A 114,911-nucleotide genomic window follows, 5' to 3' on the forward strand; every position below is an offset into this window, starting at 1 on the left:
TACTGGGGCGACCCTCCGCCTTGCGATCGCACGCACCGACCGCCGCCGAGCCCGCCCTCCGGGCGGACGGCGCTACTTTGAAGACAGGACCTAGTCCAGGTCCGTCAGGCGTCCGCCGGCGTCCGGCTGGGCGTGTTCCACCCGGCGCAGGAGGCGGATCAGCATCTCTCCGAGGACTCCGCGCTCGTCTCCGGACAGATCCTGGATCAGTTCCTCCTCGAAGTCCGAGGCCATCCTCATCGCGGCGAGCCACTTCGTACGGCCCTCGTCCGTCAGCTCCACGATCACGCGGACGCGGTTGTTCTCGTCGCGGTCGCGCGTGACCAGGCCCTCGCCCGCCATGCGGTCGATGCGGTGGGTCATGGCGGCCGGCGTGAGACCGAGGCGCTTGGCGAGTTCGCCCGGGCCCAGGCGGTAGGGGGTTCCGGCGAGCACGAGGGTCTTGAGGACCTCCCACTCGGCGTTGCTGATACCGAGGTCGGAGAGCTGCCGTCCGTACGCCACGTTCATGCGGCGGTTCAGCCTGCCGAGCGCCGAGACGATCTGCTCGACCTGGGGGTCGAGATCCCGGAACTCGCGCTGATAGGCGGCGATCTGCTCGTCGAGGCTCGGCTCCTGGAGATCCGGTCTGCCGGGTTTCTCGGGGGTGTCGGACATCGGGGCAGTATGCCACGCACCTCTACTGGCGTTGAAGTCCTTCGATGTGTATTGTTAAAGCTCTAACTTTAGCTTTGAAGTCTTCAAACTTCAGTTCTTCGATCTTCTGAGGCAGGTGAGTGTGACCAGGGCGATGGGCGCGGCGATGCGCCGGATCCAGGCAGGGAACGCGCTGAGTGCGTTCGGGCTCGGGTTCACGGTTCCGTATCTCTATGTGTATGTGGCTCAGGTACGGGACCTGGGTGCGGGTACGGCCGGTGCCGTGCTGGCGGTCTTCGCCATGGCGGCACTGGTCGTCCTTCCGTTCACCGGCCGGGTCATCGACCGGCGCGGGCCGCTGCCCGTGCTGGTGGGCGGCGCGGTGCTGGCGTCCGTGGGCGCGCTGGCCATGGGGGTGTCCGGGAGCGTTCCGGCGGCCGTGCTGTCGGCCACGCTTCTCGGTGCCGGTACGGCCGTCATGCAGCCGGCCCTGGCCACGATGATCGTCTGGTGCTCGTCGCCCACGACACGGACGCGGGCGTTCGCGACACAGTTCTTTCTGGCGAATCTGGGGCTCGGGGTCGGCGGGCTGATCGGCGGGCAGCTCGTCGACGAGACCAGGCCGGGGAGCTTCACTCTGCTGTTCTCCATCGAGGCCGTGATGTTCCTCGTCCTGGCCGGCATCGCCCTTACCGTCCGGCTGCCCCGGCCGGCCGCCCTCGCGGGGACGGCCGGGCCCCAGGACGCCACCTCCGGTGGCCGAGGCGGTGGGATGCGGGCGCTGCTCAGCCACCGGGCCATGCTTCAGCTCTGCGTGCTGGGGTTCGTGCTGTTCTTCGCCTGCTACGGGCAGTTCGAGTCGGGGCTCGCCGCGTACGGCACCGAGGCGGCCGGGATCGACCCGTCGACGCTCGGGATCGCGCTGGCCGCCAATACGGCGGTGATCGTGATCGCTCAGTTCGTGGTGTTGCGGCTGGTCGAGCGGCGCAAGCGCAGCCGGGTGATCGCGGCCGTCGGGCTGATCTGGGCTCTCGCCTGGGTCATCGCGGGGTACGCGGGGCTCGGGCACGGCAGTCAGATGGTGGCGACGGTCGCCTTCATCTCGACGTACGCGCTGTTCGGCCTCGGTGAGGCGATGCTGTCGCCGACGGTGGCTCCGCTGGTGGCGGATCTGGCCCCGGCGTCGATGGTCGGGCAGTACAACTCGGCGTTCGCGCTGGTCAAGCAGCTCGCGCTGGCCGTCGGTCCTGCTGTGGGCGGTCCCATGGGGGCCGCGCTGCACGGTCCGTACATCGTGACGTTCGTGCTGTTCTCGCTCGGGATCACCGTGCTGGCCCTCCGGCTGGGGCGGCAGCTCACCCCCGTACAGGACCAGCCCGCGCTCGTACCGGCCTCACGCGTGGTCGTCCGGCACCAGCCGGAGACCGAGCCCAAGGCCGCTCTGGCGCCGGCCAGCTGACCGGCGTGGCGGTCAGTGCGGCAGGGCGAATTCGCACCACACCGCCTTGCCACCTCCCGGTGTACGGCGTGATCCCCAGGACGAGGCGATCGTCGCGACGATCGAGATTCCGCGGCCCGCCTCGTCCGCCGGTTCGGCGCGGCGGCGGCGCGGCAGATGGTCGTCGCCGTCCGTCACCTCGATGATCAGCCGGCGGTCGGTACGACGGAGTCTGAGGCGCATGGGCGGTGTGCCGTGCTGCAGGGAGTTCGCGACCAGTTCGCTGGTGGCCAGCACGCCCAGATCGCGCAGCTCGACGGGGAAGCGCCAGGAGGCGAGCACCCCCATCGCGAAAGCACGGGCGCGCGGGGCGGCCTCGATGCCGCCGAGCAGATCGAGCGCGGCGTTGTGGAACAGCTCCGCGTCCGGGCCGGTGCGGGCGGGGTGTTGCAGGACGAGCACCGCGACATCGTCGTCATGGTCGGCCGCGACGCCCTGCGAGCGGATCAGCCGGTCGCAGACGACCTGGGGTGAACCCTTCGCGCCCGAGAGGGCGCGTTCGAGGGAGGCGACGCCCTCGTCGATGTCCTCGTCGCGCCGCTCGACCAGGCCGTCCGTGTAGAGGACGGCCGTGGAGCCGGGCGGGAGCGGGATGGAACCTGAGGAGTGCAGCCAGCCGCCGGTGCCGAGCGGCGGGCCCGTCGGGTCCGCCGCGCGCTGGACCGAGCCGTCCTCGGCGCGCACCAGGATGGGGAGATGACCGGCGGACGCGTACACGAGCCGCCCCTCATTGGGGTCGTGGACGGCGTAGACGCAGGTGGCGATCTGGCTGGCGTCGATCTCCGCGGCGAGTCCGTCGAGCAGCTGGAGGACTTCGTGCGGCGGGAGATCGAGCCGGGCGTAGGCGCGGACGGCCGTACGCAACTGGCCCATGACGGCGGCGGCACGGACGCCCCGGCCCATGACGTCGCCGATGACCAGGGCCGTGCGCCCGGCGCCGAGCGTGATCACGTCGTACCAGTCGCCGCCGACCGCCGCGTCCTCGCCGCCCGGCTGGTACGTGGCGGCGACCCGCAGATCGTCGGGCTGCTCCAGCTCCTGCGGGAGCAGGGAGCGCTGGAGGGTGACGGCGGTCTGGCGGTGTCTGCGCTCGCTGGTGCGAAGGCGCTCGGCCGCCTCGGCGTGGTCGGTGACATCGGCGGCGAAGACGAGGACGCCGCCGGATCCCTGGCAGTCGACCGGGGTGCACGTGACGGTGTACGAGCCCTCCTGGGCCGCGCCCTCCGTCTGATCCTTGGCCTGATCTTTGGCCCAATCCTTGGCCTGATCTTTGGCCCGCTCCTTGCCGTGATCCTTGGCCCGCTCCTTCTGCCGGCCGCGGACCTGGACCTTGCGTGACTTGACCGTGCGCGGCTTTCCGCTGCGGAGCACCTGGTCGAGCAGGGGGAACAGCCCGAGCTCGGCCAGCTCGGGGCAGCTCTCGGCCGCCGTGGCGCCGAGCGGACGCGGGCCGAAGGCCGCCGCGTACGCCTCGTTCACATACGCCACCCGGTGCTCGGGGCCGTACAGCAGGGCGACCAGGGCGGGCAGTCCGCCGAGGATTTCCCGCACGGAGAGGTCTTCGAGGGCGGGAACGTCCGTCACAGGGACCGGGTCGGGCTCGGGCTCGGGCTGCTGCTCGTACTCACCACGGGCCGCGGGCACGGAACCGCGGCCCGTCCGCGCGGCGGCGCGGCGCTGCGTACCGGGGAGCCGGGCGCTCCAACGCGTGAAGTTCACGGATTCTCAGGCCTCATGGTGTCGTTTTGCTGTTCGTCTTGGCCGGGCTGGTCGAGCCGGGGCAGGTCGTCGGGGCCGGATTGCGCCGAGCGGGCCGGATCACTCTGTGCAGATGTGAACCCACCTATGGTCACACGTCCAGTGTGGCCGACCGCACTGGCAGCGGGGCCGGTCGCGTCTTCTACGTGTCCTTTTCTACGTGTCCTTGGGGTTCTACGTGCCGCTGAGGTTCTACGTGCCCTTGGGGTTCTACGTGTCGCTGAGGTTCTACGTGTCCTTGGGGCGTTCGGGACGTTCGCCTCCTGCGGCGAGTTCGAATTCGGCGCGCGGGTGCTCCAGCGAACCGAGGGAGACGATCTCCCGTTTGAAGAGCCCGGAGAGGGTCCATTCCGCGAGGACGCGGGCCTTCCTGTTGAAGGTGGGGACACGGCTGAGGTGGTACACGCGGTGCATCAGCCAGGCGGGATAGCCCTTGAGCTTACGGCCGTAGATGTGCGCCACACCTTTGTGGAGGCCGAGGGACGCGACCGATCCCGCGTAGGCGTGACGGTAGTCCTCAAGGGGCTCGCCGCGCAGGGAAGCGAGGATGTTCTCGGCGAGGACTTTGGCCTGGCGTACCGCGTGCTGGGCGTTGGGCGCGCACTCCGTGCCGGGCTCGTCCGCCGTCAGATCGGGGACGGCCGCCGCGTCGCCGGCCGCCCAGGCGTGCTCGGCGCCGTCGACGGACAGCTTCGCTGTACAAACGAGGCGGCCCCGTGCGTTCAGCGGCAGGTCACTGGCCGCGAGGATCGGGTGCGGTTTGACGCCGGCGGTCCAGACGACCGTACGGGTACGGAAGCGGGCGCCGTCGCTCAGTACGGCGACCCGGTCCTCGCAGGACTCCAGGCGGGTGTCGAGCCGTACGTCGATATTGCGGGCGCGCAGCTCGCGTACGGCGTACTTGCCCATTTCCTCGCCGACCTCGGGGAGGATCTTGCCGGTGGCCTCGACGAGGATCCACTTCATGTCGTCGGCCTTGATGTTGTGGTAGTACCGCGAGGCGTAGCGGGCCATGTCCTCCAGCTCGGCGAGCGCTTCGACGCCCGCGTAGCCGCCGCCGACGAACACGAAGGTCAGGGCGGCGGCGCGGATCGCGGGGTCGCGGGTGGAGGAGGCGATGTCCATCTGCTCGATGACATGGTTGCGCAGCCCGATGGCCTCCTCGACGGTCTTGAAGCCGATGCCGTGCTCGGCCAGACCGGGGATGGGGAGGGTACGGGAGACGGAGCCCGGCGCGAGGACGAGTTCGTCGTAGGTGAGCTCGACGCTGCCGGTTCCGTCCTCCTCCGAGCCGAGCGTCCGCAGGGTCGCGGTGCGCTTGGCGTGGTCGATGGCCATGGCCTCGCCGATGAGGATCGTGCAGCCGGGCAGCACCCGCCGGAGCGGGACCACGACGTGGCGGGGTGAGATGTTCCCGGCCGCCGCCTCCGGCAGGAACGGCTGATACGTCATATAAGGGTCGGGCGACACCACGATGACCTCGGCCTCGCCGCGCTTCAGTTTCCGCTGGAGACGCAGCGCGGTGTACATCCCGACGTAGCCGCCGCCGACCACGAGGACGCGCGCGGCGGGCGATGGAGCGGGGGTCGTCCCTGGGGAGTTCTCAGCCTTCACCATCCCATGACGCAACGGGCCCCGGTGTTTGTCCACAGGCACGACAGATTGTGTGACCGGAGGCCGTTCGCCGCCCCGTACGGGCAAAAGCACGGGTATTGCCGGAGGAACGCAGGTCAGCGCGGGCGCGGGAGGGGGTGGGAGGCGGGTGAATCAGGCACCTTCCGGTCCTTGCTCCGATCGGGGGGCGCTCCGTGCGGAACCACCCCCTTCTGAATTGACCCGGGCTCAACTATGTTCATACCTCGTCGGGGTGTCCGGCTCGTGACTGGACCGCGACCTCGGCTGTCAGGGCGGGGAGTCTCCGGGGGGAGACATCATTACCGGGGGAACGCTATGCACATTCAGGATTCGCATCGGCAGGCCGCCGTCATTTCGGAGGACGGCGGAAGAACGAGTACGGCGGATACGACGGGCGCGGTAGGTACGGCGGGCACATCAGGTGTGACCGCGAGTACGACGGCGGCCGTGGGTACAGGTACGAGTGCCGGTACGGGTACGAGTACCGGTACGGGTACGGGTACGGGTACGACAGGTATAGGCGGTGCGACGGGGTCCGGAGAACCGGGCCGGTCGGCGCCGCTCCGCGTGGACGCACAGCGCAATCTGGAGCATGTACTGCGGGCGGCTCGCGAGGTGTTCGGCGAGCTGGGGTACGGGGCGCCGATGGAGGACGTGGCGCGCCGGGCAAGGGTCGGGGTCGGTACGGTCTACCGGCGGTTCCCGAGCAAGGACGTACTGGTCAGGCGAATAGCCGAGGAGGAGACATCCCGGCTGACGGACCAGGCGCGTACGGCGCTGGGGCAGGAGGACGAGCCTTGGTCGGCTCTCTCCCGTTTCCTGCGCACCTCGGTGGCGTCGGGCGCGGGGCGGCTACTGCCTCCGCAGGTGCTGCGCGTCGGCGCGGACGCCGAGGACGAGGCGGCGGGGCGCGGTGCGCAGGACGAGGCGCGGGTGCCGCAGCAGCGGCAGGCCGGCCGGCCCGAGTTGCGGGTGGTCGGAGAGCGGCAGTCGGCGGAGGAGCTGGACGACCCGGGTGCCGTTGAACTGCTTGAGGTCGTCGGGCAGTTGGTGGAGCGGGCGCGGGCGGCGGGTGAGCTGCGGGGCGATGTGACCGTGGCCGATGTGCTGCTGGTGATAGCCACGGCCGCTCCCGCGCTGCCGGACGCGGCGCATCAGGCGGCGGCCTCGGCACGGCTGCTGGACATCCTGCTGGAGGGGCTGCGGTCCCGGCCTGTGTGAGGCGCGCGTCCGTACGTACGGTCGCGAGGGTCCGTTCGGGCCCTCGCGGTCGTTCGCCTCGAACTGGCTTACCGATAAACGCCCTTGATCCTTCCCCGAAAGGGTGAAGATAAAAGCGATCGTCCGGGAAACCGCCTCGGATGAGTGGTTGCCGGGCGCGAAGGCTCGGGCGGTGCGGCGCGCTGTGGCACGCTGGCCCGGTGTTCGGGTCAGAGGGGTGCGTACGGGGGCTTCCGCGATGAGGGGCGACGGACGGGACGAGCCGCTTGGAGGCGGCGGGACCGAGGGCGGGACGGAAGGCGGGACGGAAGGCGGGACCGCGGGCGGGACGGAACCCGAAGGGGCGTCCGCACAGCAGGTGCCGAGCCAGGGCGGCCCCAAGGGAGCGCCGGGGCTGGGGAGTTCGGGCGGTTCAGGCGGTCCGGGCGGTCCGAGCCGTCCGGGCGGTTCCGGCGCCGGGGCCCGTATGCCGCATCCGTCGACCGGCGGCGTCGGCGGCGCGGGCGGCTCCGTTGGAACGGGCCGTGCGGGCGGTGCGGGCGGGGCCGCGGAGGCGGAGACCAGTGTGCCGCCGCAGCGTGAGCGGAGCGGCGGATCTTCCGCGCAGCAGCCTTCGGATCCGGTGGTGGCTCCGCTCTCGGGCCGGACTGTGGATCGGTCAGCCGGTCAGCCGGTCGGCCAGTCGGTCGGCCAGTCGAGCGATCAGCCCGTGGGACAGCCTGTGGATCAGCCGACACTCGAACTGTCCACGACCGGGCGGCCCATGTCGGACGCCGATCTGATCCAGCGGATGCGGGACGGCGACGACCACGCGTACGAGGAGCTGTTCCGCAGGCACTCGGAATCGGTGCGCCGCTACGCCCGTACCTGCTGCCGCGACGCGCATACCGCCGAGGACCTGACGGCCGAGGTGTTCGCCCGTACCTTGCAGGCGGTACGGGGCGGGGCCGGGCCCGAGCAGGCGGTGCGCGCCTATCTGATGACGACCGTACGGCGCGTGGCGGCGTCCTGGACGAAGTCGGCGAAGCGGGAGCAACTGGTCGAGGACTTCGCGGTGTTCGCGGCGCAGGCCGCGCGCGCCTCCGAGGTCTCGGACGTGGACACCCTCGATCTGGGCGCGGATGTCCTGGCCATGCGCGAGGCCGAGCAGTCCATGGCCATACAGGCGTTCCGCAGCCTGCCCGAGCGCTGGCAGGCAGTGCTCTGGCACACCACGGTGGAGGAGGAGTCGCCGAGCGAGGTCGCGCCGCTCTTCGGGCTGACCGCCAATGCGACGGCGGTGCTGGCCAGCCGGGCGCGCGAAGGCCTTAAACAGGCGTATCTACAGGCCCACGTGAACTCCGCGCTCACCGCGGAGGGCGACTGCTCCCGGTACGCCGACCGGCTCGGGGCGTATGCCCGCGGCGGGCTGCGGACGCGGGCCGAGCGCGGACTGCGCAAGCATCTGGACGAGTGCGTCAAGTGCCGCCTCGCGGCGGGCGAACTGGCACAGTTCAACGCCGAGATCCCAGGGGTGCTGCCGATCGCGGTGATCGGCTGGTTCGCCGCCGGCTACTCGTTGAAGGCGGCCGGGATCGTGGCGGGCGGCGCCGCGGGGGCGGCGGGGGCCGGTGCCGCCGCCGCGGCGACCGGTGCCTCGGGTGGCGCGGCCGCCGGAGCGTCCGGCGGGGCGGCGGGTGGAGCCTCCGGCGGGGCCACCGGTGGAGCCGCCGCGTCCGAGGGGCTCGGCGCCCCGGTGAAGGCCGGCATCGGCGGGCTGGTGGCCGTCGCGGCGGCGGCCGGTCTCGTCTTCGCGCTGATGAACAACTCCGGGCCCGAGCAGCCGCCCAAGGCCAGACCGCCGGTCGCGAAGCCCCTCGTACCCCAGAAGCCTGCCCCGTCGCCCGAGCCGCCGGAACCGGCCGCGCCCAAGCCGCCCGCACCCGCACCCAGGCCCAGCGCCACGCCCAGCGCGAAGCCCGCGCCTTCTACGAAGCCCGCCCCTTCGACAAAGCCCACTCCGTCGCGGACCCCCGCCCCGAAGCCCCCGTCCAAGCCCGGGCCAAGGCCGCCCGCCCCTCCCGTGCCGAAGCCGCCCCCCAGCCCGAAGCCACCGCCGGCCCCGGCCGTCTTCCAAGTGAACAAGCTGGCGTACGGCGCCTTCGGCGACGGCTCCGAGCCGGAGGTACGGCTCGGCGCGAGCGGCTGGCTCTGGCAGCGGTCGAGCGTGTCGATCGGCGGCACCCGCTACGGCCACGGCGTGACCATGCACGCCGCCTCATCGGTCACCATCGATCTCAACCGGGACTGCTCCCGCTACGCGGCCCTGGTCGGCGTGGACGATCTCACGATGGGCCTGGGTTCCGTGCGCTTCTCGCTGTACGGCGACGGGGCGCGGCTCTGGCGCTCGCCGGTGCTGAGCGGCGACGACCCGGCCGTACCCCTGGACGTGGGGATCTCCGGACGCAAGACCATCCGGCTGGTGGTCGAACCGCACACACCGTTCGACGTGGTGGCACTCGCCGACTGGGCACAGTCCCGGATCAGCTGCCGCTGACGGCGGACGCCCTCGGACCGGCCTGCGGCGCCCGCCCGTCGGGCCGTTAGTGAACCGCATTCCGGCACGCATGGTGCCACTGATCAGAAGGGCTTGCGATGAAGCCGAACGGCGTGCCGCCGTTCAGTGAGCTGATCAGCGACTGTCAACGGTCCGCCGTTCACCTTGAGATGCGCGACGTGTACAGCGTGGCGTCCGAAGCAGACGACTTCGCCGAGTGGCGGGCGCGAGGGGAGATCTCTCCCGAGTCTGTCGCACGACGCCGCCCTTGGCTGGACTTGGTACGTGAAACGGTAGACCGTGGCGTGGTGATGCGCCGCGCCCGGATCATCTCCGTACCGGCCAGTGAGTACATCCGGTACGAGCACGCGGGCACGTATCTCAACGCCGAGGCCGGCGAGTTGGTCCGGTGGCTGCCCCGGCGCGATGCCGCGACGCTCGCTCTCTCCGGCGCGGATCTGTGGCTGTTCGACGACCGGCTGATCCGGTTCGGCCACTTCTCCGGGGACGGCGCGTCGGCCGGGCACGAACTGTGCGACGACCCGGCGGTGGCCAAGCTGTGCACCGTCGCCTTTGAGTCCGTCTGGGAACGCGCGACACCACACGAGAGGTTCATCGTCTGACCTGCGGGGCAAGAGACAGCCGGCTCATGCCCCACTACGTGGGCCGGCGTCCGCCTTCAGCGCTGCCACGAACGACGCCCAGGCTCCCGCACCGAAGGCGAGGTGGGGGCCGTCGGGGGCCTTGCTGTCGCGTACGGGAACAGTGCCCGGGAAGTCGTCGCGTACCTCGACGCACTGGCCGTTCCCACTGCTGTGGCTGCTCTTCCGCCACGCCGACTCGGCGGGTCCGTACTGCATTCCAGCCCCTCTTCTCTTCTCTTCTCAGTCTCTCGCTTCTGCGACTTCGGTCAACAGGGCGGCGCTGTCATCCGGCCCCACAGCCACGGCCTGTAGATGCTCGAACATCGACTTGTAGCGACGCATCTCCGCCTCGGATTCCAGGAACAAGTCCCCCGCGGGGGTGTCCACATAGACCAGTTCCGGATCTGCCGGATTCGGAAAGTCCATGTGCACGAAGCAGCCGGTCATGGCCGCGTGTGCACCCTTCTCGAAGGGGATCACCTGGAATGTGATGTGGGGCTCCTCCATGAGCTGGAGCAGGTGTCTCGCTTGCCCCCGCATCACTTCGCGCCCTCCAACCACCCGCCGGATGGCAGCCTCATCAACGATAGCCCAGAGCCGCAGAGGATGCTCCTTCGTAAGCAACACCTGGCGTTCCATGCGGGCTTGGACTCGCTGCGCCACCTCTTTTTGACTGGCCGTAGGCAACACGCCTCTGATTACCGCTTGGGCGTAGGGCTCGGTCTGGGCGAGACCGGGCACGAACAGCGACTCATAGTTGCGCAGCGTACGAGCCTCCGCTTCGAAGCCGATATATGCGGTGTACTCCTCGGGCAACTCCGAGTGATACGGGCGCAACCAGCCCTGATCGTTTGAACCACCCTGGACGGCCAACAGGTCGGCCCGTTGTGCCTCAGTTGCCCCGTACAGCTCCAACAGAGCGATCAGTGTGCGCTTTTGAGGCCGCGCCCGGGCCTTCTCGATTCGGTAGAGGGTTGCCGCATTGATGCTGGTCTTTGCCGTTACCTCCTCGCGCGTCAGCGCCATCGCCGTACGCAGACGGCGCAGTTCAGCCGCCAGACGCCGCAGCCTCACGGTGGGCGGATGCTGTCGCTTCTCCGACACGGTGACGTCCCTTCGCTTCCAATGCTCTCCGCAAGTGTGCGCGTTCACTGCGTAACTATTCAAGTCACTCGAACGCCTACAAGTAACTCGCAATCCTTGCGTTCACATGTGTGCGAGAGCATGCTGAGCGGAAGGTAACCCACTGTGGCCAACTGGTGGCAGTGGGGTGATCTGCGGTGGGCTGCGCCGCCACCTGACGCAAGAACCCTCGCGACCGAGGCAACCGGTCCGAGGGCATGGCCAACGCTTTAAAGGAGCGTCAACGCATGGACTTTATCGTCCGCCTCTTCGAGCCGCTGCTGCGGCTCTTGTTCCCCGGCGCGGGGCGCCACCGGTCAGCGGTAACGCGCTCGGTGTCCTCGGTCCGGTGTCGACCGTCGGGGCATCGCGCCGCCGTGGTCTTCGTTCATGCCTGCCGTCCCACACCGCGTAGTGATCACAGCGCGGTCCTTTTGCCGTACCCCCGGGCCGAGTTCGAACGGTGGGAGCGGGCCGAGCAGCGGTTGCGACGCCGTCGACGGCGGGAGTTGTGGATGGCCGCCTGCGGCATGGAGGCGGCCTGATGCCGTATATCCACGACCCGAACGGTGACGCTGTGGTGTTGCGGTGGAATCGTCACCCGTCGTGTGTCGGGTTAGCGCGGCTGGAGCTGCGCAAGGCGCTGGCGGGTTGGGGGCTGAGTGGACTGGAGGACTCGGCTCTGTTGATCCTCTCGGAACTGCTCACCAACGCGGCGCGGCATGCTCGTGTGTCGCCCGGGCGGGAGATCGAAACCCGTTACCTCGCGGCGCCCGGTGGCCTGCGTATCGAGGTGCATGACGCGTCACGCGAGCGACCACAGCCGAAGTCGCCCGGTCCGGAGGCGTGCGAGGGCAGAGGACTCGTCATCGTGGACGCACTGGCCGATCAGTGGGGCGTCAGCGAGCGCGGCGGGGTGGGGAAGGTCGTCTGGGCCACACTCTCGGTGCCGGACGCGGACTGCGGCGCGCTCGCGGACGGGAGGAGCGTGACGTGACGCGGAGCCTCCCCGCCGTCCTCCGGGCTCTGCTCGCCGTACCGTCCGAACGGTCCCCGGCTTCGGACGCGGTACGGTCCTGGCCTCGGCGCGTGCACCCGTACGAGCACTGCCCGTGGGGATGCTGCCGTTTTGACGACGATCCGCCCGCCTCGCGTTCCCCGCAACGGTTCGTCCAGCACGAACGTCGGCCCGTTTAGGGCGTGTCCCGGATAGCCCGTCAGCGCCGTCAGTCCCGGATCAGCTGCCGCTGACGGCCGCCGACCCCGGACCGGCCTGCGGCGCCCGGCCGTCGGGCCGGTCCGGGCGCTCGGCCTCCTCGTGAGGAGGTGCGAGCGCCCGGGCCGGTAGTTCCAGCAGGTCGGCGACCTGGTCGGGGGTGAGGGGGCGCCCCGCCTCGTACTCCGTCTCGTACTCCCGCTCGCCCAGCTCCGCGCGGGCGAGCGTTTCGATCCGCCGGGCCTCGGTCCGCTCCGGTACGGAGCGCGGGCGGCCCGCCCGCCATGTGCCGGCGGCGGCCAGGATCCTGACGGCGCCGCGGAGGTCGCCGGCGAGCAGCACCACCGGGGCCGCCATCTCGGCGAGCTGGGCGACGATGGGATCCATCAGCGGGCTCGCGCGCGCCGTACGCAGCACGGCCGCCAGCGAACGGGCCGCGGCCACCGGTCCCTCCGTCTCGTACGCGGCGATCCGCGCGTCCAGCGCGTTGGTCACCACGGCGAAGTGCGGGGGTGGTGTGCCGTGCTCGCCGACGGACCTCGCTTCGTCCAGCAGCAGTCTGGCGCGGGCGGTCTCGCCCCGGTCCAGGGCGAAGACCGCCCGCATGAGGTGGACGAATGCCCGGGCGTCCTGGACCTGATGGCGCTCGGTCTCTTCGGCGGCCCGGTCGAGCCTTCTCTCCGCGGCGTCCGTATCACCGGCGCGATACGACAGCTCGGCCAGGCGCGCGAGCAGGAAAGGCTCCTCGGCGTGCGCCCCCACCTCGCCGGCGAACCGCAGCGCTTCCTCGTACGCGCCCCGCGCCTCCTCGTACCGCCCGCGCGCCATGCCCGCCTCGCCGACGGCGCCCGCCACCTGCGCGCGCATCCAGCGGTCACCGACGCGTCGGCTCAGCTCGCGCAGTTCGGCCAGGTCCTGGTCGACACCGTCCATTGCGCCGGGCGTGTCCACGCTCATGTGCGTACGGCCCATCAGCATCACGCCCGTCTCCCAATCACCGCCGTACGCACGGCAGTTGGCGATGGACGCGTCCATCGTGGCGCGGATGTCCAGCTTCTCGTCGTTCGTGTGGACGACCATTCCCCAGAGCAGCCCGGGGAAGCGGGCGGACTGCGGACCCGGTCTGCCGAAGGCCTCACGGATCCGCAGGAGGAGTTCCGGGAAGCGCGGGTCGGCGCGCAGCTTCTCGATCTGGCCGCACTCCCCGGCGAGAAAGACCCGTAGCACCTGGAGCTGCATCCGGGGCCAGTGCCGGGGGTCGTCGGTGTCGGCCGGTTCGGGGCCGAGGCCGAGCGCGCTCTCCGCCCAGGCCAGGCCCTCGGAGCGGTGGTTGCGCAGCCACCAGAACCAGCCCATGGCGAAGACCAGCCGCAGCGTCGTCTCCTCGTCGCGCGCGAGGACGCCGCGGTGGAGGGCGGCGCGGATGTTGTCGAGGTCGATCTCCAGGCGGCGTATCCAGGGGAGTTGGTCTCCGGAGCGCAGCCGGGGCTCGGCCTCCTCGGCGAGTGCGGTGAAGTACGCGGAGTGCGCGCGCTCGGCGGCGGACCGTACGGCCGGTGTCTCGGCGGCGCGTTCCGCCGCGTACTCATGGATGGTCTCCAGGAGGCGGTAGCGCATCGCGCCGCCGGGGCCGGGGGCCGGGGTGGCGACGACGAGTGACTTGTCGACCAGCGCGCCCAGCAGATCAGGGACATGGGCATGGGCATGGGCATCGGCGTCAGCGTTGGCGTTGGCGTTGGCGGACGCACGACCGGAGGAGCCGTGGGACGCGCCGCCCGTGGGGGCGACCGGCGTGCCGCCGCAGACGCCCTCGGCCGCCGTCAGATCCCAGCCGCCCGCGAAGACGGACACCTCGCGCAGGACCGTACGCTCCCGCTCGTCCAGCAGGTCCCAGGACCAGTCGACGACGGCACGCAGCGTCTGCTGGCGCGGCAGGACCGTCCGGCTCCCGCTGGTCAGCAGCCGGAAACGATCATCGAGACGATCCGCGATCTGACGCGGAGTCAGCATCCGCAACCGCGCCGCCGCCAGCTCGATCGCCAACGGCAGACCATCCAGCCGACGGCAGATCTCCGCCACCGCCTCCGGATCCCCCGCCGGATCGAACCCCGGCCGCACCGCACGAGCACGCTCCGCGAACAACCGATGCGCCGGATCCGGCGGCAACGGCTCCACCGGCCGCACCGACTCACCCGGCACCCCCAACGGCTCACGGCTCGTGGCGAGGATACGGAGGCCGGGGCAGTGGATGAGCAGTGTCTCGGCCAGGGCGGCGGCGGCCCCGATCACATGCTCGCAGTTGTCGAGGACGAGGAGCGTGCCGCTGCGGGCGAGATGTTCGACAAGCCGGGCGGTGGGGTCGTTCTGAGCGGGGCGGCCGTCGCGGGCGGCGAGCTGGGTCTCGCGCAGCCCGAGCGCGCTCAGTACGGCGCCGGGGACGGCGGAGGGGTGGTCCAGCGGGGCCAGTTCGACGAGCCAGGCGTTCCGGGGCGCGGACTCCTCGGCCAGGCGGGTCTTGCCGGAGCCGCCGGGGCCGGTGAGGGTGACGAGGCGGGAGCGGCGCAGATCGGCGCGGATGGCGTGGAGTTCGCTCTCGCGGCCGACGAAGGAGGTCAGACGGGGGCGCAGATTGCCGCGCGCCTCGTGGCTGTCCCCGCCGGACGCCCGGGTCGTGGCGGACGCTCGGGTCGCGCCGCGCGCTCCGGACGTGGCGTCGGTGACGGCGCCGACTTCGGCTTCGGCTTCGGCTTCCGCGTCGGCATCGGCGTCGGCATCGGCGTCGGCGTCGGTTTCGGCGGCGATTTCGGCGGCGGCGGGCCGAAGGGCGGTGTCGCCCGCCGTCGGGAAGGCGGCGCCCGTCGCGGTCTCCCAGGCGCCACCCGCTCCGGTGGCCGCCAGCAACTGCCCCTGCAACGAGGTCAGTTCGGGACCGGGGGCGGCGCCGAGCCCGTCGGCGAGAACGCGGCGCGTGTCCTCGTACGCCGCGAGCGCGTCGGCCTGCCGGCCTTCCGCCCACAGCGCCCGGATGAGCTGCGCCCTGAAGGGCTCGTCGTACGGGTGGTCCGCGGCCAGTTCCCTCAGCTCCGGTACGAGCGTGGTCGTGGCGCCCCGGCGCAGATCGGCCTCTATGCGCTGCTGGAGGGCGGCCAGCCGCTGGGCCTCGGGCCGTACACCGCGGTCCCGGTCGGGCAGATCGGCCAGCGCCGCGCCGCGCCAGAGCGCGAGCGCCGCGCTCAGGGTGCGGGCGGCGCTCGGCGGATCGCCCGCGTCGAGCTGGTCCGCCCCCTCGCGCGCGAGCCGTTCGAAGACGTACAGATCGATGTCGTCCGGCACGGCCGCGAGCCGGTAGCCGCCGGGGACCGAATCGATCGCCTCTCTACCGAGGACGCGCCGGAGCCGCCCGACGAGCGCCTGGAGCGCGGCGGGCGCGTCCTGCGGCGGCTCGCCGCCCCACACCTCGTCCACCAGCTCACCGACGGCGACGGGCCGGCCGGGGCGCAGCGCGAGCGCGGCGAGGAGCGCCCGCAGCCGGGGTCCGCCCAGCGGCAGGCTCCCGCCGTGTCCGTCACGTACCTCCGTGACGCCAAGGATGAGATACCGCACCCGGCCCATTGTGGGGGCAGGGTCTGACAACGGCCGTCTGGTTTTCCCGGAGCGCCGCCGCCTTCGTAGAGCGGAGCGCCCGGCTCCGCTCTACTGGTGCGGCGTCGGCTCCACCGGAGCGGCGTCGGCTCTACCCGAGCGGCGTCGGCTCTACTGGTGCAGCGTCGGCTCTACTGGTGCAGCGTCGGACGCGGGACCACGCCGCCCGCCACCGCCCGCTGGCGCGGCGCCGCCGTGCCCGTCCAGCAGGTGCCGCGCCGGGCGAGCAGCCGCCGCAGCCACAGCTCCGTGGAGACGAGGTCCGCGATCCCGTCCAGGGGCACCGGCTCGCCCTCGGCCGCCGCGCGCAGCGCCTTGCGTACGACCCGGGCCTCCACCAGGCCCGCGTCGGCGAGCAGCGGTGCGTCGAAGAGATCGACCAGCTCGCCGATCGCCGCGCGCAGGCCCACGCGCGTCGCGGCGGCGGCACCGTCCCGGGACGTGGCGCCCCAGCCCGGCGGCAGCTCGTGGATACCGGCCCCGGCGAGGACCGTACGGAGCACATCCGCGCGGGCGCCCGGCTGCACCCGCAGCGCCTCGGGCAGATCGCGGCAGGCCCGTACCACCTGGTTGTCGAGGAACGGCGCGTGCAGCCGCTGGCTGCGGATCTCCGCGGCCTGTTCGAAGACACGGTGGTCGGCGGCGTGGCGGGCGAGCGCGGCGCGGGCGCGGGCCTCGCCCGGGCGCTGTACGGAGGTGGGCCGGGTCGACGCCGACATCAGGCGAACCGATACTTCGGCAAGCGCCTCCCCCGTCAGCCAGCGCGCGGCGGGGCCGGGCCGGGACCAGGTGAGGGCGGCCAGCGACGCCCCGAGCGGGCTGATCGCGGCGGCGGTCAGCACCCCTCTGTTGGCCTCGGGGAGCCGGGCGGCGGCCTCTTCGAGACCGGTGCGGTACGGCGTACGCGCCAGCCGACGGGCCGCCCGGTAGACGGTCAGCGGGATGAACAGCGAGGCGGGCGACGGGCCCTCGGCCTTGGCGAGCGCGCTGACCGGATGCAGCAGATGGCGTCTGCGCCGGTCGAGCAGCAGATCGGCCAGGCGCGCCGGATGCGCGTCAAGCACCTCGCGGGCGCCGACGCCGGTGAAGTGGTCGGCGCTGCCCGCGGCGAGTCTGCGCCTGTGCCGCTCGGCGGTGATGAGGGACGGCCCCGGTTCGTCGGTGAGCGGGCCCTCCAACTCGGCGTAGGGCAGGGCCTCTTCACCGCCCGGGACGACGACATGGTGCAGCCGGGGGTTGGCGGCGATGGCGCGGGCCCGTTCCAGTTCGGCCTCGTCGCGGGCGCCGGTGGACAGATCGTTGAAGGTGACGGCGAGCAGCCGCTCCCCCGCGCCGGTGCCGTGCCCCAGGATCGTGCCCGGCGCCCCGGGCAGCCCGGCGGCGAGCAGCGCCAGGGTGCCGGAGGCGCTGCCGCCGGACAGATCGGCGCCGATGCCGGGAACGGGCCCGCCCCGGGCGGCGCGCCGGTCGGCGGGCCCCATGCCGGGCACAGGACCCGGGTCGGGCGGCAGGGTCTCGGGGGCGTGGCGCGGCGCGAGCAGCCTGGCGCGTACCGCTTCGATGAGCGCGTCCCGTACGCCCTCGACGGCGCGGTCGGGATCACGCTGGGGTCCGGCGACGGCGAGGGAGGCGACCGGCTCGTATCCGGTGATCTCGCGCGAGCCCTCGCGCAGGACGAGCGCGTGCCCCGGCGGGATGCGTTTGACGCCGTCGTACGGGGTGGTGTCGCGCAGCGCCTCCGGGGTCTCTGGGCAGGCGAGGAGCGCGGCCAGATGCCCGATGTCCAGCTGCGCCTCGATGAGATCGGCGAGCGGCAGGGCGGCGGTGGCGTACGCCGTGCCGTTCGCCCACGGCGTGTAGAAGACGGGCCGCGCCCCGGCCAGATCGCCGGCGACGGTGATGCGGCGGCCGATCTGGGCGACGGCCGTGTAACTGCCCGGCCAGGCGGTGAGATGGCGCAGCGCGCCGCCGCGCGCGGCGAACAGCCCGACCCGCAGCTCCTCGTCGGTGGCCCCGCAGCAGCCGAGCACGGCGAGCCGGGTGAAGGGATCGACGGTGACGACCCTGATCTCGTCCGGCCGCCAGTCGCCCACCGCCCACAGCGGATCCGGGTCGCCCCACAGGAGCTGGGATCCGACGGGATGCACGCTGCCGCCCTCGGAGCCGTCACCGACCGGGCCGACGGCTCCCGCCGTACCGAAACGCGCGGCGATACTGCTCCATCCCACCAACCAGCGCATCGCCGCCTCCACAGCCTGTGGACAAGTCCAGACCAAGCTGGAAACGCTTGAGCTGAAGCCGTTCGGGAACATGCTGCCATGACAACAGCGCACAGGAGGGCCTACGGAAGCGCGGGGGGGAATGCGAATGCGCCCCTGGCATTGGCCATTTGGCGGAGATATGGCCCTCCGCGGACAGACAGCATTCAGCCAATCTCCGGGCCCGGCACGTCAGTTCAGCACCGGTATACGTTCAGTCCGGGAGGCGTGTCCCGCCTCCCGGACTGATCCACCGCCCGCGGGGATTGGGGCGGCGGGATCCCCCAGCCCACTGGTTCCAGTACGCAGTGGGCCGACCCACGCAGGTCTCATGGAAGCGCTCCCGCTCCGCCGGGGCCAAGAGCGCACGGCCGGGCGCGCGCTGCACAGCCGGAGCACGGCGCGCCGCTCGGGGACCCGCGGCGTGATCACCGCACGGACAACAATCCCGCCATCCGGAACTCCGCCCCTTAACGGTCGGGATGTGGCGAACTACGCTGGGTTTACGAATGCCGCGCGCCTATGCCGCGAAGCGGCGGGCGTCTGTGTGCCGAGGGGTGACGCATGTCCAGGGAGCTACGCGGGCCGAACGAAAAGCTCGGAACCGTTCTCGCCCTCGCGGGAATCAGCAACGCCGGCCTGGCCCGGCGGGTCAACGACCTCGGGGCGCAACGCGGCCTGACCCTCCGCTACGACAAGACCTCCGTGGCGCGCTGGGTGTCGAAGGGGATGGTCCCGCAGGGCGCGGCGCCCCATCTCATCGCCGCCGCCATCGGAGCGAAGCTGGGACGTCCCGTCCCACTCCATGAGATCGGTCTCGCGGACGCGGATCCGGCCCCCGAGGTCGGGCTCGCCTTCCCGCGCGATGTGGGCGAGGCGGTGCGCGCGGCGACGGAGCTGTACCGGCTGGACCTCGCGGGCCGCCGGGCGGGCAGCGGCGGCATCTGGCAGTCGCTGGCCGGATCCTTCGCAGTGAGCGCTTACGCCACACCCGCTTCCCGGTGGCTGATAACCCCCGCCGACTCCTCGGTCGCCCGGGACGCGGCGGTCGCGGAGGCGGCGCAGGGAGCGCATGGCGGGAGCGGGGGGGCCGTCGATGCCTCCGGACCGGGCGGCGAGGTCCCGCCGCTGCGCGTGGGCCACAGCGATGTGGCCAAGCTGCGGGAGGCGGCCTCGGACGCCCGGCGCTGGGACTCCAAGTACGGCGGCGGGGACTGGCGTTCCTCGATGGTGCCCGAGTGTCTGCGGGTCGACGCGGCGCCGCTGCTCCTCGGCGCGTACAGCGACGAGGTGGGCAGGGGGCTCTTCGGCGCCACCGCCGAACTGACCAGGCTGGCCGGCTGGATGGCCTTCGACACCGGCCAGCAGGAGGCCGCGCAGCGCTACTACATCCAGGCGCTGCGGCTGGCCCGCGCCGCCGCCGACGTACCGCTCGGCGGCTATGTGCTGGCCTCCATGTCGCTCCAGGCGACCTATCGTGGCTTCGCGGACGAGGGCGTGGATCTCGCCCAGGCGGCGCTGGAGCGCAATCGCGGTCTCGCCACCGCCCGCACGATGAGCTTCTTCCGGCTGGTGGAGGCCCGCGCACACGCGAAGGCGGGCGACGCGGTGGCGGCCGGGGCCGCGCTGAAGGCGGCCGAGGGCTGGCTGGAGCGCTCCCGGGAGGGCGACGCCGATCCGTCGTGGCTGGGTTTCTACTCGTACGACCGGTTCGCGGCCGACGCCGCCGAGTGCTACCGCGATCTGAAGGCGCCGCGCCAGGTACGGCAGTTCACGGAGCAGGCGCTGTCCCGGCCGACGGAGGAGTTCGTACGCTCGCACGGACTGCGCCTGGTGGTGAGCGCCGTCGCCGAACTGGAGTCGGGCAATCTGGACGCGGCCTGCGCGGCGGGTACCCGCGCCGTGGAGGTGGCGGGCCGGATCTCCTCCGCTCGTACGACGGAGTACGTACGGGATCTGCTGCACCGCCTGGAGCCGTACGGGGACGAGCCGCGGGTGGTGGAGCTGCGGGAGCGCGCGCGGCCCCTGCTGGTGGCGCCCGCCTGATCCGGGGTGCCCGCCCGATCCCCGGCATCCGCCTGATCCGGGGTGCCCGCCCGATCCCCGGCATCCGCCTGATCCGGGGTGCCCGCCCGATCCCCGGCACCCGCCTGATCCGGGGTGCCCGCCCGATCCCCGGCACCCGCCTGATCCGGGGTGCCCGCCCGATCCCCGGCACCCGGCCGGAACCTGTCCGTGAGACATGGCGCACATGTCCACCGGTCAACGGTTCGAGCGGGGTGGTTTAAGCACGTCGCCCGCGGGCCAGTGCACTATCGGGGTGGGAGGTGGCGCGCATGAACGGACGCGGACGCGTGGGATTCGACTGCGAAGTGCTGGTGATCGGCGGCGGGATCGTCGGTCTCTCGACGGCGTACGCGATCACGCGCGCCGCTCCGGGCACCAGGGTCGTCGTGCTGGAGAAGGAGCCGGGCCCCGCCCGCCACCAGACGGGCCACAACAGCGGGGTGATCCACAGCGGCGTCTACTACCGCCCCGGCTCGCTCAAGGCGCGGTACGCGGTGCGCGGCTCCGCCGAGATGGTCAAGTTCTGTGCGGAGTACGGCATCGCGCACGAGGTCACGGGCAAGCTGATCGTCGCCACGCGGCGCGCCGAGCTGCCCCGGCTGCACGCCCTGGTCCAGCGCGGCAGGGAGAACGGCATTCCGGTGCGGGAGCTGGGCCCGGCGCAGATCACGGAGTACGAGCCCCAGGTGCGCGGCCTCGCGGCGATCCAGGTCGGTACGACCGGGGTGTGCGACTTCGTGGCGGTCGCCGAGCAGCTGGCCGAGTCGGCGGAAGCGGCGGGCGCGTCCGTACGGTACGGATCCGAGGTCACGGCGATCGACCGGCGCCCCTGGGGCATCGCGGTCCGTACGGCCTCCGGGGCGGTGGTCAGGGCGCGGGCCCTGGTGAACTGCGCGGGGCTCCAGTGCGACCAGGTGGCGCGGCTGGCGGGCGACGACCCGGGGATGCGGATCGTGCCGTTCCGGGGTGAGTACTACGAGCTGGCCAGGCCGGATCTCGTACGGGGGCTGGTCTATCCGGTGCCCGACCCGGCGTTCCCGTTCCTGGGCGTGCATCTGACCCGCTCCATCGACGGCGGTGTCCATGTCGGGCCGAACGCGGTCCCGGCGTTGGCCCGCGAGGGCTACACCTGGTCGGACGTACACCCCGGCGAGCTGGCGTCCACCCTCAGCTGGCCCGGTTCATGGCGCACGGCCCGCAAGCACTGGCGGTACGGTGCCGGTGAGCTGCACCGTTCGCTCTCCAAGCGCGCCTTCGCGACGGCCGTACGGCGACTGCTCCCGGCGGTCACCGACGCGGACCTGCGCCCGGCGGCGGCCGGGGTACGGGCCCAGGCGGTGCTGCGGGACGGCACGCTGGCGGACGACTTCCTGATCCGGCGGACCCCGCGCACAGTGCATGTCCTGAACGCCCCGTCCCCGGCGGCGACCGCCTCGCTGCCCATCGGGCGGGAGGTCGCGCGGCGGGCGCTGGCGATGCTGGCGGAGGACTGAGCCCCGGAGGACTGAACCTCGGACTCCCCGGGCCTCGGACTCCCGGGCCTCCGTAGAATCGGAGGCACTGTGAGCGAGACGAACGAGATGGCCGAGAACCGCACCATGAGCCGGATGTTTCCCGAGGGCACGGGCCCCGCGGCCGACCCCGCCGGGTCCCACTTCGAGCGGCGCATCCGCAGCTTCCAGCCACGCCGGAGCCGGGTCACCACCGGCCAGGCCGAGGCGCTGCGGCGGATGTGGGCCGAATGGGGCACGGACATCGACGGGCAGCGGATTCTTGACCCGGACGAGATGTTCGACGGGCTTCCGGTCGTCCTGGAGATCGGTTTCGGGATGGGCGAGGCGACGGCGCGCATGGCCGCCGACGACCCGGGCACCGGCATCCTCGCCGTCGATGTGCACACCCCCGGCCAGGGAAATCTGCTCCGGCTCGCGGAGGAGAACGGTCTGACCAACATCCGGGTGGCCAACGGCGACGCGATCATCCTGCTCAGGGAGATGCTGCCGGCCGAATCGCTCGCCGGGCTGCGGATCTACTTCCCCGACCCCTGGCCCAAGAAGCGGCATCACAAGCGGCGGCTGATCCAGCGGGAGTTCCTTACGCTCGCCGCGGGCCGGCTGAAGCCCGGGGCCGTACTGCACTGCGCGACCGACTGGGAGCCGTACGCGGAGCAGATGCTGGCGGAGCTGACCGCCCACCCGGGCTTCGAGAACACCCAGCGGGACGGCGGTTACGCGCCACGGCCGGCCTTCCGTCCGCTGACCCGGTTCGAGGGGCAGGGGCTCGACAAGGGCCATGTCGTGCATGACCTGCTGTTCCGTCGCGTACCGGAGTTCCACGCACCGGAACACCGCGTCTCGGAACGCCGCGCACCGGAACACCGCGCACCGGAACGCCAGGTGCCTGAGCGCCCTTCCGTGACCGGGCCCGCGTAACCGACCCGCGTAACCGACCCGCGTAACCCGGGGTACGTAACCCGAGGTAGTGGCCCGGGCGCCATCGCCAGGTGTCAGTGCCCCTCGTTAGGGTCGTTGGGTGTCAGAACCGTCCCCGCAGCCGCCCGGTCCGCGTCCGGCGATCCCCGTCTACGAGCGTCAGCAGCAGCTCGGCGAGCTGTGGGCCGCCGTGCCGGAGCCCGCCCGCAGGCGCTACCGGCCGCGCCGCGCTTTCTGGCGCCGCCGCGCGGTGCGCGTGGGGGCCGTGATCCTGGTGCTCGCCCTCTGCGCTCTGGTGATCCTCGCGCTCGTCCGGGACGAGACCGGCACAGAGGGCTTTCTGGTGGGCCTCGGGCTGGCCGTCCTGCCCGTACCGCTGCTCATCACGGCCTTCCGCTGGCTGGACCGGGTCGAGCCGGGCCCCTGGCCGAATCTGCTCTTCGCCCTGGCGTGGGGCGCCTTCGCCGCCGCCCTCGTCGCGATCATCGCGAACTCGTTCGCGACCGAATGGATAGCCACCGCCACCGCCGACCCGGCGGGCGCGGAATCCCTCGGTGCCACGGTGATAGCCCCCGTCGTGGAGGAGAGCGCCAAGGCCGCGGCGGTCCTGCTGATCTTCCTCTTCCGCAGGAGGGCCTTCACCGGGCTCGTCGACGGCGTCGTGATCGCGGGGTTCAGCGCCACCGGCTTCGCCTTCACCGAGAACATCCTCTATCTGGGCAGCGCCTTCGGTGAGGACCAGAACCTGGGCAACTCCGGCCTGGCCTCCGTCACGGCCGCGACCTTCTTCGTACGGGTCGTCATGTCACCGTTCGCCCATCCGCTCTTCACCGTGCTCACCGGCATCGGCTTCGGTCTGGCGGCGATGGCGGCCCGCCGCCGGAGGATCCGCAGATTCGCCCTGCCCCTGCTCGGTCTGGCCCTGGCGATGGGCCTGCACGCGCTGTGGAACGGATCGGGGGCGCTCTTCGGCCCGTACGGCTTCTATGTGGTGTACGGGGTGTTCATGGTTCCCGTCTTCGCCCTGCTGACCTGGCTGGTGATCTGGAGCCGCCAGCGCGAGCTGCGCACGGTCGGGTCCGAGCTGCCCGCGTACGCCGCGGCCGGCTGGCTGACCCCGGCCGCGCCCCTCGCGCTCTCCTCCATGCGGGCGCGCACGATGGCGCGTGACTTCGCGGGCCGTACGTACGGCCCGCGGGCGGCCAGGTCGGTCGGGGAGTACGAGGCGTTCGCGACGTCCCTGGCGTTTCTGCGCCACCGGGCCCACCGCGGCGCGGTGGGCCCGGACTTCATCGAGCGCGAGCAGGAGCTGCTGCACCATCTGTGGCAGCGCAGGGAGATAGCCGGGCCCGCGCTGACCTATGCGGCGCGGGCCACGGGCAGGGTACGGGTGCCGCCGCCGTCCATCGACTACGACGGCTACAACCCGTACCGCCAATGACGAACCTGACGGACCTGACGGACCTGACGGACGAGGGATGACCGACCAGTCCGACGAGCCGCGGCTTCAGGCCGATGCCGCCGTGAGCTCCGCCAGTTCCTCCGCCGTCAGCTCAAGGCCGACCGTAGCCAGCAGCGCGGGCAGTTGCTCGGTCGTACGCGCGGACGCGAGCGGCGCGACCACGGTCGGCTGCGCCGCCAGCCAGGCCAGCGCGACGGTCGCGACCTCGGCGCCCCGCGCCCCGGCGATCCGGTCCAGCGCGGTCAGGACTTCGGCGCCCCGCTCCGACGCCAGATATTCGGCCGCCTTGCCGGCCCGGGGACTGTCGACCTCGGTCCCCGGACGGTACTTGCCGGTGAGGAAGCCCGACGCCAGCGCGGCGTACGGCACGGCCGAGAGCCCGTGCCGGAGCACGGTGTCCCGGAGCTCGCCCTCGTAGGTGTCCCGGGAGACCAGGTTGTAGTGCGGCTGGAGCGCCACATAGCGGGCCAGCCCCTCGCGCTCCGAGAAGGCGAGCGAGGCGGCCAGCCGCTCCGCGCTGATGTTGGAGGCGCCGAGCGCGCGGACCTTGCCCGCCCGCACCAGCTGGTCGAGGGCGGTCATGATCTCCTCGACCGGCACCTCGGGGTCGTCGAAGTGCGTGTAGTAGAGGTCGACGTAGTCCGTACGGAGCCGGCGCAGCGACTCCTCGGCCCCGGCCTTGATGGTGGCCGCCCTGAGCCCCTTGTACCGCGGGTGCGCGCCCACCTTGGTCGCGACCAGCACGTCGGAGCGATTGCCACGCGACGCGATCCAGTCGCCGATGACGGTCTCGGACTCACCGCCCTCGTTGCCGGGGGCCCACGAGGAGTACATGTCGGCGGTGTCGATGAAGTTCCCGCCCGCGGCGGCGTACGCGTCGAGGACGGCGAAGGAGGCCGTCTCGTCGGCGGTCCAGCCGAAGACATTGCCGCCGAGGGCGAGCGGGAAGACGTGCAGATCGGAGGAGCCCAGTGGGCGCAGAGCGGTCATAGGGAGATGCAACCCCTGAGGGGGGCGTCCCAACCCGCTCCGCGCCCGTATGTGGGCCTTATGGGGGAATACCCCGGGGGGAATACCCAGAGGGATTACCCAGGGGAATGCCCGCGGGGAAGCCCTACGGGTTGAGGCCCTTGCCGCGCAGCCAGCTCATCGGGTCCAGGCCCGTGCCGCCCGCCGTGTGGACTTCGAGGTGCAGATGGGCGCCGGTCACATTGCCGGTCGCGCCGACCCTGCCGATGACCTCGCCGGTGGTGACCTTCTGCCCGGCGCTGACGGAGATGGAGGACTGGTGGGCGTACCAGATCTCCGTGCCGTCATCGAGCTCCAGGACCGTGCGGTATCCGTACGAGCCCGACCAGCCGGCCGACTTGATCGTGCCGCTGTGCACGGCCTTGAGCGGGGTGCCCGTCGGCGCGGCGAAGTCCAGGCCGGTGTGCTGGCCGGAGGACCACAGGGAGCCGGCCTGACCGAAGGTCGAGGTGATCGTGTACGAGGAGGTGGGGATCGCGTAGCTGGCGGCCAGCTTGGCCAGCCGCTCCTTCTCCGCCTTGGCCCTGGCCTCCGCCTCTGCCTTCTTCTTCGCCTCTTCGATCTTCTTCTCGGCCTCGGTCTGCTGCTTCTTGGCCTCGGCCGCGGCCTGCTCGGCCGCCGCGGACTCCGCGGCGGCCTTCCGCGCCGCCTCGGCGCCGGTCTGCTGTGCCTCGGCCTGCTGGAGGATTCGGGCGCGCAGCGCCTCTCCCGCGTCGGTGGCGCCCTGCTCGGTGTCGGCGGCCGTGAGCCCGGCGGTGGTGAGCGGGGCGGCGAGGACTTCGGAGTCGGAGTCGTCCGAGGCGAGGGAGCCCATTCCCGGCAGGGACTTGGCGTCCGGGAGATTGTCCGTGATCGCGTCGGGCAGGGATATGGAGACCGCGGGCTTGTCCTGCGCGGTGGCGATGCCGCCCGCGCCGACGGCGGCGATGACGCCGACGCCGAGGACGGTGGAGCTACGGGCCAGTCCGCGCTGCTTGGCGACGCGGTGCCGGCCGCGTACGGGCCGTATGGACTCCTCGGTGGGATTCCATTCCCCCCATGCCCTGTCCGGCTCGCTGCCGAGGGAGTGCGTTTCGAAGACGGCTTCGGGGGCAGGCTTGTTGGACGCCACTGAGGCGTGCTCCTTTCCTTCCTTCTCGCCTACCGGGTTAGCTGACGGGTTCGGAGCAGGAAGGTCTCCTACGGGCGCTCCTGCCGCACAGGGCAGCAAAAGACACCCGATTCACCCCAATTGGTGGTTCCCCGGTTCCCTCGCGGGATTCGGCGCGTGCGCACGGCGCCATCTCTTACGACGGCTGGGACGACCGCGCTGCGTTATCGAACGTTAATAGAGACCCGGCCCATATTCCAAGCTGTTCCGGGTGATCATTAACGACTTCGCATCGGACGTACCGGGACGTAGCGGAACGCAATCGGGCGAGTTGACAGCCCGTCAGGGAAGTCGGCATTTCTGACGGTGTGTCAAATGTTATGCGGAGGGATACCTCTCGATTACCTACAGTGGCGAGAGCTCCCGCCGGCCCCGCGCCGGGCGATGAGGGTGACGACTCCGACGGCGATCGCGGCCGTCTCACGGCACCAGGGGCATGGTCCTGCGCCGCTCCGGTTCGCCCTCCGAGGGCCGGCTGACCGCCAGCAGCGCCATGTCGTCCTGGCTCCCGCCGCCCGTGTGCCGCCGTACGTCGTCGATGAGCGCCTGAAGTATCTCGTCGGGCCCCTGGAAGACCCGCCCGTCGAGCCGGTCGCGCGGGACGTAGAAGACCCCGTGGGCATCGCGCGCCTCGGTGAGCCCGTCCGTGTAGAAGAGCAGCGTCGCGCCTTCCGGATACAGGGCCTGCTCGGCGCGGTCCGGCCACGCGCCCAGTTCGCTCATCCCGAGCGGCAGCGCGTGGTCGCTCGGGGCGAGCATCCGCACCTCACCGTCGCCGCACATCAGCAGCGGCTCGGGATGGCCGCGGTTGAGCAGCCGCACCACTCCCTCGTCGTGCGGGATCTCGGCGAGTACGGCGGTGGTGAACCCCTCGAAGATGTCGAGCCCGTCCCGCCGCGTCCCCTCACGTCTGAGCGCGCGCTCCAGCCGCTGCGCGACTCCCTCCAGCGAACTCTCCTGCTCGGCGGCCTCCCGGAATGACCCGATGACCACCGCCACCGCTTCGACCGCGTCAAGACCCTTCCCCCGTACGTCCCCGACCACCAGCCGCACCCCGTACGGCGTGTCCTGTACGGCGAAGAGGTCCCCGCCGATGAACGCGCCCTCCTGCGCCGCCTCGTACCGCGCGGCGATCCGCAGCCCCCCGATCCGCTCGGCGGGTCTGGGCAGCACCGCGCGCTGGGCGGTCTCGGCGATGATGCGGGCGGAGGCCAGCCGCTCGCCGCTGCGCCGTACGACGCCGTTGATGTACAGCGCCAGCAGGGAGACGACGACCACCGTCAGCACCTCGCTGATCGACTCCACCTGGAACTGGGTGTCCGCGTGGATGTGCAGCAGCACCTCGGAGACCAGCGAGGCCAGGGCGATGGTGAGCGTGCCGGCCAACGGGTAGAACGGGGCGGCGATCAGCGGAGCGGCGGCGAAGAGGGGGGACGCGGTGACACGCGTGGGGGTCACCAGGTCGAAGATCACCCCGGCGATGATCACCAGTACGGGCAGCACCCGTACCAGCCTGCGTCCGGTACGGCCACGTCCGCCCGGATACCGGCCGCCGCCGCGAGCGTTGTCGCCGGCCGCCCAGAAACCCCTTCCGTCAACAGCCCAGAGACCGGCGCCCTCGGCCGCCCGCCGGCCTCTTCCGCCGATGCCCTTTCCGAGCTTCCTCAGTCTCCACACCAGTGGTCTCCTGCCCGGTCCGCCGACTGCTGCGGACGGTGCCGCGCTCCACCAGGCTGGCCGCTGCCATCCCGGGCGGCGAATCGCCGTCGGCCGAGTGGGCTATGGCGAGCCGACCCGTCGGCCCGGCCGATGCTCCGGCGCACCGGCGAGCCGACGGACCCGATCAGTCGGTCAGGTGGCGCTCGGCGTACACCTTCATGGCGTCCCGCACGAGCACAGCCGTACCTTCACCGTACTGGTCATAGGTGGCGGCGAAGCGCGCGTCATCGACATACATCGCCGTCACGCCGATGACATACGACCTGGTGGGCTCGGCCGTGACGGACAGCCAGTCGCAGTGACGCCGGGCGACGGCCTGCGCCTCGTCGCTGTCCGCGGCGAGCCCCGCCGCGGCCACGCGTCCCCAGTCCCCGGCGATGCTCTCGTGCTGGTCCTTGAAGCCCTGCCGCTCCTCCTCGCTCAGCGACCGCCACCAGCGGTCGCTCTTCGCATAGGCGTCCCGGCCCCACCGCCGGGTCACCTCCTCCTCGTACCGCGTGTGATCGAAGCCGTCGAGTACGTCCTCGGCCATGAGTTCCTCTCCCGTCGCCGTCTTGTGGAGAGTGGTCCGCACCGAGGCGATCAGCCGACCGATGCGCTCGCGTTCCCGCTCAAGCAGCTTCAGATGGCCGCGCAGGGCCGCGGCCGTGTCCTGCTGGCCGTCGAGGACCCGCGCGATCTCGGGCAGCCCGAGGCCCAGCTCCCGCAGCAGCAGAATCCGCTGAAGCCGGACCAGGGCGTCCTGTCCGTAGTAGCGATAGCCATTGCTGCCCGTACGGCTGGGCTCAAGCAGCCCCAGCTCGCCGTAGTGCCTGAGCGTGCGGCTCGTCGTGCCCGCTTTCTTCGCGATTTCCTGGATCGACCACTCCATGACTTTCACGCTAGAACTTGACGTTACGTAAAGGTCAACCCCGGAAGCCGCACGCGGACGGAGAAGCACGCGGACGGAGGAGCACGCAGGCGGAGAAGCACGCGGGCGGACGGACGGGCAGATGAGCGGACACGACGAAGGCCCGGCGGGCGGGCGGACACGACGAAGGCCCGGATTCACCAGGAATCCGGGCCTTCGTTCTCTTCCAGTAGCGGGGACAGGATTTGAACCTGCGACCTCTGGGTTATGAGCCCAGCGAGCTACCGAGCTGCTCCACCCCGCGCCGTTGAATGCAACTCTACGCCATCCGGAGCAAGATCATCACCACTCGGCGCACGGACGGCCTACGCCGCCTCGACGACATCGGCGTGGACCGCGGCGGCCCACTCCACCAGAAGTCGCTGGTAGCGCTCCTGCTCGGCGGGCGGCAGCGCGCCACCGGCACGCGCCCACAGGGCACGGATCTCCGCGTTGACGACAGCGGCGGACCTGACAGCGCGTAACGAGTCGCCGTCACCGGAGGCGGGGGAAGAAGTGGACGAGGAAGCGAACATAGGAGCAAGGCTACGGCCAGCCACTGACAATCGGCAGAGCGTGTCCCCCTACGCTTACACCGGTGATTGAAACCATCGTGTTCGACGTCGGCGAGACCCTCGTCCGCGACGACCGCTACTGGGCGTCCTGGGCCGACTGGCTGGGCATTCCCCGACACACCATCTCGGCGCTCGTCGGCGCCGCCACCGTCCAGAACCGGGACAACGCCGACGCCCTCCGCCTCATCAAGCCCGGCATGGACGTCGGCGAGGCGTACCGCGCCCGGGAGGCCGCCGGCCGCGGCGACCATCTCGACGAGTCCGATCTCTATCCCGATGTACGGCCCGCCCTGGCGAGCCTCCGGGCCCTCGGCGTCCGCGTCGTCCTCGCGGGCAACCAGACCGTAAAGACGGGCGAGCTGCTGCGCGGCCTCGATCTGCCCGTCGATCTCATCGCCACCTCGGGCGAGTGGGGCGTCGAGAAACCGTCGCCGGAGTTCTTCGCGCGCGTCATCGAGGCGTCCGGGGCGTCACGGGACAGGACGGTGTACGTGGGCGACCATCCCGCGTACGACCTGTTCCCCGCCCGGGAGGCGGGTCTGCGCGCCGCGCATCTGCGGCGCGGGCCCTGGGGCTACCTGTGGGCGGACGACCCGGAAGTGATCGAGGCGGCGGACTGGCGGATCGACAACCTGACGCAGCTCGCCGCGATCGTGGCGGAGCAGAGGGAGCAGAAAGGGCAGAGGGAGCGAGCCGACCAGGTGGAACGGGCGGACCAACAGGGCTGACGGGGCGGGGTGCGGCGGGTGAGCCGGATGGGTGCGCATCGCACCACGCGGGTTCACGCCATGCCCGCTCACACCACACCGGCTCACGCCACGCCGGCTCACACCACGCTGTACTCGTGCGCGGGACCGCCCTGCCACTCCACCCAGGCCGGGTCGTCCAGCAGCTCCCAGGCGTCCGGCAGCCCCGCCAGTCGCAGGAATTCGATCAAGTGGTCGTCGGAGTGGGCGAGCCCCATGATCCGCCCACGGACCGTGACCCGCCGCCCGCCTGTCCCTGACGCCCGGTGGACGACGATCGGTGCATCACTCATAGGCCCAAGAGTGCGTCGATCTCGCCCCATCCGCAGCCTCTGGGACCCGCTTCTTTTCCGCACGGGCTGTCGGCTGGGTCACACCGGTCGTCACACCGGTCGTGCCGGTCTCCCGCGATCTCAGCGGAGGACGGCGAAGACCTCCTCGATCGCGGCGCAGGTCCGGTCCGTGTCGTCGTCCGTCACGGCGGCCGAGACGAACCAGCAGGCGAGTCCGTGCGCGTTGGTGTGGATCCCCCGGCGCAGCAGTTCGTGCCGGAAGGTGTCGTAGCGCCGGTGGTCGAGGCGGAGGGTGTCGCGGTAGTGCCGGGTGGGGGCACCGTCGGCCGAGAACACCACCTGGAACATCGCGCCGACCCCCTGCACCGCGCACGGCACCCGGTGGTCGGTGGCCGCCCGGCGCACGGCCTCCATGATCCGCTGCCCGGTGTCGTCGATCCTCTTGATGACGGCCGGGTCGGCGAGCGTGCTGAGCGTGACCAGCGCGGCCGTGGCGCAGAGCGGCGACGCGTTGTACGTACCGCCGTGCTTGACCCGGCCGGTCGCGAGCGCCGCCATCACCTCATGACGGCCGGCGAACGCGGCGATGGGCAGTCCGCCGCCCAGCGCCTTCGAATAGACGGCCAGATCGGGGACCACGTCGAAGAGCGCCTGCGCGCCGCCGGGGCCGGTACGGAAGCCGGTGCAGACCTCGTCGAAGATCAGGATGATCCCGCGCGCCGTGCACTCGTCGCGCAGCAGCCGCAGATAGCCGGGGGCGGGCATGGTGCAGGCGTTGTTGGCGACGACGGGTTCGCAGATGACGGCCGCGAGCCGGCCTCGGTGGGCGTCGAGTACGGCGCGCAGCGCGTCCGGGTCGTTCCAGGGGCAGACGACGACATCGCCGGTGACGCCCTCCGGGATCCCCGGGGAGTGCGGGACGGAGTGCGGGGTGGCGTACGGGCCCGCCGCCGCTTCGGGCGGCCGGTTGGAGATCGCGAGGGTGTCCGACCACCCGTGGTAGTGACCCTCGAACTTGAGGACCTTGGAGAGTCCGGTGTGGCCTCGGGCGACCCGTACCGCTCCCTGGACCGCCTCCGAGCCCGAGTTGGCGAACCGGACCAGATCGGCGCAGGGGACCATCGCGCGGATCAGCTCGGCGAGCTCGACCTCGGGCACATTGCAGGTGCCGAACATGGGGCCGTTGGCGAGGACTCCGGTCAGGGCGTCGGTGAGCGCGGGGTGTCCATGGCCGAGAATGGCGCTTCCGTACGCGGCGAGAAAGTCGATGTACTCGTTTCCGTCCACATCACGAATACGGGCCCCGGAGCCACCGTTTATATAGAGCGGGTAGGGGTGCGGACCGGTGGAAGTGAGCCTGGAGGAGGAACTGATACCGCCCGCGAGAGACTTCTTGGCGCGTTCGAACAAGGCGCTGCTCATGGCGGTTCCGCCGAGCGCCGGTACGGCCTGCGCCGCCGTTTCGGCCGCTACGCCTTTGGCCGCGACACCGGAGAAATTCTGCCGGGTCATATGTCACTCCTGTCCCGGGCGCCATCGCCCGCGTGGAACAACTCTTCGGCTTTCACGCAGCCTTGACCGGGATCGCGGACGGTGTCCAGACTCGCTGCGGAGATCCAGAATGCGGCGAAAGGAAGTCCGGCATGACTGAATCCGCTGAATTGGCTGAAAAGATCTCGGTCGTCACGGGCGCGGGCAGCGGTATCGGCCGCGCCTGCGCGCTGGGGCTGCTGGCGGACGGCTGGACGGTCGTCCTGGCCGGGCGGCGGAAAGACCCGCTCGTGGAGACGGCGACGCTGGCCGGAGCGGACGCGGCACGCGCGGTACCGGTGCCGGCGGACATCACGGACGGGGACTCTGTAGCGCGGCTGTTCGACGACGTGGCGAAGCGTTTCGGACGTATCGACCTGCTCTTCAACAACGCGGCGGACACCATGCCGTACACACCGACCGAGGACGTCCCTGTCGAGGACTGGCACCGCGTCATGGACTCCATCGCCACGGGAAGCTTCCTGTGCGCGCGGGCGGCGTACCGAATGATGAAGGACCAGACGCCGCGCGGGGGCCGGATCAACCGGTCTGGCAGTACGAGGCGTCGATCATGTAGCGGGGCCCGCCCGACGCGCCGGGGACCGTACGGCGGGCGTGGAACAGGGCGGAGCAGGGACATCAGCGGGGATGCACGGCCAGTTCGCCATGGGCCGCGAGCTCTATCTCGACCATGTCCGGCGCGCCGTATACGTCTGGTTCGAGCGCCGCGGCGATGGAACGCTTCCGCAGACCGCTGTCCACCCAGAGGTCGACTTCACGTTCCAAGGGCGTCAGCGAATCGGACGGAATGAATCCGGGAAGGACGAGATAGCCTCGCTCGTGGAATTGCTCCAGTACGCTCTCGTCGAGTTCCGGGGAAAGCTGTTCGCTCATGATGCGATGCCCCTCCTTTTCCGCTCTCCACGAATGGCCCGTTACGCATGACTTGGTACGCATGGCCGGGTACGCATGGCCGGGTACGCATGGCCGGGTACGAATGGCCCGGCGCCCGGATTCCTCCGGAGCAGCGCCCAAAGGTAGCCAACTATTCATCTCGACAGACGGGGCGTGCGAAACAATGGCCGAAGCGCGACGATATGGCGAGAAGTGAGCGAAGAAATGCGCGAATGAAAAGGGCCCTTCCGCAGTTCATTTTCGGCCGCGGCGGCGGCAACGACGCAGACTACGGAGGCATATGCCTGCCCGCTCACGCCTCGGCGAGCCGGATCGCGTACCGGATTCCTTGCAGTTCCCTCCTTGCCCGCGCCGACAGTTCCCGGTCGTCGAGCAGCGCCGGCAGACACGCGCTCAGCGCGCTTCCCGCCGGGCTCCCGGAACGCAGCAGACTCGGCCGGGCGGCCAGCAGCGCCCACAGGGTGTGGACATTGAGGTCGAAGAACCCGTGACGCGGCGTCAGCCCCCGTACGAGGTGGTGCATCAGCCTGTCGCCGGGCCAGCGGCCCGGCACACGGGCGGCGATGAAGTCGTCGGACAGCTGGATGTGCGGTGCCTCACCGATCCAGTACGCCCAGTAGTTCAGATTGGCGGCCTCGCTCGCGTCGTCGTCGACGAGGGCGCTCTCGATGAAGTGGCGCATCCGGTCCCGGTCGCCCTGCCGGGCGGCGACGGCCGCCACCGAGCGGGAGTTGAGCCAGCCCGACAGCCAGTCGTCGGGCCGTTCGGTGCGCTGCTGGCGGGCCAGCCAGCCGGGGGTGTCGGCCCGGTCGTCATAGCCGGCCAGATACAGGGCCTGGCGCCGCAGCAGGAAGCTCTCCTTCCCGCGGGCCCGCTCGGCGGTGCGCCGCATCTCCGAGAAGAACCGCCGACGGTTCGCGGCCCCCAGCTCGGGCCCCTGGGGCACCGGCCCCCGCCGGGGACGCGGCGGCTCGGGCAGCGCGCTGAAATACGTGGGAGCGACCCCGTTCAGGGGCCAGGCGAGCACCTCGACCAGATCCCGCCGCATGACGCACGCGCCCAGCGGGTTGGCCTCGTACGAGAAACCGCCGTCCAGCGCACCGGCGAGCAGGACGTCCGCCTCCATGGCGCGCTCCAGGGACAGCAGCAACGCGGGGACGGTGCCCAACCGCATCAGCCGGTGGCTGTACACGAACAACTGCCCGACGGGTACGGCGGTCAGCGCCCGCCGCCCCGACTCCCACCCGGCGACGGTGTCGGCCGACACCCGGAACTGCTCGGCCAGGGCGTCCTGGGTGAGCCCCAGTTGCTCACGGATGATCCGGAAGACATAACCGGACACGATCCCCGCACGGGCCCTCGGCACGCTTCTCCGACCGCCGGTCAGGGTGAACCGCGGAACGTTCGGCACGGGGCCCCCAATCGCACGCGGACCGCGGCGGGCTACCCGTACCCGTGGTCACTTCAAGCGGTGATCTCCGCTCCCTACTGTCATGAGCCCAGTAATGGACGGGCAACTCAGCGTAGTAGGAGAGGCGTCATGCTGATTGCCGTAGCGCCGCCCGGACCCGGTCGGCACGGCGCGGAAGCCACACCTACGGATGACGCGGCAACCCGAGCGACGACGGACGGACACGAAGTGGAAGCGGCCCAGTGACGCCGAAGGCACCCGCCTATACGGCACCGGCGTGCCGTATCGAGGAGCACGCGGAATGCCACGGCCCGGGTGAGACCCGGCTCCCCTGGCAGTCACGCACAGGACCGGCGATCGAGACGCTGCGCTGCGACTGCCCCTGCCACGCCACCCCCCAACGCCACTTGCACGCGGCCCCGGCCCCCAGACCGACCCGCGTCCCGGCGCCGACGTCGGCGCCGGACACATTCCTGAGCTGTGGTTGAGGCGGAGGCGCGGCGGGACCCCAGCCGGGGCGGGGGACCGACGCTACGGTTCGACTCCGCGGGACCGGCAACCGCCCAAATCCCCCTGGCCGGGCGGGACTGACGGGTTGATCGGCTGGCCGGTTGGCTGGCTGGCTTATCGAGCGATCCGGTGGGCATTGGGTCCAGCTACGGCAACAAGGCAGCCCCACCGACCACATGCCTCTGACACCATGGAGGCATGAGGACGAGCGATGGTCAAGCAACGGCAAAGCCCGTCTAACGCCGCAGGTCGGGAAGTGTGGTCCCCGCGCAGGCGGGGGTGCTCCGCGCGGGAGAGCCCCGGCAGCGCGGCCGGGGCTCTCATCAGATCACTGCGTGGTGGTGCCGGGGCAGGGGTAACACCCTTCAGGCCACGAGCTGCTGGAACCGCTTGTTGCTCGCTGCTGAACCGCGCGCGCCCACCACCGCCGACCACCGCCGGCATGTAGCCGACACCAGAGCCTCCACCGCCTTCGGGTCCGCACTGCGCCAGCTCGGGATCCTGCGGAGCCATGCCAGGGCCGACGCCGGAGCATGCCCGTACTCCATGAGACGGACTGCTGTGTAGGCGGCGTCCACCCATTCAGGGCCGACCGCTGGCATGGCCCAGTCGACGATGTACGCGGTTCCGCTGCTGATCATGATGTTGTGGGGGTTCGTGTCCGTGTGCAGGAGATGGGTGCCGCCGGCCAGCGCCTCGGCCTCGCCGGGCATCAGGTATCCGGTGAAGCGGTCGGCGAGCGGCGGGATGCAGATGTCGGGCGTCCGGAGGCGGTGCATGCGCCCGATCGTGAACGCCACCGCGTCCAGGTCCTTTGAGCCGGGGCTGAGGTCGGCGTTCCGGCCGTCCACGTAGACGAACAGGAGGCAGTACCAGCCACCGACTCGTACGGCATGGCGGATGGTCGGACTGATACCCCCCACGGTGTCGTTGAGGTGCTCCTCCCAGCGGAGAGCGGCGGCGCCGTCGAGGTCGGTGTCACGGACGCCCTTGAGGAAGAGCGGCCCGTTCCCACGGGTGGTGATGACTTGGGCGGTCGTGCAGTTCAGTCCCTGGGTGACCGAAGTTGAGGCGGTCACGGCGCCGGTCTTGTCCTCGATGGCGGCCCGGAGTCCGGCGGGGAGGTCATCCCACGGAACACGCTCGGTCATGGTGCCCTCTCGTCTGAGGAGGGGCACCGGGTCATACCCCGGCGCCCCCAGTAGCGGATCAGCCCTGCGTTTCGCCGCACTTACGGCAGCGCTGCTTGCCGCTCCACTCGGTCCACTCGTGATCGCATGAGCTGAGTGTGTGCCACATAGCGTTTCCCTTCGAGGATGTACTCGGTCGGATGAACGGAGGGCCCAGGGGGCCCTCACCCTGTCCGCCACCGGCAGCGGCGGGCAGGGGGTCAATGGGGGTGTCCGGCGGCCACGTACGGTCGGACCGGGTTCCGCAAGGCGTTGGCGCGCAGGCATATCAGGCCCTGCTCGCAGGCACGGCAGGCGTACAGCGGCACGTCGGCGTCGTCATGCCCGGGACCACCGGTGCTGACGATTTCTCCGATTCGGATGGTCTGGAGCCCGCGGCGGGGGCACATGAAGCAGTCGCCCATCACGGGGAAGGCAGGACCGTCGGGGCGGATACGGACGTTCACGGCCGGCCGCCTCGTGGCTCGGCCGGGCCGTAGTCGCCGCCGACGATGCCGACGTCGAGCACGGCCAGGAGCACGCGACGACGACGTACAGCAGCTGCCGGGTCCGCTCGCTCACCGTGCTCCCTCCCTCTGGCAGTCGCAGGGGCAAAGTTGGGGCTCCGCGAGCGTGATTCCGGTGACCAGGGCGCGCGCCACGCTCCGGCCGAGGCAGCGGTGCGGGGAGCTGAGGTCGAAGAGGTGCGCGGCCAGGCACGGCCCGCACGGCACAACGGCGCCCGCCGTCCGGGGGAGATCGTCCTCCGTGATGGGCGGGCCGTTCCACAGCAGGGTGAGGCCATGTTCGTCGCAGCGCGCGCCGTCCTCGTCTTCCATCGGGAAGTCGTGGCCACCGCCGGGGCACCGGGTCACCGTGCCTCCCGAGCGGCCTGGCGCAGTCGGGCGCCGGTCGGGCAGTCGCGCAGGGCGCCGCACTCTGCGCACTGCCCGACGTGATCGAGGGCATGGTCATACGGCGTCTGGACCTCCGGGGGGACAACGGGGGTGTCGCCGATCGTGTCGTCCAGCGAGGCAGCGTGGCCTTGTTCCTGGGGCCTCATGACGTCCCCCTCGATCCGGCGTGCGCGGCCAGGCGCTCGGCGCCGAATGCCCGCCGGTCGTCCTCGCCGAGGCAGGTGGCCGTGTAACCGCCGGCGGCGGCGACCTTGCGCTGATACTCGGGGCGCGCGTCGGTGCGGGTGAGGCGCTGCCAGGTATGGACGAGGCACAGGACCTCGCGACTGCCCCCGTGCAGCGCCATCGCGCCGCACAGGCCGTTGAACTGGCGCCGGTGCCCGTCGGTCAGGGCGGTGTCGCCGAGGTCGAGCCAGATGCCCGCGATCTCCCAGCCGTGCAGCGCCGCCCAGTTCCGGCATCCGTCGAGGCGTAAGTCGAGGGGTGCGCGGCGCTCTGTAGCGTGGCGGTCGTAGATGAACGCGAGCGGCGGTGGCGCGGTGGACATGGTCGGCTCCATGTGACGGCGAGTAAGGCTCCCGTCACATCGTCCCGACCGAGGAGGCGCGTAGTGTTCCCGTCTCGGGAACACTACGCAGGGTGCGCTGTGCTACATGCCCACCCATGCGGCCATTGATGAAAGCGAGTCAGAGGCCCGGCGTTGGCGCCGGACGAGTGTGCCGATCGTCTCGCGCATCAGCGGGTGGTACCTGGCTTGCTGCGGGGCTACCTTGCGTGCGTTGCGCAGCGCCTTGTGTGCGGCTTCCGCTCGGCCCATCTGGGCGTAGGCTCGCCCCATCTCCATGTAGTAGCGGCCCATGCGCATCTTTGGATGGCCTGCCGGGAAATGGAGCGTCTTGGCTTCTTTCATGGCGTCCCCGAGCTTGCCCAGTTCCACACGGGTCGCGACCTCGTAGTGCTTCACGTTGGTCTTACCGAATGACGCCCAGTACGCCTTGGGCACATCGTGGCCGATCTCGTCCGCGACCCGGTTGGCCAGTTCCAGGTAGCCCATGACGCTGTCCTCGTTCTTGGCCTGCGAAGCCGCGATGGCGGAGGCGAGATGGAGGCTTCCAGTGACAGCGAGCGCGTTCACTGATTGTCTGTCCTCGGCTTGCTCGACCAGGCTGTGGCCTCGTTCGATGATCCGCAGCGACATGCGGTTGTCGCCGCGGCGCAGGAGCATGCTGGACCGTTTGGCCAGGCGGACCGCGAGGAGCAGTGGGTCCTGTGCCTGTTCGGCCATCCATCCCATGCGTTCCAGCGCGATCGAGGCAAGGTGCTGGTACCCGAGGCGGTAAGAGAATTCGTAGCTCACCCAGTAAGCCCAGGCCAGGAATTCACTCGCGCGCCGCCGTTCCTCGCCGACAGGCAGCAGAGCTATGGCCGTGGTGAGTTCGCCGACGAGGCCGGGCAGCTTGGTTCCGACGTCCTTGTACTCCGTGGCGCAGGCTCCCGCGCACAGCGCCTCAACGTCCGCCTTGATCCTGGCAATGGGCCGTGGAGTGATGGCCGGGTCGGGCCCAAGGTCGTACAGGTCCAGAGCCTCGGACAACGGACTGATCAGCCGATCCAGATGGTCCTGCTGCATCTCTGATGTGTACGGCTGGCCGTAGAGAACGGCTACTTCGACCTGGAGCGCTCGGGCGAGGGCGGCGACTACGGTCGGCGTGGCCGGCGAGAGGCCGGCCTCCACCTTGGCCACAGTGCCGCGTGACAGGAACGCCCGCTGAGCGAGGGCCGTTTGAGTCATCTGACGGAGCTTCCGGTAGTCCGCGATCCGCGCGCCGGTGTGCTCCTCATTGCCCTGTGGCATGCTGAACTCCGTTCTGACCCAGACACTCAGAACGGTACGCCCGGTTGGCTCCGGGCGGCACGCCTCGGTCCCCGTGAACGGGGGCCGAGGCGTTCTGCGTCCTCGCCCCGAACGCACGAAAGCGCCCCTGCCCTCCCGTAGGCGAGCAGGGGCGTGGTGGTCGTCAGGCCCGTCGGGCTGTCGACCGCGGCCACTAAGGCGGTCACGGCGGCGAGTACTGCCCAGGCTGCCCAAAGCTGGATGCCGTGTGCCACAGTGCCGGGCTCGCCCTGGACCTCAGTGCGTCCCTCGATTCGCCCCGGGTCGCGGGCCACGTCCACGAGTTCCATCAGCGCCTCGCCCCCTACGCGCGCGAGACGCCGGTGATCGCGTTCGAGCGGCGCATGCGCGAAGCGCTCGGCTAATTCGTGGCGCTGGTGGCATCGTCCAGCAGGAGGTACAGCACCCGACCAGGCTGCCGCTGCTGACCCACCTCGCGACGGTCGATCATGCCGCGAATCTCCGACATCGGGATCCACTCGATGCGGTCCGACTCGTTCAGTTCCGTCGGCGGGCCCACATAGGTGGTCGCCTCGGCGCGGAAGACGTGATGCTCCGAGGCGGTGATGCCATTCGCCGGCTGCGACGCGGAGATGCGCCGGCGTCTGCTCGGCGGCTGCGGCTTGCTGCTCGTGGCCTCGTTTCTCGTGCCGGCGTGCTGCCGCCACGGTGAAGCGGATCGCGGCGACGAGCAGGTCGATCACCACGGCTCCGTCGGTGCTGGTATCGCTGCTGAGAAGTTGCCTGTCCGCCGAGCGCAGGGCGGCAGCCCGCTGCCCGACGCGGGCCTCACGGACGCGGTTGATGGACAGGGCGGGGGCGAGCTTGGAGCGGGCACGGCGGCGGTCTGCCGCACTGGCCCGAGTTGTCAGACCTGTCCGCGAGGATGCCCTCCATGGACAACTTCGACGATCTGCTCAGGCGGGTCGCGGCCGAGGCGGCACGGAGCGGGCGGCTCCAGCCACCAGTCGCTGCCGACTCATTGATGGAAGCCGAGCAGCGACTCGGGTTTCGGCTGCATCCGCTCCTCGCCGCGCTGTACCGCGAAGTGGGCAATGGCGGGTTCGGCCCTATGGATTCGTTGCTGTCCCTGACGCCTGCTCCTGCGTCAGACGACGAGGAGAGCGTCGTCGCGGGCTATCTCGACCGGATTCCACCTGCGGATGCGAACACCTGGTGGTCCTGGCCGAAGGGCGTCCTTCCGGTCCTGGACTGGGGGTGCGCCATGTTCGCGTGCGTCGACTGTCTGAGCGAGGACGGCACCGTGCTCCTCTTTGAACCGAACGCGATCACCGACCGGGACGTCTCCGGTGCATGGTTCGTGGACGCCGGCAGTCTCGCCGAGTGGCTTGAAAGCTGGCTGGCCGGACGGGGCTGGTACGAAGAGGGATCCAGTGACAAGGACTTCGCGATGCCCCTGTGGCCGGATGCCGCCTCGCGTCTGTAGCCGCTCCGCTTCCCTACGCCGCCGTAAGGGCACATCCGCTCACGCATCGCTCACGCACGGCGCCCCGAACGACGGAACGCCCCGACCGGTCGAACCCGGACGGGGCGCTCTGTAGCCGGTCAGAGGAGGTATCCCCTGCCTGCGGGCGGTAGGCCGTGTGGGACTCGAACCCACAACCAACGGATTAAAAGTCCGCTGCTCTGCCAATTGAGCTAACGGCCCTCGGCACAACACACACGAGCATAGCCCGCCCTCGGCCCTGCGCCGATCGGGTATCCCGTCGTGGGTATGTCGCACGTCGGCTCGGGGTGTCTGCGCGGTTCGCGGGGGAGGTGTCGGCAGGGTGGCCGGAGGCGGTTTCGTGGGCCGGGACGGACAGGGTGTCCGTAACCTCGGAGCCTCGGAGCCTCGGGCCCTCGGACGCGGGCAGGGCCCGTGCCCCACCTCGGGGGTGGGGCACGGGCCCTGGTAGTGCGTCAGGCCGGCCGGTGGACTGTCGGCGGACGGTCAGCCGTTGCGCTTCCAGCGCGGCTTGTCGTCGCGGCGGCCGAAGCTGCCGGTGCCGGTGCCCGTCGTACCGCCGCGGTGGTCGTCACGGCGGGTCGAGGGGCGGTCGTGGCCGCCGGGGCGGAAGCCGCTCGACGGGCGGTCGTCGCGGCGGTCGCGGTTGAACGGGCGGTCGCTGCCACGGTGGTCACGGCGCTCGAAGGAGCGGCCGCCGCGGTCGTCACGGCGCTCGCCACCGCGGTCGTTACGGTCGTCCCGACGGTCGCGGTTGAAACCGCCGCGCTCGCCGCCACGGTCGTCACGGCGCTGGAACCCGCCGCGGTCACCGCCACGGTCCGCGCCGCGGTCGTCCCGGCGGTCGCGGTTGAAGCCACCGCGCTCGCCGCCCCGCTCGTCGCGACGCTGGAAGCCACCGCGGTCGTTGTCCCTGCGCTCGTCACGGCGCTCGTCCCGGCGGAAGCCGCCGCGGTCGCCACCGCGGTCGTCGCGACGCTGGAACCCGCCGCGGTCACCGCCACGGTCCGCGCCACGCTCGCCGCCGCGGTCGTCACGCGGCGTGTAGCCCCGCGCGCCGCCCCGGCCACTGCGCTCGCCGCGGTCGTCGCGGCGCCCGAAGTTGCCCCGTTCATCGCGGCTGTCCCTGCGCTCCTCGCGCTGCGCCGGTACGGCCGCCGCGGCGGCTGCCGCCTCCTCGACCGCGCGCTCGGCCTCGGCGGCCACCTCGGCCACCGCCGCCTCCGGGTCGTCGCCCCGCTCGCGCGCCGCACGGGCGACCAGGCGCTCGGCCTCCTCGCGCAGTTCGGCGGCGCGGCGCTGGACCCGCTCCAGCTGCTTGGCCAGCTCCGCGGCCTCGCGCTCGGCCTGCTTGGCCGCGTTGTTCGCCGAGTCGGCCTGGACCTCGGTGAGCGAACGGGCGCCGGTGATCTCGGCGACCTCCGGGTCGAACGCGCCGGCTCCGCCGACCATGTGGCGCGAGGCGTCCACGCCCGCGTCCTCCATCAGCCGGAAGATCTGGCGACGCTGGTGCGGCAGCGCCAGCGAGACGACGACACCGGACTTGCCGGCCCGCGCCGTACGGCCCGAGCGGTGCAGATAGTCCTTGTGGTCCCCGGCCGGGTCCACGTTCAGCACCAGGTCGATGCCGTCCACGTGGATACCGCGCGCGGCGACGTCGGTGGCGACCAGCGCGTTGACGTAACCGTCCTTGAAGTCGGCCAGCGTCCGGGTGCGCGCGCCCTGCGTCATACCGCCGTGCAGCGCGTCGGCCTTCACGCCCGAGTCGCGCAGCTGCTCGGCGATACGGTCGGCGCCCAGCTGCGTCCGTACGAAGATGATCGTGCGGCCCTTGCGGGCGGCGATCGCCGCGGTGACCGGGGCCTTGTCCTTCGGCTTCACGACGAGCACGTGGTGCGTCATGGTCGTGACATTGCCCTGGGCGCTGTCGACCTCGTGGCTGACCGGGTTGGACAGATAGCGCTTGACCAGCGTGCTGATCTCGTTCTCCATGGTGGCGGAGAAGAGCATGCGCTGACCGCCCGCGGGCACCAGGTCGAGCAGCTCGGTGACCTCGGGCATGAAGCCCAGGTCCGACATCTGGTCGGCCTCGTCGAGGATCGCGATCTGGATCTGCTCCAGCGAGCAGGCGCCGCGGTTGATGATGTCGCGCAGCCGGCCCGGGGTGGCGACGAGGATGTCGACCCCGCGCTCCAGCGCGTAGATCTGGTTGCCCATCGACGTACCGCCGCAGACGACCTTCATCTTCAGGCCGAGCACATCGCCGTACGGCTGGAGGGCGTCCGCGACCTGCATCGCCAGCTCGCGGGTCGGGGTGAGGATGACGCCGCGGGGCTTCTTCTTCTCGGTGTGGCCGCCGGCGAGCGTGGCCAGCAGCGGCAGACCGAAGGAGAGAGTCTTGCCGGAACCGGTACGGCCACGGCCCAGGATGTCCTTGCCGGCCAGGGCGTCCGGGATGGTCGCGGCCTGGATCGGGAAGGGGGCGGTCACGCCGTTCTGGGTGAGCTTGCGGACGATGCCGTCAGGGAGGCCCAGGTCGCCGAAGCTGAGCCCAGGGGTCTCGTCGGCGTCTGACGCCTCGTCAACCTCGGAGGTCTCGTGGGTCTCGGGGGCCACGACGGCCTCCGCGCTCTCGACGATCTCGACGATCTCGGCGGTCACGTCGGCGACCGTCTCGGGGGACTCGTTCTCGGGCATGACGGTGTGGTCAGTACTGGAAATGGACATGCGAAATGCGAAACCTTCCGGAGTCTCGGCACGCGCCCAAACTCCGTGATTCGCAAATCGACCGCCTCAATGCGGTCAGCCACGGCAAGGGAGAGTACGCGCCACGCGGCGCTCTTCTGTGTCGGCGCCGGGCAATGATCAAACGATCTACTACCATACGCACCCTCCCCCCTCTTAGGCAAACCGCGTCCGCCGCGACCTCCCTCACACCGGGCCGAGCTGCGGCGATGCCGTCGGCTCCTTCCGCATCCCCATCCCGTCGGCGGCCGACATCACGCCCGTACGGACATCCGCCGCCGGTGACGCGGACGGCGGCTCCGACGGCTTCGTCGGCTCCGGCTCGGGCTGCGGCTCAGGGTCCGGGTCCGGGGGCCCAGGCGGCGGGTCGGCGGGCGGCGCCGGGCGCGTGGGCTCCTTGGGCGGTACGGGCCCGTCGCCCGGCGGAATCGGCTTCCCGGGCCGCGGACGCGTGCCCTTCGAGGGCTCGGGCGAGGGTGGGACAGTGGAACTGGCGCTCGGTGAGGCGCCGTTGCCGCCCGTATCGCCCGTATCGTCCGCGGCGCCCGTTCCCTCGCCCTCACCCTTCCCGTCCCGCTCTTCCTTCTCCCGGCCGTTCGCGCCGCCCCGCTCCGCGCCGCCGTCTTCCGTACGGCCCTGCCAGGCATAGGGCTCACTGGCCCCGGCGCCCTCGCTCGTGACGCCGTCGGGCTCGGTCGCGGTGCCCTGGCCCTTCGCCGACCGCGAGGGCGCCGGCTTTCCTTCGTCCTCGCCGACGCTCATGCAGCCTGTGGAGGCCGCGACCGCCAGTGACGTGACGATCCAGACGGCGAAACGGCCTGGGGCGGACAACTGGCGCACGAGTGGCACCTCCGGGGGCGTGGAACGGGTCTCCCCGCCGGCGGCGAGGGAGGGGTCTCACTGCTCAACTCCCTTTTCCCCGCCGGGGACACGCCCGGGACACATCCCGCACCCGCACTCGCGGAAGGCGGGGGCCGTTCGGCCGGAGTCTGCTGGACAATGGCCGAGTGCTGGAGATGACACGCGAGACCTTCGAAGAGCTGGTGAGCCAGGCCCTTGATCAGATCCCACCGGAGCTGACCAAGGTCATGGACAACGTCGCCGTCTTCGTCGAGGACGAACCCGACGCGTCCGACCCCGAACTGCTCGGGCTCTACGAGGGGACTCCGCTCACGGACCGCGGCGAGTGGTACGCCGGGGTGCTGCCCGACCGCATCTCCATCTACATGGGGCCGACCCTGCGCTACTGCGAGACCCCCGAGGAGGTGGTGCACGAGGTCTCCGTGACCGTCGTCCATGAGATCGCCCACCACTTCGGCATCGCGGACGACCGGCTGCACGAGCTGGGCTGGGGCTGAGCCCGGCCCCACCGGAGACCGGCCCCGTCAGAGATCGGGCCCCGCCAAAGACCGGCCCGCCTCCCGTGCCCGAACCGGCCCCGTCGCCCCCGCCGACCACTCCCGCCACCACTCCTGTCACTACTCCTGGTGGCGGCAGTCAGGCATGGCCGGACCTCGTCGTGGGCATACGCGACCAATGGCCCGTGATGTACCACACTTCCCGTTCCGTACCTCGCTCACCCGCATCCAGGGCCATCTCAGTTCCCGCCGCGACGCCCCCACCAGCGCCCTGGTCCACTCCCCGCACCCCTACGCCCGCGCGCTCGGGCTGCTCTCCGTCGTCCTCCTCGGCGCCTGGCTCGGACTGCTGATCGTCGGCAGCGTCAAGACGCCGGTCGGCCCGATGGACACCAAGATGACGCTGCGCCCGTCCCTGACCGGCGGCACCAAGATCAATGTCTCGCCGCTGGGCGCGCTGGAGCTGAGCACGCACACCGCCCCCATCCGCCTCGACGTCGATGTGGACCAGCTGGACCCCGTACGGTCCCAGGCGCTCGTCGAGCACCCCGAGCGGCTGTCCGGCCTCCAGGGCGAGGTCAGCCACGACGTCATGAACGGCACCACCGAGCTGGCCGTACGGTCCGTCGTCGCCGTCGTCTCCGGAGCCACCGCCCTCGGGCTCGCCGTCTACCGCCGCCCCCGCCGCGCCCTCCTCGCCGGCGGGCTGGCGCTCACGCTGCTGGCCGCCTCGGGCATCGGCGCGTACGCCACCTGGAACCCCAAGTCGGTGCTTGAGCCGCGGTTCTCCGGACTGCTCTCCTCCGCCCCGCAGGTGGTCGGCAGCGCGCGCTCGATCGTGAACGATTTCAACGTCTACCAGAAGGAGTTGGCGCGGCTGGTCACCAACGTGACCAAGCTGTACGACGCCGCCTCGACGCTGCCGACCTTCCAGCCGGACCCGGCCACCCTCCGGGTGCTGCATGTCTCGGACATCCATCTCAACCCGGCGGCCTGGCACATCATCGGCTCCCTCGTCGAGCAGTACGGGATCCACATGATCATCGACTCCGGCGACACCATGGACCACGGCGCCTCCGCCGAGAACACCTTCCTCGACCCGATCGCCGACCTCGACGTCCCGTACGTCTGGGTGCGCGGCAACCACGACTCGCGCGGCACCCAGGAGTATCTGCGCCGCATGAAGAACGTCCGGGTCCTGGACGAGGGCCGGGCCGTCACCGTCGCCGGGGTACGGGTGGCGGGCAGCGGCGATCCGCAGTTCACCCCGGACCGCTCGGTGGAGGCCCAGGGCGACCCGGCGGAACGGTTGTCGGGCATCCGGCTCGCCTCGGCCCTCCGCGACCAGCGGCGGGCCGGCACGCCCGTGCACATCGCGGTCGCCCACAACCCGGTGGCCGCGCGGGAGACCGACGGCCTCGTCCCGCTGGCCCTCTCGGGCCATATCCACCACCGCGAGACCACGATGCTGCCGCACGGCACCCGGCTGAAGATCGAGGGCTCGACGGGCGGCGGCGGGCTGCGCGCCGTCCAGAACGAGACCCCGGAGAAGGTCCAGATGTCCGTGCTCTATCTGGACCGGACGACCAAGCGGCTCCAGGCCTGGGACGAGATCACCCTCGGCGGGCTGGGGCTGACGACCGCCGAGGTCAGCCGCCATCTTCCGCAGGAGATCAGCACACCCGGGGCCGGCGCCTCGCCCGGCCCGGATCCGTCGGGCACGGGCGGTACGGGACCGTCGTCGGGCACCGGCTCCCCGACACCGCCGCCCGGCTCCCCCTCGCGTACGCCTGGCGGAGCCTCGCCCGCACCCGGCGCCGGCGCGCCCTCACGGACCTCGCCGGGCGTCCCCCTACCCGCTCCCTAAACCGTTTTGGCGATAGCCCTGGCCATCCCATATGCTTCTCACGTCCCCGACGCGCTGCAAAGCGCCCAGGCGGGCCCTTAGCCCTCATCGTCTAGTGGCCCAGGACGCCGCCCTTTCAAGGCGGTAGCACGGGTTCGAATCCCGTTGGGGGCACGCAATACCGTGTGCGAGACTGGTGCTCGCACATTGCTTGGTCCTGTGGAGCAGTTTGGAGTGCTCGCCACCCTGTCAAGGTGGAGGCCGCGGGTTCAAATCCCGTCAGGACCGCTGCAGCCGTTGAGGTTGCGTGGCTGGGTAGCTCAGTTGGTACGAGCGATCGCCTGAAAAGCGATAGGTCGCCGGTTCGATCCCGGCCCCAGCCACTTCGGCCCGTGAGGGCGGTAGCCCCCCACCGAGTATCGGCGGGGGGCTTTTCTCATGCCCCTGTCTCGTTACGGACCCGTTCGGCCGACTTGGCCGAAGTGGTCGGCTCGGTCGGCTCGGCTCGTTCAGCCCGCTCGTCGCGCCCCTCGAACTCCTCGCGCCCCTCGCGCCCCTCGCTATCGTCACGGCCGCGGAGCAGGCGCACCAGTGTGATCACCGCCACCACCAACACCACCCCGCCCAGCAGCGCCCAGTCCGGGATCGCCGCCCCGACCCCGCGCGCCCACTGCTCGGTGGTGAAGGAGGCGTCGACCGAGAGCAGCCCCGGCAGCGCCGTCGTCCCGTCGAAGACGAGGAAAACCGCGCCCAGGACGATGAAGAAGAGCCCCGAGAGCAGCGAGGTCGTGTGCAGTTCGAAGCGTCCGAGCCGGAAGGCCCGGCCGCGCAGCCACCGCCGGCCGCCGAGATCGAACCGTTCCCAGAGCAGGGCGAGCAGGAAGAGCGGTACGGCCATGCCGAGTGCGTACACCGCGAGCAGCAGCCCGCCGTAGGCCGGACTGCCGCTCAGCGCGGCCACGGTCAGCACGCTGCCGAGGATCGGGCCCGCGCAGAAGCCGGCGAGCCCGTAGACCATGCCGAGCGCGTACACGGACAGCGCGGTCGTCGGCCGGATCCGGCCCGACAGCGCGGCCATACGGCGCGAGGCGAAGCCCATGCCGATGATCTGGGCGACCCCGAGCGCGATGATCAGCCAGCCGCCGGTGGTGACCAGCAGATCGCGGTGTCCGTAGAACAGCCGGCCGGCGAAGGAACCGGCGGCGCCCAGCGGGACGAGTGTGGTCGCCAGGCCGAGGTAGAAGATGCCGGTACGGGCCAGGAGCCGGCCGGCCGAGTCGATGGAGTACGCGAAGAACGCGGGCAGGAGCAAGGCGCTGCACGGGCTGAGCAGCGCGAGGAGACCGCCGATCAGGGCGACCGGGTACCCGATGTCGGTCACCTGTCCCCCTTGTCGGCTTCCGGAGCAGCCTCAGCCGCCGCCTTCGCCGACTCGACGGCCTGGGTGAAGGTCTCCTCCGGCTGCGCGCCGGCGATGGGGCGGCCGTTGATGAGGAAGGACGGGGTGGACGGGGCGCCGAGGCCGTACGCCTCCTCCTGGTCCTTCCGTACGGCCGCCGCGGCGGCGTCCCCGGTGCGGTCGCGCCTGAACCGGTCCAGGTCCTTCACCCCGGCCTCCCGGGCGAGCGCGTCGAGCCGGTCGGCGCCGAAGCCCTTCTCCTTCGCGCCCTCGGCGTACGCGGCCGAGTGGAACTCCCAGAAGCGGCCCTGCTGTCCGGCGGCCCAGCCCGCGTGGGCGGCGGCCTCCGACTCCTCCCCGAAGATCGGGTAGTTGCGCCACTCGATGCGCAGGGTGCCGTTCTTGACGTACTTCTCGATGAGGACGGGCTCGGTGTCGCGGGCGAACTTGCCGCAGTAGCCGCACTTGAAGTCGGCGTACTCGATCATCACGACCGGCGCGTCCGCCCTGCCGACGGCGAGCGGGTCCGCTCCGTCGCGGCGGGCGAGCTTGGCCAGCTCGGGATAGACCCCGGCCCCCGGCTCCGTGGAGACCTCGGCGGCCGGGCTGTCCCCGGTCTCGACGGTCTCGACGCGGGTGGAGGCGTCGGACCTGGTGGCGGGTTTGGTGGCGGTGTACGAGACGACGCCGAGCAGGGCGGCGGCGGCCACGACGCCGGCGCCGATGGCGACGGCACGGCGGGAGGACATGCGGGAAGGCTGTGCGGACATGGGTGTTCGACTCTCCGTAGCGATCCATGAAAAGGATCCATGAAAAGGATCATGAAAATGCGGACGAAAGGGGCGGGCGGGGAGCCGGGCCCTATACGCGCAGTACGGAGAGATCGACCGGAGAGGGCGCGGCGACCGGCGGCAGGCGGTCGGGTGTCACGGCGAGCACGGCCTGAGCGACGGCCCACGCGCCGGCGGTGTCGCGGGTGTCGTGCAGCGCGGCCGGCAGGAGCTGTTCATGGACGGAGCTGCCGCGCGAGGGGGCGATGGGCAGGGTGCCCGTATCGTCCCGGTCGCCACGCCCGCAGCCCGGAGTCTGACCGCCGTACCCGCCACCGGCCGTAACGGCCTCGGCGGTCCCGGCAGCCCCAACGGTCCCGACGGTCCCGACGTCCGACGGGAAAGCCGATACGAAAGCCGACGCGGCGGCCGACGGAAGACAGAACAGCAGCGCGACCAGCACCCCCAGCAGCGCCCCGCCCACGCCCACACCCACGAAGCGGCGGCGCCTGCTTCCGATGGGCACGCGGGTCATCAGGTGAACCTCTCCGGAGGACGGCGGTACGGGGGACGGGGGGACAGCGGACGGGGAACGACCGGGGACGGGGAAGGGCCGGGGGGACGGGATACGTGCCTCGCATCGTAAGGGGTGCCCATCCCGATCGGGCAATACGGCCCTCCGACCCGCCGACCCGCCGTGCCGCCGCATCGGGAACGCCGCCGAAATGGGTTCGCCACTCCCGAGCCGCGGGTGAGATCCTGGGCCAGGTATGTCTACTTCCTTCGCCGACCTCCAGACCCTGCTGGCCGACGTCTCGCTGCGCGACGCGCAGCGGCTCGGCCGCCGTCTCGAAGGCGCACGGCGCATCCGTAAGCCCGACGCGCGGCAGGCCGTGCTGGACGAGATCGCGGGTCAGGCCGAGAAGGCCGCCGAGCGGACACGGCTGCGCGCCGGGCGGATGCCCGCCGTCTCGTACCCCGAACAGCTGCCCGTCAGCCAGAAGAAGGACCTGATCCTGGAGGCGATACGCGACCACCAGGTCGTGATCGTCGCGGGTGAGACCGGGTCGGGCAAGACGACCCAGATCCCCAAGATCTGTCTGGAGCTGGGCCGCGGCGTCCGCGGCATGATCGGGCACACCCAGCCGCGCCGGATCGCCGCCCGTACGGTCGCGGAACGCGTCGCGGAGGAGCTGGACACGCCGCTGGGCGAGGCGGTCGGCTGGAAGGTCCGCTTCACCGATCAGGTCAACCAGGACGCGACGTTCGTCAAGCTGATGACGGACGGCATCCTGCTCGCCGAGGTCCAGACGGACCGCGAGCTGCTCGCGTACGACACGATCATCATCGACGAGGCCCATGAGCGAAGCCTCAACATCGACTTCCTGCTGGGGTATCTCGCCCAGCTGCTCCCCAGACGCCCGGACCTCAAGGTCGTCATCACCTCCGCGACCATCGACCCGGAACGTTTCGCCCGGCACTTCGGGGACGCCCCCATCGTGGAGGTCTCGGGCCGTACGTACCCGGTCGAGGTCCGCTACCGGCCCCTGCTGGAGGAGGACGGCGAGGAGGGCGACCGCGACCAGATCACCGCGATCTCCGAAGCCGTGGACGAACTCCATTCGGAGGGCCCCGGCGACATCCTGGTCTTCCTTTCCGGCGAGCGTGAGATCCGCGACACCGCCGACGCCCTGGAAAAGCTCCGGCACCGGAACACCGAGGTTCTGCCGCTCTACGCCCGGCTCTCGCACGCCGAGCAGAACCGGGTGTTCCAGCGGCACAGCGGACGCCGGATCGTGCTCGCGACGAACGTCGCCGAGACCTCGCTGACCGTCCCCGGCATCAAGTACGTGATCGACCCGGGCAACGCCCGGATCTCCCGCTACAGCCACCGCACCAAGGTCCAGCGGCTGCCGATCGAGAAGATCTCCCAGGCCAGCGCCAACCAGCGCAAGGGCCGCTGCGGCCGTACGTCGGACGGTATCTGTATCCGGCTCTACTCCGAGGACGACTTCGAGTCGCGCCCGGAGTTCACCGACGCCGAGATCCTTCGTACGAATCTGGCGTCCGTCATCCTCCAGATGACCGCGGCCGGGCTCGGCGACATCGAGAAGTTCCCGTTCATCGATCCGCCGGACCACCGCAATATCCGCGACGGTGTGCAGCTGCTCCAGGAGCTGGGCGCGTTCGACCCCTCACAGGCGGCGCAGAAGGATCCGAAGAAGCGGCTCACCCCGCTCGGCCGCAAGCTCTCCCAGCTCCCCGTGGACCCGCGGCTGGCCCGGATGGTCATCGAGGCCGACCGCAACGGCTGCGTACGCGAGGTGATGGTGATCGCCGCCGCGCTCTCCATCCAGGACCCGCGCGAGCGGCCCGCCGACAAGCAGGCCCAGGCCGACCAGCAGCACGCCCGGTTCAAGGACGAGACATCCGACTTCCTGGCCTTCATCAATCTCTGGCGCTACCTCAGGGAGCAGCAGAAGACGCTGTCCTCCTCGGCGTTCCGCCGGATGTGCAAGTCGGAGTATCTGAACTTCCTGCGGATCCGTGAGTGGCAGGACATCTACTCGCAGCTGCGTACGGTCGCCAAGCAGATGGGTATCCACCTCAACGAGGAGGACGCGGCGGACCAGCCCATCCATGTCTCGCTGCTGGCGGGGCTGCTCTCGCACATCGGGATGAAGGATGTGAAAGACGGCGCCAAGAACGAGTATCTGGGCGCCCGCGGCGCGAAGTTCGCGGTGTTCCCTGGCTCGGCGCTCTTCAAGAAGCCGCCGCGCTTCCTCATGTCCGCCGAGCTGGTGGAGACCTCCCGGCTCTGGGCGCGCGTCAACGCGAAGATCGAGCCCGAGTGGATCGAGCCCCTGGCCGGCCATCTCCTCAAGCGCACCTATAGCGAGCCGCACTGGGAGAAGGACATGGCGGCCGTGATGGCGTACGAGAAGGTGACGCTGTACGGGGTACCGATCGTCGCCCAGCGCAAGGTGAATTTCGGCCGGATCGACCCGGAGGCGTCCCGGGAGCTGTTCATCCGGCACGCGCTGGTCGAGGGCGACTGGCGCACGCACCACCAGTTCTTCCATGACAATCGCAAACTCCTGGGCGAGGTCGAGGAGTTGGAGCATCGCGCCCGGCGCCGCGACATCCTCGTGGACGACGAGACGCTCTACGACTTCTACGACCGGCGGGTGCCGGACGAGGTGGTCTCCGGCGCGCACTTCGACTCCTGGTGGAAGAAGCGTCGCCGCGAGGAGCCGGAGCTGCTCGACTTCGAGCGGTCGATGCTCATCAACGAGAAGGCCGGCTCCGTCACCAAGGACGACTATCCGGACTCCTGGCGGCAGGGACCGCTCAAGTTCCGGGTGACGTACCAGTTCGAGCCGGGTACGGACGCGGACGGCGTGACCGTCCATGTCCCGCTCCAGGTGCTCAACCAGATCACCTCCGAGGGCTTCGACTGGCAGATCCCGGGGCTGCGCGAGGACGTGGTCATGGAGCTGATCCGCTCGCTGCCCAAGCCGATCCGCCGCCACTACGTGCCCGCGCCGAACTACGCCAAGGCGTTCCTGGAGCGGGCCGTGCCCCTCCAGGAGCCGCTGCCGGTGACGCTGGCCCGCGAGCTCCAGCGGATGGTCGGGGTGCCGGTGACGGCCGACGACTTCGATCCGGCCCGGATGCCCGACCATCTCAGGATCACGTTCCGTATCGTCGACGAGCGGCGCCGCAAGATCGCCGAGGACAAGGATCTGGAGGCGCTGAAGCTCCAGCTGCGCCCCAAGGCCCGTCAGGCGCTCTCCAAGGCCGCCGCGGCCACCGCCGAGCGCGCGGGCGGCGAGGCGATCGAACGTACGGGACTGACGGACTGGACGATCGGCACGCTCTCCCGGGTCTTCGAGACCCGGCGGGCCGGCCAGCCCGTCAAGGCGTACCCGGCTCTGGTCGACCAGAGCGCGACCGTGGCCGTACGGCTCTTCGACACCGAGGCGGAGCAGCGGCAGGCGATGTGGGCGGGCACGCGCCGGCTGATCCTGCTGAACATCCCGGTGAACCCGGCGAAGTTCGCCTCCGACAAGCTCACCAACCAGCAGAAGCTGGCGCTCTCCCGCAATCCGCACGGCTCCATCCAGGCGCTGTTCGACGACTGCGCGATGGCCGCCGCCGACAGGCTGATCGCGGACCACGGGGGTCCGGCGTGGGACGAGGAATCGTTCCGGAAGCTGTACGACAAGGTGCGCGCCGATCTCGTCGACGCGACCGTGCGGACCATCGGGCAGGTCCAGCAGATCCTGGCCGCCTGGCAGGCCTGTGAGCGCCGTCTGAAGGCCACGGGCAGCCTGACGCTGGTCAACAACGTCCAGGACGTCAGGGACCAGCTGGCGGCCCTCGTACCGGCCGGCTTCGTCACCCGCACCGGGCTGCGCCGGCTGCCCGACCTGATGCGCTATCTCGTCGCGGCGGACCGCCGGCTCCAGCAGATGCCGACGAACGTCCAGCGCGACACGACGCGCATGGAGAAGGTCCATGAGATGCGGGACGAGTACGCCTGGCTGCTCGAACAGCTGCCGCGGGGACGGCCGGTGCCGCAGCAGGTGCTGGACATCCGCTGGATGATCGAGGAGCTGCGGGTGAGCTACTTCGCGCACGCGCTGGGCACCGCCCAGCCCGTCTCGGACAAGCGCATCATCAAGGCGATCGACGCGGCGGCGCCGTAACGCGTTCATGCCGGAGGGTGCGCGGGGAGTGAGTTCGACCGGACCCTCCGGGCTGCTGTAGAGTCTCGTTTCGCAGCCGCCGCTACGGCGCCGCGAAACCTGGTCCTGTGGAGCAGTTTGGAGTGCTCGCCACCCTGTCAAGGTGGAGGCCGCGGGTTCAAATCCCGTCAGGACCGCAGTAGCAGTACGGAAGAGCCCGCATCCCACCGGATGCGGGCTCTTCCGTTGTCACCCTCCCTCACCACCCCGTTCACAGGTGACCCCATTGCATACGGCAAGCGCCGTCGACGCCGTGGTCACGCGGCAGTAATGGCGTACCCAAATCCGCCGGGCCGCGGCCGCATCTCCTTGACGCCGCCAACGGCCGGGGGTACCTAAGCAGAAGGGCCCCACGCTCACCGCATCCACGGGCCCGCACCGGGGGTGGTGTGCGTGACGGCATCGACGGCGAAGCATGAGACCCGCGCGCTGTTGCGCGCCCATCTGGCGGCCGCGTCCGGCCACCCGCATCGCACCGGGTACTGCCCGATCTGTCATCGCCTCCAGCGGCTCGCCATGGAGTCCTCGGCGGCCGACGATCTCTTTCTCGAAGAGTGCTTCCTGGACGACGAGTTAGCCGAGGGACAGGCCACCTCCGCTCCATGACCGTCGTACGACCGTGATCCATCTCGTAGCGCGCCCGGCATTGGCAAGACCTTCGAGGTGTGACGCTAGTCACCGAATGAGTTTCTGGAATGACGGCGCTTACACCCCACCTACAATCCACCAATTTAATATGTGCAATTGCACCCTCTTCCGACCCTCTCCGGAGGCGCCTCCGACAACGTACGCACAGCGCCCCAACAGGGCCGGGACGCCTCCTCCCCGGCGCACAAAAAAGATCGCGCTGGACCCGGCGGAGTCCAGCGCGATCGACGACTTACCCGTGATGCGAGGGCATGGGGCCTGTTGGGGCAGGCGCCCGTCGTGTGGAGCTATGGGTCGGGACGACCGAGTTTGGGGGACCCGGCTGTGCCCTGCTTGTAGTTGAGCCCTAATGAGCCTTACGGGGTTGTTCAGGCCTCGCTGCGCTGCTGCGGAATACCCGCAAGCAGTGCGCGGACCTCTGCCTCGCGATACCGGCGATGCCCACCGAGCGTGCGGATGGACGTGAGCTTGCCGGCTTTTGCCCAGCGAGTGACCGTCTTCGGGTCCACGCGGAACATCGTGGCAACCTCAGCCGGGGTCAGCAGCGGCTCGGCATCAGGGGTGCGAGCGGTCATGAGCGGCCTCCTCGGGAGAACCGAACCATCTCGGTTCTTTCCTCTAAATTCTGCACCTTGACCCGCGTTGCCCGAAATGGCGGACGCGGGCCGAGTCGGTTATAGGACGAACGGCTTGTCCTCGGCACTACAACTACACCATCCGTCCAGCCACGTCGGCCAAACCGATGGAATTGCCCTCTGAGGTGTTCATCAGTGGCGGAAGCCGATGGACCATGCCATAGCGGACAGTCACGTCACAGATACGATCAGTCACAGAGCGATCAGGAGTCAACAGACCCCCCATATAGAGTGCAATGCTGAGCGTTCCGCCCACACTTGGACGGAAGGAACCCTCCCCGGACTCCTTGTCCTATTTTGACACGAGGGTGGGTGATGGGCGCAAGAGCCCCGTTAGTGCGGTCCGTCACGCTTGAGACAAAGGCCCGGATCGGGACCTCTGCCCTAGACCCGGTTCACCGCCCGTGAAGGGCCGCGCACTGCCCGTTTCGGCGCCCGTTTCACGCGCCCGCCGCCCGTCACTCTCCGCCTCGCGGGAGTCCGGAAGTGAGACGGAGAATGAACTCAGTTCGCGAACTGGCGGTCCCGGACCGCCCGCCACCGCTCCGTGAGCCGTCCGTACGCCTCCCCGGCGCCCTCGTCGTCCCCGTCCCGCAGCGCCGTGATCGCCGCCGCCACGTCGGCCGCCGAGTGGTCCTCGGCAAGCTGAGCGCAGGACAGTACGTGCACCAGGCCTCCGTAGTCCAGTTCGACCAGTGAGCGCGGGTGGAACTCCTCCAGCCAGCGCCCCACCTCCACCAGGCCGTCGACCAGCGGACCGTCTTCCACGGTGTCCCGCAGGGTCTTCAGCGAGCGGGCCAGCCGGCGCCGGGCCTGCACCATCGGGGTCCGGTAGCGCAGCACCCGCGCGCCGGCCGGTCCAGCGCCTCCCGGCCCCGCCCCACCTGGCTCAAAAGTGCGCTCGTCGTCGGAGAAGAGCGTGAACCAGCGCACCGGCACCTGCCAGACGGCCGTCCGGATCCAGGGCCGCGCGTCCGGGTTGCTGTCCCGCCAGCGCTCGTAGTCCTTCGCCGCCTGTCCGCGCACCACCGGCGGCAGCACCGCGTCCAGCAGCGGTACGGGCAGCACCTCCCCCAGCTCCTCCAGCGCCAGCCAGCCGCGCAGCCTGGTCCGCCAGGGACAGACGCACACCACACCGTCCACCTCGGTGATGAAGGCGTCCGCGCTCTCGTGCACGGGCACAGGCACCGGCGGGGTGGGCAGCAAGTCGGCCAGGGAGCGCCGTAGTTCGTCCTGTGCGGTCGGCGTGCCGTCCCGGGCGGCGTAGCGGCGCCAATGGCCGCGTTCGGGCTCCGCGAAGGCCGCCAGCGGCTCGTAGACCCGCAGGTAGGACGCGTAAGGGACAAGAACTGAAGACACCGCCGGCATGCGGCGCATCGTCCCACGCCCGTACCCCACAAGGGGGTGATCCTTGGCACTGCGGCTGATCTGCGCCCCCGTAGGACTTACTCTCTTGCTTGCTCGACCGCCCAACCGTTCAACGGGTCCCTCCCCCACCCATAGGAAGGGCCCTTCCCACCGCCGCTTCGTACTTGGGAGTCACCACAGTGACCGATGTGACCGGCGCTCCTGTCGACGTACTGCACACCCTGTTCCGTTCGGAGCAGGGAGGCCACGAGCAAGTCGTGCTCTGCCAGGACCGTGCCAGCGGCCTCAAGGCCGTGATCGCCATCCATTCGACCGCCCTGGGCCCCGCCCTGGGCGGCACCCGTTTCTACCCCTACGCGTCCGAGGAAGAGGCCGTCGCCGACGCGCTGAACCTCTCCCGGGGCATGTCGTACAAGAACGCTCTGGCCGGGCTCGACCACGGCGGCGGCAAAGCCGTCATCATCGGGGACTCCGCGCAGTTCGAGGGCGACCGGCGGACCGAGCTGCTGCTGGCCTACGGCCGGTTCGTGGCCTCGCTCGGCGGCCGGTACGTCACCGCCTGCGACGTCGGCACGTACGTCGCGGACATGGACGTCGTGGCACGCGAGTGCCGGTGGACCACGGGACGGTCCCCGGAGAACGGCGGAGCGGGCGACTCGTCGGTCCTGACGGCCTTCGGGGTCTTCCAGGGCATGCGGGCGAGCGCGCGGCACCTGTGGGGCGACCCGTCGCTGCGCGGCCGTACGGTCGGGGTCGCGGGCGTCGGCAAGGTCGGGCAGCACCTCGTGGAGCATCTGCTCCAGGACGGCGCGCAGGTCGTCATCACGGACGTACGGGAAGAGTCGGTCACCCGCGTCACCGACCGCCATCCGCAGGTCGCCGTCGTCGCGGACAACGACACGCTGATCCGTACCGCGGGCATGGACATCTACGCCCCGTGCGCGCTCGGCGGCGCGCTGAACGACGAGTCGGTACCCGTCCTCACCGCGGCCGTGGTGTGCGGAGCGGCCAACAACCAGCTCGCCCACCCCGGCGTCGAGAAGGACCTCGCGGACCGCGGGATCCTCTACGCCCCCGACTACGTGGTGAACGCCGGCGGGGTGATCCAGGTCGCCGACGAACTGAACGGGTTCGACTTCGAGCGGTGCCACGGGAAGGCCGCGAAGATCTTCGACACCACGCTGGCGATATTCGCACGTGCGAAGGAAGACGGTATTCCGCCGGCCGCCGCCGCGGACAGGATCGCCGAGCACAGGATGGCGGAAGCCCGCCACCGCTGACCGCGCGAGAGGCCGGTGTGACGTCCGGGGGACCGCGCGGGGGACCGTTCGGGAGACCAGACTCACGCCGGTCGGCGGGTCGCCCCTCAAGAAGAGGTTAAAATCGCAGCTGACCAGCGAGGACGGGGCACCTCGTTGGTCCTGCGCCAAGGCGCGTCATGCGGGCGGCGTACCGTATGGCCGCGGAAGCAGGTACCGTTGAAGCCCTACGGACGGGTCTCTCCGCGGAGAGCTCGTTCTGATTCATGAACGCGTGTCAAGACTCTGGGGCCGTCGAGCCCCGTCACCGAGGGGGTCGAGCCATGGGGCGCGGCCGGGCCAAGGCCAAGCAGACGAAGGTCGCCCGCCAGCTGAAGTACAACAGCGGCGGGACTGACCTGTCGCGTCTGGCCAACGAGCTGGGCGCATCGCCTTCAAGTCAACCACCGAACGCGGAGCCGTTCGAGGATGACGAAGAGGAAGATGACCCGTACGCACAGTACGCGGATCGGTACAACGACGACGAGGACGAGGACGACGAGTCCGGACCCTCGACGCGGCGCCGCGGCGCTTGACGTCCTTATACGTCGGTATATCCCGAGCAGTAGCTCATTGCCCGGTCCTGGGTGGTAGTCCAGGACCGGGTTCTGTGCTGTCCGCTTCCGTACTGTCCGCGGGGTCCCCGGCGGTGCCGGGGCCGCCCCTGGACGGGTCTCCCCGCGCTCAGCCCGCGTAGTCGCCGGTCAGCGTGGCGCCGGTGGGGTGGCCCGCCCGCTCGGTGATCTCTCCGGCGATCCAGGCGTCCACCCCCCGGTCGGCGAGCGTGGTGAGCGCGGCGTCGGCCGACTCCGCCGGGACGACGGCCATCATGCCCACGCCCATGTTCAGCGTCTTCTCCAGCTCCAGACGCTCCACCCGGCCCGCCGTGCCGATGACGTCGAAGACCGCGCCGGGGGTCCACGTCGAGCGGTCCACCGTGGCGTGCAGTCCGTCCGGGATCACCCGGGCCAGATTGGCCGCCAGACCGCCGCCGGTGATGTGGCTGAACGCGTGCACCTCGGTGGTTCTGGCGAGCGCCAGGCAGTCCAGCGAGTAGATCTTGGTGGGTTCGAGCAGTTCCTCGCCGAGGGTGCGGCCGAACTCCGCGACCTCGCGGTCCAGCGACCAGCCGGCCCGGTCGAAGACCACGTGCCGGACCAGCGAGTACCCGTTGGAGTGAAGGCCGGAGGACGCCATGGCGATCACCGCGTCACCCGTACGGATACGATCCGCGCCAAGCAGCCGGTCCGCCTCGACCACGCCCGTACCGGCACCGGCGACATCGAAGTCGTCCTCGCCGAGCAGTCCGGGGTGCTCGGCGGTCTCGCCGCCGACCAGGGCGCAGCCGGCCAGCACACAGCCTTCGGCGATGCCCTTGACGATGGCGGCGACCCGCTCGGGGTGAACCTTGCCGACACAGATGTAGTCGGTCATGAAAAGCGGCTCGGCGCCGCAGACCACCAGGTCGTCGACGACCATGCCGACCAGATCGTGACCGATCGTGTCGTACACGCCCATCTTGCGTGCGAGGTCGACCTTCGTACCGACCCCGTCGGTGGCGGAGGCGAGCAGCGGGCGCTCGTAGCGCTTGAGGGCGGAGGCGTCGAAGAGGCCGGCGAAGCCGCCGAGGCCGCCGAGTACTTCGGGGCGCCGGGTCTTCTTCACCCACTCCTTCATCAGCTCGACCGCGCGGTCACCGGCTTCGATGTCGACGCCCGCGGCGGCATAGCTGGCACCAGTAGTCGTTTCGGACATGGCTGGGTACTTTCCTGTCGTCTTGCGGTCGTCTGTGGGACGGACGGTCACGGGCGGGGCGGGGACGCGGGCGGCTACGGGCGGCGGAGCGCGTCCGTGGCGGCGGTGTTGGCCGGGCCCGCCGCCAGCTCGGTCTCCAGCAGCTGCTTGCCGAGCAGCTCGGGGTCGGGAAGATCCATCGGGTACTCGCCGTCGAAGCAGGCGCGGCAGAGATTCGGCTTCGCGATGGTCGTCGCCTCGATCATCCCGTCGAGGGAGATGTACGCGAGGGAGTCGGCTCCCATGGAGACGCCGATCTCCTCGACCGTCATGCCGTTGGCGATCAGCTCGGCGCGGGTGGCGAAATCTATCCCGAAGAAGCAGGGCCACTTCACCGGCGGCGACGAGATCCGGATGTGGACCTCGGCGGCGCCCGCCTCACGGAGCATCTTGACCAGGGCGCGCTGGGTGTTGCCGCGGACGATCGAGTCGTCGACGACGACCAGACGCTTGCCCCGGATGACTTCCTTCAGCGGGTTCAGCTTGAGACGGATGCCCAGCTGGCGGATGGTCTGGGACGGCTGGATGAAGGTCCGGCCGACATAGGCGTTCTTGACCAGGCCCGAGCCGTACGGGATGCCGCTGGCCTCCGCGTAGCCGATCGCGGCCGGGGTGCCGGACTCCGGGGTCGCTATGACCAGATCCGCCTCGACCGGAGCTTCCTTGGCGAGTTTCCGCCCCATTTCGACCCGGGACAGATAGACGTTCCGCCCGGCGATGTCCGTATCGGGACGGGCCAGATAGACATACTCGAAGACACAGCCCTTGGGCTTCGCTTCCGCGAATCGCTGTGAACGGAGACCGTTCTCATCGATGGCGATCAGCTCGCCGGGCTCGATCTCACGGACGTACGAGGCGCCGCAGATGTCGAGAGCGGCGCCCTCGGAGGCGACGACCCAGCCACGTTCGAGCCGGCCGAGGACCAGCGGGCGGATGCCCTGGGGGTCGCGGGCGGCGTAGAGCGTGTGCTCGTCCATGAAGACGAACGAGAAGGCGCCCCTGACGTCGGGCAGCACCTTGGCGGCGGCGTCCTCGACCGTGAGGGGCTTGCCGTCCTCGTCTACCTGGCTGGCGAGCAGCGCCGTGACCAGGTCGGTGTCATTGGTGGCGGCGACGCGGGTCGTCCGGCCGTTCTCCTTGGGCAGATCGGCGACCATCTCGGCGAGCTGGGCGGTATTGACCAGATTGCCGTTGTGGCCGAGCGCGATGGAGCCATGGCCCGTGGCCCGGAAGGTCGGCTGCGCGTTCTCCCACACCGAGGCTCCGGTGGTGGAGTAGCGGGCATGGCCCACGGCGATATGGCCTTGGAGCGAGCTGAGGGAGGTTTCGTCGAAGACCTGTGAGACGAGACCCATGTCCTTGAAAACCAGGATCTGGGACCCATTGCTCACTGCGATGCCCGCGGACTCCTGTCCACGGTGCTGCAGGGCATACAGTCCGAAATAGGTGAGCTTGGCGACCTCTTCGCCCGGGGCCCAGACTCCGAAGACGCCACAAGCGTCCTGGGGGCCTTTCTCTCCGGGGAGCAGGTCGTGGTTGAGTCGTCCATCACCACGAGGCACGCCACCGAGTGTAGGCGAGATCGACCACTGGTCCGAATTGGGGATACGGACCGGCCCCCCGCCGGTCCTCGGACTACTTCCCGGTAGCGGGCGCGGTGGCGCTCAGTCCCTGGCCGTCGGCGGCCTTGAGGGTCAGCCCGCGGTGACGCAGCTCATAGGAGACCTTGCCCTCAAGCACCTTCTGTACCTGGCGTTCCAGGGTCATTTCGGGCCCCGGGCAGAGCTTGCGGGTGGAGCTGACCCGGCCGATCGTGAGGGTGGCCGGGGCACCGGACGCGGACTCGGAGAGCCGCGCGGTCGCGCTGAAGGAGTTGCAGCCGAGGCTGCCCTCCATGGACAGGTCCTTGCCGTCCTTGCCGTCCTTACGGAACGTGAAGTGCGCCTTGCCGTCCGTCCCCTTGGGCAGGGAGGTCGCGGTGGCGCCCTGGGCCAGCGCGTCGACGGTCCACTCGGTGCCCACGAGGGGCGCGGGGGGCTCGGAGGTCAGGGCGATCGCGTCGCCGCCGGCGGTGGTGAGCGTGAGCCGTTTGTCCTGGACGGTGGCCTTGAGCTTGCCGGAGAACGCGCCGGCGAGCGCCTTCTCGAAGGTCTCCAGCTCCTTCGGACACCCGATCAGCGTGGTCTCCTTCTCGCCCACGGTGACGGTGTCGCCCTCGACGGTGACATCCGCGCCGATGGAGTTGCAGCCCGTATTCGCGCTGGCCCGGCCCTGGGAGTCGATCTCCACACTGGCACCGGCGGGGGCGGCGGTCTTCCGGCCGCCGACGGTCACGCTGTCGACGTTCCAGCGCACATCGGTGAGGGCGGTCTCGGTCCGTACCTCTCCGCCGGAGCCCGCGCCGGAACCCGATCCCGAGCCCTTGCCGGACTCCGTTCCGCAGGCGGTCAGTGTGAGCAGAGCGACGGTAGTGACGGCTGTGGCAGTAGTGAGAGTGGTGATCCGCTGCTTCGGCATACCCGTGGGACGGGGCGAGCGGGGCTCCGGTTCCGTGCTTCCTCCGCTGTCGCCCGGGTGGCGGGGTGCGCTCACCCCATGAGCGGGAGCAGCCCGGCCAGATCCGCGCGTTCGCCACTGGCGCTGACCCGCGCCGTGTCGATCGCCTCGCGCCAGGTCGTACGTCCGGTGGCGAGCCTGACCCAGGTCAGCGGATCGGTCTCCACGACGTTCGGCGGCGTACCACGGGTGTGCCGGGGACCCTCCACGCACTGCACCACCGCGTACGGCGGGATCCGTACCTCGGTCGAGGCGCCGGGCGCCTTCACGGCGAGGGCGTCGGCGAGCAGCCGCGTACAGGCGGCGAGTGCCTGCCGCTCGTACGGGACGCTCAGCCCGGTCGCCCGGTTCAGGTCGTCGGTGTGGACGATCAGCTCGACGGTCCGGGTGACGAGATAGTCCCCGAGGCGTATCGCACCGATCCGGGTCGCCAGCAGCCGGTCGTCGGGGGCGTCGGGCAGCAGCGCGGCGATCCGGGTCGCGGCCCGCTCGAACAGTTCGTCGGGGGCGGCGGACGCGGCGAGCGCGCGGATGTCCTCGGAGATGGCCGTGGCGTGCGCGGCCGTGCTGAACGGCCACTCGGGCAGGACGACCACGGGGCCGGGCGGCGGTCCGGGGTATTCCGGCTGTTCGAGATAGCGGTTGACGGACTCGATGGCCATGCTGAGATGCGCGGCCAGCTCGCGGACGGTCCAGTCGCCGAGCGCGGTGGGCAGCGCCAGCTGCTCGGGGGTGAGCCGGGCGACTGCCTCGCGTACGGTCCCGAACTGGGTCAGGACAGCGGTCCGGACCTTGGCGGAGTCGTAGCTGCGCAGACGCTTCTTGGCCGGTGGCATGGCGCGAGCATATGCGCGGACCCCGGTCGGCCGCCGGGGTCCGTACGGAACTCCCGCGACGACTGGCGCGAAGTGTTCGCACCGGCGCGTGGTCCCGTCCGCCACCGTCCTTTCGCACCGAATTCCGTCCCGACCCCATTCCGCCGTACCTCTGGAATAGTGAGAAATCCAACGACCAGTGCGGCCCCTGCGAATTCCGCGCGGAAATGCGCGAAGAGCGGACCACCGCCCGCCGAGGACCGGGCGTCGGTGACGGCCACACCCTCTGAGCAGGCAGGACGCCCGGAAGCGCTCACGACGCAGCCCCCGCCCGGTGGAGGAGACCGGGCGGGGGCTCATCGTCGCGCTATCGCGCTCGGCCGGGTACGGACCTCAGGCCAGCAGCGCGGGAATCGTGCCCTCGTGGGCGTCCTTCAGCTCGGCCAGCGTGACGCTGAACTCGCCCTGGATCTCGATCGCCTCACCGTCCACGACCCCGATCCGGGTCACGGGCAGCCCGCGCGCACCGCACATGTCGGTGAAGCGCAGCTCCTCGCTGCGCGGTACGGAGACGACCGCGCGCCCCGCGGACTCGCTGAGCAGGAACGTGAACGCGTCCAGACCGTCCGGCACGACCAGCCGGGCGCCGTTCCCGCCGCGCAGGCAGGACTCGGTGACCGCCTGGATCAGTCCGCCGTCGCTCAGATCGTGCGCCGCGTCGATCATGCCGTCGCGGGACGCCGAGATCAGGATCTCGCCGAGCAGCTTCTCCCGGTCCAGGTCCACGGCCGGCGGCAGCCCGCCGAGGTGGTCGTGGACGACCTGCGACCAGGCCGAACCGCCGAACTCCTCGCGCGTCTCGCCCAGCAGGTAGAGGAGCTGGCCCTCTTCCCCGAAGGCGATCGGCGTACGCCGGTTGACGTCGTCGATCACACCGAGCACCGCGACGACCGGCGTCGGGTGGATGGCCGTCTCACCGGTCTGGTTGTAGAGCGAGACATTGCCGCCGGTGACCGGGGTGCCCAGCTGGAGGCAGCCGTCCGCCAGACCGCGCGTCGCCTCGGCGAACTGCCACATCACCGCCGGATCCTCGGGCGAGCCGAAGTTCAGGCAGTCGGAGATGGCGAGCGGGGTGGCGCCGGAAGCGGCGACGTTACGGTACGCCTCCGCCAGCGCGAGCTGCGCGCCCGCGTACGGGTCGAGCTTCGCGTACCGGCCGTTGCCGTCGGTCGCCATCGCCACGCCGAGGTTCGACTCCTCGTCGATCCGGACCATTCCGGCGTCCTCGGGCTGCGCGAGGACGGTGTTGCCCTGCACGAACCGGTCGTACTGGTCGGTGATCCACGCCTTGGACGCCTGGTTCGGCGACGCGATCAGCCGCAGGACCTGCACCCTCAGCTCGGCGGAGGTCGCCGGGCGGGCCAGCTTGTTGGCGTCGTCCGCCTGGAGGGTGTCCTGCCAGTCGGGGCGCGCGTACGGCCGTTGGTAGACCGGACCGTCGTGGGCCACCGAGCGCGGCGGTACGTCGACGATCTGCTCGCCGTGCCAGAAGATCTCCAGGCGCTCGCCCTCGGTCACCTCACCGATGACGGTGGCGATGACATCCCACTTCTCGCAGATCTCCATGAAGCGGTCGACCTTGTCGGGCTCGACCACCGCGCACATGCGCTCCTGCGACTCGCTCATGAGGATCTCCTCGGGCGAGAGGGTCGCGTCACGCAGCGGCACGGTGTCCAGCTCGACCCGCATCCCGCCCGAACCGGCGGACGCCAGCTCGCTGGTGGCGCAGGAGAGCCCGGCGCCGCCGAGGTCCTGGATACCGGCGACCAGCTTCTCGCGGAAGATCTCCAGGGTGCACTCGATGAGCAGCTTCTCCTGGAAGGGGTCGCCGACCTGGACGGCGGGCCGCTTGGCCGGTCCGGTGGACTCGAAGGTCTCGGACGCCAGGACGGAGACGCCGCCGATGCCGTCGCCGCCGGTGCGGGCGCCGTAAAGGATCACCTTGTTGCCGGGGCCCGACGCCTTCGCGAGATGGATGTCCTCGTGCTTCATCACGCCGATACAGCCTGCGTTGACCAGCGGGTTGCCCTGGTAGCAGGCGTCGAAGACGACCTCGCCGCCGATGTTCGGCAGGCCCAGGCAGTTGCCGTAGCCACCGATGCCCGCGACGACACCCGGCAGGACGCGCTTGGTGTCGGGGTGGTCGGCGGCGCCGAAGCGGAGCGGGTCCACGACGGCGACCGGGCGGGCGCCCATGGCGAGGATGTCGCGCACGATGCCGCCGACGCCGGTGGCCGCGCCCTGATAGGGCTCGATGTACGACGGGTGGTTGTGGGACTCGACCTTGAACGTGACCGCGTACCCCTGGCCGACGTCCACGACGCCCGCGTTCTCACCGATACCGACGAGCATGGCGTCGTTGGCCGGGGCCTTCTCGCCGAACTGCTTGAGGTGCACCTTGCTGCTCTTGTACGAGCAGTGCTCGGACCACATGACGGAGTACATGGCCAGCTCGGCGCCGGTGGGACGGCGCTCCAGGATCTCGCGGATCCGGGCGTACTCGTCCTCCTTGAGGCCGAGTTCCTTCCAGGGCTGCTCGGCCTCGGGCGTGCCGCTCGCGTGCTTGACCGTGTCGAGGGTCTTGATGGTCATCAGGCGCTTACCAGCTTCTTCAGGATCGAGGTGAAGAACCCCAGGCCGTCGGTACGGCCCGTACCGATCAGCGGCTCCACGGCGTGCTCGGGGTGCGGCATCAGGCCGACGACATTGCCCGCCGCGTTGGTGACACCGGCGATGTCGCGCAGCGAACCGTTGGGGTTGCCGTCCAGATAGCGGAAGGCGACCCTGCCCTCGGCCTCCAGCTCGTCGAGCGTGCGCTCGTCGGCGACGTACCGGCCGTCGATGTTCTTGAGGGGTACGGAGATCTCCTGGCCGGTCTCGTAATCCGCGGTCCAGGCGGTGTCCGTGGTCTCCACCCGCAGCTTCTGGTCGCGGCAGATGAAGTGCAGGTGGTTGTTCCTGAGCATCGCGCCGGGCAGCAGATGGGACTCGGTGAGGATCTGGAAACCGTTGCAGATACCGAGGACCGGCAGACCGGCCTTCGCCTGCTCGATGATCGTCTCCATCACCGGGGAGAACCGGGAGATGGCGCCGGCCCGCAGATAGTCGCCGTAGCTGAAGCCGCCGGCCAGTACGACGGCGTCGACCTGCTTGAGGTCCTTGTCGCGGTGCCAGAGGGAGACGGGCTCGGCCCCGGCGATCCGGACGGCGCGCAGGCTGTCCCGGTCGTCGAGCGTGCCGGGGAAGGTGACGACTCCGATACGAGAGGTCACTTCGGCTCCCCGGCCTTCTCGGACTCGGCCTTCTCGGACTCGACCTTCACGGACTCGACCTTCACGATGAAGTCCTCGATGACGGTGTTGGCGAGAAACGTCTCGGCCATCTCATGGATACGGGCGAGGGCGGCGTCGTCGACCGGCCCTGCCACCTCAAGCTCGAAGCGCTTTCCCTGGCGGACGTCGGCGATCCCCTCGAAACCCAGGCGGGGCAGTGCGCGCTGCACCGCCTGGCCCTGCGGGTCGAGGATCTCCGGCTTGAGCATGACGTCGACTACGACGCGTGCCACTGGCACTCCCGGTGGTGTGGTGCGGCTGGTTCTCGCTGCTGTCTTCTCCGGGGAATCCCCCAGACCCCCCGAGCTCTCTCAGCGTACCCGGCCCCAAAATCTACGCGGGTAGATATGGTGGTCGGCAGATCACGACGCGATTTCGGCCCCGGCGACACCGGGAAAAATCCAGGGAAAAAGTCGCATCCACCATTGCCGTGGGACACGCTGATGCAATTGGCTGGGCTTCACAATGCGATGCCTGCCGCTGTACAAAGGAATGCAGAAGAAAGCAGCATTGCCCCATAACAGCCGGAAGGCCGGTATCGCCGCACGTCAGCCGCGTTTCCCGCGGGTGGCAGACACGGGGGGTACCGCAGGAAAGGACCGATATCCGTGGCGCAACGCGTAGTGGTCACGCTCTCCGACGACATCGACGGAGGAGAAGCGGCGGAAACGGTCACGTTCGGCCTGGACGGGAAGTCGTACGAGATCGACCTCAATCCCGCCAATGCAAAGAAACTGCGCAAGGCCCTGGCACCGTTCATGGCCGCAGGCCGAAAGCAGACAAACGCCAGCAAGCACGGCAAGTCTCGCACCACCTACCGGCACACCACCCTCGCGCCCGACCCGGCGGCGGTCCGCGCCTGGGCGCAGTCCCACAAGATGGAGGTGCCGGCCAGGGGCCGGATCCCCAAGCGGGTCTACGAGGCGTTCCGTGAGGCGAGTTGAGCCCGCGGCACCCGGTTCCGCGGGCTCGGCGCGGCCCGGTCCCGCGGACAGCGCTCCCCGCGGCGCACGGAGTTGCACAGCACCCCCATTGATCGGCTAGAGTTTGGACCACGCCGAGGGGCAAGGTCGAAAGGCCAAACCCCAAGCAGCGTGCGGGTGTAGTTCAGTAGTAGAACGCCCCCTTTCCAAGGGGGAGGCGCAGTGTGCAATTCCTGTCACCCGCTCTGCATCGCTCTCCGGTCCAGTGGTCCACCGGCCCATTTGGATCAGGTAGAGTGGTGTTCGCGGCGGTCTTCCGACGCACTGCGGACGTAGCTCAGTTGGTAGAGCGCAACCTTGCCAAGGTTGAGGTCGCCAGTTCGAACCTGGTCGTCCGCTCAGAGATGAAGGTCCCGGTCATTTCGACCGGGGCCTTCTACGTATGTCGTATGTCCCGGTCACCGATGACAAATGTCATCCCCCGCGATGACACCGCGCACTGCCGTCCACACCGGTCCGGCGGAAACCTCGAAGGCATGATGAACGACGCGGTAATCGAGGTGGAAGAGCTGAGGCGTGCATACGCCGGCGGCTTCACAGCGGTGGACGGTGTCTCTTTCTCCGTGGCGCGCGGCGAGCTGTTCGCGCTGCTGGGGACGAACGGCGCGGGCAAGACGTCCACCGTCGAACTGCTGGAGGGCCTGGCGCGACCCAGCGGCGGCACGGTCCGGGTGTTCGGCCACGATCCGTACACCGAGCGGAAGGCCGTCCGGCCCCGGATGGGAATGATGCTCCAGGAGGGCGGCTTCCCGTCCGATCTGACGGTCGCCGAGACCGTGGCGATGTGCGCCGGCTGCACCAGCGGGGCGCGGCCGACCCCGGAAGCGCTGGATCTGGTGGGGCTCACCAAGCGCTCCGGTGTACGCGTCAAGCAGCTCTCCGGCGGGGAGAAGCGGCGTCTGGATCTGGCGCTCGCGCTGCTCGGCCGGCCCGAGGTGCTTTTCCTCGACGAGCCGACGACCGGGCTGGACGCCGAAGGGCGGCGCGACACCTGGGAGTTGGTCAGGGAGCTGCGGGACGGCGGCACCACTGTGCTGCTGACCACGCACTATCTGGAGGAGGCCGAGACCCTTGCCGACCGGCTGGCGATCATGCACCAGGGCCGGATCGATGTCACCGGCACCCCGGCCGAGGTGACCGCCACCCGGCCGGCCCGGATCCGCTTCGTGCTGCCCGAGGACGTCCCCGCCGGACGGCTCCCGCTGTCCCTGCGGGCGGCGGCGGACGGACAGGCGGTGGAGATCCGTACGCAGCGGCTCCAGCGGGATCTGAGCGAACTCCTCCGATGGGCCGAGGAGTCGGACGTGGAGCTGGGGGCGCTGGACGCACGGTCCGCCTCCCTCGAAGAGGCCTTTCTCGACATCGCGGCCCCGACCGCGGAAACAGCGGGAACAGCCGGAACAGCCGGAACGGCGGGAACAGCGGGAACGGTGGACGCACGATGAGCACAGTGAGCCGGCTGAAGACGGAGATCCCGCGGAGCGGGGAGACCCACGTACGCACGACAACGACCGGGGACCGCCTCAAGGCGCTCGGCCGGGCCGAGTTCTCGCTGCTCGTACGGAACAGGACGGCGCTGTTCACCGCCTTGCTCGTACCGCTGGGCATGATCGTGGCGATCAGGGAATCGCTGGGCAGGATCGACCTCGGCGACACCGGGATCAGCGTCATCGAGGCGTCGATGACCGGCGGCATCGGCATGGTGCTGATGATGGCCGTCTACGGCAGCCTCACCGCCGCGTACACCGCGCGGCGTGAGGAACTGGTGCTCAAGCGGCTGCGCACGATGGAGGCGTCCGACCGGGAGATACTGATCGGCACCGCGCTGCCGTCGGCCGGGCTGGCGTTCGCACAGTCCGCCGTGATGATCGCCGCCGCGGTCGCGTTCCTCGACGTCCGCGCGCCGCGGCAGCCGGTGGTGCTGGTCGGCGGACTGCTGCTCGGGCTGGTGCTGCTCAGCGCGCTGGCGGCGGTGACCTCCGCCTTCACCCGTACCGTCGAGAGCGCCCAGATCACCAGCATGCCGCTGTTCATGATCTCGGTGGTCGGCTCGGGGCTGTTCGTACCGCTGGAGGCGCTGCCCGAACGGATCGCCTCCATCTGCGAGCTGCTGCCGGTGACCGGGGCCATGACGCTGATCCGCGCGGGCTGGCTCGGCGGAACGGAAGGGTATGACCTGCTCGGCGCAGCGCTGAGCGCCTTGGTTTGGACCATCCTCTCAGTGTTTGCTGTACAGCGATGGTTCCGCTGGGAGCCACGTCGCTGAGACACGGACACAGGCACCAGGACACCGAGGAAGGGCGCGATGTCCAGACTGACGGGCTGGTGGCACGGCAGGGGCGGGCCGACCAGGAGCAACATGGTCAAGGTCGAGCTCTACACCCGCTGGACGTTCCACACCCTCGCGGTCATAGAGGTCGGCGGGATCGGCGTTCCGCAGCTCCTCGACGGGGCCGGGGGCAAGGTCGGGGGGCAGCTCGGCGGCTGGCTGTTTCTGCTGGTCATCGCGCATGCCACGCTCTGTGCTGTGCTGCTGTCCATGGCCATGGACTGGCGTCTCGGCCGACGGGAGCAGCCTGTACGGCTGGTTCTGAGCGTTTCCGCGCTGTCCGGCGGAGGCATCATCATCCTGCTCGCGCTGCGGAACTCCAATTCCATTCCTCAGGACCAGAGCTACGCGTTTCTCCTGATGGGGATCGCCGGCTTCGGTCTGTCGGCGATCGCTCTGGGCCTGCGCACGGTGGCGCACAGGGTGTACGCCGTGCTCGGTACGGCGGCCGGCACGGCGGCCATGAGTCTGGTGCTGGGGCTGGAGTGGAACAACGCCGTCGCGAACGGGGCCGGGGTCATCGCCGTGGGTGCGGCTCTCGCCTCCACCTATGTCTTCTCGGCCTGGCTGGTCAGCGTCGTCTGGGAGCTGGACGAGGCGCGCGAGCTGCATACGCGGCTCGCGATCGCGGAGGAGCGGCTGCGCTTCGGGCGCGATCTGCACGATGTCATGGGCCGCAATCTCGCGGTGATCGCGCTGAAGAGCGAGCTGGCGGTCCAGCTGGCCGAGCGTGACCGGCCGGGGGCGGTGACCCAGATGACCGAGGTACAGCAGATCGCGCAGGAGTCGCAGCGGGAGGTACGGGAGGTCGTACGCGGCTACCGGGAGGCGGATCTGCACACCGAACTGGAAGGAGCCCGGGGGGTGTTGAAGGCGGCGGGCATCAACTGCCGGATCAAGGGGGGCGATCTCGGCGGACTGTCCGCCGAGGTCCAGTCGGCTCTCGGGTGGGTGGTACGGGAAGCGACGACGAATGTGCTGCGGCACGGGGACGCCCGGCGGTGCACCGTACGGCTGTCGCGGACCGGGGCGCCCGGGGAGTCCGGGGCGCCCGGGGAGTCCGGGGCGCCTGGGGACTCCGGGGCGCCCGGGTCCGGCGGCCGGGAGGTGGTCCTGATCGTGGAGAACGACGGGGTGCCGGACGCCGACACCGATGCGCGGGCCGGGAAGAGCTCCGCCGGGAAGGGCTCCGGGCTCGCGCGACGCGGATCCGGGCTGTCCGGGAAGGGGGCCGGGCTCGACGGGAAGGACTCCGGGCTGTCCGGGAATGGCTCTGGGCTCGCCGGGCTGCGGGAAAGACTGGCCGCGCTGGACGGGACCCTCGAAGCGGGGAGTACGGCGGACGGCCGCTTCGTACTGACGGCGCGGGTGCCGCTGCCAAGGTCGGCCACCGAGCATGTCCGCGCCGTGCCCGATGAGCCCGATAAGCCCGGTGAGAGCGATGAGGGCGACGAGGCCAATGAGGCCGGCGAGACCGAGACCGGCGAGGAAGTGACGGTATGAGTCCTGTTCGCGTCCTGCTCGCCGACGACGAGCATCTGATCCGGGGTGCGCTCGCCGCGCTGCTCGCGCTCGAAGACGATCTGGTCGTGGTCGCCGAGGCGGCCTCCGGGCCCGAGGCACTGGCTATGGCACGGGCCCACCGGCCCGATGTGGCCGTACTGGATCTCCAGATGCCCGGCGCGGACGGTGTGAAAGTCGCCACATCGCTCCGTACGGATCTGCCCGGCTGCCGGACGATGATCGTGACGAGCCATGGCCGGCCCGGCCATCTGAAGCGGGCGCTGGCCGCGGGCGTACGGGGCTTCGTACCGAAGACGGTGAGCGCGCGGCAGCTCGCCGAGATCATCCGTACCGTCCACGCCGGGAACCGTTTCGTCGACCCCGAGTTGGCGGCGGACGCCATCTCGGCCGGGGACTCGCCGCTGACCGCGCGGGAGGCCGAGGTCCTGGAGCTGGCGGCGGACGGAGCACCGATCTCGGAGGTCGCGGAGCGCGCGTCGCTGTCGCAGGGGACCGTACGGAACTATCTGTCGTCGGCGGCTTCCAAACTGGGGGCGGAGAACCGGCATACGGCGGTGCGTCTCGCACGCGAGCGAGGTTGGGTATAGTTGGCTCCGCGCCACGGCGCACGCGGACGTAGCTCAGTTGGTAGAGCGCAACCTTGCCAAGGTTGAGGTCGCCAGTTCGAACCTGGTCGTCCGCTCAGTGTGGAAGCCCCCCGGTCTGATCGACCGGGGGGCTTCTCGGTGTTCGGGCCGCCGCTCGTGCGGGCTGAGCCGGGGCTTACTGCCAGCTGAGGCCGGTGAGGAGTTCATACGCCTCCAGGTACTTCGCGCGGGTCGCGTCGACGATCTCCTGCGGCAGCGGGGGCGGCGGCTGCTCGCTTCGGCGGTCCCAGCCGGAGGCCGGGGAGGTCAGCCAGTCGCGTACGTACTGCTTGTCGTACGACGGCTGCGGGCGGCCCGGCTTCCAGTCGGCGGCCGGCCAGAAACGCGAGGAGTCGGGGGTCAGCACCTCGTCGGCGAGCACCAGCTGATCGCCGTCGAAGCCGAACTCGAACTTGGTGTCGGCGAGGATGATCCCCCGGTCGCGGGCGATGTCCCGGGCCCGGCCATAGACGTCGAGGGTCGCCCGGCGCAGCAGAGCGGCGGTCTCCGCGCCGGCCTTGCGGGCCACTTCCTCGTACGGGACGTTCTCGTCGTGGTCACCGACGGCCGCCTTGGTGGCGGGCGTGAAGATCGGGGCGGGCAGCTCGGAGCCGTCCATGAGCCCTTCGGGGAGCGCGAGCCCGCAGACGGTGCGGGACTCCTCGTACTCGGCGAGACCCGAGCCCGTCAGATAGCCGCGGGCGACGCACTCCACCGGAATCATCCGGAGCGACCGGCAGATGAGGGTACGGCCGGCCCAGTCGGCGGGGGCGCCGGCGGGGAGGTCTGTGGAGATCACATGGTTGGGCACGAGGTCGAGAAGCTTCTCGAACCACCAGAGCGAGAGCTGGGTGAGCACCCTTCCCTTGTCGGGGATTTCGGTGGGCAGCACCCAGTCGTACGCGGACATTCGGTCACTGGCGACCATCACGAGGTCGCCCGCCTCGTTCCGGTACAGATCCCGCACCTTGCCGGTGTGGATGTGCACCAGACCCGGCACCTCTACGGGCTCGGGCTTTTCTACGAATCCGGACACGGTTCCTCCCCGTGGTTCTGTCCGATCAGAGAGATCGCCTCGATTCTCCCGTATGCCGGAAGTCCCAGCTCGTAGGGGGTGCCGGCTCGTAGGGGGTGCCATGCGCCGTTTCCAAGATTCGTGGCCAGTCGGATTCGCGGGCGTCGGGATTCGTGGGCCGTCAGTCCCGCTTGCAGATCCGGTCCAGGAGGTTGGCGGTCGCGCGCTGGATACGGGGATCCACATGGCCCGGCCGGTCCAGCGCCGGGGACCACGCGAAGGTCCCCGACGCGAAGACGAGCGCGCCGGACGGGGCGCGGTAGAGCGAGGTCTCCTGATGGCGCTTGCTGTTGTCGAGATCGCGGTACGGGGAGTGCGCGAGCAGGATCCGGTCCTGGTGTTCGGGGAGCGCGGTGCGCGGGAAGTAACGGTCCGCCTCACCCGCGACCAGGCCCTCGATCTCGTCGCCCTCGGTCGCGCCGCTGGCTTCCCAGAGCCAGTGATCGGCGTTCCGTACGACCAGGGGGCGCGGCTCGGGGACGCGGCCCGCGTACTGGATACCGAGCAGCTGCTGCTCCGGCCGGTCCACCTCGCGCCAGAGTGCCGGGCGGCCAGGGCCGCGGCGCTTGCGGCAGGTGAGCAGACGGTCGGGGACGCCGGAGGCCGAGGGCCCCAACTCCACCTGCCAGTACATGGTGTTGGCGGAGAGGAAGACGAGTGACGTGCCGCCGTCGCGCGCGGCCTCGACGGTCCGGCGCATGGGGACGGACCAGTACTCGTCATGGCCGGGGAAGACCAGGCCCCGGTAGCGGCTGGGGTCGACGCGGCCCGCGTGCAGATCGCGCGTGTCGGCGTAGGCGAGGTCGTAGCCGTACCGCTCGGCCCAGCGGATGAAGTCGTAGGCGTGGCCGACGTGGAGGGGCAGCCCCGCGCCCGCGTAGGGGCGGTCGAAGGAGACGGTCGTGGCGGCGTCCTGCTCGCCGAGGAGCCGGCCCTCCTCGTCCCAGGCGTGGTAGAGGCTGGCGCCGGTGTGGCCGTCCTCGGGATAGAGGTTGTAGGCCTGCCAGGTGATGTCGGGGAGGAGCAGGAGCAGGTCGGCGGGGTGGCTGTCGCGGACCGTGAAGGGGATGTGGGAGCGGTAGCCGTCGACGGTGGTGAGGACGGCGACATAGGCGCCGAGGGCCCAGAACGACGGGATCTGGAGCCGCCAGGAGAGCCACCAGTGATGGCAGGAGACGGTCCGGTCGGCGGCGAGCGGGGGCGGCTGGACGATCCCGGAGAGCCGGGGGCTGGTGATGATCTTGCGGGCGCCGTCGCCGCCGTAGTGTCCGATCCGGTAGATGTCGACCGAGAACTGCTGGGGCGGGTCGACGGTGACATGGAAGTCGATGGCCTCGCCGGGGGCGACGGCGCCGGTGGACGCGAAGCCCTTGATCTGGCGTCGTACGTCGTCGGCGGTACGGGTACCACCACTGCCGGCGCTGCCGCCGTGGTGGCCACTGTGGTGACCGCCGTGGTTGCCGTGACCGGCGTGGTTGCCCTGGCTGCCGCTGCCCAGGTTCGGATCGGCGTACCAGGGCACGACATGGCCGGTGTCGTCGAAGTAGTTCTCGCTGCCGCGCAGCCAGGGCAGCGGGCCCTGGCCGAAGGGATCGCTGACCGCGTGGGCGAGCGCGCCCGATTCCCACCGCCGGATCTGGTCCGCCCCCATGGTGCGCCCCTCCTCCGAGCCCCCGCGCCATCAGGTGGCACGACCGTTGACAAATGCGCCGACGCGAGCACCGACGCGCCGGTGATACGACCGTTTATCCGGCCGGTGAAGCGGTCGGGTGTAAGCGGCGACCCCCAGCACATCACATTACGCACGCACTCCGTCACCGTTCGTTGCGAATTAACCTTAACGGAACGCGACAATCGGGATTCACGGTGTGATAAGGGATGGGCCCCGATGGCCGCCCGCAGGGCGGACGGCGGGCACGGTGCCGGGCCCGGCACCGTGCGCTGCCGTGCGCTGTTGGCCGGTGTTGGCCGGTGTTTCGGCGATGTCGGGCTGTCGGGTGGATGTGCGGCGGGACTCAGGGGTGTGTGGCGGGACTCACACGAGGCGTACGGGCTTCTCGGCCCGTACGCCGAGCGACATCAGCCAGGAACGGAGCGGCTCGGCGTCGCCGCCCTCGACCAGGCTGAGGACGCGCCCGCCCAGATCCGCTCGGCGCTCGCCGTCGATCAGGAGTGCCGGGCCGTCGAGCCAGTCGAGGCCGGGCACAGCGCCCGCCGTATCGACGGCGGAGCAGCAGACCATCGCCGTGACATGGTCGGCCAGCAGCTCACGGCCGCTGCGGGGCGGCTGGAGCGGGAAGAGGGGCAGCGGGTCGGTGCCCCAGAGCGCGAGGGCGTCGCTCGCGGCCTCGGCCGGGGCGGCCGGGGCCGCCGCCTCTTCCCGGGCCAGCTCCGCGCTGATGCCTGCGGCCAGGGCGTCCCCGGCCTCACTGGCCTCGCCGACCTCACTGACCTCACCGGTCCTGGCGGCTCCGGTCGTTGCGGCGGCACCGTTCGTGGCGATTCCGGCCGTCCTGGCTGTGTCGCTGGTCTTGCTCGCCGCGCCGGCCATGGTGAAGCCACTGGCCCCGGTGGGTGTCCCGGTGGGGCCGGTGGGTGTCCCGGTGGGGCCGGTGGGGCAGGTGGCTCCGTCCGGCCCGGCGCCGTGCCGGGAGAGGTGGTCGATGACGCGTTCCAGGGTCGGACCGGGGCTCAGGGCGGAGCCCGCGGGGTCGGCGGAGCGCCGTACCCCCATGGTGTCGAGGACGCGGTGCAGCCTGGCCGCTTCCGTACGCCACTTACGGTCGACGACCTCCTCCGGATACTGCTGCCAGTCCACCGGGGACCAGTCCGGGCCCACCTCGGCCGGGCCGCCGTGGAAGAGCCGGGCGGCCAGCAAGGAGGCCGCCTCGTCGACCACGCCCGGTTCTTCGAGCAGATCGCAGGCGGGGCGCTCGCCGAGCCGGGAGGCGAAGCCCTCGGCGAGGCTGTCACGGCGAGACAGCTCGGTGAGCGCGGACACCACGCCCGCGTCCAGCCGGGAGGGCCAGCGGCCCATGCGCCAAGCGGGCAGCGCGACCCTGGTCAGCAGCCGGTCCCAGCCCGCGTACGCGAGACCGACCTGTTCCTGGGCGACGATCCGCAGACCGTAGTCCACCGCCTGTGCGCGCTCGGACGCGGCCGCCGCGACGCCGCGCTCCATCAGCGCGGCGTGCTCGCCGCAGCCGCGCAGCAGCAGCTTGGCGACCCGGCCGACAAAACCCAGCGCCACCCGCCGTATCGGCCCCACGCCGGGCCGGGACGCGACGGCCACCGCCGCGTCCAGCCCCCGGACGAACCGGCGGGCCGCGGCTATGTCCGGGTGCGCCGAGGGTCCCGTACCCGCCACGACGGGGGCGAGTACGGCGCGCAGCTCGGCGACCCGCATCCACCACAGGAAGGGCGAACCGATCACGAGGACGGGGGCGGCGGGGATCCGCCGGGCGGCGCGCCGACGGCCGCCGCCGAAGCCGGACAGCGCGCGGCGACGCGTATGGCGATGCGTATTTGGGTCCGAGTGCGTACGCGCGAGCGCGTCGGCGTGCGCCGGATGCGTACGGTCCTCCAGCCAGCTGTCGCAGTCCGGGGTCAGCGCTATGGCGGAGGGCGCGGGCACATCGAGCCGCTCCGCGAGATCGCGCACCAGCCGGTAGAGGTCGGGGGCGGCCTTCTCGGTGACCGGGACGGTGGGGCTGAGCGCGGGCCTGGCGCGGGCGACCACGGCGGCGACGGCGCCCGCGAGCAGCAGCACGACGAGCGCGAAGCCCGTCACGACCCAGCGCGCGATGTCCCAGCCTCCGCCGCTGATGCGGCCCGTGGCCCCGCCAACGAGCAGTACGACGGCGACGGCGGCGGGCAACAGCGCCACGGCCAGCGCCCTGCTGCGGATGCGCAGCACGGCGAGAGCCCGTACACGGGCGCCCTGAGCACCCATCTCCTCACCGATACCGGAACCGGACATGGTCGGACCTCACCCCCTCTGCCCTGCGGCCTGCGTTGCTCACTCCCCCACTGTGGCACCCGTCACTGACATCGCAATGCCGGTGGGCCAAGTGCCGGAACGCCTGCGCCGCACCCTAGTTGGACGCTGGGGACCCGTCATCCGGATGGCCCAACGGTCACCCGATGGAATGGCTTTGGGTAAAGCTGCTGACGAGAGGGGGTGGGTGGGTGAGGGGTGCGGCGCGGCAGCCCGGGCGGGGGCGCCCGCGAGGGCAGGCGACCGGTCCCGCGGCCGCCCGGTTTCCCGGACGGCGGGCGCTCACGCGGACGGCGGCCGGGTCACGGGGACGGCGGGCACTCACGGGGACGGCGCCCGCTCACGCGGACGGCGCCGCTCACGGGGACGGCGGCCGAGCTCAGGCTCCCGCGGTCTCCGCGGCCTCGGCAGCCTCGGCAGCCTCCGCGGCCTCGCGGGCGATGTCCGTGCGGTGCTGGGAGCCCGCCAGACGGATGCGGCGCAGCGCCGTGTACGCGCGCTCCCTGGCCTGCGTCAGGCTCTTGCCCGTCGCCGTCACCGACAGCACGCGGCCGCCGGCGCTCACGACCGTGTCGCCCTCACGCCGGGTGCCGGCGTGCAGGACGTACGCGTCGGGGGCATCCTGTTCCGCGATCTCCCCCAGACCCTCGATCGGGTCGCCGGTGCGCGGCGTGTCCGGGTAGTTGTGCGAGGCGACGACCACCGTGACCGCCGCGTCGTCGCGCCAGGTCAGCGGGGGCAGCGCGGCGAGGTCTCCCTCCGCCGCCGCCAGCAGGACGCGGGCCAGCGGCGTCTTGAGCCTCGCCAGAACCACCTGCGTCTCCGGGTCGCCGAAGCGCGCGTTGAACTCGATGACCCGCACGCCGCGTCCGGTGATCGCGAGGCCCGCGTACAGCAGCCCCGAGAAGGGCGTACCGCGGCGGTGCAGTTCGTTGACCGTCGGCTGGAGAACGGTCTCCAGGACCTCGTCCACCAGTTTGGGGTCGGCCCACGGGAGCGGCGAGTACGCCCCCATGCCGCCCGTGTTGGGGCCCTCGTCGTTGTCGAGGGCGCGCTTGAAGTCCTGCGCGGGCTGGAGCGGAAGGACCGTCTCGCCGTCGGTGATGGCGAAGAGGGAGACCTCGGGGCCGTCGAGGAACTCCTCGATGACGACACGGTCACAGCCGATCGCGTGCTCGCGCGCCACGGCGAGATCCGCGGTCACGACGACGCCCTTCCCGGCGGCCAGCCCGTCGTCCTTGACGACGTACGGCGGGCCGAAGGCGTCGAGCGCGTCGTCGATCTGCTCGGGGGTGGTGCAGACGTAACTACGGGCCGTCGGAACGTTCGCCGCGGCCATCACATCCTTCGCGAAGGCCTTGGAACCCTCCAGCTCGGCCGCTTCCCGGGACGGGCCGAAGCACGGGATGCCCGCGCCCCGTACGGCGTCGGCGACCCCGGCCACCAGCGGGGCCTCGGGCCCGACGACGACGAGCCCGGCCTCCAGCTCGGTGGCGAGGCGGGCCACGGCCGTACCGTCCAGCGCGTCCACCGGGTGCAGCTCGGCCACTTCGGCGATGCCGGCGTTGCCGGGCGCGCAGTGCAGAGCGGTGACCTCGGGGTCGAGGGAGAGAGAGCGGCACAGGGCGTGTTCGCGGGCGCCGCCGCCGATGACAAGGACCTTCACGAGGGGCAGCCTAGCCCGGACGGGGCGCCGCTCCGTGTGCGGGCCTGGGGCGGGCTTGGACGGGTCGCCGAAAGACGGACCGCTATTCGTTTGTGTATTCCTCCACAACCGTGGCTCCCAGCTCGCGCACGATCAGTTCATGACCGGAGAGCGCGGAGTCGACGAGATCCGGATCGTCCTCCTCCGGAATGTCGTCCTCCGGTGCCACGGGAGGCTTCGCGGGCGCGACGGGTCTGTTGTCCGGCCGGTCCGAGCGGTCGGGTCCGTTCTGGCGGCGCGGCGGCTCGGATCGCGCCGTGCCGGAAGCGGCAGGGGCCTGGGACGCGGGGGCGGGCGACGACTGCGACGCGTGCGCGGGCTGCGCGGGGCGCTGTGCCTGCGGGGCTGCCGGGGCGGCGGCGTTCGAGGCGGAGGGGGCGCCGCCGTAACCGCCACCGCCCCCGTACCCACCGCCGCCGTACCCACCGCCCGAGCCGGGCCCACCGCCGGAGCCGGGCCCCCCGCTGGAGCCGGGCGCGCCTGCACCGCCGGCGCCGCCGTAACCTCCGCCGCCCCCGCCGCCGCTTCCGGTCGCCTGAGGCCCGGCGGTGCCGCCCGACGGGTCGATGATCGCCTCGATCTTCCACTGCACATGGAACTGCTCGGAGAGCGCCTGCTTGAGCACGTCCTCGCTGCCACTGCTCGTGAAGTTGTCGCGGGCGCCCGCGTTGATGAAGCCGACCTGGAGCGTCGTGCCGTCGAACCCCGCGACCTGCGCGTTCTGGCTGAGCAGGATCCAGGTGAAGCGCCGTCGGTTCTTCACGGCCTCCAGGATGTCCGGCCACATGTTCCGTACCTGACCGGCGCCCTGCGTCATACCGGGGGCCGGCGCGGCGGCAGCGGGCTGGGGAGCGGCCGGCGCGGACGTGGGTCCCGGCGCCGCCGCGGCCCCCTGTCCCTGTCCGGGCGCCGACGCGGTGGGCCAACCGCCGGGACGGCGCCCCGGAGCCTCCGGGGCGCCGTCGGCGGAGGGCCAGGCACCGGGCCGCTGCGGCTCGGCGGCGGGAGCGGGGGCCGACGGGGGCGCGGACGGCGGAGCGGCGGGCTCCGGTGCGGCATACGGCACGGCCGGTGAGACGGGCGCGGGCGCTCCGGGCATCGCGGGCGGTACGGGCGCGTGCGCCTCGGGCCCGGGGACGTACCCCGTCGCGGGACCTGGACCCCCGGCCGAGAACGCGGCCCCCGCGACGGAGGCGGCCGCGGCCGCCCCCCGCTCCAGCCGGTCGAGCCGCGCCTGGACCGACCGCTCGTCGTCGAAGGCCGCGGGCAGCAGTACCCGCGCGCAGATCAGCTCCAGCTGAAGCCGGGGCGAGGTGGCCCCGCGCATTTCCGTGAGCCCGGTGTTGACCAGGTCGGCCGCCCGGCTCAGCTCGGCCGCGCCGAAGACCGACGCCTGGGCCTGCATCCGCTCGACGACATCGGCGGGGGCGTCGATCAGCCCCTTCTCCCCGGCATCCGGCACGGCGGCCAGAATGACCAGGTCCCGCAGCCGCTCCAGCAGATCGGCGACGAAGCGCCGAGGGTCGTTTCCGCCCTCGATGACCTGCTCCACGATCTCGAACGCCGCGGCCCCGTCCCCCGCCGCGAACGCGTCCATCACCGAATCGAGCAGCGACCCGTCCGTATAACCGAGCAGGGCCGTCGCCATGGCGTACGTCACACCGTCCTCGGCCGCGCCCGCGAGCAACTGGTCCATGACGGACATCGAGTCACGCACGGACCCGCCACCGGCCCGTACGACCAGCGGCAACACCCCGTCCGCGACCGGGATCCGCTCCTTCCCGCACACCTCGCCGAGATAGTCGCGCAGGGTCCCCGGCGGGACCAGCCGGAACGGATAGTGGTGCGTACGCGACCGGATCGTGCCGATGACCTTCTCGGGCTCGGTGGTCGCGAAGATGAACTTGAGATGCTCCGGCGGCTCCTCGACCACCTTCAGCAGCGCGTTGAAGCCCGCCGAGGTGACCATGTGCGCCTCGTCGATGATGTAGATCTTGTAACGACTGCCCGCGGGCCCGAAGAACGCCTTCTCGCGAAGATCACGGGCATCGTCCACACCACCGTGCGACGCGGCGTCGATCTCGATCACATCGATGGACCCCGGCCCGTTCCTGGCCAGGTCCTTGCAGGACTGGCACTCCCCGCACGGCGTCGGCGTCGGCCCCTGCTCACAGTTCAGACAGCGCGCGAGGATGCGCGCACTGGTCGTCTTCCCACAGCCACGCGGCCCACTGAACAGGTACGCATGATTGACCCGGTTGTTCCGCAGGGCCTGCTGCAGCGGGTCAGTGACATGCTCCTGCCCGATGACCTCGGCGAATGACTCGGGGCGATAACGGCGGTACAGCGCAAGGGACGACACACCTACGACGATATCGGCCCCCTACGACAACGCCCCCCTACCACCACCCCCAACGCAAGCGCCCCCCACGCACCCGCCAGAGCCGACCTACCCTTGCTGCCTTCCGGCCCTGGGGGAGTTCAGTCAGATAGCGCCACGTGAGGGGCTCCGCACACAGTACCCGATCCCGGAGGCCCGGATCGAGTTCGCGAGCACTCCCCGACGTCTTGTATTGTTTGCGGCGGAGGATTCGCCTAGTGGCCTAGGGCGCACGCTTGGAAAGCGTGTTGGGGGCAACCCCTCACGAGTTCGAATCTCGTATCCTCCGCCAGTGCCTCACCGGGCACGATGTCGAAGAGCCCCGCTGTAAGCAGCGGGGCTCTTCGCGTTTCCTGGTCTCAGTTTTGGTCTCAGTTGTCGCTGCTGAGCAACCGTCGCTACCGACCGTTGAGGACCGCGCGGCACACAGCGCAGCACAGGGCTGCGTCACGCCCGTACCGACGCATCAGCTGCCCACACTCGGCGCATGGCCCCAGCTCCCATGGTGGGCAGCCCAGCGCGGCGGAGGCAGCGGCCCGTTCGACGGCAATGATCAGCATCGGCTTCCGGGACCGCTGTGTCGGCATTCTGGGGAGGGTGAAGCCGCCGGTGGGCTGGCCGAGATCGCGGATCGGCCGGGCGTCGCTAACGAACCAGCCTTCCTCACCGGCCCAGCAGGTCCGGTCTATCTCCTGCTCGGCGAAGGTGATCTCGTCGTCCTCCTGCGCTGGGGCATCGAGGAGAAGTTCCTTCTCGCCGATTAGCTCCCGCCACCGCCTGCAGTCAGCCGAGGGCACCCACATGTGCCGTCCGGCCCGGCCGCTGCCGCGGTTGGGGACGTAGACCGGCACGCTCTCCCCCGTAGCGCTCGACAAGACGAGGTCTTCGAGGTGGACCGCCTTCTTCTCCGGCTCGCAGAGCGCAGGCACGAACCAGTCGGAGTGAAGACCGCCACAATGACCGGCGCCGTCGGACAGGAGGCAGTGCCGGTCGCTGCTGGGCACGCACTTCCACACCTGGAGGTAGCGGTAGCCACCGCGGATCACCATCTCCTTGCCGCCGGCGATCTCCCTCCACGGCATGGCGTCGACACGAGCCCAAGGGGCGCGGTCGATCAAGGAGGCTGTGCGGTCCTTGGCCACCCACAGGGCGTGATGTCGTGCTGCACCGCGTTGACCGAGCGGCGGTGCACACTGCTGGGGCTGAGGTGGTGGTACTGGATCTCCCAGCCGATCCGAATGTCCCCAGGGCCTGTGACGAGGGCATCGGTGATGCTCCGTCGGTTCGCCGTGGGCACTTCCGCTTCGGCGTCTAGGCCGCACCGGGAAGCGGTCTCGACGATCCGCTCCTTCGTGGCCTTGTGCGCCTCGCCCTCCGCTGGCGTCGCCTTGTGCGTGATCGGCAGGTGCGAGACGACGAGCGGCCGACGGCCACCGACGCGGCCTCGGCGGATGAACATCCACGGAGACTTCCCGCCGGTCTCCGACAGGCACTCTCGCCCGTCGTGATGCGCCAGGCATTCAAGAAGCTGCGGATCGCGGTCGGCGACGCGTGCAGTGATCTCGCGCAACAGATCGGGACGCCCCGGGTGACCGAGGTCGGGCAGGGACAGATTGATCGCTATGCCATATCCGGTGTGCCACACGCCATTGGCCATCCGTCCACGATAGGAGCGACCACGGACACATCAACAGAGAGCGTGTTCAAGGCCGTTGGCTGTGGGCTGCCAGGCGGCAGCACGCCCGGTTCACCGAACTCGTCATAGGTGTCGGATGGATCACCAGACGTGGACCACAAGCACGCCTGTCAGACCCAGTGGTTACAGTCCTGACCGGAGATGAGGGAGGGGATCGCGCCTGTGGACGGCAGTGACCATTTCGTGCACATCATGACGCAGCTCGCAGAAGAGTTGCCGGATCTCGCTGACCAGCTGAAGCAGGAGGTCCGGCAGGGTCGGGTGGTTTCCGAGCCGCGCCTCAAGCAGGAGGGGGAGTACGAAGCCCGCGCCAGCCGGCTGGCTGAGGCCGAGCTTCCGCCCCTTGGCAAAGCAGACATCGCCGTGCTCCCGTACACCGACGACGAGCGCCTTGGCCTCATCCGCTCATCCCTGCTGACGCTCGCCGAGACCATGCACGCGTCACGCAAGGCCGCCCTGGACATCGCCCGCACGCGGGAGATGGATCTCTCGATCGAGTTCGGCGATCCGGAGCTGGAGGAGATCTCCTACCTCGACCTCAAAGCCGAGACGGAACGCGCCTGGGTCGCCTTGACGATCGTCCGAGAGCTCCTGTCCGAGGAGTCCGACACTTCTGTGGAGGTCATCCAGTGAAAAAGGCCGACCTGGTGGTGGCCATCGAGCAGGCGATCGGCGCTCTGCAGCCCGTGTATCGGAGCAACGCCGACGAGTCCGACCTGTACGAGGCATCCCTGCTCGTCGTATGCCTCGAAGCCGCACGGGCGGCAGGTGGGATGGCACTACTGACTCAGGACGGCAGCAATCCGGCTACTGCCCTGCGTTTCCGCAGGGCTCCCGGAAACCTGTGGTCGGGTGACTTCACCCACGTCCTGGTGAGCTTCCCCGGCACGCAGAAGAGGCTGGAGATCCACCTCGGCGTGTTCGTCGCTGCCACCACCTCGAAGGTGGCGCATGAGTGCGATGTCGCCGTCCTGGATCACCAGGAAGCCGAGCGGAGCCGCCGGGCCATGGTCCACCCCCGAAGCAGGGGGCTCGTCGCCGCGATCGAGGCAAAGCACTACGCCGCCTCACCTGGCCTCGGGATCGGCCGCGGGTTCTTGGGGCTGGCCCAGGAACTGGGCGGGAAGAAGTGCTCGCTGGTCTTCCCGTCACAGAGCTCCACCACACTTGGCGCCTTGATCGCCAAGAAGGACAGCGAGGCGTACCCACAGCTGCTTCCTGGCACGACGGCGGCCGACCGACTGCGCTCAAGGCTCGACCAGGCCATCCGCAACTGGAAGGACCGGCTGTAAGGAAGCCCCCCGCTCAGGGTGCCGGACGAACACGGTGTCCGGCACAGGGCAGAGCGTCCACCGCTGGTCACGTCGTCGGCGTGGGCCTTTTGCCATATTTCGCGGTCCTGGAGAGGGATATCTTTGGTGCCTCGCCCGTACAGGGAACACGGCGCCCCGCGCGGGTTCTCCGACCGAGCACCACCGGCGCGTCCATGCCGGGTGCGCCGGAAATAGGCTGACCAGCAGGAACACCACGGCCTTCGGGTCGCCGCCCTTCGACCAGCAAGGACATCCCCGACTGATGGCAGTGACCCAGCAGGAGATCGAGAACCGTTTGTGGGACGCCGCCGACGAGTTGCGCGTGGCGATGCCCGAAGCGCAGTACGCCTCGGTCGTCTTCCCGCTGATGTTCTGGAAGTACCTGTCGGACACCTGGGAGCACCACCACCAGGAGTTCCTCGCCGAAAACGAGGGCCTCGACGGCCTGTCCGCCGAGGAAGCGCACGAGATCGAATACCGCGACTACCAGTCCTTCGAGATCCCGTTCATCCACCCTGGCACCGTCCAGCAGCGTCGCGCCTCCTGGTCGTCCGTCCTCGCCACCATCGCCCACCCCGACCTCGGCAAGCGGGTCCGTGCCTCCCTGCAGGCCATCGAGACGGCCAACCCTGACAAGTTCTCTCGCTTGTTCGGGTCCATGACCTGGGCCTCCGAAGAGGTGCTGTCGGGAGAGGTTCTGGCGGCGGTCATGCAGGCGATGGACCGCACCCCAAAGATGCACGAGGGCAACATGTCCCACGACGTGCTCGGTGGAGCGTACGAGTATCTGCTGAAGCGGTTCTCCGACGGGTCCGGGACCCGCGCTGGCCAGTTCTTCACCCCGCGTGAGGTCGTCGAGCTGATCGTCGAGATCCTCGACCCCAAGGGCCACGAGTCTGTGTACGACCCGACCTGTGGGTCGGGCGGCATGCTCATCGCCTCTGCGAACCTCCTGAAGGCCCACAGTAGGCGTGGCTACACGCTCAAGCTGCACGGGCAGGAGGCCGTCCCAGACACCGCGGGTGTGGCCCGCATGAACCTCTTCATGCACAACCTGACCCAGTTTCAGGTCGAGGTTGGCGACACTCTGAAGGACCCCCGGTTCAAGAAACCAGACGGCTCGGTCGCGCAGTTCGATGTGATTCTCGCCAACCCTCCCTACAGCCTGAAGTGGAAACCTTGGACGAACGACCCGCGCGCTATCGGCGGTGTCGCGCCGCAATCGTCAGCGGACTGGGCGTTCGTGCAGCACATGATCGCCAGCATGGGACCGGAGAAGGGGCGCGCCGGCGTCGTCTTGCCCCACGGCGTCCTCTTCCGAGGCGGCCAGGAAGCCTCCATCCGCCAACGCGTCCTGGACTATGAACTGCTGGAAGCGGTCATCGGCCTGCCTGCCAATCTCTTCTACAACACCAGCATCCCCACTGCGATCCTGGTGTTCCGTGCAGCCGGCACCAAGGCGCCGGAGCGGCAGGACGGCGTCCTGTTCATCGACGCCTCCGAGCGGTTTACCAAGGCCAAGAATCGCAACATCCTCACCGCCGCCGACATTGCCGACGTCGTGACCGCCTACAACTCGAAATTCGACGCCGACGGCAACCCGGTGGACCCCAACGGAGAAGGCGGACTCCCGGCACGATTCGTCCCGACCACGGAGATTGTGGCGAACGGGTACGACCTCAACATCGGCCGCTACATCAAGCAGGCCGCCGCCGAGCAGGAAGACCTCGGCACCCTCATCGACGCCTACAACATCGCCCGAGCAGAGCGCCAAAAGACTGAGCAGCGCATGCTCGCCCTCCTCGCCGCTGCAGGGATCGAGGGCTTCGATGAGTGACTGGCAGCAGATCAACCTCGGTGACCCACTGACCCGTGTGCGCCGCAAGGTGGCCGTGGAGGATGGCGTCACCTACCCCGCAGTCAGTGTCCAGATGCACGGCCGGGGCCTCGGCGAGAAGGACCCATTCGTAGGCGGTGTCTCGAAATACACGGCGCTGAACACGGTACGAGAGAATGACGTCGTGCTCCGCACGATCACGGCGTTCGAGGCTCCTGCAGGCGTCGCACGGGCGGAGCATGACGGCACCCACGTCTCTGGTGTGTTCATCACCTATGAAGTTGACCATAGAGCTCTCCCCGAGTTCCTCGGGCTGTACTTCCAAACGCCAGTGTTCTGGGACGAGATGCAGAACCGTGCCTCGGGAACTGTCTTGCGCCGCAAGACCATCTCTGACGCTGCGTTCCGTGCCATCCCACTCGCCTTGCCTCCGTTGCCGACCCAGGAACGGATTGTCGAGGTCATCAGCGCAGTGGACGACCAGATCACCGCGCTCGGCGTCGAGGCGACGACGCTGACAGCGGTTCTACGTCGCCGACGAGCCGACCTCATCACCGACGACTCGGTTGAAGCTGTGAGAGCCGAAAACGCCTTCGACTTCTCCACCGGCGTGCGCCGGACACCTGACAGGGCGGCCGGCCCGTACATGACGCCCTACCTCCGTTCCGCGAACGTCGGCTACGGGACGCTCGACCTGTCCGATGTGCTCGAGATGAACTACGACCCAGCGGAGCGCAAGAAGTTCGGTCTCCAGTACGGCGACGTCTTGGTCTCCGAGGGCAGCGCAAGCGCGAATGCCGTCGGGATGCCGGCCATGTGGCGAGACGAGCTGCCAGCGCCCGTCTGCACGCAGATGACCCTGATCCGTCTACGGGCACTGGAAGGGGTCTGTATCCCTGAGTTCGTCTTCCACTGGAGCATGTGGGCCTACGAGTCCAGGGCCTTCCTCGACGTCGCAGGTGGCACCAACATCAAGCACATCAGCGCCAAGCGGTCGAAGGGCATGGCCGTGCGCGTACCGTCACTCGACCGCCAACGCGAGATGGCGATGGAACTTGACGCGATGGAATCTGCGTTGGCGGCGACACGCGCGGAGGCCGCTCGCCTCCGTGAAGTACGGGTGGGGCTGCTGTCGGGGCTGTTGAACCAGAGCATCACCATCGACGTTTAGTCCGACTAGGGGGGTCCAAGGCGTGGCGAAGGGTATTCGGGAGCGCGAGTTCCAGAACCAGATGATCCAGTGGTCTTTGCCGATGGGTTGGGAGTACACCGCCGGGCGGGCGCTGCCGCGGGAGACCATCCAGACGGTGGTCGTCTCCCACTTGCGTGACGCCATCGTCAGGCTGAACCCCGGGGTGATCAACGAGTTTGACCTCGACGTGGTGGTCGAGGAAGTCGTGGCCACGGTCACCGCCGTCGAAGGCGGACTGGTCCGGGCCAACGAGCAGGTGCTGCGTTTGTTGCGCGGGCGGAAGGAGTTCCGGGACAACGACGGTGTGTGGCACACGTTGAAGTTGATCGACTACGAGACACTGACCACCAACACGTTGGTCGTCTCGGACGAGGTGACAATCAGCGTGCCGGGTAAGACCTCCCGGCGGTTCGACCTCGTCTACTGGATCAACGGCCTGCCCCTGGTCGTGGTCGAGGTGAAGTCCCCGACCTCGAAGTCCGCGTGGGCGGACGCGGCCCGCGAGATCAACGACGTGTACGCCACCGAGTATCCCTGGTTCTTCACGCCTAACGTTTTCGCCGTCGCCACGGACGGGCTAAAGCTGCGGTTCGGCGCCGCTGGCGCGCCCACGAACCTGTGGCAACCGTTCCGGTCAACCGACGACGACGAGAACCTGTCCGGATACGCCGACGTCAAGCGCTCCGTCGAGTTGTTGATGAACCCGGCCACGGTCCTGGACATGCTCGCCAACTTCGCCCTCTTCGACACCGCCGGGGGCGGGACCGACAAGAAGTACCTGCCGCGCTATCCGCAGATGGAAGCTGCGCACTTGATCCACGAGCGCGTCCTGCAGGGCGGCTCGAAGGGCCTAGTCTGGCACCACCAGGGCTCCGGAAAGACCCTGCTGATGGTGTTCGCCGCCGCGCTGCTACTGGCCGATACCCGTACCGAGTCGCCCACGATCATCCTGCTCTCGGACCGGAATCACCTCGTCCGGCAGACCTCAGGGGTTTTCACCTCCGCCATGGGGAACGCGTACTTCCACAAGCCTTCGAACAGCCAAAAGCTGCGGTCCCTGCTGGCCGACGACGTGCGTGGTGTCATCTCCACGACCGTCCACAAGTTCGCCGAGGCCGGCAAGAACCTGTCGGTCCGGAGCAACATCATCGTGCTCGTAGACGAGGCACACCGCACCCAGTCCTCCGATGAAAAGTCCCTGGCCGGGCAGATGCGCGCAGCTCTGCCCAATGCGAGGTTCTTCGGCATGACCGGCACCCCTATCAGGAACCTCGCCACCGACACCTTCGACCTCTTCGGAGAAGAGGCCGACCCGGGCAGGGTGCTGCACCGGTATTCGGTATCCCGCTCGCTGCTGGACGAGGCGACCGTCCCGGTCATATTGCACCCGCACCCGGTCTCGTTCGAGATGGACGACCAGGCGTTGCAGGCCGAGTTCGACGAGTTCGCCGACGACTTCGACCTTGACGACCCTGACCGCGAGGCCCTGTCCCGTAAGTTCGGACGCCTTACCTCGGTGTTCGCCAACCCTGACCGTATCCACACGGTCTGCCAGCACATCGTGGACCACTACTTGGCCGGCGCCTATCGCAACGGCCTCAAGGCGCAGGTCGTCGCTTACAACCGTGAGCTGGCTGTGGCGTACACGGACAAGATCAACGAGCTGCTTGCCGGCTTCGAGGCATCTCAGGTGCTCGGCGAGGTCGGGAAGCACCAGCGGATCGCTGCAGAGGTGAACATCTCCGTCTCGGACTCCAAGACCGAAGACGTTGACATGAAGCCGTACCAGCTCTCGGAGACCGAGGAAGAGGAGCAAAAGCGGCGGTTCCTCAGCCCAGACGATCCTCTGTGCTTCCTAGTGGTGACCGCGAAGCTGATGACCGGGTTCGACGCTCCCAACGAGGGAGTCCTCTACCTGGACAAGCCACTGAAGGCCCACAACCTGTTCCAGACGATCACTCGCCCGAACCGCACCTGGGTATCACCGACCGGTTTCGTGAAGACCTCCGGCGTGGTCGTGGACTACATCGGCCTGGCCGAAGAAGTCCAACGGGCCGTCGTCGACCCCACCGCGGCTGCGCCCAGCAAGGGAGGCGGGTTCGTCACCGACCTGGCCGAACTGGTCGCCGAATTCCGCACCGCCTTCGCCCGCATCGAAGACCTCCTCGCGGACGTGGACGGCGTCGACCTGACGGTCCACGGATACCAGTCCGTCCGAGCCATCAACATCTTCCTGGACGCCAACCCCGACGCCGCCGAGGTATTCAGCAAGGACTACCGGCTCCTGGCCCGCCTGTACCCGTTCATCAACACCGACAAGCGGGTCGCCAAGTACAGCGACGGCTTCGGACTGTTCGGGTCCGTGTACACGACCCTGTTCAAGAAGTCCTCCGACGAGGAGAGGAAGGAACGGCTGACCGAGCTGGGGCCGATGGTCCTGGAGATCATCAACGCCCACGTCCACTCCTTCTCCGTGGTCGCCTCCCAGGAGGAAACCCTCGTCCTGGACGCCAAGGGCATCACCGTCCTCAAGGAGCTGCTGGCGCTCGTCCGCCCCAAGACCGACAAAAATGACGGCGCGGACACGTCACCGCCGTCAGCAGCGGAAATCCTGGACCACATCAAGGCTGCCCTCGACAAGGGCGTCGAACCGGGGTCCGCGAAGTACACCGCCCTCGCGGAGCGCATCAAGCAGCTGCGGGACCGGATCATCCAGAATGCCCAGGACGCACTGGACTTCCTGTCCGAAGCGCTTCGGGTGGCCCGGGCCATCGTCAACGCCGAAAAGCACCCCGACGAAGCCGTCGTCGTCCTGGACGACGACCACATCGGTGTCCTGTCGCGGATAATCCACGACCACGCACCTGCCGGCCTCACCATCACGGAGCGGAACCTGGCCGAGGAAATCGACCAGGTAGTCACCCGCACCCTCGCTCGGGCATGGGACAACGCCGACGCGCGCGACCGAGGCGCCCGCCGCGCCACCGCTGCGGTCTTCCGCCGATACGCACTCAAGCCGGTAGGAGAGCCGTACGACTCCACCGTCGCCTACATCGAAGCCCACTACCTCGTCGACTGACGAATGCGCGGAGGCCCGGCAACCCGTGGCGGTTGCCGGGCCTCGTCGCTCTGTGCAGACCCTGGCCCATCCCCAGATGCACACCTGACTGGTGATCCAGTGCGGTTCTCCCCTGGTAGGTAGTGCTCCAGGCACTACCACTCGTCGGTGTCGCCGTACTTCCATGGGTTCCGGGCGCGGTCCACAGCCTGTGCGCAAGCCTCGGTAAAGGCCACCTCGACCGCCGCCTTGTCCGTGCCACGCACTAGGGCCTCGACCTCCTGGCCTGAGCCGGGGCGCCGGATCGTGCGCCAAGCCGAGGCGCGGTCGGTGTAGCGGTCGGTCTCGAAGTCCCAAGCCGGCAACGACCACTGGTCAGGTAGTCCGGTCGCCGCGCGGTCGCCACCGGGAAGGAACAGAGCTCGGGCGTGAAAGACCACAGCCCGCTCCGGCACGCGGTCGCGGATGGCGCTCGCGCCGCCGGGGCCCTGGCGTTCCCAGCGCCAGCGGTCCCATTCCTCGACCTCAGCGGTGCGGTCGGGCCAGTCCTCGCTCCACCGTGTGACGACCTCGTGGGCGTGATCGCGGTGAAGGAAGGGAACCCATCGCTCTCCGAGGCGGGCGACATAGACCAGCAGCTCGGCGGGGACGGGGCTCTGGCCGGCCTCCGGCGTGGCACTTCCCCCTTCCTGGAGCGTGCCCCACAGGAGGCCGCCGACCTTGGCGGCAGTGTCCTTTAGAACGCGGCTGGTCAGGTGCTGGTAACGGCGGCGCATCCGGGCGGACTTGCCGGGTTCCCAGCCCATGATGGAGTCGACGACCGCGTCTGAGACGCCGAGGATGAGCAGGACCGTCGCCGCGGTATGACGAGCGTCGTGAAGGCGGGCGTCGCGGACGCCGGCGGCCTTCAGCAGTTCCTTCCACTTGTGGTAGTCGGTGTTCGGATTCAGGGGCTCGCCGGTGGGTGAGGTAAACACGTACCCCTTCTCCGTCCACAGGTCACGAGCCCGGACTCGCTCGCGGGCCTGCTCCTCGCGATGCTGCCGAAGAAGCTGAAGCAGCTCCTCAGGGGCGCCGATAGGCCGCTGCCCGGCGCGTGACTTCACGCTCTTGGTCTCGCGTCGGACGTTGATCTTCTGCGGGCAGAAGCCAGGCTTGCGCCCGCAGCGGTTGCCGCAGCCGTGCTCTTAGCGGGGCCGCAGGCGGCCTCGTCGGACGCGGATGACTCCGAGTTCGAAGTCGACGTCGGTCCACTGCATGCCGAGGACCTCGCCCTGCCGGAGACCGAGCGCCAGGGCAATGACCCAGCGGGCCGCATTGCGGTGCTTCCCGGCCTCCGCCAGGAGGCGCTGGACCTCCTCGACCGAGTACGGCTCGACTTCGTCCTCTTCGAGGCGCGGGGCCTTCGCGATCGTCGCCGGATTCCGGATGGCGTGCCCCCGTCGCACGGCCTCGTTGAGAGCGGCACGGAGGGTGCGGTGCACCTGGTGGGCGGTACCGGCGGCACTGCCGGTCTCCTGCATCTTCTTGTAGAAGCGCTCCAGGTGCTCCGGCTCCAGCTTCTCCAGGCGGTGGGCGCCCAGGCCGGGGATGAGGTGGTGGTTCACCGCGACGCGGTAGCCGTCGATGGTGTTCTCGGAGACGTTCGGCGCTGCGATGTTCTCGACCCAGTGGGTGAGCCAGGTCGCGAGCGTCCAGCTCTGGCCCGGCTTGCGCACCGCGCCCTTGTCCCGCTGCCGCTCCAATTCCCTGACGGTCCTGGTGACCTCCGCACGGGTCTTGCGGTTGACGTGGCGCCGGTCCGGCGTGCCGTCGTCCTTGACGCCGACGGTGACGCGGCCGTGCCAGCGGCCGTCCTTGCCGAGATAGACGGAGGAGGCGCCGTTGGGCTGACGGCTCTTCGCCGTCCCACCCCCGGTCATGCCGCGGCCCCGAAGTCGCCGGCCGTGAGGCGCCGGGCAAGGAAGTCGTTCACCGCCTCCGCTGGGATCCGACGCAAGCTGCCGATCTTCACCGAAGCGATCTCGCCGGAGGTGACGTACTCGTACAGCTTCGTGCGGCCGATGCCGATGCGCCGCGCGGCTTCGGCGACGGTGAGGGCGACGAGGGTGGTGTCGCCTTCGGCTGGACGCCGTTCGGACAGCAGGTTCCGCAGGTCGGCCTCGGGGACGTCCAGCAGGTCCGCTATCTGGGCAAGCGGCAGTTCGGTTCGGGGCAAGGGAGGTCCTCTCCTGGCAGGTCACGGGACGGCGAATCCCGATGGGCCGGCAAGTCGTTCAGGGATGGGCGTGAAGAGAAGGAGCCGAGGATGGCGAGACCCACGCTGTTCGTAGCAGCGAGGGGCCGAGTCAGCTCTGTTCGGTTGGCGTGTCCATGCGCTCGCCAAGGAAGCTGCGGAGTTGCGTCGGGGCTCCGCGGTGGTGGTGGAACTCGCCGTTGGAGGCGATGGTCAGCTCGTGGGTCAGCAGGGTCTTGACCATGTCTTCCTGGTTCGGATTGGCGTCCGTGTACGCCGCGAGTTCGTCCTGGATCCGGCGCATGTCCTTGCCCAGGGCCCGCCATTCCTTCCATCTCGCGACGTACTCGCCGACGAGACGACGGACCAGCGGGTTGGCGAGCTGGCCAGGCGGGCTGGTCAGGTCGTCGAAGGTCAGGTCGAAGACCTTGCAGAAGCCAAGTGCCTCATCGAGGTTGACCCGCCGTCGGGGCTTGCCGCTCTCGATGCGCCAGATCGCGGACTGGTTGACCGGGTGGCCGGCGTCGGCCATTCGCTCGGCGAGCGTGACCGTGCTCCATCCGCGCGCCTCGCGTTCGAGTTTGATGCGCTCCGCGACATGATCCTCGGCCGGCGGCCGGTCCGGACCCGCGCGGGAGGCGCCTTCGTCACCGCTCATCACTGCACCTCCTCACCAGGCCCGACGGACAGCCGGGGCGATGGTGAAAACTAAACACCATTGCGGAGCAGAATGCAACCGTTGCGCTTCCGAAAAGATCAAGTACTGTGGTCGTCCACCCCCGAACAGGGGTGAACGCAAAAAGCCCCCGGTGCTACGAACACCGGGGGCCAAGCACGAACTCTCGTAACCGCCCATCCCTGAACGATTGACCCGCGTGGCCTGGGATTCGCCGTCCCGTACGGCCCGCAAGTCGAGGAGCTCAATGTCCAGTATTGACGAACCCCGGCCGAACGCGCCACACCTCACGGCAACCGGCCGCCGGCCCACACCGAGCGACCTCACCGCGGTCCCGCCACACGACGTGGACGCCGAATCCGCCGTGCTGGGGGCTTGCATGCACGAGGCGGCGGTGATCGACGAGGTACGCCAACTTCTCGACGCAGCCGACTTCTTCTACCGCCCCGCGCACGAGACGGTCTGGCGCACGATCCTGGCTCTGCACGGCGAGGACAAGCCGACCGACCCCGTCGTCCTGTCGCACCAGCTGCGGGCACAGGACGACCTGGAGCGGGTCGGGGGTGTGGTGTACGTCCACCAGCTCGCCGACGCCGTGCCCTCGGTCAGCAGCGCCATCTACTACGCGGGCATCGTGCACAGGATGGCCGACCTGCGGCGCTTGTGCCTCCGGCATCCGGACCGCCCAGCGGACGATGGAGCCGGGCGCCGATCCGGACGCCATCCGCAGCGAGGTGGAGTCCGAGGTCCGGACCGAGCGCGAGCGTGCACTCGCCTCGGGACGGGGCCGGCTCTCCCGGTTCGTCACCGATGGATGGCGCTTCGTCACCGAGACCGGCACCGACACCGAGCCCCTGTGGGGCACTCGGGAACAGACGGCGTGGTCGTCGGGCGAGAGCCTGATGATCGTCGGTGCGCCCGGCGTCGGGAAGACCACACTGGCCCACCAGTTGATCCTCGCCCGCCTGGGCCTGGCGGACAGCGTCTTGGACATGCCGGTCGCACCGAGTCGGCGGGTGCTGTACCTGGCGCTGGACCGGTACAAGCAGATCGCCCGAGCCATGGCACGCGGCGTAGAGCCCGAGCATGAGCAGCGCCTGCGCGACGGGCTCGCCGTCTGGCAGGGGCCTCTGCCCGCCACTCTGGACAAGGAGCCCGACCTCCTCGCCGACCTCGCCGCCGCCCACCAGGCCGACACCATCGTGATCGACAGCCTCAAGGACGCGGTGAGCACACTGGTCGACGACGCCCTCGGTGTCGCCTACAACAACGCCCGCCAGCGAGCCATCCGCAACGGCGTCGAGATCATGGAACTCCACCACCAACGCAAGGCCACCGAGGGCGCACCACGCGCCCAGAAGCCCACCCTGGACCGCGTCTACGGCTCCACCTGGATCACCTCCGGCGCGGGCAGCGTCCTCTTCGTCTCCGGAGAAGCGGGCGACCTCGCCGTCACCCTGCACCACCTCAAAACCCCCACCGGCGAGATCGGCCCCCTCCAGGTCATCCACGACCACGAACGCGGCACCTCGACGCTCGACCCCGCCCTCAACCCGGTCGCCATCCTGCGCCAGGGCCCCGACGGCCTGACCGTGCGCGAACTCGCCATGATCCAGAGCGGCCAGAACAACCCGGAACGCTCGGCCACCGAGAAAGCCAGGCGCACACTGGACCGCCTCGTCAGGGCCGGACTCGCGGACAAGGCCGAAGGAACAGCCGGCGGCACCGGAGGCGGCCAGCAGGCCCGCTACCGCGCCTCCGTCCGCCACATCGGCGCCGTCTCCTGACACCACCGCCGAACGCCGGGACCGTACACGAGGGCGTACACGCTCCCCTCCCCCGCAAACCGGCACACGCCACACCGCAGGCGTACACGCCAAGCGTAAAACCCCAGGTCAGACGATCACGCGATCGTTCACGCCGTACACGCGCCCCAGCGTTCACGCGTGAGCCCCCCTTTAGAAGGGGGCTCGCGTGTACGCCCCCTGCGTGAACGCCGTGATCGCCTCCGCAGAACCACCCCCGGAGAACCCGCATGACCACACCCGCCACACCCCGCCAGGCCAGCCGACGGAATCACCCCACGCCCCGTGCCCAGCGCGCTCAGGACGCGAGGCAACAAGCAACGCGCCCGCACGCTGCCGAGCGGTACGCCCTCGTCGCGGCCGGAACCGTCATCATCGCCCTCACCGCCGGGGGATTCTGGCTGTCCTACGCACACCTCGCCCAGGTTGCCGGACAGCATGGGCTGGGAAGTTCCCCCGTGCGGCAATGGGCCTGGCCTGCGACTTTGGACGCGTTCATCGTCGCGGGTGAGCTACTGATGCTCCGCGCCGGGCTACGCCGAGTGACCGACTGGTGGGCCATCGCTATGACCGCCACCGGATCGGTCGGCTCCATCGCACTCAACGTGGCCGGGGTCAACGGCACGGGCAATGCAGCCACTGTGCCTCCGCTCGACTACGTGGTTGCCGCAGTCCCCCCGACCGCCGCCCTGCTGGCCTTCGGCGTGCTGATGCGGCAGATCCACCAACTGATCGACCGGCCCCTCGACCACCCTGCCGGCGATTCCGCCGAGACACTGGAACCACACGCCACACCATCCGCTCGCTCCACCACACACCAGTCGGCCACTTCCGCCAGGAAGCAGCCGCCGCACCCAGCTTCCGAGAGCCAACCCCATGGTGGCCGCCCGCCCAGCGCAGCAGTCGAGGAACTGGTGGAGATCGGACGGATCGCTATGGCCGAGAAGCGGAAACTCACTCGGGCCATCGTCCAACAGGCCATACACGACAAGGGACATACGGTCAGCGGCCAACGGCTGACCGAGGTCATGAACGTCCTTCGGTCGGAATACGAAGCCGATCCGGCCACCACCTGACCGCCCACCAGCCGGTGGCCGGAACTCATCCGGCCACCGGCCACGCGATCCCAGCTTCGCCACCCGGTCACTTCTCCACGCCCGTGGCCGGGACGTTGGCCCCACCAGCCCGCCCACTCTTCTCCGGAGAACCACCCATGGCCCACGACCCGCACCAAGCCGAGGACACTCTCGACCAGCCACAGCCGCTGACGAAGTCACCTACGCTGAAGGAGCGTTTGCAGCGGGCGTTCGGACGGGCGGCTCCTGGCGGAGCCAGTAGTACCCCGAGTCCGACTCATGGCCGGTCTTCGGGGGTCTCCGCCCCGGGGGTGGCGGAGACGGCCCAGCGCCAGGGGGCGCCGGACCGGGAAGCCGGGGCCGAGAGCGGCCCCGACCCGGACGCACTCCACGCCGCCCAGCAGCAGATCCTGCGACCCGCCCGCGAAGCCCAGCCCGCCGCCGGCGAGCCGACGGTGCACAGTGTCCAGCTCACGATCCGCCGCTTCACCGGCGACAAACGCACCGTCCGCGTTGGCCCCCTGCGCTTCACCGACACCGAGCACGTCCCCCTGCGGGAGGCCGCCGCAGAGCACGGCTACAAGGGCGAGTCCGGCTTCGCCGCCGACGTAGTCCTCGCCTTCGTCGACGGGCGGTTCACTGCGAATCTCCCGCTGTCCGAGGACCGTCGCCGCACGCACGAATTCCGCTCACAGGTGCTGCGCCACCTCAACCGCATAGGCGTCAACGTCAACCAGATCGCCCGCGCCCTCAACAGCGACCTCACCCCACCGGACATCCGCCGAAACCTCGCCGAGCTGCATCACCTGCTGGAGCTCATAGCCGAGGCCCTGTGCGAGCCCGCCGACCTGCGGGAGGTCTGACCACCGTGATCGCCGCCATCAAACCGTCCGGGGCAAACACCCGTGGCCTGCTCGCCTACCTCTACGGCCCCGGCCGCCACGACGAACACCTCGACCCGCACATCGTCGCCGGATTCGCGATGCTCGCCATGCCCGACCCCGGCCGCGACGAAAACGCGACCCTGACCGCACTCGGCCGCCACCTCGACGCGCCGGTCCGCCTGCGCAACAGCGAGTTCGGCAAACCGGTCACCGACCACGTCTGGCACTGCCCGGTCCGCGCCGCCCCCGAAGACCGCCACCTCTCCGACGCCGAGTGGGGCGAGATCGCCCAGCGCATCGTCGAAGCCGCCGGAATCACCCCCGCCGGAGACGATCTGGGATGCCGCTGGATCGCCGTACGCCACGCCGACGACCACATCCACATCCTCGCCACCACTGTTCGTGAGGACGGCCGCCGTCCCAAGCTGCACGACAGCGGTCTCCGCGTTGGCAACGCCTGCCGGCAGATCGAGAAGGACTACGGCCTTCGGCAACTGAAGAATGGCGACCGCACCGGCACCCGCCGCCCCACCCAGGCCGAGATGCACAAGGCCGAACGCCTCGGCTGGGAACAGACCAGCAGGCAATGGCTCCAGGACCGCATCCGCGCCGCCATCCCCCACGCCACCACAGCCGAGGAACTCCTCGCCTACCTCGAAGCCGACGACATCCCGGTCAAGCCACGGCGCGGCCCGTCCGGAGACCTCCTCGGCTACGCGGCCGGACGCCCCGGCGACCTCGGCAAGAACGGCGAACAGATCTTCCACCCCGGCGGGAAGATCGCCCCCGACCTGTCCCTGCCCCAACTAAAAGCCCGCCTGGAAACCACCGCGCCCGAGGAACACCCCACCGCCCGCCGCACCCGGCCCAGCACCCCCTGGCACCAAGCTACCGACGCCCTCGACACCTTCCGCACCGAAACCGCGACCGACGACAACACGCGTGACGCGCGGGCGCAGGCCCACATCACCGCCCTCGGCGAACTCATCGAAGCCACCGCCCAGAACGCCCCCGCCGACCTACGCGATCAACTACGGGCCGCCAGTCAGGCGTACGCCCACGCGCAGCGCTCCCAGATACGGGCAGACGACCGCACCGCCCACACCCTGCGGACCGCCGCACGCGACATCGCCGCCACCGCGACAGGCCCCGACGGCAGCGCCCTCGCCGCGCTCGTCGCCGCCATGCTCTGGGCCGCCATCCTCGCCACACGCTGGCACGACGCCAAGGGCCACGGCCACCAGGCCGACGCCGCCCGCCAAACCATCCAGCACCTCCAGACCGCCGCCGACCATGCCCTCAACCCCACCCTCACCGAACTCGAAGCCCGCCTACCCAGGGAAGACGCCCGCCGCACCCTCGCCCGCGACGTACACACCGCCGTCCCCGAACACGCCCAACGCATCCTCACCGACCCCGCCTGGCCGGCCCTCGCCACCGTCCTCGCCGACGCCGAAGCCCGAGGCCACCACCCCCACCAGCTCCTCAAGGAAGCCGCCGCTCAACGCGAACTGACCTCAGCCCGCCAACCCGCCCGCGTTCTGATCACCCGCATCCACCACACCAGCCGCAACCCCGCACCCAACCGCCGCGCCGAAGCCGCTCGCCTCCGCTCGACCGTGACGTCCGCGGTCGCCGCGCAGCAGGTCCGAGAACCACAGCCTCCAGCGGCAATCACGACGCCCACCAAACAACAGCACAGTCAGCGCCGATAGACCCCGTCAGAACCGCAGGGGAGCGTGGCGTCGAGGTAGTGCTGCACCGGCTCGAAGAGTCCGTACGGGACGTACTGGGGAATCTCAGCGTGGGTCACCCAAGCGAGCTCGGCCAGTTCGTCGGCGTCCGCAACGTGTGCAGCGCCGCCCAGCACCTCGCAGGCCGTATAGGACATCAGCCGATCCGTTGCCGGGTGGATGCGCTCGCCGAGCAGCTTCACGGCTCCCACGACTAGGCCGGTCTCCTCCTGGGTTTCCCTCACGGCGGCATCTTCACGGGCCTCGCCGAGCTCGACCTCTCCGGCGGGGAATTGCCAAGAAAGCTTGCCCTCGCTAACCCGACGTCGTACCAGGAGCACGCGCCCCTCGTGCACCACGATGGCTGCGGCGATGCCCGGCCGCTCGTCAGACTTCTGCTGCGTCACTTCCGCTCCTTCTGGGACTCGCACGAGCCGTTTCTTGCTAGTTTCGTTCAGTCGCAAATGGAGGTCCAGTGCCGTCTTCCCCGTCCGCTACACGCCAAGTCGACCTGCGAGTTGAGCCGGTCGATGACGTACTCACCCAGGTTGAGCGTGCCTTCCAGACTTCGTTGGACCTGGGGACGCTGGTACGTAAACGGCGCTCGCTCGGTGCGCGTACCGACCGTGGCACGTGGGTGCGGATCGAACGGCGCCGAATCGATAAGATCGGTGGCCAGGGCTGGAACGGGACCGAATGCGCTGCCCTGCTGGATGGGGTGGCCAGGCCCCAGTGGCACCGGGGTACGGCTTGGCGCGAGCCCGATGATGGCGTGATGTGGCGGGCCGACGAGACGGACCTCCTGCCAGGAGCGCCGATCGGCAGCAGCGTTCTGGCCACCGATCCCCACCTGCCGGACGAGTGGTGGCAGGCCCTGAATACGTCGTTGGACGCGCTGGCCGTGCAGCACACGAGGCGCGTGGCCACCCCGGACACCGTCACGATCACCCAGAGCGGTGTTGCTGAGGCGATCAAGCCGTTCCTCCCCGTCGGAATCGACACGGCGTTGAAGTTGAAGCAGTGGCGGCCCGCGCACGCGGACCTCAACTGGGCGAACATGACCGGACCGCAGTTCTGCCTGTTCGACTGGGAGGACTGGGGCATGGCCCCTCAAGGTCTGGACGCGGCGTCGTTGTGGGGGAACTCCCTCGCCGTCCCGGCGCTGGCCGATCGAGTCCGTCACGAGCGACGCCACGATCTGGAGAGCCGGGACGGCAAGCTGATGACCTTGTTCGTCTGCGCGAAGCTCCTGGCCCCGGACGCCCACCCCGAGGACCCTCGCCTCGAACTGGCGCGCGACATGGCGGCACGGGTGGCGAAGGATCTTCAGAAGGGCTGACGGCCCGCCCGTTCGCGGAGGAGCTGCCGGTATGTACGGACGTTCCTGGTGTCAGCCTCGTACCGTAGGGCGTCGACCAGTTCCCGCAGGTGGGAGGGGTTATCCGTACCGACGGCGATCCTTCCCACCCTCGGTAGCCAGAACGCGGTGCGGAATGCGGCCTGTAGGGACGAGAGGCCGTCATCAGAGTCCTGGATGAACACCTGTGGGTCGAGCTCGCCCCACAGCGGATCTATGGCCTTGCCCCCGAACGGGCTCATACCCCAGAGCTGGCCCTCGCCGAGGCCCCACTGAGCTGCCAGGGATTCGGACGCTTCCAGGACGTCGATCCCTGCGAGGAGGCCCCCGCGAACCATGAGCGCGTCGGGCCTAGGCATGGTGCCGACAGCGAGTTCGGGCAGCGGACGGGGATCCCAGGAGGAGATGCCCCAGGCTCCACACAACCCCGCTGCCGCGGCTGCCTCCAGGGCCGCACACGCCATGCCCAGAGCATCCTGCGCAGCGTCCGGTGAGCCGGTGAGAGAACGCTCAGGGTTATGCAGAAACATCAGGTCCGGCGCGCGGCCCAGGTCGCGGTTCGTCTGCTCCATGGCTTCCCGGAGCCGGCCTGGGTCGAGGGAGTGCTCGACCTGTCCGTCGGCAGGGAAGAAGCCGACCTTGGTGGAGAGCGTGAAGCGGGGAAGAAGATCGCTTCCGACGTCCGCCAGGGCGACGTGGGCTGAGAAACCACGGTAGTTGAAGCTGGTGTCGATCGCGTCGATCCCAAGTTCCAGCGCGCTCGTCAGGATCCGGCGCTCGTAACGAGATCGGTGTAGCCCGAGAACAATTCGGGGGTCAGACTCGCGCACAGCTCCTCCTCCACCAAGATCTTCGCCAGTGCCTCCACCTCGGCGCCCACCGCGCGGGCGGCCTCGTCCAGCCGCACGGGGTGGCCGCTCAGGAGCATGCGGAGCCCCGGCAGAGCCCTGCCCGCGAACGTGAGCTTCTTGCCCGCTGCCACCACGACAACGGTCCCCCCGACCTCTCTGATCAGGGGTGGGAACTCGCTGACACACGCCACGGCCTCCAAAGGGCCGAAGATGTCGAGAAAGGGAACGTGCCTGCCGGGAGGAGCTTCCTGCTCGCGGAGCCTGAGGAACTCCGCCGGGTCGCGGGAGTCGATGAGGCGAGATGCGGCGGTGGCCAGCAGCAAGTGCTGGGCCTGTTGTTCGTCGGGGCTGCCCCAGCGGTCGAGGTCGTGGCGGAACACCTCTTCTTGGCGGGACCAGTCGGCGAGCCAGTTCAGCCAGCTCACCGCGGTGCGCTTGGCGAAGCCGAAGGTCACGTGGGTGCTGTGGCCGCCGCCCTGGCCCGCACGGGTGGCCGCGTGCCAGTAGCCGCGGGGAATGTGCATCACATCGCCGGCCTTCATGGTGCCGGTCCACACGATCTCTTCGCTGGCAGTGTCGTTCCGCTCGGCGTCCCGGAACATGGGCACGGGACGAGAGGCGCCGCGTACCTCCCACTGCTTCTCGCCGGCCAACTGCACGATGAGGACGTCGTGATCGTCCCAATGCAGGTCGAAGCCGGACGCGTCGTTCGTGGTCAGGTAGACGTTCGCTTGGACGTGCTCCCGGGACCACCACTGCATTGCCCGGCAGACCGCCTCCATCGTGGGATCGAAGACGTTCGACTGGTCCAGGACCAGCGTCGCGCCCTCCCGCAGCAGGCTGCCCAAGCGGCGCATGTCCGCCATCGGTATCGCCTGTCCCCGGGGTGTGACCTGACGGTCGAGGTACGCGTCCGGGTGTAGCTCCTCACCGCCTTTGAAGAAACGGAACTGGGGGTTGGCGAGGCTCCGGCGCATGATCACGTCGAGCACGCGCGGAGGCGTGAGCAGCCGTGCCAGGACCTCGGGGTCCTTGAGGTTTCCCCGGGCGAACGCCTTACCGAGCGGGCCTGGACCATCCCACCCGAGTGCCTCTTCGACGGCACGAACCAATCGATGCTCCATGAGCTGTTCCCTTCCTTGTGCCAGATCGGATGTGGGAGGCGGAGGGACCGCGTGCGCAGCCCCTCCGCCAGAGGACTGGCGGCTACGCCGCGTGATTCAGCCCGTCACCCCCGGGCCAGGGGCCATCACCCGAGCCGCCCTGCCCCGGGTCGGAGGCGCTGCTGTCGTGCCGGTCGTGGACGCTCGCGAGGACTTCCACGGCGACCACCAGACCCTCCTCGACGGAGGGTGTCGTGTCTCCCACTTCGTGCTCCTTCCTCTACCGATCTCCCGCCGGTGCGGCGGGGAGTCTGTGGCGTACGGAGGTGCTGGTACTGCGGTTGTGGGCCGCCCCGGTGGCTGCAGGCGTGTACGCATTGGGCGGGAATAAAGGGCTGGCTCGTCGTGTCGGAGGCAGCGCTCAACGACGGCGCAGGAATCCGCCTGGCGCCCGGTGCTTGCCTCCGTGCCGGCCAGCAGACGACTCCGATTCAGAGGGACCACCGGGTTGCGCCGACCGAGCCGGCTCATCGTGGAGAAGGATGGATTGCCAGACCTGGTCCTGCAGTTCCCGGATGCAGGGGCCGCAGGCGTACATAGCCGCCTGGGCACCGGCCACGCTCACAGGACCGATCCACAGGACACGAGTCCATTCCTGGCCGCAGTAGAGCCAGCAGTATCCGTCCACCCACTTGTTGCCGTCGTCGGTGTCCGCCGGTGCGGGCAGGCCACCTCGGGCGAATTCGGCGATCCCTGGTATCAACCGTGGCGTCACGGCCAGTTCAACATGCACAGCTTGGCCCTCAAGGTCACTCGCCCTGGACGGCCACCCGGGCCTGCCCCTTCTTGTGGGCGTCGGCAAAGAGGAGGGTGGGCTCGGCCAGGATGTCGCGACCGGATTCGCTCTTGTAGATCTCGTCGACGCTGCCGAACCGGGCTTCCGAATAGTCGAGGTCGAGCAGAGTCGCTGCCTGCCGGACCGACGCCTCGTCGGGTCCTTCGATCTCGACGAACGTGGGGAGATCCGGCCAGGTGTCGAAGTCGAAGGCAACCTCGCCCAGGCGCCACTCCTCGCGGTAGTTCTCCTGGAAGCGGGCCTCGCGCAAGCCGAGTTTACGAAGGATCTCGGCCATGGCGTGCAGATCCGAGACCTCGGTCTCGATCTCAGTGGTGCCGTCGATGGTGGTGGGGTCGGTGACTTGCTTCAACGTGAGCGTGGACCGAGTGGCCTCATCCCTCAGGCGGATCCAGGCACCACCTTCAAGGGCGTCGTTCTCGAAGATTTTGCGGGTGAGGAGGGTGCGCGGGAACGCCTGGGTTGCGCCGAGGGCAGTCAGCCTGGCCTGGAGGTCGTCTACGTCGACGGCGAGGAACTTCGCCTCATACTCGTGCTTCATGAGTCCTTCTTCCCTGTGTCTCTAGGAGGGGGTGGACGCACGGGCGGCAAGGAAAAGGCCCATGCGGTGGGTATGGTCCTGCAACTGCCCGACATGGGCCCGCTCGGTGAACTCATTTGTCCGCAGGGTGAGCAGGACATCCCAGTCTCCGATGAAGTAGCGCTGGAGCCTCTCAGGCGACGTGTAGTGCTCAAGCATGTGATGCCGCTGCTCGATGGGCATCATGAACTCCGCGCCGAGCAAACCACCAGGCCGGACCAGGCACTGCATGCGGTCGACGAACTCACCAAGGGGGCGGCGGTGGTTGGCACCGTAATGCCATGAGCAGCTCGTCCAGGCTGCGTCACTGGTTGTGCCCAAGGGCTCGGATGCGAGGAAGTCCTCCTCTACGACCTGCACCTGGTCAGCGAGCCCTTCGAGCTTCAGCCGCTCGATCAGCCCCATCGCATGGCCGGTTTTGTCACCCGGAAGTTGGACCTCGCCGCCGTGAAGGGCGAGCGAATCGCGTTCGATGGCGACGACGTGATAGCCGGCGGAGACCAGCGGCAGGATGAGCCTGCCATCGCTCGCGCCGATGACCGTAACGGTGGAGTCAGGCTCTGCACGCTCCTTCAGAGCGGCGAGGAACTGCGGGAAGAAGGTGAGGGTGTGCCGCCACATGCTCGGTGTCTGCACTGGGCTGCTCTCCTTGGGCGTTGATGGCGAGGACTGTCTGGAGCACCTCGTCGGGCTTGAGTCCAGTGGTGTTCACGCGGTGCATCGGGAACGAGGCGTAGGCATCGGCGATTTGATCGGCGGCGGTCTCAGCGAGTGCGTCCCAGCGGGACACGGGCTTCTCCCGCATGGTGAGGCGGCGCTGGCGCTCACCTTCCGCGCAAACCAGGTGATAAGTGATGGGATGCGGTAGATCGGACGGCAGGGTCACACCAAGGCCAGTCCCAAATGCCCGGTGATTGGCCAGGCAGCGGGCGAAGTAGCTCTCCACGACGACCGGGGTGCCGACGGACAGGTATCGCTGAATATGGTCAGCCGCACTGAACAAGGCCGAGAGGTAGAAGGACATCCGGGCGTCGACATTCCCTCGGAGGTCCACCTCGTGCCGCAGCGCTTGATAGATGGGCGGCACGGTCGGGACCAGCACAGCGCCGCGGGCTGCTGCGAGCATGGGTGCGAGGGTCGACTTACCAGTGCCGCGGAGTCCTTCGAGGCTCTCGAACGGTGCCTGGTCAGACACGGCCGTACACCACGTCCGGTACCGCGAGAGCGAGTTCGTCGGTGACGGAGGGGCGGTGGGTGATGTGGTCAGCGAGCTTGTCGTACCAGAAGGCGTGCGAGTCCCGGCCAACCGCCTTGCAGGACATGGTGAGTGCGCCGCGCGGATCGGCCTCGATCCGCTCGATCTGCGTCGGGCCACCTGCAGGAGCACAGATCCCCGGGGCGCCATGCTCGGACAAGTCCTCGTCAACAATCACTTCGATGGTCAGCTCGGCGGTCTGCAGCTGTTCACGCAGGCGGATGTAGGCGGCAGAATCGGTGACGAGGAGCTCGGGGTGATCTGCCGCGTTGCCGACCGGCCGGAGGCAGTGAAGCTTCAACTGCTCGACCCCATAGTGCTGCAGGGTGCGCGCCAGAGGCAGCACCTCGTCGATGTTCCGAGCGGTGACCGTCAGGGTCGCACCGGTGCGGACACCGAGTCCCCGAGCGATGTCGAGTGCGCTCAGCGCACTCTCGTAGCTCCCGAACTTGCGGATGTGATCGTTGGTCGAGCCGATGCCCTCCAGCGATACCCGCAGCAGGTCCAGATCGGGAGCGATCTCGGTGAGCCGGCGCTCGATCCGATAGCCGTTGGTGCAGATCTCTACCTGCATGCCCAGATCCTGCTTGGCGTACCGAACGACCTGGGCGAGGTCCTTGTAGGCGAACGGCTCGCCGCCCAGCAGAGTGACAGCCTCAGTGCCGTATTGCTCACGCATGAGCGTGAGGAGGTTGATCGCCTCGTCTGCGGTGAAGGCATCGGCGTGCTGGAGCCTCTTGCCATGGAAGCAGTGCAGACACTCGAAGTTGCAGCGGTACAAAAGCTGCAGGTACAGCATCCGGATCCTGCGGATCCCGGTGACTTCCCCGATCACGTGGGTCTCCTTGGGGCAGTTGCCTGGTGGGGACCTGATGCTCGCGGAATGAGGAAGGACCGCATCACCGCGTATCCGGACGACACGGGGACGTCCTGGGACGTTTTCAGTGCGCCGAGAAGGTCTCCAGGATCCCGAGAACACGCGCGGTGTCCGTCAAGTTCGGGAGCACTACCTGGGCGCCGGCAGCGGCCAACTCTTCGACGCTGTGGACGCCAGAGGCGACCGCGATGATCCCGGAGTTCGTGGCGAGCGCAGCCTCAACATCCCTCGGGGTATCCCCTACGAGCACGACAGGCACGCCATCCCGCACGCCCCGGAGGCGTTGGGCACGCTCTTGGGCAACAGCGACCAAGCCCGGACGCTGGAGAGCGTCAGCCCCGTAAGCGCCAACAGGCAGATCCAGCAGGGGATCAAGACCGAAGGCCGATACCTTCACGCGTGCGTTGGCCGCGATATTGCCGGTGAGGACCGAGGACACCCAGTCATCCTGTGCCGAGGCTTCCTTCAAGACGTCACGCACGCCGGGCAGGGCCGTTCCGCGCCGGCTGAGTTCGTGGAAGCGTTCCTCCCCTGCGCCGGCGAGAGCAGCCTCGACAGCAGCCCAGTCCGGCTCGGCCAGACCGTTCCGCTGGAACATGTCGCGCATGATCAGACGATCTGTACGGCCTTCTGTCCGCGCCGGTTCGGCCGGACCGGTTCCCGCCAGCGCCGTAAAGGCAGCCGCGTAGATCTCCTTACTCACTCCGGCATTCTCGATGAGCGTGTGGTCGATGTCCCACAGAACGATGAGCTCCATACGACCAGCGTAAATACCCTGCTCCAAGCCTCAGCTCCTGAGGAACGTCCCATAACGTCCTTGCCCGCTCCTGGCCACCTCGGCTTGTATGGCGGCTGTGAACGAGCGACTGCACTCCGTACTTGCCCAGCGGGGCGTCTCGCCAGAGTCACTCGCTGAAGTCTGCGAGGTGGATCCCAAGACCGTCGGTCGGTGGCTCGGTGGGCGCGTTCCCCATCCGCGCCACCGATTCCGCGCCGCCCAGCACTTGCGGGTGGAGGAGCTGTTCCTGTGGCCAGCCCCGGTGCCGAGTGCCGGACAGCCCACTCCCGGGTCAGGTTTGGAGCTGGTCGGGACCTACCAGAACCGGGCCAGCGTTCCGCGGGACATGTGGCTCTCGCTGCTGAAGGGAGCCCAGGAGCAGATCAGTGTCCTCGTCTTCTCCGGCACGTTCTTCGCCCAATCCAACCCCCACGTTGCCAAGATGCTTGCCGAGCGGGCGGCAGACGGGGTTCAAGTACGGCTCTGCTTCGGTGACTCAAGTGCACGAGCTGTGGCTGTCCGCGGCCACGAAGAGGGCATCGGCGACACGCTTGCCGCCAAGATCCGCGCCTCCCTGACCTACTACCGGCCCTTATTGTCCAAGGCAGGCTGCGAGGTCAGGCTGCACGACACCACCCTTTACACCTCCCTGTTCCGCTATGACGACGACCTGCTGATCAACCCGCATATCTGGGGCCAGCCGGCCAGTGCCAACCCTCTGCTCCATCTCAAGAGAGTTGACGGTGCAGGATGGTTCGACAACTACGCTCAGAGTTTCGAAGCTGTCTGGGCCGGCGCGCGGCCCTGGACGCCAGACCAGGAGGGGCCCTCGTCACATGGGCAGGACTGAGTACTACAACGACCCCAAGGCCCCCAAGGCGAACACTCTCATTCCCGCCAACAACCTGCTCGTCGTCGACGACAGAGGCGCCATCCTTCTCCAGCGCCGTCGAGACACAGGTCAATGGGCCTTGCCGGGTGGCGCCCAGGACATTGGAGAGACGGCGGCACAATGCGCGGTGCGCGAGTGCCTGGAAGAGACCGGCATCATCGCCGAGGTCACCGGCTTCCTGGGGGTCTACACGAACCCCAACCACATCGTGGCCTACACCGACGGTGAGATCCGCCAGCAGTACGAGAACACCTACATCGGCCGCCCCGTCGGCGGCGAGCCCACCATCAACGACGAAGCCGACGGCGTCCGCTACGTCCAGCCATCCGACCTGGACCAGTACGACATCCACCCCAGCATGCGCCAGCAGATCGGCGACTACCTCGCCGGCACCTACCCCTACCTGGGCTGAGCCGCCAACGCCGCTTCCACCCGCCCCACGGCAGCGACGATCTCCGGCGCCGCCCGACGGATGAATCGCCCCACCAGACTGTCAGCGCCATAACGGGCGGTGATCTCGGCCAGTCGAGCCTCGACAGAAGTGACCTCACCATCGGGCGTGGTCGTCATATCGCAGTAGATGAGCGCATCCACAAGCCGCTGGTCGCCGAGCAGCGGAAACTCGGCCTCCAGCACCTCCCGCAATCCACGCTCCTCAGCTTCCAGCAACGCCAACGAATGGTTCGCCACCAACCGAACCAGCCGGTCGTCCGCAGCATGGACGTCACGAAGAAATCGAGCGCCGTCCAGAGGATGAAATCCAGTGACGGCCAGCCGCGGAGCGTAGCCCACATCGTGCAACACAGCCGCAGATGCCAGCAGCTCCGCGTCGTCTCCCAGAACAACGGCCAGCTCGACCGCGCGCCGCGCGACCCCTTGCGAGTGCGCCCATCGACGAGGAAGCGGCTCACTCAACTCCGCCTCGGCTACCGTGCAAGCCCACTTCGCCATTGCTCCGTTCATGGGTTGGTACTTGCCCAGGTACAGCCCGGCACAGTCTCGCCCGGCTCGGCAGGCGTCACCTCGATGACGCGCTCGGACTTTTCCCAGAGGGAGATCGCGGTGCGCAGCAGGAAGCGGGGGGACCAAACTCGTCCGTTACAGCGTGCGAAGCGATATCCGCTAACAGCATCCCACCAGCCGTCAGTCTGTTCGACACTCGCCCGCACATGTGCCTGCGTGGTGGCGTGCGGGCTGCAGCCGTTCTAGGACAAGGTCGCCCAACTCTCGGCGGAGCGGTCGGGCCAGGCGTAGAACTCATGAGGCTAGGCGGGGCTGCAGAGGTCGCGTACGGGGCAAGGCCGGGCCTGTACATGGTTGACGGGGAAGGCGACGAGTGCTGTCGGACGAGACATGGCGCGAACTACTGGGGCAGGGGGCTACCCGCACTTTTCGCGAACGTAGCGTGATGCTGAGACAGGGCTCTGCGGGAACGCATCTGCTCGCTCTCACCGACGGCCTTGCCAAGGTCGTGTGCCGGGAACCGGGCGGAGCCGTGACCTGGCTGGCCTTCCGGGGGCCGGGCGACCTGTTGGGTGAGGTGTCCGTCTTCAACAGCACCGCGCGTACGGCGGAAGTGGTCTCACTCACCCCCTGCACGGCTGTCGTGCTCGAGGCAGAACGGTTCCGCCGATTCGTCGAACAGCGTGGGCTCGTCATGGACTTGATGCGCCAGGCCCTCTCCCGACTGCGGGAGTCCGACGCACACCGCACAGAATTGCTGACCCTGCCGTTGGTCGTCCGGCTGGCGCGGGCGCTCCTACGACTGGCCGAACTCACCGCGCCCGGAGCCGAATCGGATGTCATACGACTGACCGGCCTGAGCCAGGAGGAGATCGCCCAGGCGATCGGTGTGACCCGCAACGCCGCCATCACAGGGCTGCAACGGCTGCGGGAGTCCGGCGCGGTCGAGACGGCCCGCAGAGCGATCGTCATCAAGGACATGAAGGTGCTGCGCGACTGGGCGACGACCGCCTCGTAAACCGCGCCGGTGATGGCCTTCTCCCCGTCCCGAATGAATGAAAGCGGTTCACCCCAAGGGCGGGCCCCTTCGCCTGAGTACGCCGACGCTGTGACATGGGACACCCGCGAAGCGCCCTCCACTGTGCAGTCGGACGGACGGAACCGACAGAACCTCGAAGCAGTCGGCCACCGGCTTCGTCACCGTCCCGCCCATCCCGCCGTTCATGAGGAGATCACGCATGTCCACGCCCGTACCCGCCCCGTACTCCGAGAGCCGACCGCTGCCTCCCTACCGCGCCCTGTTCGCTGTCGACGCGAAGGACTTCACGGGCCTCCCCGCCGTGCAGCACGGGCCGGTCAGCCAATTGATCCCCGAACTGGTCGACCAGGCGCTGGAGCAGGCCGGGCTTGACGAGCTGCGTGACTCCAAGAGGTTTCCGGCCAATACCGGGGACGGTGTCGTGTTCGGCTTCGACCCGGCGTTGCTGCCCTTCGTTCTCTGGCCGTTCCTCGGCGTGCTGGACGACATCCTCGGTGCCTACAACAGGCAGTGTGTGGGCCCCCGCATCCGGCTCCGGGCCAGTGTCCATGTCGGACCGTTGCCGGATGCGGATGGTCCCGGCGACGGCAACGGCACCGCCCGCAACGACACGCACCGGCTGCTGGACTCCCGTCCGGTCAAAGCCATCCTGGCGGCGGCGAGCGAGCAGGTCACCCACCTGGCAGCGGTCATCTCTCAACGCGTCTACGAGGACGTCGTGCTCGGCGCGTACACCGGACTGCACCCCGACCGCTGTGTGGAGGTGCCGGCCACCGTGGAGGGGAAGAACTTCTCGCAGCGGGCCTGGCTGTACGTCCCGTCGCCGTCCGGAAACCTCGTACAGGCAGGTGTACGGCCGCGCGAGGAATCCGAAACACAGAGCAGCGAATCCGCCGATCAGGAGCAGGACCCGGTGACGCGGCCCGGTACGCACTACAGCGGCAACACTCAGCACGTGGGCGAGGGCGCCGCCGTGATGGGGAACGTCGGAAGGGACATCACGTACACCGGCGGTTCCACCTCGTACCGCGGCACCAACCAGCACTGGGGCAGCGGCGACAACGTGACGGGCGACAAGCAGGTAGGCGGAGCCGGAGACAACCGGTGAGCGCCGAAGCTGGCGCAGATCCGGGCCCAACCGGTCCGGAGGCCGACGGTCGAACAGAGGCACGGGACTCGTACCGGGACAACCAACAGCGGCTGGGCCAAGGCGCGCAAGTCATGGGCGGAGTCGGCGGCAACCTCACCGTGATCAACGCAGCCACGCTCGACGAGACCGTCGCGGACCTCATCATCCCGCCACGACTGCGGGAAGGTCCCTACCCCGCGGACGATGTCCGCGCCCGATTGCGCGGATTTGTCGAACCACCCACCTATGCGCGGTGCCGCAAGGTGCTGGACAGCCACATTCTGGTGCTGAGGGCCGGCAGTGGGGCGGGCGCAAGCACGGCCGCGTTCGCATTGCTCGCGGAGCGGTACGGAGCCGACGGCATCATCGGCCTGGACTCACCGGACGACCTCTCGCGCTGGCGCCCGACGGAGGGGCGCGGCTATCTGCTCCAGGGGTTGTCACCGGCGGCCGCCACCTCCCTCGGCGAAGTCGTGCTCACCGCGCTGGCCGGGCTGCTGCTTCGATCGGGCGCCCATCTGGTCGTCACCGTACGGACGGAGACGGCGCTACCCGGCGACACGGTGCCCTGGCAGGTCGTGCACCGCCCGCCGCCGCCAACCGAGGTGGCCTCGAAGCGCCTGAAGACCATGGCGGAGGCGGGCGAACTCGCACCTGAGCAAGGCGCTGACGCGCTGGGACACCTCGCCTCCGCAGACTTCGCCGATTATCTACACGCCCATCCGCTGCCACAGGACGGTGTCGAGGTGGCGGAGGGACTGCGTGATCTCGTCGTGTCGGGGAAGCCATCCGCATCCGTACTCGAAGATCTGCGGACCGGCAGTCCCGCGGCGGCCCGCACGGCGCTGGCAAAAGCGAGCCACCGAGCCGACAGCCTCTCCCTGATGGCGGCGATCTCGCTGCTCTCCGAACAGGACCGTACGGTCCTTGAGAAGTTCAGCGCGATTCTGCGCCCCCACATCGAGGAACGCGGTGGCCCGGCACCGATCACAGCCCGAGGACCGGAGCTCATCGATACGCACGGACCGGTCATGGAGGGGCCGCAGATGCGGCGTGACCTTCTCGGGCCATCCTTCGAGGAACGGCTGGAGGCTGTCGGCGCACGTCCGATGCCAACCCGTTTCGGGGCGGGGCAGCGCTATCCGGTCCAGCCGGTCGTCTTCTCCGGTCGGCACCGGTCGGACACCCTGCTCCGGTGCCTGTGGCTGGACTACGAGGGCATGGCCGACCTGCTGTGGAAGACCTTGGACGAGACTCCCCACCGCTCCGGCGTCGAACTGGCGGCAGGCCGGGCGATCGGAAAGGTACTGACCCACGCGACCGGCCCGGACACACTGCGCCAGTTGTACTTCTTCGCCGCCTCGGACAAGCGCTGGCGCCGCCGTCTGGTGGCCTACGCGCTCGGGGAAATGGTCCAGTCCCCCTCCCTCACCGGCGCGGTGCGGGATCAGCTACGCCAGTGGAGCCGGTCCGCCGACGTTTCCCTCCGCTGCACCGTGGCAGAGACCTGCGCGGGCAGCTACGGCCTTGCCCGCCCCGCCGTCGCCCTGAAACTTCTGGACGCCGTGCTCGACAAACCGGACAAGGGCCTGGATGGCGGATTGCGTACCGCGGTGTCCTTCGCCCTCAGCACCCTTCTCTCGGAGGACGCCAACCACACCCTCGTCCTCGACCGCCTGCGGGAGTGGCAGGGGGCCGATCCGGGCACACCGCGTCACGCCCTGGCCGTTCACGTCATCGAATCGATGAGCCTGGCGGCCTTCCCCCGGCCCGGCGCGCCGGGTGCACGGCGTGTGCGTCTCGCCGACCTGCTTGTGGACCACCCCGAGTGGACGTTCGGCCTCGTGGTCGCGGCCCTGGACGATCCCGCAACGCACGAAGCGACGGCGACGGGCCTGTCCCGGATCGAGAGCGACCCGGCCCTGCGACACCACACCGCCTTCCCGCACTTCCTAGCCGCGCTCTCCGACACGGCCCGGAGCCACCGGGGCGTCCTGCGATTCGTCCTGCGCCGCCATCGTGTCCGTACGGCCGCCTCAGTAGAAGGGTTCGCCTCATGACCGGTCCGCTCATCACACCTCTGAACTCGTCGCCGGCCTGGCAGCTGTTCCGCCTCCACTTCGGTTCCCCGGAGGACCGGGCCCTGGTGTTCCTCGCAGACGGCGGGGAAGACGGAATGGTGCCGCCTCGCGGCGGCGACCACTGGGGCTATCCGCGGCCGAAAGCGCGCGAGGTGCGTCAGGGGAACTTCTTCGACATCGTGTGGGTCTCGCTCGCGGAACGGCGGATCTCGGTCGACATCCCACGCCGGCCGCCGAAAGCCCCTGCCCGTTACGGGGTCGCCTGGCGGATCAGCAACCCGGTCGTCGCGGCGAGGAACCGGATCACCGAGGAACAGGCCCGGCACCTGGTGGTCAACCACATCAGCGAGAACGCCACCCTGCCCGACGCCGCCGATCCGCTGCGGAAGCCGCCACCCCAGTTCGGTACGACCGAGATCGAACCGCCCGGCCAGCCACAACCGATCGACGGCTCCGGCCTCACGTACTGGTTCCTGGACCCGCCGGCCGCACTCCTCCCCACCCCCGGCACCGGTGCGGAACCCGCCCTCCCGTCAGGCTTCGGCGAAGCCCACCGTGAGGCGTACCGCTTCTACCGGGAGGTGGTCGCGGGCGGTCCCGTCGGCCTGGCCGCCCTCTGGCTCCTGCACCAGCCGGAACAGGCAAAGGACGTGCTCGACTGGACGGTGACCCACCGCAATCTCCTCTCCGACAAGGACAGTTGGGAACACACCCTCGCAGCGACGCTTCAGTCGTTGGCACCGGAGGACCGGGGCTTCGTCGGAGTCAACCTGGCACGTGTCCTCAGCGACATCGGGATCCCGCAGGGCGACGAAATTCTGCGCCGGATCGGCCACGCCGACGGAGCCGGGGACTGGAACGGATCGTACGAGGATCCCCGGTGACCCCCCGCCTGCGTTTCGCCCGCCGTCTGCCGGACAGGGGCGCACCGGAAGAAGTGGTGGCACTGTCTCGGGAGCTGATCGCCCAGAACCAGATCGAGATAGGCCGGGCGGACGGCAAGGCCGCTGTCCTGCTCGCCACCGCAGGATCGCTGCTCGGACTCCTCCTTATCCACCGCCCGCCCGGCACCTTCTGGCCCCACCCACTGTGGTGGACAGCGACGGTCACCACGACCGTGGCCCTGCTGTTTCTCCTGGCGGCGCTGCTGCCCCGTCACGGACCGAGAATCAGGGAGAGCTCCCGCGTCCTCGCCTACTACGAGGACGTGTTCCGGGCGGAGAAGCATGCGGAATTGTCGTCCAGACTCCTGCTGAGCAGCTCCGACCCGCACCCCCGCCTGTCCCACGCCCTGACCGGAACCAGACGCATCGCCCGCACCAAGAACAGATGCGTGCACGCCGCCGTTCTCATGCTGCTGCCAGCGGTCACGACCGTGAGCGTGGCGCTGCTCTCCGGCTCCTGAGGCACTACGGAGCGACTGGCTGGCAGCGGCGCCCCGCAACCGGAGAGCAGGCCGCCGACCATTCACAGCCACGGGACAGCCCTTGATCTCCGCGCTGGAGCAGCATTGCGCTGTCCAGCCAGACAGCACAAGGGCCGCTGCAGGACGGCACGGGCGCCCAACGCGCGCACTTCGCTGCTCGAAGTCCGGAGGCAGCCATCCTCTGCTCAGCAGCCGCGGATGGGCGGGGAAGGCGGTGAGCGCATCCAGGGCGAAGATGGGGGACGCCCACGGTGTGTGCACTCGGACCGTGCTGTACCGGGGTCCTTGGTGGGGTCGACTGTGGTGGCGCCACGCACGTGGTCGTGGGTGACGTCCAGCGGGCGGACCTCGCCGGTCGGGGTCTTGAGGTGGTGCAGGGTCACTGCTGGGTCGCCTGCCTGGTGATGAACAGGAAGCTGCCTGCGCCGACGAGCGGCTGAAGCAACGGGTCGCCCGGGCGCATCTCTGACCAGAGGGGCGGCGGCTCCCGAGCACGACTACGATGCCGTCGTGCTCGGGACCGTCGTTGGACGCGTCGCGACGGCTCCCTTGTCTTTCTGCTGCGCTTATGGCCTCCCGCGAGGGCACCTTGGCAGTTCGCCGAGCGCCGCCTGTTCGCCGTCTTCCAGCCCACGACGCCGCACCATCAAGACTCGCACGATAAACGGCCGACGACCCGAACACCATTATCGGCCTGTTGGACGAGGGCTGAACGCCTCCAGCGGTTCTCCTGCATATCGCAGCTACCCGAAGCAGGTTGAGCACGTGCGGCGCACAACTCACCTGACCAACAACGCTGTTCGAACGCCACCAGCCCCGCACTCTGAGTGCAAGGTCATGAGTTCGACAGTCTGACAAAACGCCAAAATGACGGGTTCGCGGCGTTAGACTCCCCGGGCGAGGGCGGCTAGCCACGGACAAGACGGAGGACAAAGATGAGCGCGAGCGGAACCCGCACTTGCTCTTGGTGCGGTGAGGGAGGGCACGACAAGCGGTCGTGTGACGTCTCTCCCAACGCTGGGAAGTGCAGCGTGTGTCAGTACCACGGGCACGACAAACGCAACTGTCCGAGCAAGTGAACGCAGAGCAGTAGAGCCCCTGCCACATCGCCTTGGCTTCTAGTGGTTGTCGCAACACACAAGCTCAGGGGCGGCGATGGACTTCGAGGTCCGGAAGGTTCGCGAAGCTCACGGCCCGTTGAAGTTGCGGCGGAAGCGGAGAAAATACTTCCGGCTCATGCAACAGGGCTACAGGGCTACAGGGCTACAGGGCTACAGCAACAAAGAGGGTGTCTCGACTGGTGGGCGTCAATATACGGACCGGCCACGAGTGGCACAGCGGCCGGACGGATACGAACAGGTTCCGGGCGTCTACTCAGTCCGAGCGGGATCCCGGACCGTCCATCCAGGCTGGCGTCGGAAGCGCTGTCCGCACCCGGCGCCCTTCCGCGTCGGCCATGTCGCTGCCGTCCCAAGAGAGTTCCGGCTTCCCGGCTTCCGCGCGCTTCTCGTGCTCCTCCTCCGCAAATACGGTGCAGCATGGGAAGTAGCTAGCCCTCTCGGACTGCAGCTGGCATACCCCCCTGTCGCAAGCAGCGCGAGAGCCGTCGGTTCGTTCGCAACCGTTGCGCATCTCGCACACGGGCCTTCATGCGAGCTCGATCCACTCATCGCCGACATCGTGGACCCACATAGGCAGGTGGCAGCGGGAACGTCACCGGCGGGCGACATCCTGCCCGAGCCGTCACCGACGCACACCGGGAATTGGGTGGATCACTGGGGCGCAGCAAGTGTGGCGGCGGGGCGGCACGGCCGACCGAAGCGGGCACATTTCTGCTCGAACCCTGGGGGAAGCCATCCTCCGCTCAGCAGACGAGGATGTG

At 69.6% G+C, this 114,911-nt stretch carries 96 protein-coding genes, 10 tRNA genes, 1 other RNA gene, 4 pseudogenes and 1 riboswitch (1 of these 112 running past the window's edge); of the genes and pseudogenes, 50 read left to right on the forward strand and 61 right to left on the reverse strand.

Annotated elements, in window-relative coordinates; translation table 11 throughout:
• Positions 1-90: 90 nt before the first annotated feature.
• A complete protein-coding gene (locus ACFRMN_RS26685) occupies positions 91-657 on the reverse strand; it encodes a MarR family winged helix-turn-helix transcriptional regulator (protein WP_383023629.1) in 567 nt (188 codons plus the stop codon).
• A gap of 133 nt (positions 658-790) precedes the next feature.
• Here ACFRMN_RS26685 and ACFRMN_RS26690 point away from each other — a divergent pair, with 133 nt between their 5' ends.
• On the forward strand, positions 791-2,095 hold the full coding sequence (locus ACFRMN_RS26690; protein ID WP_383023912.1) for an MFS transporter: 1,305 nt from the start codon (positions 791-793) through the stop codon (positions 2,093-2,095).
• Positions 2,096-2,107: 12 nt separating this feature from the next.
• Here the strand turns inward: ACFRMN_RS26690 and ACFRMN_RS26695 are convergent, their stop codons facing one another.
• Both ACFRMN_RS26695 and ACFRMN_RS26700 read right to left on the reverse strand, forming a co-directional pair.
• Positions 2,108-3,853: a SpoIIE family protein phosphatase gene (locus ACFRMN_RS26695; protein WP_383023632.1), complete on the reverse strand. Its 1,746-nt coding sequence runs from the start codon at positions 3,851-3,853 to the stop codon at positions 2,108-2,110.
• Between the two features lie 267 nt (positions 3,854-4,120).
• A complete protein-coding gene (locus tag ACFRMN_RS26700) occupies positions 4,121-5,509 on the reverse strand; it encodes an NAD(P)/FAD-dependent oxidoreductase (protein WP_383023635.1) in 1,389 nt (462 codons plus the stop codon).
• Between the two features lie 333 nt (positions 5,510-5,842).
• Between ACFRMN_RS26700 and ACFRMN_RS26705 the strand changes: the two genes are divergently transcribed.
• The 3 genes from ACFRMN_RS26705 to ACFRMN_RS26715 all read left to right on the forward strand — a co-directional run bounded on the left by ACFRMN_RS26705 (position 5,843) and on the right by ACFRMN_RS26715 (position 9,907).
• Positions 5,843-6,748, forward strand: a complete 906-nt coding sequence (locus ACFRMN_RS26705; RefSeq protein WP_383023638.1) for a TetR/AcrR family transcriptional regulator — start codon at positions 5,843-5,845, stop codon at positions 6,746-6,748.
• Positions 6,749-7,214: 466 nt separating this feature from the next.
• Positions 7,215-9,284, forward strand: a complete 2,070-nt coding sequence (locus tag ACFRMN_RS26710; RefSeq protein WP_383023641.1) for a sigma-70 family RNA polymerase sigma factor — start codon at positions 7,215-7,217, stop codon at positions 9,282-9,284.
• A 98-nt stretch (positions 9,285-9,382) separates the two neighbouring features.
• Positions 9,383-9,907, forward strand: coding sequence for a DUF6879 family protein (locus ACFRMN_RS26715; RefSeq protein ID WP_383023643.1), 525 nt, complete (start codon positions 9,383-9,385; stop codon positions 9,905-9,907).
• A 24-nt stretch (positions 9,908-9,931) separates the two neighbouring features.
• Here the strand turns inward: ACFRMN_RS26715 and ACFRMN_RS26720 are convergent, their stop codons facing one another.
• Positions 9,932-10,144, reverse strand: a complete 213-nt coding sequence (locus ACFRMN_RS26720; protein WP_383023646.1) for a DUF397 domain-containing protein — start codon at positions 10,142-10,144, stop codon at positions 9,932-9,934.
• Between the two features lie 24 nt (positions 10,145-10,168).
• Positions 10,169-11,032: a helix-turn-helix domain-containing protein gene (locus ACFRMN_RS26725; RefSeq protein WP_383023649.1), complete on the reverse strand. Its 864-nt coding sequence runs from the start codon at positions 11,030-11,032 to the stop codon at positions 10,169-10,171.
• A gap of 562 nt (positions 11,033-11,594) precedes the next feature.
• Here ACFRMN_RS26725 and ACFRMN_RS26730 point away from each other — a divergent pair.
• On the forward strand, positions 11,595-12,047 hold the full coding sequence (locus ACFRMN_RS26730) for an ATP-binding protein (protein ID WP_383023652.1): 453 nt from the start codon (positions 11,595-11,597) through the stop codon (positions 12,045-12,047).
• A gap of 240 nt (positions 12,048-12,287) precedes the next feature.
• Here ACFRMN_RS26730 and ACFRMN_RS26735 read toward each other — a convergent pair whose 3' ends face one another.
• Both ACFRMN_RS26735 and ACFRMN_RS26740 read right to left on the reverse strand, forming a co-directional pair.
• Entirely contained in the window at positions 12,288-15,869 is a 3,582-nt protein-coding gene (locus ACFRMN_RS26735) for a BTAD domain-containing putative transcriptional regulator (RefSeq protein WP_383023655.1), read from the reverse strand.
• A 170-nt stretch (positions 15,870-16,039) separates the two neighbouring features.
• A complete protein-coding gene (locus tag ACFRMN_RS26740; protein WP_383023657.1) occupies positions 16,040-18,148 on the reverse strand; it encodes an asparagine synthase-related protein in 2,109 nt (702 codons plus the stop codon).
• A gap of 582 nt (positions 18,149-18,730) precedes the next feature.
• Here ACFRMN_RS26740 and ACFRMN_RS26745 point away from each other — a divergent pair.
• From ACFRMN_RS26745 to ACFRMN_RS26760, 4 genes are all read left to right on the forward strand, one after another.
• Positions 18,731-20,212 carry an MFS transporter gene (locus ACFRMN_RS26745; RefSeq protein ID WP_383023660.1) on the forward strand — a complete coding sequence of 494 codons (1,482 nt, stop codon included), beginning with the start codon at positions 18,731-18,733 and terminating at the stop codon, positions 20,210-20,212.
• Positions 20,213-20,502: 290 nt separating this feature from the next.
• On the forward strand, positions 20,503-21,726 hold the full coding sequence (lhgO, locus tag ACFRMN_RS26750) for an L-2-hydroxyglutarate oxidase (protein WP_383023662.1): 1,224 nt from the start codon (positions 20,503-20,505) through the stop codon (positions 21,724-21,726).
• A gap of 87 nt (positions 21,727-21,813) precedes the next feature.
• Positions 21,814-22,665 carry a tRNA (guanosine(46)-N7)-methyltransferase TrmB gene (trmB, locus tag ACFRMN_RS26755; RefSeq protein WP_383023914.1) on the forward strand — a complete coding sequence of 284 codons (852 nt, stop codon included), beginning with the start codon at positions 21,814-21,816 and terminating at the stop codon, positions 22,663-22,665.
• Positions 22,666-22,765: 100 nt separating this feature from the next.
• Positions 22,766-24,106 carry a PrsW family intramembrane metalloprotease gene (locus ACFRMN_RS26760; RefSeq protein WP_383023665.1) on the forward strand — a complete coding sequence of 447 codons (1,341 nt, stop codon included), beginning with the start codon at positions 22,766-22,768 and terminating at the stop codon, positions 24,104-24,106.
• Positions 24,107-24,172: 66 nt separating this feature from the next.
• Here the strand turns inward: ACFRMN_RS26760 and ACFRMN_RS26765 are convergent, their stop codons facing one another.
• The 6 genes from ACFRMN_RS26765 to ACFRMN_RS26790 form a co-directional block, all read right to left on the reverse strand.
• A complete protein-coding gene (locus ACFRMN_RS26765) occupies positions 24,173-25,117 on the reverse strand; it encodes an aldo/keto reductase (protein WP_383023668.1) in 945 nt (314 codons plus the stop codon).
• A gap of 124 nt (positions 25,118-25,241) precedes the next feature.
• Positions 25,242-26,267: a M23 family metallopeptidase gene (locus tag ACFRMN_RS26770; RefSeq protein WP_383023671.1), complete on the reverse strand. Its 1,026-nt coding sequence runs from the start codon at positions 26,265-26,267 to the stop codon at positions 25,242-25,244.
• Between the two features lie 11 nt (positions 26,268-26,278).
• Positions 26,279-26,432: riboswitch (cyclic di-AMP (ydaO/yuaA leader) on the reverse strand.
• 294 nt (positions 26,433-26,726) lie between these two features.
• Complete coding sequence (locus ACFRMN_RS26775; RefSeq protein WP_383023916.1) at positions 26,727-27,953, reverse strand: PP2C family protein-serine/threonine phosphatase; 1,227 nt, start codon at positions 27,951-27,953, stop codon at positions 26,727-26,729.
• Positions 27,954-28,149: 196 nt separating this feature from the next.
• Positions 28,150-28,896 (reverse strand): MerR family transcriptional regulator, encoded by a 747-nt coding sequence (locus ACFRMN_RS26780; RefSeq protein ID WP_383023674.1) that lies wholly within the window; start codon positions 28,894-28,896, stop codon positions 28,150-28,152.
• A gap of 209 nt (positions 28,897-29,105) precedes the next feature.
• Positions 29,106-29,179, reverse strand: a tRNA-Met gene (locus ACFRMN_RS26785).
• A 61-nt stretch (positions 29,180-29,240) separates the two neighbouring features.
• A complete protein-coding gene (locus tag ACFRMN_RS26790; protein WP_030350053.1) occupies positions 29,241-29,450 on the reverse strand; it encodes a hypothetical protein in 210 nt (69 codons plus the stop codon).
• Between the two features lie 65 nt (positions 29,451-29,515).
• On the opposite strand from ACFRMN_RS26790, the gene ACFRMN_RS26795 reads away from it, so the two are divergent.
• Positions 29,516-30,217 (forward strand): HAD family hydrolase, encoded by a 702-nt coding sequence (locus ACFRMN_RS26795; RefSeq protein WP_383023918.1) that lies wholly within the window; start codon positions 29,516-29,518, stop codon positions 30,215-30,217.
• A gap of 98 nt (positions 30,218-30,315) precedes the next feature.
• On the opposite strand, the gene ACFRMN_RS26800 is transcribed toward ACFRMN_RS26795, so the two are convergent.
• Positions 30,316-30,528, reverse strand: a complete 213-nt coding sequence (locus tag ACFRMN_RS26800) for a hypothetical protein (protein ID WP_249951663.1) — start codon at positions 30,526-30,528, stop codon at positions 30,316-30,318.
• 120 nt (positions 30,529-30,648) lie between these two features.
• The gene (locus ACFRMN_RS26805) at positions 30,649-32,040 is read right to left on the reverse strand and encodes an aspartate aminotransferase family protein (RefSeq protein ID WP_383023677.1); all 1,392 of its coding nucleotides are present in this window, start codon (positions 32,038-32,040) and stop codon (positions 30,649-30,651) included.
• 131 nt (positions 32,041-32,171) lie between these two features.
• On the opposite strand from ACFRMN_RS26805, the pseudogene ACFRMN_RS26810 reads away from it, so the two are divergent.
• Positions 32,172-32,546 (forward strand): annotated as a pseudogene (locus ACFRMN_RS26810) (SDR family NAD(P)-dependent oxidoreductase); the annotation flags it as partial.
• A 151-nt stretch (positions 32,547-32,697) separates the two neighbouring features.
• Here ACFRMN_RS26810 and ACFRMN_RS26815 read toward each other — a convergent pair.
• The 8 genes from ACFRMN_RS26815 to ACFRMN_RS26850 form a co-directional block, all read right to left on the reverse strand.
• On the reverse strand, positions 32,698-32,952 hold the full coding sequence (locus ACFRMN_RS26815) for a hypothetical protein (RefSeq protein ID WP_383023922.1): 255 nt from the start codon (positions 32,950-32,952) through the stop codon (positions 32,698-32,700).
• 313 nt (positions 32,953-33,265) lie between these two features.
• On the reverse strand, positions 33,266-34,339 hold the full coding sequence (locus ACFRMN_RS26820) for a helix-turn-helix domain-containing protein (protein WP_383023680.1): 1,074 nt from the start codon (positions 34,337-34,339) through the stop codon (positions 33,266-33,268).
• Between the two features lie 920 nt (positions 34,340-35,259).
• Positions 35,260-36,045 (reverse strand): phosphotransferase, encoded by a 786-nt coding sequence (locus tag ACFRMN_RS26825; RefSeq protein WP_383023683.1) that lies wholly within the window; start codon positions 36,043-36,045, stop codon positions 35,260-35,262.
• Positions 36,046-36,284: 239 nt separating this feature from the next.
• Positions 36,285-36,530, reverse strand: coding sequence for a hypothetical protein (locus ACFRMN_RS26830; RefSeq protein ID WP_383023685.1), 246 nt, complete (start codon positions 36,528-36,530; stop codon positions 36,285-36,287).
• Positions 36,531-36,641: 111 nt separating this feature from the next.
• Entirely contained in the window at positions 36,642-36,902 is a 261-nt protein-coding gene (locus ACFRMN_RS26835; RefSeq protein ID WP_383023689.1) for a hypothetical protein, read from the reverse strand.
• A gap of 32 nt (positions 36,903-36,934) precedes the next feature.
• A complete protein-coding gene (locus tag ACFRMN_RS26840; protein WP_383023691.1) occupies positions 36,935-37,126 on the reverse strand; it encodes a hypothetical protein in 192 nt (63 codons plus the stop codon).
• Positions 37,123-37,527, reverse strand: coding sequence for a hypothetical protein (locus ACFRMN_RS26845; RefSeq protein ID WP_383023695.1), 405 nt, complete (start codon positions 37,525-37,527; stop codon positions 37,123-37,125). Before ACFRMN_RS26845 ends, ACFRMN_RS26840 begins: the two co-directional genes overlap by 4 nt.
• Positions 37,528-37,629: 102 nt before the next feature.
• Positions 37,630-38,835, reverse strand: a complete 1,206-nt coding sequence (locus tag ACFRMN_RS26850; protein ID WP_383023697.1) for a helix-turn-helix domain-containing protein — start codon at positions 38,833-38,835, stop codon at positions 37,630-37,632.
• Between the two features lie 245 nt (positions 38,836-39,080).
• Between ACFRMN_RS26850 and ACFRMN_RS26855 the strand changes: the two genes are divergently transcribed.
• Entirely contained in the window at positions 39,081-39,239 is a 159-nt protein-coding gene (locus tag ACFRMN_RS26855) for a hypothetical protein (protein ID WP_383023700.1), read from the forward strand.
• On the opposite strand, the pseudogene ACFRMN_RS26860 reads toward ACFRMN_RS26855, so the two are convergent.
• A pseudogene (locus ACFRMN_RS26860) lies at positions 39,236-39,457 on the reverse strand (NUDIX hydrolase); the annotation flags it as partial. The gene ACFRMN_RS26855 and the pseudogene ACFRMN_RS26860 sit on opposite strands and share 4 nt — an antisense overlap.
• Positions 39,458-39,769: 312 nt before the next feature.
• Between ACFRMN_RS26860 and ACFRMN_RS26865 the strand changes: the two are divergent.
• Positions 39,770-40,321, forward strand: coding sequence for an SMI1/KNR4 family protein (locus ACFRMN_RS26865; RefSeq protein WP_383023703.1), 552 nt, complete (start codon positions 39,770-39,772; stop codon positions 40,319-40,321).
• A 149-nt stretch (positions 40,322-40,470) separates the two neighbouring features.
• On the opposite strand, the gene ACFRMN_RS26870 is transcribed toward ACFRMN_RS26865, so the two are convergent.
• The 3 genes from ACFRMN_RS26870 to ACFRMN_RS26880 form a co-directional block, all read right to left on the reverse strand.
• Positions 40,471-40,543 (reverse strand) — tRNA-Lys (locus ACFRMN_RS26870).
• 285 nt (positions 40,544-40,828) lie between these two features.
• Positions 40,829-43,069, reverse strand: coding sequence for a DEAD/DEAH box helicase (locus tag ACFRMN_RS26875; protein WP_383023706.1), 2,241 nt, complete (start codon positions 43,067-43,069; stop codon positions 40,829-40,831).
• 204 nt (positions 43,070-43,273) lie between these two features.
• On the reverse strand, positions 43,274-43,927 hold the full coding sequence (locus ACFRMN_RS26880) for a hypothetical protein (protein WP_383023709.1): 654 nt from the start codon (positions 43,925-43,927) through the stop codon (positions 43,274-43,276).
• Between the two features lie 167 nt (positions 43,928-44,094).
• On the opposite strand from ACFRMN_RS26880, the gene ACFRMN_RS26885 reads away from it, so the two are divergent.
• The 5 genes from ACFRMN_RS26885 to ACFRMN_RS26905 all read left to right on the forward strand — a co-directional run bounded on the left by ACFRMN_RS26885 (position 44,095) and on the right by ACFRMN_RS26905 (position 46,674).
• A complete protein-coding gene (locus ACFRMN_RS26885) occupies positions 44,095-44,445 on the forward strand; it encodes a metallopeptidase family protein (protein WP_249951658.1) in 351 nt (116 codons plus the stop codon).
• A 178-nt stretch (positions 44,446-44,623) separates the two neighbouring features.
• Positions 44,624-46,312 (forward strand): metallophosphoesterase, encoded by a 1,689-nt coding sequence (locus tag ACFRMN_RS26890; protein WP_383023713.1) that lies wholly within the window; start codon positions 44,624-44,626, stop codon positions 46,310-46,312.
• Between the two features lie 80 nt (positions 46,313-46,392).
• A tRNA-Glu gene (locus ACFRMN_RS26895) sits at positions 46,393-46,465 on the forward strand.
• 39 nt (positions 46,466-46,504) lie between these two features.
• Positions 46,505-46,579 (forward strand) — tRNA-Asp (locus ACFRMN_RS26900).
• 21 nt (positions 46,580-46,600) lie between these two features.
• Positions 46,601-46,674: transfer RNA gene (locus ACFRMN_RS26905), tRNA-Phe, on the forward strand.
• Positions 46,675-46,727: 53 nt separating this feature from the next.
• Here ACFRMN_RS26905 and ACFRMN_RS26910 read toward each other — a convergent pair.
• The 3 genes from ACFRMN_RS26910 to ACFRMN_RS26920 all read right to left on the reverse strand — a co-directional run bounded on the left by ACFRMN_RS26910 (position 46,728) and on the right by ACFRMN_RS26920 (position 48,995).
• Positions 46,728-47,672, reverse strand: a complete 945-nt coding sequence (locus ACFRMN_RS26910) for a cytochrome c biogenesis CcdA family protein (protein ID WP_383023716.1) — start codon at positions 47,670-47,672, stop codon at positions 46,728-46,730.
• On the reverse strand, positions 47,669-48,439 hold the full coding sequence (locus ACFRMN_RS26915; RefSeq protein ID WP_383023719.1) for a DsbA family protein: 771 nt from the start codon (positions 48,437-48,439) through the stop codon (positions 47,669-47,671). Before ACFRMN_RS26915 ends, ACFRMN_RS26910 begins: the two co-directional genes overlap by 4 nt.
• A 112-nt stretch (positions 48,440-48,551) precedes the next feature.
• Positions 48,552-48,995 carry a hypothetical protein gene (locus ACFRMN_RS26920; RefSeq protein ID WP_383023722.1) on the reverse strand — a complete coding sequence of 148 codons (444 nt, stop codon included), beginning with the start codon at positions 48,993-48,995 and terminating at the stop codon, positions 48,552-48,554.
• A 235-nt stretch (positions 48,996-49,230) separates the two neighbouring features.
• Between ACFRMN_RS26920 and hrpA the strand changes: the two genes are divergently transcribed.
• The 3 genes from hrpA to ACFRMN_RS26935 all read left to right on the forward strand — a co-directional run bounded on the left by hrpA (position 49,231) and on the right by ACFRMN_RS26935 (position 53,817).
• Positions 49,231-53,172, forward strand: coding sequence for an ATP-dependent RNA helicase HrpA (gene hrpA / locus ACFRMN_RS26925; RefSeq protein WP_383023725.1), 3,942 nt, complete (start codon positions 49,231-49,233; stop codon positions 53,170-53,172).
• 101 nt (positions 53,173-53,273) lie between these two features.
• A tRNA-Asp gene (locus tag ACFRMN_RS26930) sits at positions 53,274-53,348 on the forward strand.
• Positions 53,349-53,604: 256 nt separating this feature from the next.
• The gene (locus ACFRMN_RS26935; protein WP_383023728.1) at positions 53,605-53,817 is read left to right on the forward strand and encodes a DUF6274 family protein; all 213 of its coding nucleotides are present in this window, start codon (positions 53,605-53,607) and stop codon (positions 53,815-53,817) included.
• A 410-nt stretch (positions 53,818-54,227) separates the two neighbouring features.
• On the opposite strand, the gene bldC is transcribed toward ACFRMN_RS26935, so the two are convergent.
• Both bldC and ACFRMN_RS26945 read right to left on the reverse strand, forming a co-directional pair.
• The gene (gene bldC, locus ACFRMN_RS26940) at positions 54,228-54,434 is read right to left on the reverse strand and encodes a developmental transcriptional regulator BldC (protein ID WP_003949541.1); all 207 of its coding nucleotides are present in this window, start codon (positions 54,432-54,434) and stop codon (positions 54,228-54,230) included.
• Between the two features lie 564 nt (positions 54,435-54,998).
• The gene (locus ACFRMN_RS26945) at positions 54,999-55,862 is read right to left on the reverse strand and encodes a hypothetical protein (RefSeq protein ID WP_383023731.1); all 864 of its coding nucleotides are present in this window, start codon (positions 55,860-55,862) and stop codon (positions 54,999-55,001) included.
• A 179-nt stretch (positions 55,863-56,041) separates the two neighbouring features.
• Here ACFRMN_RS26945 and ACFRMN_RS26950 point away from each other — a divergent pair, with 179 nt between their 5' ends.
• Positions 56,042-57,142: a Leu/Phe/Val dehydrogenase gene (locus tag ACFRMN_RS26950; protein WP_383023734.1), complete on the forward strand. Its 1,101-nt coding sequence runs from the start codon at positions 56,042-56,044 to the stop codon at positions 57,140-57,142.
• A gap of 302 nt (positions 57,143-57,444) precedes the next feature.
• Entirely contained in the window at positions 57,445-57,696 is a 252-nt protein-coding gene (locus ACFRMN_RS26955) for a DUF3073 domain-containing protein (RefSeq protein ID WP_351419769.1), read from the forward strand.
• 148 nt (positions 57,697-57,844) lie between these two features.
• Here ACFRMN_RS26955 and purM read toward each other — a convergent pair whose 3' ends face one another.
• From purM to purS, 7 genes are all read right to left on the reverse strand, one after another.
• Positions 57,845-58,915, reverse strand: coding sequence for a phosphoribosylformylglycinamidine cyclo-ligase (gene purM / locus ACFRMN_RS26960; protein WP_383023737.1), 1,071 nt, complete (start codon positions 58,913-58,915; stop codon positions 57,845-57,847).
• A gap of 74 nt (positions 58,916-58,989) precedes the next feature.
• On the reverse strand, positions 58,990-60,516 hold the full coding sequence (gene purF / locus ACFRMN_RS26965) for an amidophosphoribosyltransferase (RefSeq protein WP_383023740.1): 1,527 nt from the start codon (positions 60,514-60,516) through the stop codon (positions 58,990-58,992).
• Between the two features lie 73 nt (positions 60,517-60,589).
• Entirely contained in the window at positions 60,590-61,546 is a 957-nt protein-coding gene (locus ACFRMN_RS26970) for an META domain-containing protein (RefSeq protein ID WP_383023743.1), read from the reverse strand.
• Positions 61,543-62,346 carry a sterol carrier family protein gene (locus ACFRMN_RS26975; protein ID WP_383023745.1) on the reverse strand — a complete coding sequence of 268 codons (804 nt, stop codon included), beginning with the start codon at positions 62,344-62,346 and terminating at the stop codon, positions 61,543-61,545. Before ACFRMN_RS26975 ends, ACFRMN_RS26970 begins: the two co-directional genes overlap by 4 nt.
• A 372-nt stretch (positions 62,347-62,718) precedes the next feature.
• Positions 62,719-64,977, reverse strand: coding sequence for a phosphoribosylformylglycinamidine synthase subunit PurL (purL, locus tag ACFRMN_RS26980; RefSeq protein WP_383023748.1), 2,259 nt, complete (start codon positions 64,975-64,977; stop codon positions 62,719-62,721).
• Positions 64,977-65,657 (reverse strand): phosphoribosylformylglycinamidine synthase subunit PurQ, encoded by a 681-nt coding sequence (gene purQ / locus ACFRMN_RS26985; protein WP_383023751.1) that lies wholly within the window; start codon positions 65,655-65,657, stop codon positions 64,977-64,979. Before purQ ends, purL begins: the two co-directional genes overlap by 1 nt.
• Entirely contained in the window at positions 65,654-65,950 is a 297-nt protein-coding gene (purS, locus tag ACFRMN_RS26990; protein WP_383023753.1) for a phosphoribosylformylglycinamidine synthase subunit PurS, read from the reverse strand. The genes purQ and purS overlap by 4 nt, the downstream gene beginning before the upstream one ends.
• Before the next feature lie 375 nt (positions 65,951-66,325).
• Between purS and ACFRMN_RS26995 the strand changes: the two genes are divergently transcribed.
• From ACFRMN_RS26995 to ACFRMN_RS27030, 8 genes are all read left to right on the forward strand, one after another.
• Positions 66,326-66,661: an Lsr2 family protein gene (locus ACFRMN_RS26995; RefSeq protein WP_383023756.1), complete on the forward strand. Its 336-nt coding sequence runs from the start codon at positions 66,326-66,328 to the stop codon at positions 66,659-66,661.
• Positions 66,662-66,813: 152 nt separating this feature from the next.
• A tRNA-Gly gene (locus tag ACFRMN_RS27000) sits at positions 66,814-66,885 on the forward strand.
• Between the two features lie 81 nt (positions 66,886-66,966).
• A tRNA-Gly gene (locus ACFRMN_RS27005) sits at positions 66,967-67,039 on the forward strand.
• A gap of 137 nt (positions 67,040-67,176) precedes the next feature.
• On the forward strand, positions 67,177-68,145 hold the full coding sequence (locus tag ACFRMN_RS27010) for an ABC transporter ATP-binding protein (RefSeq protein ID WP_383023759.1): 969 nt from the start codon (positions 67,177-67,179) through the stop codon (positions 68,143-68,145).
• The gene (locus ACFRMN_RS27015; RefSeq protein ID WP_383023762.1) at positions 68,142-68,966 is read left to right on the forward strand and encodes an ABC transporter permease; all 825 of its coding nucleotides are present in this window, start codon (positions 68,142-68,144) and stop codon (positions 68,964-68,966) included. Before ACFRMN_RS27010 ends, ACFRMN_RS27015 begins: the two co-directional genes overlap by 4 nt.
• A 39-nt stretch (positions 68,967-69,005) precedes the next feature.
• Entirely contained in the window at positions 69,006-70,532 is a 1,527-nt protein-coding gene (locus tag ACFRMN_RS27020; RefSeq protein WP_383023765.1) for a sensor histidine kinase, read from the forward strand.
• The gene (locus tag ACFRMN_RS27025; RefSeq protein ID WP_365744364.1) at positions 70,529-71,140 is read left to right on the forward strand and encodes a response regulator transcription factor; all 612 of its coding nucleotides are present in this window, start codon (positions 70,529-70,531) and stop codon (positions 71,138-71,140) included. Before ACFRMN_RS27020 ends, ACFRMN_RS27025 begins: the two co-directional genes overlap by 4 nt.
• A gap of 22 nt (positions 71,141-71,162) precedes the next feature.
• Positions 71,163-71,235 (forward strand) — tRNA-Gly (locus tag ACFRMN_RS27030).
• Between the two features lie 80 nt (positions 71,236-71,315).
• Here the strand turns inward: ACFRMN_RS27030 and ACFRMN_RS27035 are convergent.
• The 6 genes from ACFRMN_RS27035 to ffs form a co-directional block, all read right to left on the reverse strand.
• Positions 71,316-72,215 (reverse strand): phosphoribosylaminoimidazolesuccinocarboxamide synthase, encoded by a 900-nt coding sequence (locus ACFRMN_RS27035; RefSeq protein ID WP_383023768.1) that lies wholly within the window; start codon positions 72,213-72,215, stop codon positions 71,316-71,318.
• Positions 72,216-72,375: 160 nt separating this feature from the next.
• Positions 72,376-73,905: a N,N-dimethylformamidase beta subunit family domain-containing protein gene (locus ACFRMN_RS27040; RefSeq protein WP_383023771.1), complete on the reverse strand. Its 1,530-nt coding sequence runs from the start codon at positions 73,903-73,905 to the stop codon at positions 72,376-72,378.
• A 384-nt stretch (positions 73,906-74,289) separates the two neighbouring features.
• Positions 74,290-76,233, reverse strand: coding sequence for a hypothetical protein (locus ACFRMN_RS27045; protein ID WP_383023775.1), 1,944 nt, complete (start codon positions 76,231-76,233; stop codon positions 74,290-74,292).
• Between the two features lie 397 nt (positions 76,234-76,630).
• Positions 76,631-77,917: a phosphoribosylamine--glycine ligase gene (gene purD / locus ACFRMN_RS27050; RefSeq protein WP_383023778.1), complete on the reverse strand. Its 1,287-nt coding sequence runs from the start codon at positions 77,915-77,917 to the stop codon at positions 76,631-76,633.
• 82 nt (positions 77,918-77,999) lie between these two features.
• Positions 78,000-80,318 carry a DNA polymerase III subunit gamma and tau gene (locus ACFRMN_RS27055; RefSeq protein ID WP_383023781.1) on the reverse strand — a complete coding sequence of 773 codons (2,319 nt, stop codon included), beginning with the start codon at positions 80,316-80,318 and terminating at the stop codon, positions 78,000-78,002.
• Positions 80,319-80,369: 51 nt separating this feature from the next.
• Positions 80,370-80,468: signal recognition particle sRNA small type (ffs, locus tag ACFRMN_RS27060), an RNA gene on the reverse strand.
• A 72-nt stretch (positions 80,469-80,540) separates the two neighbouring features.
• Here ffs and ACFRMN_RS27065 point away from each other — a divergent pair.
• Positions 80,541-80,628, forward strand: a tRNA-Ser gene (locus ACFRMN_RS27065).
• A 106-nt stretch (positions 80,629-80,734) separates the two neighbouring features.
• Here the strand turns inward: ACFRMN_RS27065 and ACFRMN_RS27070 are convergent.
• On the reverse strand, positions 80,735-81,478 hold the full coding sequence (locus ACFRMN_RS27070; protein WP_383023784.1) for a hypothetical protein: 744 nt from the start codon (positions 81,476-81,478) through the stop codon (positions 80,735-80,737).
• On the reverse strand, positions 81,451-81,993 hold the full coding sequence (locus tag ACFRMN_RS27075) for a hypothetical protein (protein WP_383023787.1): 543 nt from the start codon (positions 81,991-81,993) through the stop codon (positions 81,451-81,453). Before ACFRMN_RS27075 ends, ACFRMN_RS27070 begins: the two co-directional genes overlap by 28 nt.
• 201 nt (positions 81,994-82,194) lie before the next feature.
• On the opposite strand from ACFRMN_RS27075, the gene ACFRMN_RS27080 reads away from it, so the two are divergent.
• From ACFRMN_RS27080 to ACFRMN_RS27100, 5 genes are all read left to right on the forward strand, one after another.
• Entirely contained in the window at positions 82,195-82,665 is a 471-nt protein-coding gene (locus ACFRMN_RS27080; protein ID WP_383023790.1) for a hypothetical protein, read from the forward strand.
• Positions 82,662-83,324 (forward strand): hypothetical protein, encoded by a 663-nt coding sequence (locus tag ACFRMN_RS27085; RefSeq protein ID WP_383023792.1) that lies wholly within the window; start codon positions 82,662-82,664, stop codon positions 83,322-83,324. Before ACFRMN_RS27080 ends, ACFRMN_RS27085 begins: the two co-directional genes overlap by 4 nt.
• Positions 83,325-83,607: 283 nt before the next feature.
• On the forward strand, positions 83,608-85,182 hold the full coding sequence (locus ACFRMN_RS27090) for an N-6 DNA methylase (protein WP_383023795.1): 1,575 nt from the start codon (positions 83,608-83,610) through the stop codon (positions 85,180-85,182).
• Positions 85,175-86,353 carry a restriction endonuclease subunit S gene (locus tag ACFRMN_RS27095; RefSeq protein WP_383023798.1) on the forward strand — a complete coding sequence of 393 codons (1,179 nt, stop codon included), beginning with the start codon at positions 85,175-85,177 and terminating at the stop codon, positions 86,351-86,353. The genes ACFRMN_RS27090 and ACFRMN_RS27095 overlap by 8 nt, the downstream gene beginning before the upstream one ends.
• 22 nt (positions 86,354-86,375) lie before the next feature.
• Positions 86,376-89,453 (forward strand): type I restriction endonuclease subunit R, encoded by a 3,078-nt coding sequence (locus ACFRMN_RS27100; protein ID WP_383023801.1) that lies wholly within the window; start codon positions 86,376-86,378, stop codon positions 89,451-89,453.
• Positions 89,454-89,587: 134 nt separating this feature from the next.
• Here the strand turns inward: ACFRMN_RS27100 and ACFRMN_RS27105 are convergent.
• From ACFRMN_RS27105 to ACFRMN_RS27115, 3 genes and pseudogenes are all read right to left on the reverse strand, one after another.
• Positions 89,588-91,354, reverse strand: a pseudogene (locus ACFRMN_RS27105) (tyrosine-type recombinase/integrase).
• The gene (locus ACFRMN_RS27110; protein WP_383023803.1) at positions 91,351-91,650 is read right to left on the reverse strand and encodes a helix-turn-helix domain-containing protein; all 300 of its coding nucleotides are present in this window, start codon (positions 91,648-91,650) and stop codon (positions 91,351-91,353) included. Before ACFRMN_RS27110 ends, ACFRMN_RS27105 begins: the two are co-directional and overlap by 4 nt.
• 130 nt (positions 91,651-91,780) lie before the next feature.
• The gene (locus tag ACFRMN_RS27115) at positions 91,781-92,326 is read right to left on the reverse strand and encodes a helix-turn-helix transcriptional regulator (RefSeq protein ID WP_383023806.1); all 546 of its coding nucleotides are present in this window, start codon (positions 92,324-92,326) and stop codon (positions 91,781-91,783) included.
• A 397-nt stretch (positions 92,327-92,723) separates the two neighbouring features.
• Between ACFRMN_RS27115 and ACFRMN_RS27120 the strand changes: the two are divergent.
• The 5 genes and pseudogenes from ACFRMN_RS27120 to ACFRMN_RS27140 form a co-directional block, all read left to right on the forward strand.
• Positions 92,724-92,924: pseudogene (locus tag ACFRMN_RS27120) on the forward strand (DnaB-like helicase N-terminal domain-containing protein); the annotation flags it as partial.
• Between the two features lie 115 nt (positions 92,925-93,039).
• A complete protein-coding gene (locus tag ACFRMN_RS27125) occupies positions 93,040-94,131 on the forward strand; it encodes an AAA family ATPase (protein ID WP_383023809.1) in 1,092 nt (363 codons plus the stop codon).
• Between the two features lie 248 nt (positions 94,132-94,379).
• Positions 94,380-95,225, forward strand: coding sequence for a DUF2637 domain-containing protein (locus ACFRMN_RS27130; RefSeq protein ID WP_383023812.1), 846 nt, complete (start codon positions 94,380-94,382; stop codon positions 95,223-95,225).
• A gap of 311 nt (positions 95,226-95,536) precedes the next feature.
• Positions 95,537-96,088, forward strand: a complete 552-nt coding sequence (mobC, locus tag ACFRMN_RS27135) for a plasmid mobilization relaxosome protein MobC (protein ID WP_383023815.1) — start codon at positions 95,537-95,539, stop codon at positions 96,086-96,088.
• A gap of 5 nt (positions 96,089-96,093) precedes the next feature.
• Entirely contained in the window at positions 96,094-97,824 is a 1,731-nt protein-coding gene (locus ACFRMN_RS27140; RefSeq protein ID WP_383023818.1) for a relaxase/mobilization nuclease domain-containing protein, read from the forward strand.
• Here ACFRMN_RS27140 and ACFRMN_RS27145 read toward each other — a convergent pair.
• Positions 97,812-98,249: an NUDIX hydrolase gene (locus tag ACFRMN_RS27145; RefSeq protein ID WP_383023821.1), complete on the reverse strand. Its 438-nt coding sequence runs from the start codon at positions 98,247-98,249 to the stop codon at positions 97,812-97,814. The two genes, ACFRMN_RS27140 and ACFRMN_RS27145, sit on opposite strands and share 13 nt — an antisense overlap.
• Before the next feature lie 68 nt (positions 98,250-98,317).
• Here ACFRMN_RS27145 and ACFRMN_RS27150 point away from each other — a divergent pair, with 68 nt between their 5' ends.
• A complete protein-coding gene (locus tag ACFRMN_RS27150; RefSeq protein WP_383023824.1) occupies positions 98,318-99,181 on the forward strand; it encodes a hypothetical protein in 864 nt (287 codons plus the stop codon).
• Here the strand turns inward: ACFRMN_RS27150 and ACFRMN_RS27155 are convergent.
• The 8 genes from ACFRMN_RS27155 to ACFRMN_RS27190 form a co-directional block, all read right to left on the reverse strand.
• On the reverse strand, positions 99,169-100,029 hold the full coding sequence (locus ACFRMN_RS27155) for an aldo/keto reductase (protein WP_383023827.1): 861 nt from the start codon (positions 100,027-100,029) through the stop codon (positions 99,169-99,171). The two genes, ACFRMN_RS27150 and ACFRMN_RS27155, sit on opposite strands and share 13 nt — an antisense overlap.
• Complete coding sequence (locus ACFRMN_RS27160; protein WP_383023830.1) at positions 99,963-101,174, reverse strand: JmjC domain-containing protein; 1,212 nt, start codon at positions 101,172-101,174, stop codon at positions 99,963-99,965. Before ACFRMN_RS27160 ends, ACFRMN_RS27155 begins: the two co-directional genes overlap by 67 nt.
• Before the next feature lie 82 nt (positions 101,175-101,256).
• Positions 101,257-101,418 (reverse strand): hypothetical protein, encoded by a 162-nt coding sequence (locus ACFRMN_RS27165; RefSeq protein ID WP_383023833.1) that lies wholly within the window; start codon positions 101,416-101,418, stop codon positions 101,257-101,259.
• Positions 101,419-101,962: 544 nt separating this feature from the next.
• Complete coding sequence (locus ACFRMN_RS27170; RefSeq protein WP_383023836.1) at positions 101,963-102,550, reverse strand: class IV adenylate cyclase; 588 nt, start codon at positions 102,548-102,550, stop codon at positions 101,963-101,965.
• A 21-nt stretch (positions 102,551-102,571) separates the two neighbouring features.
• Complete coding sequence (locus ACFRMN_RS27175) at positions 102,572-103,225, reverse strand: SAM-dependent methyltransferase (RefSeq protein WP_383023839.1); 654 nt, start codon at positions 103,223-103,225, stop codon at positions 102,572-102,574.
• Positions 103,143-103,715 (reverse strand): hypothetical protein, encoded by a 573-nt coding sequence (locus ACFRMN_RS27180; RefSeq protein ID WP_383023842.1) that lies wholly within the window; start codon positions 103,713-103,715, stop codon positions 103,143-103,145. The genes ACFRMN_RS27175 and ACFRMN_RS27180 overlap by 83 nt, the downstream gene beginning before the upstream one ends.
• A gap of 61 nt (positions 103,716-103,776) precedes the next feature.
• Entirely contained in the window at positions 103,777-104,679 is a 903-nt protein-coding gene (locus tag ACFRMN_RS27185; protein WP_383023845.1) for a radical SAM protein, read from the reverse strand.
• Positions 104,680-104,785: 106 nt separating this feature from the next.
• On the reverse strand, positions 104,786-105,478 hold the full coding sequence (locus ACFRMN_RS27190; RefSeq protein ID WP_383023848.1) for an HAD family hydrolase: 693 nt from the start codon (positions 105,476-105,478) through the stop codon (positions 104,786-104,788).
• Positions 105,479-105,575: 97 nt separating this feature from the next.
• Between ACFRMN_RS27190 and ACFRMN_RS27195 the strand changes: the two genes are divergently transcribed.
• Together ACFRMN_RS27195 and ACFRMN_RS27200 are read left to right on the forward strand one after the other, a co-directional pair.
• Positions 105,576-106,349 (forward strand): XRE family transcriptional regulator, encoded by a 774-nt coding sequence (locus tag ACFRMN_RS27195; RefSeq protein WP_383023851.1) that lies wholly within the window; start codon positions 105,576-105,578, stop codon positions 106,347-106,349.
• Positions 106,336-106,803: an NUDIX hydrolase gene (locus tag ACFRMN_RS27200; protein ID WP_383023854.1), complete on the forward strand. Its 468-nt coding sequence runs from the start codon at positions 106,336-106,338 to the stop codon at positions 106,801-106,803. Before ACFRMN_RS27195 ends, ACFRMN_RS27200 begins: the two co-directional genes overlap by 14 nt.
• Here ACFRMN_RS27200 and ACFRMN_RS27205 read toward each other — a convergent pair.
• Positions 106,791-107,354, reverse strand: a complete 564-nt coding sequence (locus ACFRMN_RS27205) for an HD domain-containing protein (RefSeq protein WP_383023857.1) — start codon at positions 107,352-107,354, stop codon at positions 106,791-106,793. The two genes, ACFRMN_RS27200 and ACFRMN_RS27205, sit on opposite strands and share 13 nt — an antisense overlap.
• Positions 107,355-107,727: 373 nt before the next feature.
• On the opposite strand from ACFRMN_RS27205, the gene ACFRMN_RS27210 reads away from it, so the two are divergent.
• The 5 genes from ACFRMN_RS27210 (at position 107,728) to ACFRMN_RS27230 (ending at position 113,008) form a co-directional block, all read left to right on the forward strand.
• Positions 107,728-108,372, forward strand: a complete 645-nt coding sequence (locus tag ACFRMN_RS27210; protein ID WP_383023860.1) for a Crp/Fnr family transcriptional regulator — start codon at positions 107,728-107,730, stop codon at positions 108,370-108,372.
• Positions 108,373-108,592: 220 nt separating this feature from the next.
• Positions 108,593-109,501: a hypothetical protein gene (locus ACFRMN_RS27215; RefSeq protein ID WP_383023862.1), complete on the forward strand. Its 909-nt coding sequence runs from the start codon at positions 108,593-108,595 to the stop codon at positions 109,499-109,501.
• A gap of 113 nt (positions 109,502-109,614) precedes the next feature.
• Positions 109,615-111,582 (forward strand): hypothetical protein, encoded by a 1,968-nt coding sequence (locus ACFRMN_RS27220; RefSeq protein ID WP_383023865.1) that lies wholly within the window; start codon positions 109,615-109,617, stop codon positions 111,580-111,582.
• Positions 111,579-112,487 (forward strand): hypothetical protein, encoded by a 909-nt coding sequence (locus ACFRMN_RS27225; RefSeq protein ID WP_383023868.1) that lies wholly within the window; start codon positions 111,579-111,581, stop codon positions 112,485-112,487. The genes ACFRMN_RS27220 and ACFRMN_RS27225 overlap by 4 nt, the downstream gene beginning before the upstream one ends.
• 56 nt (positions 112,488-112,543) lie before the next feature.
• The gene (locus ACFRMN_RS27230) at positions 112,544-113,008 is read left to right on the forward strand and encodes a Pycsar system effector family protein (RefSeq protein ID WP_383023871.1); all 465 of its coding nucleotides are present in this window, start codon (positions 112,544-112,546) and stop codon (positions 113,006-113,008) included.
• Between the two features lie 1,793 nt (positions 113,009-114,801).
• Here ACFRMN_RS27230 and ACFRMN_RS27235 read toward each other — a convergent pair.
• On the reverse strand, positions 114,802-114,911 hold the 3' portion of the coding sequence (locus tag ACFRMN_RS27235) for a hypothetical protein (protein ID WP_383023874.1). 583 nt of this gene lie beyond the right edge of the window; 110 of the gene's 693 nt are visible here — the last part of the coding sequence; its start codon lies off the right edge, out of view; it ends in the stop codon at positions 114,802-114,804.

It is taken from the genome of Streptomyces sp. NPDC056835 (assembly GCF_042789485.1).
Taxonomy (GTDB): Bacteria; Actinomycetota; Actinomycetes; order Streptomycetales; family Streptomycetaceae; genus Streptomyces.

Excerpts from the sequence above, each read along its gene's own strand:
- ACFRMN_RS26685 (WP_383023629.1), bottom strand. The coding sequence starts at position 657 with ATGTCCGACACCCCCGAGAAACCCGGCAGACCGGATCTCCAGGAGCCG.
- ACFRMN_RS27180 (WP_383023842.1), bottom strand. The coding sequence starts at position 103,715 with ATGCTCGCAGCAGCCCGCGGCGCTGTGCTGGTCCCGACCGTGCCGCCC.
- ACFRMN_RS27190 (WP_383023848.1), bottom strand. The coding sequence starts at position 105,478 with ATGGAGCTCATCGTTCTGTGGGACATCGACCACACGCTCATCGAGAAT.
- ACFRMN_RS26780 (WP_383023674.1), bottom strand. The coding sequence starts at position 28,896 with ATGGAGTGGTCGATCCAGGAAATCGCGAAGAAAGCGGGCACGACGAGC.
- ACFRMN_RS26690 (WP_383023912.1), top strand. The coding sequence starts at position 791 with ATGGGCGCGGCGATGCGCCGGATCCAGGCAGGGAACGCGCTGAGTGCG.
- ACFRMN_RS26850 (WP_383023697.1), bottom strand. The coding sequence starts at position 38,835 with ATGCCACAGGGCAATGAGGAGCACACCGGCGCGCGGATCGCGGACTAC.
- ACFRMN_RS26745 (WP_383023660.1), top strand. The coding sequence starts at position 18,731 with ATGTCCAGGGAGCTACGCGGGCCGAACGAAAAGCTCGGAACCGTTCTC.
- ACFRMN_RS26710 (WP_383023641.1), top strand. The coding sequence starts at position 7,215 with ATGCCGCATCCGTCGACCGGCGGCGTCGGCGGCGCGGGCGGCTCCGTT.
- ACFRMN_RS26875 (WP_383023706.1), bottom strand. The coding sequence starts at position 43,069 with ATGTCCATTTCCAGTACTGACCACACCGTCATGCCCGAGAACGAGTCC.
- bldC (WP_003949541.1), bottom strand. The coding sequence starts at position 54,434 with ATGACCGCTCGCACCCCTGATGCCGAGCCGCTGCTGACCCCGGCTGAG.
- ACFRMN_RS26840 (WP_383023691.1), bottom strand. The coding sequence starts at position 37,126 with ATGAGGCCCCAGGAACAAGGCCACGCTGCCTCGCTGGACGACACGATC.
- ACFRMN_RS27160 (WP_383023830.1), bottom strand. The coding sequence starts at position 101,174 with ATGGAGCATCGATTGGTTCGTGCCGTCGAAGAGGCACTCGGGTGGGAT.
- hrpA (WP_383023725.1), top strand. The coding sequence starts at position 49,231 with ATGTCTACTTCCTTCGCCGACCTCCAGACCCTGCTGGCCGACGTCTCG.
- ACFRMN_RS27200 (WP_383023854.1), top strand. The coding sequence starts at position 106,336 with ATGGGCAGGACTGAGTACTACAACGACCCCAAGGCCCCCAAGGCGAAC.
- ACFRMN_RS27075 (WP_383023787.1), bottom strand. The coding sequence starts at position 81,993 with ATGGCCAATGGCGTGTGGCACACCGGATATGGCATAGCGATCAATCTG.
- ACFRMN_RS26865 (WP_383023703.1), top strand. The coding sequence starts at position 39,770 with ATGGACAACTTCGACGATCTGCTCAGGCGGGTCGCGGCCGAGGCGGCA.
- ACFRMN_RS27215 (WP_383023862.1), top strand. The coding sequence starts at position 108,593 with ATGTCCACGCCCGTACCCGCCCCGTACTCCGAGAGCCGACCGCTGCCT.
- ACFRMN_RS27015 (WP_383023762.1), top strand. The coding sequence starts at position 68,142 with ATGAGCACAGTGAGCCGGCTGAAGACGGAGATCCCGCGGAGCGGGGAG.
- ACFRMN_RS26835 (WP_383023689.1), bottom strand. The coding sequence starts at position 36,902 with ATGGAAGACGAGGACGGCGCGCGCTGCGACGAACATGGCCTCACCCTG.
- ACFRMN_RS26845 (WP_383023695.1), bottom strand. The coding sequence starts at position 37,527 with ATGTCCACCGCGCCACCGCCGCTCGCGTTCATCTACGACCGCCACGCT.
- ACFRMN_RS27205 (WP_383023857.1), bottom strand. The coding sequence starts at position 107,354 with ATGAACGGAGCAATGGCGAAGTGGGCTTGCACGGTAGCCGAGGCGGAG.
- ACFRMN_RS26705 (WP_383023638.1), top strand. The coding sequence starts at position 5,843 with ATGCACATTCAGGATTCGCATCGGCAGGCCGCCGTCATTTCGGAGGAC.
- ACFRMN_RS26800 (WP_249951663.1), bottom strand. The coding sequence starts at position 30,528 with ATGAGTGATGCACCGATCGTCGTCCACCGGGCGTCAGGGACAGGCGGG.
- ACFRMN_RS26765 (WP_383023668.1), bottom strand. The coding sequence starts at position 25,117 with ATGACCGCTCTGCGCCCACTGGGCTCCTCCGATCTGCACGTCTTCCCG.
- ACFRMN_RS27090 (WP_383023795.1), top strand. The coding sequence starts at position 83,608 with ATGGCAGTGACCCAGCAGGAGATCGAGAACCGTTTGTGGGACGCCGCC.
- ACFRMN_RS27010 (WP_383023759.1), top strand. The coding sequence starts at position 67,177 with ATGATGAACGACGCGGTAATCGAGGTGGAAGAGCTGAGGCGTGCATAC.
- ACFRMN_RS26945 (WP_383023731.1), bottom strand. The coding sequence starts at position 55,862 with ATGCCGGCGGTGTCTTCAGTTCTTGTCCCTTACGCGTCCTACCTGCGG.
- lhgO (WP_383023662.1), top strand. The coding sequence starts at position 20,503 with ATGAACGGACGCGGACGCGTGGGATTCGACTGCGAAGTGCTGGTGATC.
- ACFRMN_RS27095 (WP_383023798.1), top strand. The coding sequence starts at position 85,175 with ATGAGTGACTGGCAGCAGATCAACCTCGGTGACCCACTGACCCGTGTG.
- ACFRMN_RS27225 (WP_383023868.1), top strand. The coding sequence starts at position 111,579 with ATGACCGGTCCGCTCATCACACCTCTGAACTCGTCGCCGGCCTGGCAG.
- ACFRMN_RS27125 (WP_383023809.1), top strand. The coding sequence starts at position 93,040 with ATGGAGCCGGGCGCCGATCCGGACGCCATCCGCAGCGAGGTGGAGTCC.
- ACFRMN_RS26715 (WP_383023643.1), top strand. The coding sequence starts at position 9,383 with ATGAAGCCGAACGGCGTGCCGCCGTTCAGTGAGCTGATCAGCGACTGT.
- ACFRMN_RS26805 (WP_383023677.1), bottom strand. The coding sequence starts at position 32,040 with ATGACCCGGCAGAATTTCTCCGGTGTCGCGGCCAAAGGCGTAGCGGCC.
- ACFRMN_RS27170 (WP_383023836.1), bottom strand. The coding sequence starts at position 102,550 with ATGAAGCACGAGTATGAGGCGAAGTTCCTCGCCGTCGACGTAGACGAC.
- ACFRMN_RS26920 (WP_383023722.1), bottom strand. The coding sequence starts at position 48,995 with ATGACCCGCGTGCCCATCGGAAGCAGGCGCCGCCGCTTCGTGGGTGTG.
- ACFRMN_RS26915 (WP_383023719.1), bottom strand. The coding sequence starts at position 48,439 with ATGTCCTCCCGCCGTGCCGTCGCCATCGGCGCCGGCGTCGTGGCCGCC.
- ACFRMN_RS27020 (WP_383023765.1), top strand. The coding sequence starts at position 69,006 with ATGTCCAGACTGACGGGCTGGTGGCACGGCAGGGGCGGGCCGACCAGG.
- ACFRMN_RS26740 (WP_383023657.1), bottom strand. The coding sequence starts at position 18,148 with ATGCGCTGGTTGGTGGGATGGAGCAGTATCGCCGCGCGTTTCGGTACG.
- purL (WP_383023748.1), bottom strand. The coding sequence starts at position 64,977 with ATGACCATCAAGACCCTCGACACGGTCAAGCACGCGAGCGGCACGCCC.
- ACFRMN_RS27220 (WP_383023865.1), top strand. The coding sequence starts at position 109,615 with ATGGGCGGAGTCGGCGGCAACCTCACCGTGATCAACGCAGCCACGCTC.
- ACFRMN_RS27040 (WP_383023771.1), bottom strand. The coding sequence starts at position 73,905 with ATGGGGGCGGACCAGATCCGGCGGTGGGAATCGGGCGCGCTCGCCCAC.
- ACFRMN_RS27025 (WP_365744364.1), top strand. The coding sequence starts at position 70,529 with ATGAGTCCTGTTCGCGTCCTGCTCGCCGACGACGAGCATCTGATCCGG.
- ACFRMN_RS26730 (WP_383023652.1), top strand. The coding sequence starts at position 11,595 with ATGCCGTATATCCACGACCCGAACGGTGACGCTGTGGTGTTGCGGTGG.
- ACFRMN_RS26825 (WP_383023683.1), bottom strand. The coding sequence starts at position 36,045 with ATGACCGAGCGTGTTCCGTGGGATGACCTCCCCGCCGGACTCCGGGCC.
- ACFRMN_RS26790 (WP_030350053.1), bottom strand. The coding sequence starts at position 29,450 with ATGTTCGCTTCCTCGTCCACTTCTTCCCCCGCCTCCGGTGACGGCGAC.
- ACFRMN_RS27130 (WP_383023812.1), top strand. The coding sequence starts at position 94,380 with ATGACCACACCCGCCACACCCCGCCAGGCCAGCCGACGGAATCACCCC.
- trmB (WP_383023914.1), top strand. The coding sequence starts at position 21,814 with ATGGCCGAGAACCGCACCATGAGCCGGATGTTTCCCGAGGGCACGGGC.
- ACFRMN_RS26890 (WP_383023713.1), top strand. The coding sequence starts at position 44,624 with ATGGCCCGTGATGTACCACACTTCCCGTTCCGTACCTCGCTCACCCGC.
- ACFRMN_RS27115 (WP_383023806.1), bottom strand. The coding sequence starts at position 92,326 with ATGAGCGGTGACGAAGGCGCCTCCCGCGCGGGTCCGGACCGGCCGCCG.
- ACFRMN_RS26815 (WP_383023922.1), bottom strand. The coding sequence starts at position 32,952 with ATGAGCGAACAGCTTTCCCCGGAACTCGACGAGAGCGTACTGGAGCAA.
- ACFRMN_RS26955 (WP_351419769.1), top strand. The coding sequence starts at position 57,445 with ATGGGGCGCGGCCGGGCCAAGGCCAAGCAGACGAAGGTCGCCCGCCAG.
- ACFRMN_RS26720 (WP_383023646.1), bottom strand. The coding sequence starts at position 10,144 with ATGCAGTACGGACCCGCCGAGTCGGCGTGGCGGAAGAGCAGCCACAGC.
- ACFRMN_RS26700 (WP_383023635.1), bottom strand. The coding sequence starts at position 5,509 with ATGGTGAAGGCTGAGAACTCCCCAGGGACGACCCCCGCTCCATCGCCC.
- purM (WP_383023737.1), bottom strand. The coding sequence starts at position 58,915 with ATGTCCGAAACGACTACTGGTGCCAGCTATGCCGCCGCGGGCGTCGAC.
- ACFRMN_RS27045 (WP_383023775.1), bottom strand. The coding sequence starts at position 76,233 with ATGTCCGGTTCCGGTATCGGTGAGGAGATGGGTGCTCAGGGCGCCCGT.
- ACFRMN_RS26975 (WP_383023745.1), bottom strand. The coding sequence starts at position 62,346 with ATGCCACCGGCCAAGAAGCGTCTGCGCAGCTACGACTCCGCCAAGGTC.